Origin of the sequence: Kurthia sp. Dielmo (assembly GCF_000307285.2) — a bacterium.
Classification (GTDB): domain Bacteria; phylum Bacillota; class Bacilli; order Bacillales_A; family Planococcaceae; genus Kurthia; species Kurthia populi.
This window is the reverse complement of record NZ_HE578956.1, coordinates 368,257-456,385: the sequence shown is the minus strand read 5'-3', so window position 1 is coordinate 456,385 and position 88,129 is coordinate 368,257. Positions and strand designations below refer to the sequence as shown.

Genomic DNA, 88,129 nt, shown 5'->3' with positions numbered 1-88,129 from the left:
GTTTTCAAGAACAGACGTGCACCCTCTAATACTATTTCGCCTTTTTCTGGATATTGTTGCACAATTTGCGTACCATTCTCACCGAGTATAATTGGTGTTAATTTTTGAGCTGCTAATTCCTGTGTCGCATCTTCAACGCCTAATGCTACATAGTCGCTCACTTCTACATCCTCTGCACGTTCTACTTCTTCCGGCTCAACATTTAAATATTTTAAACTACGGTCCATGACGGAATTAAATACTTCTGACGTTGGATCTGAGCCAACATATTTTTCGCCGAGCTTCGGTTTCTTAACAGCAATGTACATCACTAGTTCTGGATCATCTGCCGGGGCACTACCTAAGAAGGAATACAGGAATTGATTTTTCCCCCATGAATAGCCGCCACCCGCTTTAGGAATTTGTGCGGTACCCGTTTTACCGGTTACTGTATAATCTTCACTTGCAAATTTTTGAGCCGTTCCGTGTTCGGATGTAACGGTTGTTGCTAATGTCTCACGTACTTCTTTAGCCGTTTCTGCTGAAATTGGCTGGCCTTTAACAGTCGGTTCATGTTGCTCAACCGTTTTACCAGTGTTAGGGTCGACAATTTTTTCAATGACATACGGCTGCATCATTTTGCCATCATTCGCAATGGCTGAATAGGCTTGAATCATTTGAATTGGCGTCACCGTTGACCCTTGACCATAGGCCGTTGTGACAACATTGATTGGGTATTGATTTAACAATTTACCCGACACTTCACCAGGTAAATCAATTCCTGTCTTCGTACCAAAACCAAATGTTTTCAATGAATCCATAAATTTTTCAGGACCAATTCGTTTTAGTAAGTTCGCCATCCCTACATTTGAAGAGCGTTGAATCCCTTCTAAATAAGTAATGCGACCCCAGCCACGCTGATTACTATCACGAATCGTCGCATCATACACTTTGTATTGACCTGATTGGAATGTGGCATTTGGCTCCCAGTTACCATTTTCGATTGCTGTTGCAAGCGTAAAAGTTTTCATTGTCGAGCCCGGTTCAATCGTTTGTTCTGTTAAATAGTTCGCCCAGCTATTTTCTAAGCCTTCACGCGTTTTCAAGTTAAACGTTGGGCGCTGTGACATCGCTAAAATACGACCTGTTTTAGGATCGGCTACAATGGCCATCATCGATTCAGGATTGTATTTCTTCTGCACCTCTGACATGGAATCTTCTAAAAAGCTTTGAATCATTTTATCAAGCGTTAGATAAATATTTTGACCGTCTTTGGCCGGTACGATTGTTTCATCCTTCATCGGTAATAAACGACCCCAGAAGTCACTTTCATATTCAAGTTTTCCGTTCGTACCCGATAATTCATCGTTGTACGTTCGTTCAATGCCCATCTCTCCACTTACTTTACGTGTAAATAACTGTGTCTCTTTATCACGAACTTCCTCTTCCTTGACAATCCCTACTAAATTGGATGCGAAAATGCCATTCGGATAAAAGCGCACAAGTTGCGTCTCGAAATTAATGCCTGGTAACTCTTCTGCTTCAATTTTCTTTTTTACACTATTCGGCAGATTGCGTCCTGCCTTATTAAACTCAACTTGATATCGATCAGCCTTTTGAGCCTTCACAATAATTTCACGAATTTCAGCTGGCGATAAATCAATATATTTTGAAAGCACGCGTGCTGTCTTATCGACATCTACGACGTGATAATCTTCTTTTAAATCTTTTGAAATCTCGGGCGTAATAATGGCATACATTTTATAGCGTTGTTCATCTTCCGCAATAATCGAGCCATTACGGTCCATAATCTTTCCGCGTGTCGCAGATAAATTTTCCTGCTTTGTATGTTTTTTCGCTACCGAGGCGGCCAAATCACGGCCTTCCGCTGAACCTGTCGCTTGGATTAAGGCAATCCTTACAAACATCAATAGAAAAAGGAGCCCAAAAATGCCTAGCATTAAAAAGGCTCCCCATCGATTTCCGAATACACTTTGTCGTTTACGTTTTGTCATTCTCCTGACACTACCTTCACTTTCGAATCAGATGTTAAGCCTAAAGCTTTTGCCTTCTTCATAATGCGCTCCGGTGTCGATAAGCTACTTACCTCATTTGATAATTCGCTATTTTCTAATTTAATCGAGTCAATTTTCTTTTCTGTTTGACTCATCTTTACAGACGTCGATTGGATTGACGATAGAGTGTTTAAATTCATCACAGCAAAAATAGCAATAATACTCATCATCACTACAAAACTCAACTTTTCTGCTTTTGACCATTTGAAAATTGAAATTTTACGACGGGTCTGAGGCTTTTTCTTCGGTTGTGGGGTAGGATTAAAATCTGGTTGTTGTTCAATATACGGTTGTTGTATGTAATCCTGCTTTGGTTTTGCTAATGCCATCTAAACGACTCCTCTCTAAGCTTTAATACGTTCGATAATACGTAATTTCGCTGAACGTGAGCGATTGTTTTCTTCTAATTCTTCATCACTTGGTAAAATCGGTTTGCGCGTTACCAATTTAAAGTCTGGTTTTAAATGCTCCGGAATAACCGGTAAACCTGGTGGTAAATCTGGTAGCGACGATTTTTCTTTAAACAATGTTTTACATAAACGGTCCTCTAATGAGTGGAATGTAATCACACTCACGCGGCCCTCAACATCGATTAAATCAAGTGCTTGTTGTAATGAATCCTCGGCTGCCCCTAGCTCATCATTTACGGCAATACGGATTGCTTGGAATACGCGTTTTGCCGGGTGCCCACCTTTACGGCGAGCTGCTGCTGGAATACCATCTTTAATTAGTTCAACAAGTTGGCTTGTCGTTTCGATTGGCGCTTTTGCACGCGCTTCCTCAATTTTACGAGCAATTTGTTTTGAAAATTTTTCTTCGCCATAACGATAGAAAATACGAACAAGATCTGAATACTCCCAGTTGTTTACGACGTGGAATGCTGTGAGTGCAGCGGTTTGGTCCATACGCATATCTAGTGGCGCATCTTGGTGATAACTAAAGCCGCGCTCCGCCACATCAAGTTGTGGTGAAGATACCCCTAAGTCATATAGAATGCCATCAACCGTTGTGATACCTAGTGCTGATAATTCCTGCTGAATATAGCGGAAGTTTGAGTGCACAAAAGTCACGCGGTCTAAATATGGTGCTAGTCTTTCTTTTGCATTGTCGATTGCAATTTGGTCTTGGTCAAAACAAATTAACCTACCTTCGTCCGACAGCTGACTTACGAGATATTCACTGTGTCCAGCGCCGCCGAGCGTACAATCTACATAAATGCCATCAGGACGAATGTTCAAACCATCGACTGTTTCTTTTAATAATACGGTTGTGTGATTGAACATCTTAAGTCCTCCAAAATCAAAATATCTTATTATACGCGTTTACTAACCTAGTACCGCACGTACTGAAAAAGTAAACGCGTATAATGAATAAGTGAAACATCGTACAGCAGTATATTCCCCAATAGCCCTATTTTCAAAAGCTATTTTGAAAAAATATACCGTTAACCCTATAAACTATCCCACTTTATACAGTAAATGTACCACATTCATCGTTTTTACTCTACAAAATCCTGTATAATTGTGCAAAATTCCAAAAAAATAAGCATTTAATCCCTATTAAAAGATTATAATATGATAAATTTCACATTGATACCTTAAAAAAGTAATTAATATTATGCTTTTATGCATTTTAGGACGTTAAAAATTAAAAAAAGATGCTATCAAAGCATCTTTTTTAGTGTTATAAATAAACAATTTGATGACGACCATCAATTGTATACGGTAATGTCAGTAAATCATCTACTAATGTCATACCATAGTCATTTAAATATGGATACGGTGTATACGTACGTTCCTGGAAGCCTCCAAGTGGTAATAAGTCCCGTTCGACATCTCCAAAGCGACGCATCGCCACATCATGTTTCATCAATACTTCCTGCTCAATTTTACGCATCATAAAATCAAGCTGTGACTTATGGAAGTTTAAGTTTTTATCAACGAGCGTATTGACATGTAAATCATTCGCAATTAAATGCTCATGCAATTCCGCATATTGTTTTTCAATTAAACGTTTTGTTGTTTCAAGCGTTTGCTGTGCTTCTTTGTCATATACTTGCGCTTTAAAGCTTTCGCGTAAGTCGTCTACTTTTCCTTCTAACGCATCTTTCACCGTTAACTGCAAATCCTCAAGTAGCGCCTGTGTATGTGATGTTACCATCGTAATATTTAAACGTGGTGTGAATACCGGTACTTTCATACCTAATGTCTCAAAGCCCTCTTTCAGCGTTGACCAATAAGCAAGCTCACCAGGTCCCCCAACAAATGATAGTACTGGAAGCACCATATCTTGCATCATTGGACGTGTCACTACATTATTACTGAAGTGGCCCGCCGCTGCTTGTTGTTTCATTTCATCTACTGTGAAGTGAACATTCGCCGCATGATTTAAAAACTTACCATCCTTACGCACTAATAAGTAGCGTGCACCGTCCTCTGTGTAAAATAAGTTTGCCGCATCTTCTGTAGCACCGATTGGCATTGGATAGCCAAGTTCGACTAAATGCGTTTCACGCGCTGTAACAACTTTGGCGATTTCTTCTGAATGGTCGATTAATCGTTCAAAATAGGGTGCTTCGTATGCGCGTAGCTTTTCATCCGCCGCATCCAGCATTAATAAGCCATACTCTTTAAATAACCCGTGCATTAAGCGTACAAAGAAGTCTGTAAATGTCGTTGTTTGCTCAACTTCCGCTAACACGCTCGCTAATAAATCTTTCGTGTACGCTGTTTCACCAAAGGATGCAAAAATTTCTTTCACCCATTCCGTTAATGCCACGCGGTCAAGCACGGTATACGATGCCTGTTTTTTATGCTTCGTTTTTTCACCAAAATTCACTTTATGTAATGTGCTTGTGAATGTATGGTTAATTTCATCGATATCATGATCTTCCCCAGCAATCCAAAAGACTGGTACAACAGGTACACCGAGTTTTTCACGCTGCTCATTAGCTAAGACGATGACCGTAATCGCTTTATGTACAGAATAAAGCGGTCCTGTTAATAACCCAGCTTGCTGTCCACCAACAACGGCTACCGCATTCTCTTCTAATTCTTTTAAATGTTGCTCATCTTTTGGTGATAAGCCATATGGCGCCATAAAGTCGCGAATAATGTCGGCTAACTCCTGACGACGCACGGGATGATTTTTTAAATCATTCAGACGTTGTTCAAACGCTTCTTGTGTTTGCTCATAATGGAAAAAGGCTGCTACATCCCCTTGTTGTTGATAACTATTTAATAAAGGGTTTGTTGCCTTTAACTCAACTTGTTCCAATCTCATAGTCGCTCTTACTCCTCTTCGAATGTTTCACTCCTAGTAGCAGTATATCATTTCCTACTTTGTGAAATATATAAATGTGCTTACGGCATAAACAAATGCATGACCCATAACACAATATAGATAAAGCTATATAATAAAAAGACGATGCGCCAAGTGCGCTTTAATACGCCTAAAAATTTCAGTTCTTCTTTCATGCGCCATTCAAGCGTTGTCATAAGCATTAACAACACAACAGCAACAATCCATGTGAGAACACCTAAATCGACATCAAAATAATTTTTTGCGAGCTGCGGTATGGAAAAAAGCAACACAAATGTTGTAATATCTGCTGCTGCACCAAATGCGCGATGGCCTTTTTTGATTAGTTTCATAAACAGAAAAACGATTAAAAAGATGCCCCATGGAAATTGGGCGCATAATTCAAAAATTGTCGACAATATGCCCATTCCATCCACCCCCCTTTTTTTACCTTATGCAAGTATAATAATGTTTGAAGCTAAAATGCAAATCGAATTCAATTTTACAACATAAAAAAACGAAGACCTCTCTTGCTAAAACACGAGAAATCTTCGTTTAAAATCATGCATTATTTTTTGTTTTTTGATAGAAAACGATCGACTGCTGCTAAATGCGGCTCTTGCTCCCAAAGTAGTGAACATGTGGCCACCTCTTGTTGAATACGTGTATAAAGTCCGGCATTTTTCCACTTACGAATCTCCATCTCTTTGTACGCCTTATGGACACCTGGCTCCACTTTGCGCATATCCTCAATAAATTCTTCAAGAGCATTTCGAGGCTCCCCCTCAAAGACGCGCATTGCCCAGCCAATATCATATAGTTGCTGTGCAGGATATGTTTTCGCATCTACTAGCATTTTGAGTGCGCGGTCATGACGCAGCCCGCGCTCAAATAAGTACGTTCCGCCACCCCAACCGGTCGTAATGGCGAGTGTCCCTTGAATAAAGCCACATTTCGCTTCGGCAGCCACGAGACGGAAATCACAAGCTGTAGCAATTTCACAGCCGCCTCCTACTGCCGTGCCATTAATTAATGCGATTGTCGGTACAGGAAGTGTCGCCCATTCATATAATAGTTCTGCCATCTTCGACAACATGCTTGACGCTTGTTCTGCCGTCGTCAGCGTATGAAACTCAGATAAATCCCCACCTGAGCAAAATGCGCGGTCTCCCGTGCCTGTAATGACTAAAAAACGTACTGTATCATGTGTATGTACATAATCAATTACTTCACGGAAGCCATCCATCACGTCATCATTAATTGCATTACGACGTTCTGGACGGTCAATTGTAAACGTTAAAACGCCATCTACTTCCTCAAAAAAATACCCCTTTGTCATCTCTATCACCCTTTGTTTATTTTTTCGGAAACATACCTGTATGATAGCAATTTAATAAGAAAGTTGGCAATAGTGGAAAATTTTTACGTCCTATGATAAAAAAAGAACGTAGTACCGATTAACAGATACTACGCTCTTTTATGTGTGTGTGAAACTAGATTTTTTCCATGAATTACCGGTTCAGACCCGATATTAAAAAGGCCGCCAAAGAGCCATGGTCTCTCTAGCGGTCTCTCTCAGTTGAAAACTGAAATTATTTGCTGATAACTTCTTTACCTTTGTATGAACCACAAGCTTTACATACGTGGTGAGCAAGTTTTAGTTCGCCACAGTTAGGGCAAGCTACCATACCCGGTACAGCTAATTTGATGTGCGTACGACGTTGACGTTTCGCAGTTTTAGAAGTTCTTCTAAATGGTACAGCCATGAATGGCACCTCCTTACAGATTCTTATTCATCTGTTTGATCAAAAAATTTAGCTAAATTAGCTAATCTTGGATCTACTTTTTTTTCGTCATTTTGTTTCTGACGAGTCAAATCTTCTTCCGACATAATCGACCAATGATCGTTTTTCGGATTCATAATTTGTGCATCTTCCTTATACACTTGCATTGGAATCTCTAATAAAATTAGTTCTTCCAATACAGGGTCGACATGGATAACATCGCCCTCTACAGGGTGAATATTATCTTGTTCATCATGACCAGCCATATCTCCCCAGCGGAAAATTTCCACCATGTCGATGTCGATTGGGTAAATGACGTCTTCCCAAGTTCGCGTACAAGGAAGCGTTAGCGTCGTCGTCACGCGAAAATGACAATTCATTTGCTCTGAACCGAAAATCGCTAAACCTTCGACATGTACAGGAGCAATTGCGCGAATGTCGCTATTGCGTTCCATTACGCTATCCAGTTGAACATCAGCGTTCACTGGCATCCCGCTTTGGCGATATTTCGATAATTGTGGGATTGCCCATTTCATATATATTATCACCTCAAGACAACAAAATTGATTATATAATGTGAATAAATAGATGTCAAGATATTTTCTTGTCACTACTCTCAAAGTCGGCTTATAATCATTAATAGTTAGTATAAACGGAGTGATTCTATGAATGCAACAGGTATAATTGTTGAATATAACCCTTTTCATAACGGGCACCTACATCATATCAAACAATCGCGTAATTTAACAGATGCAGATATCGTAATTGCCGTGATGAGTGGCCACTTTTTACAACGTGGCGAACCAAGCTTTGCAGACAAGTGGCTACGAACAGAAATGGCGCTTCAAAATGGCGCAGATATCGTCGTTGAATTGCCCTATGCGTTTGCGACAGCACCAGCAGTCGATTTTGCAAAAGGTGGCGTGGCACTTTTAGCGGCCTTAAAATGTCGTGCCCTGGCATTTGGTAGCGAACAAGGGCAAATCGAGCCTTTTTTAGCCACTTACGACGCGATAGAGGGCGACAATGCCACTTTCCAGAAAAATGTACAGCACGCCGTCAAAAGCGGTCTAAGCTATCCTAAAGCCTTAAATTCAGCCTACAGCCAAATGACCACAAAAAATAACGGTTCATTTGCCGATTTGACACAGCCAAATAATATTTTAGGCTATCACTATGTCGAACAAATTTTTAAACAAAAAAGTGCCATGCAAGCCGTGACCATTCCACGTATTGCATCGGGCTATCACGATCATATTTTAGCCGGCACGACGATTCAAAGCGCTACAGGCATTCGAGAAGCTGTTTTTGACGGCAGCTTACAAGATGTCGAAGCATTTATGCCGGCCGGTAATTTTTCATTATTACAGCAGGCAACGCTTATGAACTGGGATGTTCTTTATCCTACGCTGCGTTATATGCTACTGCGTTTAAGTCCTTCTGAAATCGCGGCCCATGCCGAGGTCACAGAGGGCATTGAATATTTATTGCAAAAAGCTGCGCGCACAAGCGACACCTTTACGCAGTTTATGACACGTATTAAATCAAAGCGCTACACATGGACGCGCCTACAACGGATGCTCACACATATTTACACCGGCTTTACGAAAGCACAGCTAGTCGAGGCAAGTATGCCACACTACATTCGCCTACTCGGCATGACGGAAAATGGTCAGCGTTATATTTCAGCACATAAAAAAGAATTTACGTTACCACTTGTCAGCCGCGTTGCCGCGTTTGATGATCCGATGCTTTCGCAAGATTGTAAGGCAACAGATTTATATTGCCTTGCACAACAGCGCGCACCGGGTGAAGATTTTAGACGTCCACCCATTCGAATTTAACGATGTTAAAGAGGCTTTGATATACGTGTAAAAAAACCGCTCCTATGAGCATAAGAAAAACCGGAACCGCGTTTTAGTGCGGTTCCGGTTTTTCGCTGCGAACGCGGCAAAAAGAAAATGATATGTTTTGTCCGAGTCTCTTTTTAATTAGCTTCTTTTAAATTTTTTAAATAGTTAAGTGCATCCGCAGCCGTTTTCACCGGAACAATTTTCATGTCCGTATTAATTTTTTCGGCTTCTGCTTTTGCTTCATCGTAATTTGATTCGATTTTAAGCTTTGGTGCGACTTTTTTATACACCGAAATATCATCATCTGGTGCAAAGAAAATATCAGCGCCCGCTTTATCTGCCGCAATGACTTTTTTATCGATGCCACCGATGCGACCAACCGTGCCATCCTCATTCATCGAGCCCGTCCCTGCGATATCATGCCCTTTCGCTAAGTCACCAGGTGTTAATTGATCGATAATTTCAAGTGTAAACATCAGGCCAGCCGATGGACCCCCAATGCTCTCAGAATCGATTTTTACTTTTGGATTTGTCGTAATGGATTTACTATCTGTAAACGAAATGCCGACCCCAATGCGACCATCCGCATCCGGAATTTCTTTTAATGTAACATTCTTTTTCATTATTTTACCATCACGCTTAAAAGTTAACTTCACCTGGTCACCTTTGTCTTTTTTCGCAATGTAATCCGATAACTCGCCACTTTTCACTAATTTTTTATGGTCGATTTTCATCACTTCATCGCCAACTTCTAAAATACCATCTGCGGCACCTTTTTTAACGACCGATGCCACGTAAATGCCATCATAATTCACTTCATAATCTTTTCCTGTTTCTTTAAAAGCAACATACTTCGCATTAAACTGGGAATCGCTCATTAAATGGAGCTGACGTTCATTGTATTCCTTATTGGATTCATTATCGCCAAGCACTTCTTTTTCTGTCATGATTTCCTGCGTATCATTCAGTTTGGCATACACATATGTAAACGGTGTTGCAACTGCCATCGATACGGTCATCATATTTAACTTACCAGGGCCCGGCTCATCGCCGTTCTCTACTTTTACATAATCTGATAACTCATAGGCATTTCCCGGCTTCATGATGTAATAATGTAGTGGGTACATAAAGCCAAATGCCAAAATCGCAATGACTACAAGCCACGCGAAAAAACGTTTTTTATTCATTTGATGGCCCCCTCTCTGTCGTGTAAGACGTCTAATCTGTCATTATGTTACCGCTTTTTCATACTTTTCTACAACAAAAAAGACTACCACGTTCACAGCAGTAGCCTCATCGCTTTATTTCGTTATGTTGAATTTTTCAAGAAGTGCATCTTCAATAATTTGTGGCACAAGCCCATGGATATTCCCACCGTACTGCGCCACCTCTTTGACAATGCTTGAGCTTAAGAATGAGTACTCATTCTTTGTCATAATGAAAAATGTCTCGATATGTTTATCTAAGAATCGGTTCATTGATGTAATTTGCATTTCATACTCAAAATCAGATACTGCGCGTAAACCCCTCACAATCGCACTTGCATTTTTGCTTTGTGCATAATCTACAAGTAACCCCGCCGATTGTTCAATGCGTACATTCGGAATCTCCTTTGTCACTTCACCAATTAACGCCATACGCTCATCCACTGTGAAAAGCGGTTTTTTTGATGAATTGTTTAATACCGCAACATAGACAATATCAAATACTTCTGCTGCTCGTTTAATAATATCTAAGTGGCCGTTTGTGACCGGATCAAAACTTCCAGGTACAACTGCAATTTTCTCCAACCTATTCCCCTTCTTCCTCTAAGCGATAAAACGAAATAATCGTACTACCGTATTTTTCTTCACGATATTTCGTAAACGTCGCCATTTGGTCTGGCAAAACGAGTTGATTATCGTGTTCACACACTATAATACCATCTTTTGTCACGACATTGTTTGCAATAATGTCCTCGACCATTTTGTAATAGCTATGCTTTGCGTAAGGTGGGTCTAAAAAGATTAAATCGGCTTGGATTTCACGTTTAATTAGGAGTTTTAAAGCGCGTGTTGCATCATTACGATACGCTTCTGTGACATCCTCATAGCGGCATTTCTCAATATTTTCTTTTAAGTTTTGGTAGGCTTTGCTATCTTTTTCGATAAAGATGGCTTTATCCATACCACGGCTTAATGCCTCGATGCCTAAACCACCGCTACCAGCAAATAGGTCTAGCACCGTACCGCCATCAAAAAATGGACCTAAAATGTTAAATAGTGATTCTTTTACTTTATCTGTTGTTGGACGCGTTGTATTGCCGTTGACAGCTTTTAACGGCATACCTTTGCGTTCTCCTGCGATTACTCTCATAAATTTGATCCCTCATTATTTCAGCGCGTCATCGGAAATCGTAATATCAATTCGCTTGTCTGCCTTTTGAATATCTGCTCCAAATAGACGTAGTAGCCAAGTTTCTTCGATATAATAATGACCGTTAATTACCTCAAATGGTTGTGAGGCAATGTCGTAGCGCTTGTTGTTATATACATAAAATGCAGACGACATCGGGAAGCGATAATGTTGTGATTTATTGCTCACATAATAACCGTTCTTACCCTTCTTCGCTGTATACCCTAGTGTATCAAATAATGCCTCTGCAGCATATAACACGCGACCATCTTTTAAAATAACTTGCATATTTTTTTGTTCGACTTTGTTGACATAAATCGTTCGACTATCCTCAAACAACAGTGGCGCAACCTTTTTTGACTGGGCATTCATCGTGAAATAACTCGTCGCAGAGTCTAATGTTTGGCCAAGTAGCTTATCAAGCTTCGATGTCGAAATCTTTTCGCCTTCTAAACTTTCTAAACCATTTTTCCACGTATTTTTCTGCGCATCTGTCATGAAGTCATCTAATGTTGTCACCATTTCCTTCGTCTTTTGGTCCCCGTACTTATCACCCGTTAAAAACGATGCAACAACTGCCGGTAACCACGATGTGCCGGTAAACGTATAGTTCTGCTTCACTTGATTGACCGCAATTTGCTCAGCTAAGCGCATGTCTGTAATGTTTTTCACAAATAAAATTCGGTAACCATCTTGTAAATTATTTGTTTGAATAATATCTAAATGATTCGAATTATTCATGGCTGTATTGCTAAGTGCTTTTTGCATCTTCTCGGTCACGATACCACGACCATAAATCGTCACTTCATCGCTTGTAAAGGCTTTTTTCATCGATTTTTTTTGCCAGTACAGCTCATAAACGGCACCCTTTCCGCTAAAATACGAATAATCAATTAATGTCATCTTTTTCGTTGCAATATTGGGTAAACCTGTAAACCATTGACCCCCGATACGCTTCTCATCCGTAATATGGACTTGCGTTTGCATCACAATACCACGCTTTAACGTCGCGAAAATATTCGTTAATAACTTTTCAGATGTCATGCCTTTTTTTAGTGGAATCGTATATTGAATTTGCTGTGTCGCTGATTCTCCTTTTTTAAATTGTGTCATCGTCTTATCAAGACGCTCACAATTCACAGCATCTCCTGCTGCATCTTTCACACATTTTTTGCCGGTGCTAGCATGTTTAGGCCAGGAAATCGATACAGGCGACTTTGGTAAATTTGTAAAGGTTTGCTTGATGACTAATTTATTTCCTTGGTATGTCACATCAATCACCTGGTTATAACGAAAGGACTGTGCGACATCATCGAGCTTATCCGAATAGACGTGATATTGAAACGTCAGCATAATGCCATTTACAAATACCAATAATGCAAATAAAATAATGGCTACTTTTTTCATGTGCTAATCCCCCTGCATCATGATAATATTTATAGGAAAGGATGTGTATTTATAATGATCGAACGCTTTATTGAATTAGGACAAGGTTATGGCGATCTGTATGAAATGTTAGAAATTATGAAAACAAATCAAGAGCGCATTCACAATACCTTCGTCTTCGTTTCCGAAAAAGACGGCAAAAAAGTAGCATCATTTGCAGTTGCAATGAAACCAGTTGGTGACAGCAAATTTATGCCAATCTATATTTGTCGCGAAGGAATCCCTTACAATGCTGAAAAAACATCACAGCGCTATGACCTTTTCAAAGAAGGCATTGAAGCTGCTAATAAAATATTGATCACATTAGAAGTTAAACACTCTTCTGCCTATGTAGAAACAACACTTTATTATCAATATTTAATCGGGTTGCTACGTCTGTACCATTACATTCCAAACCTAGGTTAATTTTTTGCTACATGCATTCGTATAGAAAATAAAACCGCGCTTTTGGCGCGGTTTTTATTTTATCCCGGTCTAAATCCTTCAATTAAGGATAAAAGGATTATACGCGCAGTTGCATTTTATAGACTAAAAAGCCTATTTGCATTATTATCGACAGCTATCCGTCTTTTTTTATCATTTTTATAATAATTTATAAACCAGCTTTATAATCATATTCTTTTGCTTTATCTGGTTTTGCATTTTCATACTCTGTTTTTACAAATGGACGGAAAGATGGCACTATTTTTTTAACGAATGGTAAGCGTGTTAATTTATTCGTAACAGCCTCAATATTGTCCATATCACAATAAAGCACAACATATTTTTGACGACGTGATATGTAATGTACGTGTCCGTAACGTCGTAAAGACTTCGCTTGTTTTAAATGATGTACATAAACGATTAGCCCTTGTCTCTCTCTCACGAAAATCCCCTCATTTCTAATTCAAAGCATACCATAGCGTGAATTTTCTCCGCAACCTGCGAAGGCTGACAGGAGTCCTATCTTTCGAGTATAATGAACAAAAGTAGTCTGCAAACTTGGAGGAGGATTTATTTATGGGTAAAAAAACAAAAATCGCCGTAGCAATCGCAGCAGCAGGTGCCGCCGCTTGGGCAAGTACAAAAGCTATCGCCACACCACAACGTCGTGACAGTAAAACAGCACTTGAATATGATCGTCCAATTGTATTAGCACATCGTGGGGGCTCTCATTTAGCACCTGAGCAAACGATGGCTGCCTTTAAAAATGCCGCAGCACTTGGCGTAGATGGTTTTGAAATCGATATTCGCTTAACGAAAGATGAAGAAATCGTCGTTTTTCACGATGAATATGTAGACCGTACAAGTGAAGGTAGTGGCCGTATTGCAGACATGACCCTTGCACAACTGCAAGAGCTTAACTTCGGCCATCAATTCGTTGATTTAGAAGGACAATTCGCTTATCGTGACACGCCAGAGCGTATCGTCACATTAAAAGAATTATTTACTGCATTCCCATCACTATTTATCAATATCGATATGAAAGATGCACCTGATACATATGAAGGTGGTCTGATGCCGTCAAAACTATGGCGCTTATTAGAAGAATGTGATGCAAAGGAACGCGTTGTTATTACAAGCTTCCATGATGAACAAATTGACCGCTTCAATTTATATGCACAAAACAGCGTAGCACTTGGCGCTGGTAAAAACGAAGTGACAAAAGCTTATACAGCATTCACAAGTCAATTCAAGCATCTATACAATCCTAAAGTCGATGTCTTCCAAATCCCACGCCATTTTGGTAACGTCATCGCGCTTGATACAAAGAGTTTCATTCATTTCTTAGACCAATTAAATATTCCAGCACATTACTGGACAATCAATGATCCACTTGAAATGAAAGAATTAATTAATCGCGGCGCACGTGGTATCGTAACAGACCGTCCTGATATTGCGATGCAAATTATTAACGAAGCCTAAAACGAATAATTTTCTATTAATAAAAAGCCTCTTCAAAGACAAAATTCTTTGAAGAGGCTTTCCTTTTACACAATAGTCATGTGTGTTGCATCTGTTAAATGACTTTTTGCTTGCTCAATTAAGTTCGTTAGCACGAGCCCATCGCGCTTTTTAAAGCAAATTGCGCTAGCGACAATACGGACAGACATTTGCACTAAAATTTGCTGCACCTGCGTTACTAATTGTTGATTCATTGCGGCATCACCTGATACTACACCACAAAATAAATCTTTTTCATAACGTGCGAATAACCCACCGTGTGCTACAAAGACATCACTCACACGTTTCGCTAATGTTTTTAGTACATCATCACCCGCTAAATGACCATGTGCCTCTTTATATCGTTCAAATGCTACAATATTTATATAACAAAATAAATGTTGCTCGCCTTTTAAATAGCCATAATAGGAGCGCTCAAAATATTTTCGATTATGTATTTTCGTCAACGGATCTATCGACGTACGATAATCTATATGAAGACTATTTAAGCGTTCATTTTGAATTAAGTGAGATTTCCATGCATGCTTCTGTGATTTTTCGAGTACGTCAATATACATTGCTTGCGTCATAATAATTTGTTCAAAATCATCATTTGCCTTATAAATTTTAATTAATTCCTTTAAAATTTCAATACTATTGACCGTAAACGTATGTTGCAAAGAAATATCTCGCGCTTCTAGTAAGATTGCTAATTGGTCTTCTAGACGCTGTTGTTTTTTACGAACCTTACTTAATGTAAACATTAAATTTAATTTTGAAATCAGACGTGTTGCGGGTAAAATCTCAAAGCCTTGTTGAATAACTTTTTCGCATTCTTCTAAACGATTTTGATGTTCTAAAATCATTGCGTAATTAATTGTCGGTGATATATATTCTGTTACTGCTGTTGTCACGCCAGTTGAAAATTCTTCTTTCAATAATTGTTGCGTTTCAAGTGCGTACTCTTCTGCTTTTTCAAAATGACCTTGCATAATATTAAAGGCCGTCAAGTTGTTCAATATTTTACGTAATAACGGCTTGTCATTTTCTTGTCGCACTAAAGGTAATGCTTCGTAAAGAAATGTTCCAGCATACTCTTTATCCGTTGTCTCATCCCAATAAATGAACGATAAATTTAGAAAATTAATATAATCTGCTTTTGAGCCATATTCATCTACTAATTTTTTTAATGGGGCAAGCTTTTCGATGGCAATATCGACATGGCCAAGTTGATAATAGCATTCCGAGATGTGACGCATAATGAGCATGATTTCTTCAAACAGTTGAAGTTCCAAACCGATATCAATAACCGGCTCACATAGTTCTAAATATTCAATATATTTAGCCTCAGCCATTAGTGCATCCAATGTTCGGACGAGTTCTTTGAATTCCTCTTTGTCCATAATTCTCCACCTAATTTATCCTTATTTCCTATTTATTCTATCAAACTAACCCGGTAGTGGCAATAAATGCCTTCTTATAAAAAGAAAAAGATTATCGACATTTTTCTCATTAAAAAAAGAGAAGTTACTCAAATGTTTAACTTCTCCTTCTTTTTATTAAGCACTACATGAACAGCTACCACCGCTGCCACAGCCACCTGTTGAGCAACCTGATTCTTTTGCGAAAAACGGATTGCTGACTGGTACTTTCACCGATTCCGAAACCGTTTTGGCAATAATCAACGTCACTTCATCCACTAAATCTTGATAACTATTTTCGGCAATGCGAAGTGTTCCTATGCGGTCATCCATATCTAATTCACGCTTCATCCGGCGAATATCTTTCATAACTGTTTGATAGTCTGGATGATATTTGCCAAAGCGTTGCACTTCCTCATACTGCTCTTTCATGTGATTGAATGCGTCAATCTGTGCTACAAGCGCTGCGTCACTATAGACGGCTTTATGTGCACGCTGTACTTCCTCGTAGGCTTCTGACTGGCGCAACATCGAGCTTAAATCATCGACTTCATCAAGGATCATCGCCCATTCAGATGTCATCATCATACGCATTCCCTCCTAGCTTGTTTATCATAGCAAATCTTACTCAGAATCGCTCGCAGATTTGCTCGATTCAATAAAAATTTGTACATAATTTTTTGCATATGTTCCTGTACCAAGTACCGTAAAGGCTTCATCTAGCATTGTCGTACGGTGCTTATCTGAATTCATAAAACTATGAATTGCTTCCGGTGCATCGACATAATCCTCTGCTGCATTTTCAGCAGCACCGTCAAATTCGATACCTGCATTTTTTAAATTTTGTTTAAGCCCTACATCCTCTTCGCCATCACCACGTGCAAAAAGACTACTTTGGCTAGCCGCAAGCGTATTCACCTGCTCATCAAATGTGAGCGTCGGTAACCCATGATGTGTTCTAAAAATATTCGTAAGCTCTGCTAGTTGCAGCGCATTTTCTTCATTGATTTTTTGTTGTACAAATGATGATGGCGTTTTTGGCTCTAACATATCGCCAACATAGGTCATATCATACGGTTGCATTTTCACAAGCGTTTTGCCATCTAAATAGCGGACCGCCTCAAGCTCTCCTTCAATACCATCAAAGAAGAGCTGTGCATAGACACCATCATACATCACGAGTAGACGCGTATATAAATCGGCTTCACTCAGCATAAATGTGTACGTGCTATCGTCAATTTTCACATGCACCTCAGTATCTGTAATTGTATTACGATATAAATCTTCAATCGTTTGACCAACTTCAAATGGGGCCGCATCCACTTGTTCACCCGTTAAAAATACTTGCACAACTTTCCCTTTTTCCACACCAACTAATAAATACTGCTGGTCTTTTTGATTGTACACCCACCATTTAAAGCCATATGCAGAGGGTGCCTTACGGTCGGGCTTACCGTATTTCTCTTCAAACTCACTGACCTTTTTTCCGACATATGTTGAAAACCCTGTTTTCGGACGAGGCATCACATCATTATTCGTCTGCGGTGCCGTCTGCTCAGGATAGGTTTTATTCGGTGACTTCAATACTTCATTTTCTTTTACTGGCGTATTCGTATAAAAAAATACGACGAGTAAAATCGCAAATACAAATAAAATTTTATACAATGCTTTCAAATCATTTCTCTCCATCATCTATAGTACTTTTCATTATAGCTCAAGACGAAAAAAATCCAAAACGCTTGATACGCTTTGGATTTTTTATTATGGATTTAGAATCGCTTTAAATACAGACGTTGTTACGCCGCCTTCGTAAAATACATAGAGTAATAAGTAAACAATAACCCCTGTAATCGCTGTGAAGAACCAAATGATGCTTGTTACAGGACCGATTTTACGGTGTTTCTTGTAGTTTTCCTTAAAGCCAAGCCACAATGTGACAAGGCCAAATACCCCACCAGATGTTGCTAAAATGATATGGAATACAAGGAATGTTGTATAGTATTTTTTCAATTCATCTGGGCCACCAAACGCTGTATTGCCAATGAAAATTGTACGTGATGCATAAATAATAAAGAATGTTAGTGCTGCGATAGCACCTGCGATCATTACTTTTTTATGTGCTTCAATTTTACGTTGTTTAATTAAAATCCAACCAATTGCAATCAATACTGCACTTAGCACGATAAAGAAAGTACTAATCGTCGGTAAAATAGGTAAATTCATGCGTTCGAACTCCTTATCTATTAATAGAACTGTCGATTAATTCTTCCCCATTATAACAATACTCCCCAGAAAATGGCATGGATAAATCGTGAACAAAAAAACGAGGACAGCCATTTAGACCTGCCCTCGCTTTAGAAACGGCTAATCTTCCATTTCAATTAGTAAATCACCTGTTGAAATCGCATCGCCTGCTGCTACGTAAATTTCTTTAATCGTACCATCTTTTGGCGCCTGAACCGTCGTTTCCATTTTCATCGCTTCTGTAATTAGTAAATGCTCCCCGCGTTTTACTGGGCTGCCTTTTGACACAACTACTTTTAGAACAGTCCCTGGCATCGTCGCCCCGATTTGATTGGCATCTGTCGGATCTGTTTTACGCTTCGCATCACCTGATACTTCCACCGTTAAATCTTGTACTGTAATTTCACGTGGCTGACCGTTCAGCTCAAAGTACACGACACGCGTACCATTATGCTGTGGCTCCCCAATCGCCACTAATTTAATAATTAATGTTTTCCCTTTTTCAATCACAACTTCGATTTCTTCGCCTAGACGTAAACCATGTAAAAACGTCGGCGTGTCAAGTACAGAGACATTTTCAAATAAATCAAATGTCTTCATATATTCTTCAAATACTTTCGGATATAACACATGAGCAAGTGCATCCTGCGTCGTCATCATGCGGTCGTATTTTTTGCTTAATTCATTACGACGTGCCTCGATATCAATATCTTCTAGTAATTCACCTGGGCGTACTGTAATCGCTTCACGATCTTTTAAGACAACTTTTTGAAGTTCTTTCGGGAAACCACCATATGGCTGACCTAAATAGCCTTGGAAGAACTCAATCACAGAATCCGGGAAGCTTAATGTTTCCCCGCGCGTAATCACTGTTTGCTCATCCAAATCATTTTGTACCATGAATAGCGCCATATCTCCAACAACTTTTGATGAAGGCGTTACTTTAATGATGTCACCAAATAGCATGTTGACGCGTGAATACATCGTTTTCACTTCTTCCCAGCGGTCGCCAAGACCTACACCTTTTGCCTGCTGTTGAAGATTTGAATACTGGCCACCTGGCATCTCATGCACATAAATTTCTGAATGTGGACTATTCATGCCACTTTCGAAATCTTTATAGTATTTACGAATATCTTCCCAGTAGTATGAAATTTTTTCGACACCATCAATATCCATACGAAGATTACGCTCACTGCCTTTTAATGCGTAGTATAAGCTGTTCGCACTCGGTTGAGAAGTTAAGCCTGACATCGAGCCGACAGCCGTATCGATAATATCGACACCCGCTTCAATGGCCTTCGCATATAAGTAAATCCCATTGCCACTCGTATCATGCGTATGCAGGTGAATTGGAAGGTCTGTCGCCTCTTTTAATTCACTTACAAGCGCATAAGCTGCATTCGGTTTTAAAAGACCCGCCATATCTTTAATCGCGATAATATTGGCACCAGCATTTTCTAATTCTTTCGCCATTTTCTTGTAGTATGCTAGCGTATATTTTGAACGGCTATCATCTAAAATATCACCTGCATAGCATAGTGTTGCCTCTGCGACTTTTCCTGCATCACGCGCCGCATCAATCGCTACTTGCATCCCTGGTAACCAGTTTAGGCTATCGAAAATACGGAACACATCAATGCCCTCTTTTGCTGCCTCACGAACGAACTCTTTAATGACGCTATCTGGGTAGTTCGTGTAACCGACTGCATTGGCACCGCGTAGAAGCATTTGGAATAATGTATTAGGAATCAACTGACGTAGGAAGCGTAGACGCTGCCACGGGTCCTCTTTTAAGAAGCGATACGCCACGTCAAATGTTGCGCCACCCCACATTTCAAGTGAGAAGAAATCGCCCCCCATAATTTTCGCTGTGGCGTCTGCAATCTCGTACATATCATGTGAACGAACACGCGTCGCAAGTAGTGATTGATGGGCATCACGCATTGTCGTATCCGTTAATAGCACATCGTCTTGCTCAGTAATCCATTTTGCTAAACCTTCTGGGCCACGTTCATCTAAAATTTGCTTCGTACCCGCTGGAATTGACTGATACACTTTTAAATCCGGCTTATGTGGCTTCGGATAAATCGGCTTCGTTTGTGATTCGATACCTGGGAAGCCGTTTACCGTTACATTACCAATATAGCTCAGTAATTTCGTACCACGGTCACGCGGCACACGGAATTTTAATAGCTCTGGATTGGCATCGATAAAGCTCGTATTAAAGTCACCACTAATGAAGTCCTTATGACGCACGACATTTTCAAGGAATGGAATATTCGTTTTCACACCACGAATACGGAATTCCTGTAAGTTACGATCCATTTTTTGAGCCGATTCCTCAAATGTATTGCCCCACGTACATAACTTCACAAGCAATGAATCATAGTGCGGCGAAATGACTGCACCCTGGAAGCCATTACCGGCATCCAAACGTACCCCAAAGCCACCACTTGAACGATAGACACTTAACCGGCCGGTATCAGGCATGAAATCATTTGCCGGGTCTTCCGTCGTAATACGTGATTGAATCGCAAAGCCATCTAATGGAATATTTTCCTGTAATGGAATATTTGTTATCTCATCATGTAAGGTATGACCTGCTGCGATATTAATTTGTGCGTGCACAATATCAATACCTGTCACCATCTCGGTAATTGTATGCTCTACTTGCACACGTGGATTTACTTCAATAAAGTAAAATGCATCGTCTGCTACTAAAAACTCGACCGTACCAGCATTAACGTATGCAACATTTTTCATTAATTTTACGGCAGCATCACAAATGCGACCACGTAGCTCTGCTGATAATGCATTTGATGGTGCAATTTCAACGACCTTTTGGTGACGACGTTGAATCGAGCAATCACGCTCATAAAGATGCACAAGATTCCCGTGTGTATCCCCTAAAATTTGCACCTCAATATGCTTTGGTTTATCAACGAATTTTTCAACGTACACTTCATCAGAACCGAACGCTGCTTTTGCTTCTGACTTCGCACGTTCATATGCTGACTGCACTTCCTCTGCATTATGTACTACTCGCATCCCACGACCGCCGCCACCAAGTGCTGCTTTGATCATCAATGGATAGCCGTGCGTTTCCCCAAACGCCTTCACTTCATCAAGTGAATCGACTGGCCCGTCCGTTCCTGGAATGACTGGAATATTCGCTAAAATAGCCTGTTCGCGTGCTTTTACCTTGTCACCGAACATATCTAAATGCTGTGGCTTAGGACCAATAAAAATAATGCCCTCTTCCTCACAACGCTTCGCAAATTCCAAATTTTCTGATAAAAAACCGTAGCCAGGGTGAATAGCATCTGCCCCTGACTCTTTTGCAATACGCAAAATATCTTCTATATCTAAATAAGCATCAATCGGCTTCTTCCCATCCCCAACGAGATAAGCTTCATCTGCTTTATAGCGGTGATAAGAACCGCTATCTTCACGTGAATAAATCGCAACAGTGTGTATCTTCATTTCTGTACATGCACGGAACACGCGGATTGCAATCTCTCCGCGGTTCGCTACTAAAATTTTGTTTATTGACATAAACAAATTCCCCCTAAGCTTGTCGTTTTAAATGCTTGGATTTTACATTTTTTGAAATATTGGCGACAACACCTAACGCAATGGATAACAGTAGAATCGATGTCCCACCATAACTAATGAATGGAATCGGCACCCCTGTTAACGGAATCAGCCCTGCAAGTCCGCCAATATTGACGAATGTTTGAAGGCCAATCCATGTTGCCACACCTGTGCAAATCATACGAGCCATACTGTCTGAAGAACGAATACCAATGATTAAAATACGTGCGATTAAAAAGAATAACCCACCTAGGACAATCATGACGCCAATAATCCCAAGCTCTTCTGCAATAATCGGTACGATGAAATCCGTTTGGGGCTCTGGCAAATACCCGAGCTTTTGAACGGAATTCCCAAGACCTACACCTTTTAGACCACCTGCACCAATGGCATAATAACCGTTAACGATTTGATAGCCGTAGTTTTGCTCATCCTCAAACGGATTTAAAAATGCAGAAATACGACCAATACGCTTCCCACTGACAAATAGTTCTGGGAATTTTAATACCATTACGACAAAAATCGCCCCTAGTGCAAATAACGGTGCCGCAATGCGGAAAAAAGTCTTTGGTCGAATACCACTCGTTACGACAACAGACAATGCGATACAAAGTACCATCATCCCATTACCAAAATCAGGCTCGCCTAAAATAAGAATAACTGCGGCCCCTAACGCAAGAAACGGTGGTAAATAGCCTGCGGTGAAGCTATTTAATAATTTCTGTTCTTCTTTACGCTTTAAAATTCCAGCAAAGTAAATGATAAAGGCAAGCTTTGCAACTTCCGATGGTTGAACATTCATAAAGCCTAAACTAATCCAACTTTTTGCTCCCGAGTTCCCTGGCGCAACCCCAATAACTTTTACAAGAAGTAAAAGCGCAAATGTAACGAATAAAATAATCGTGTACCACTTCTTCTTCTTATAATGCTGATAAGGAATCGCCGTCACAACAAAAAATGCTGCGAAGGCAATCAATAGATTAATTAGTTGACGCACAAAATAATAATTTGGTGCTGCATGAAGCTTTTCAACTGCCCAAACCATGCTCGCACTATAAATCATAACAAGTCCAAACAAACATAGCAAAGTATATGTAACAAATAATGGATAATCGAAATTTTTAAAGATATTTTTTACCATTTTTTTCATTTTACCAACCCTCACTGACCAATTAAGCAAAAAAACTCAAACAAAGTGTTTGAGTTTTTCGTCTTATTTCTTCGTGAACGCATCATGTAACGCCGATAATTCCTTCTCTAATGAATCAAGAATTTCACGGCCTTTTTCGCGCTCTAAAAGACCCAATTTAACAGCAAAATCGATTTCTCGAGATAAGCCGAACATTTGAGTATCTAAAACTTCCTCGTACAATGGACACTGTGGCATTGTTAAGTTTTCCATTTGTACTCGAATAAGTTGTGCAATTTTATCCGCATCGGCAATTAGGAGTTCTAATGCCTTCTCCTGATACGAACTTTGAGATTTTGTATCCATGAGGACGCCCCCATTACCTGATATTTCTTATCGTTCTATCATATAGATTTTAGCTTTTACAATGGAAAAATGCAAGCATCTACTAGCAAATTTACGATTCAATCAAAATCTTTCCTCAACAATTAGAAAAAAGGTTATACTGTTAGGTGGAACGTTATGTCAAGGAGGCAACAACAATGGACACTATTATCCAAATTACAGGAAACGTCAATTTTGCGATTACACTCGATGCCAGCACATGGATTTTCGACGACCGTAAACTTGATTTAAACACATACTTTACAGCAGAACATATCGAGGTTGATCCCGATGAAAAATATGTGAAAGAAGCGAGCAAATTCTGGTCTCGCGAAATCATGGAAGGCGCCGTATTCCCTCCAACACTACAAACAGAAAAAAAATATTCGCACAAAGAAATGCGTACAGGTACTTTTGCAATGCCCGTAAGCTTATTCTTAAAAAATGCAGAGCCAAAAGCAGCAGCTTCTCAAGTCGCTTTTATCGATGTACAAGGTACTGAATACGTTTATTCATTAGATGAAGCGAATACATTGCTATTCAAATTTAGCCAAGATGGTAGCATGCTTGAAAATGGTCCTGTATACATCTTAGACGCCGATGGTAAAAACGAGCCAATTCAAGGAATCGTTCGCATCGACGTACGTTAGGAGGAAGTTACATGCGCGTACAATGCGTTATTTGTGATGAAATCCATGAAATTCCGGACTTTTCACCGGAAGCAAAAAAGTTACGCAATCGCCCAATTCATACCTATATGTGTGATGAGTGCTACGAGCGCGTAACGGAAAAAACATTAAAACGCCTTGAAACAGGTAATTTTGAATTCCGCCGTGGGAATCATAGCGTCGAAGAGGAGTTTTAATGCATAAAGAGGCTGTGACACACGTGTAACAACACCCTCTTATATGAGCATAAGAAAAAACGGAATCGCGCGGTGGCGCGGTTCCGTTTTTTCGTTGCGAACGCTAAAAAAAGGACAATAAAGTATTTTGTTCCATCCTCGTTTTTATGCAACAAAAAAGGTCTAGCAATTGCTAGACCCCTTTTTAACAAGACAAATTATTTATCTGACGCGCGGTGTTTTTTAGAAACTTTTTCACGTTCGTTTTTGTTTAAGATTTGTTTACGTAAACGAATAGATTCAGGAGTTACTTCTAAGTACTCATCTTCATCTAAGAATTCTAACGCTTCTTCAAGAGTTAGGATTTTTGGCGCTTTGATAACGTTTGTTTGGTCTTTGTTAGAAGAACGAACATTCGTTTTAGCTTTCATTTTCGTAATGTTTACAGTGATATCATTGTCACGAGTATTTTGACCAACAATCATACCTTCGTAAATTTCAGCACCTGGTTCTAAGAATAGAGTACCACGGTCTTCAATTTGCATCATACCGTAAGTAGTAGCTTTACCTGTTTCCATAGAAACTAAAGCACCGTTACGACGGCCACCTACACGGCCAGCTACTGCTGGTTTGTAAGAGTCGAATGTGTGGTTGATGATACCGAAACCTTTAGTTAGAGACATGAATTCAGTTGTGTAACCGATTAAGCCACGAGCAGGTACCATAAAGATTAAACGAACTTGACCAGTACCATCGTTGATCATATCAACCATTTCACCTTTACGTTCGTTTAATGATTCAATGATTGAACCTAGTGAATCTTCAGGAACGTCAATTTGAACGCGTTCTACTGGTTCACATTTCACGCCGTCGATTTCACGGATGATAACTTTTGGTTTAGAAACTTGTAGTTCGTAACCTTCACGACGCATATTTTCAACTAAGATTGAAAGGTGAAGTTCACCACGACCAGATACAGTCCATGCATCTGGAGAATCAGTTGGATCTACACGTAAAGATACGTCCGTTTGTAATTGTGCAGCTAAGCGTTCTTCAATTTTACGAGAAGTAACCCATTTACCTTCGCGACCTGCGAATGGAGAGTTATTTACTAAGAAGGTCATTTGAAGAGTTGGTTCGTCAATACGCATTGGTGGTAGTGGATCTACGTGGTCTTGTGGACACACAGTTTCACCAACGTTGATTTCTTCCATACCTGAAACGGCGATTAAATCACCAGATACAGCTTCTTGGATTTCTTCACGTTTTAAACCGAAGAAACCGAAGATTTTTGTTACACGGAAGTTTTTCGTTGTGCCATCTAATTTAGAAAGCGTTACCGATTGACCAACAGAGATTTTACCGCGGAATACACGGCCAATACCGATACGGCCTAAGAAGTCATTATAATCAAGTAATGCTACTTGGAATTGTAATGGTTCGTCGCGAGTATCTTCTGGTGCTGGAATGTGTTCGATAATTTTTTCGAATAAGCATTTCATGTTTTCTTCTTGGTTCGCTGGGTTTGGATCAAGAGATGCAGTACCGTTTACGCCTGAAGCGTATACTACTGGGAAGTCTAATTGATCTTCGTCTGCGCCAAGTTCGATTAATAAGTCTAATACTTCATCAACTACTTCTTCTGGACGAGCTGAATCTTTATCGACTTTGTTTACTACTACGATTGGTGTTAAGCCTTGTTCTAAAGCTTTTTTCAGTACGAAACGAGTTTGAGGCATACAACCTTCATATGCATCGACAACTAGTAATACGCCATCAACCATTTTTAAGATACGTTCTACTTCACCACCGAAATCGGCGTGTCCAGGTGTATCAAGGATGTTGATTTTTGTATCGCCATAGTGTACAGCAGTATTTTTAGCTAAGATTGTAATACCACGTTCACGTTCGATATCATTAGAGTCCATTGCGCGTTCTTCAACATGTTCGTTTGAACGGAATGTACCTGATTGTTTTAATAATTGGTCGACTAAAGTTGTTTTACCATGGTCGACGTGGGCAATAATTGCAATGTTTCTTAAATCTTCACGTAAGTTAGTCATTGTTCCACTCCACTTTTTTTTATTTCGAGTCCATAACTGTGTTATTATAGCACAACTCGTTCTATTTGGCGATTTTTTATGGCTCGTATCAATTTTTTTGTAGATTATAATTCGAAAACCTTGCGAAAAAACGTATTTCGTTCCACAATAAAGGAAGAATCCACAATTGGAGGTTTCACTAATAATGAATAAAGCAAAATTAGTTATGATGGTCCTAGCACTTGCAGGTGTTCTTTCTATGTGCTCAATTGGCGTCGCAGTTGCCGAGAAAAGCGTTTTCGGCACTATCCTAGGCATCGTGCTTGTAGTCGCAGTGTTCGGTTATGCATTTAGCTTAAAACGCAAATTCCGTGAACGCGGTCTACTATAATCTTTTAAAAAGATGCACATTCAAGCGAATGTGCATTTTTTTAATACATTATAGGTCGCCAACATTTTTCACAAGTTTTATAGTAGCACTGACAAGCCTTTTTATACAATAGAGTTGCTCAATTTTTTACAAAAAAATATAAAAGACAGCGCTGGTAATACTTACCAAACACGCTGTCTTTCCTTTATTTTAGCGTAATGTAATCGCCTACAAGTTCTTTATGAATGCTTGGATTTGCAACAATAAATGTATCCTGATTTAAAAGGTTTACGGCATTCAAATCGAGTGTTGATGAAACGGCACCGACCTCCTGCGCAATAATAATGCCCGCTGCAATGTCCCAAGGTGATAAACGGAAAGATAGATAGGCATCCATTCTCCCTGTTGCCACCGCAACGATTTCAAGCGTTGCTGAGCCAAGGGAACGCGTGCCACGTAATGTATGAATTAGCTTAATAATTCCTTCATGCTCAACACGTGGATTTGGTGTCGCCCATACAGCATTAATACCAACAATGGCTTCATTTAATGGCAAGGCTTCAAGGGGGCTTAGACGCTGCCCGTTCATGTATGCACCTTGTCCTTTTAGTGCAAAATAAAGCTCATCCGCTACAACATCATATATGTATCCTGCCTGTCCAACACCATCGACATAAATCGCAATCGAAATCGCAAAGTTACGACGTTGACGTACAAAATTCATCGTGCCATCAATCGGGTCAACCATCCAGACAACTCCTTCAAGCGATGAAATCTCTTCCTCTGCCATCCCTTCTTCACCTAAAATACGGAAAGATTCATCATACGCATGAATTTTTTTAACGATAAATGCTTCTGTTTCTTTATCAATATTCGTTACTAAATCATTGGCATCTGATTTCGTTTCGATGTACATCGTTTCAAAAAACGACTTACGAATTCGTTCCCCTGCCTCTTTAATGATTGTTAACGTATAGTCGTGCAAGGCCTGTCTATCCATCAACGCCACCCCTTCTCACTTTTTTCTTAGTATAACAAAAAAACACCCGCTACTCACTTCGATAGCTAGGTGTCTTATAGGTCAATTTTCAGACGAGTTTTAAGCCAGCGCATGCAGGGCCTCCAATTCTGAGTGGATTTCACTCAAGCGTGCCTTACTAGCCGCTATTTTTTGCTCGTCGTGGTCATTCATCGCATCAAATAACGTCGCTAATTCATAGTCTAACTCGAGCTTTAAGCCATTCACATATTTACGTTCATAATCCGTTTTACGTACAATATTCATAACTTGTTTCATCTTGATCATCTCCTTATTAATAGGCGGTCATCAAGAACTTTTTTAAGTTTTGCATGTTCTAAACGTTGCTAAGCTCTTGTACAAGAAATTTTCCCACATTTACTCTAAAATAAACATATAATTATTTTTGAAGGAGTTTTTTTATGACAACTGTTCAATGGACAACAAAAGATTTTGACGTTTTTACAATCGATGGTTTAGAACCTCGAATGGAAGCATTAATCGAGCAAATTCGCCCAAAATTTAATGAGCTTGGTGAGGAATTCTCACATTATTTCACCGTCGAGCTTGGCGAAGAATTTTTTGCGCATGTCGCAAAGCACGCACGTCGTACAGTCAACCCACCGCATGATAGCTGGGTGGCATTTGCGCCAAATAAACGCGGCTATAAAGCGATGCCTCATTTCCAAATTGGTTTATTTGAAAGCCATCTATTCATCAACTTAGCTGTGATTTACGAGACACCACAAAAAGATGCTATGGCTGCACGTCTTTTAGCGAAGCCAGAACTTTTTGATGCATTACCAGAGAATTTCTACGTTGCCGGTGATCATATGTCTCCTGTGACGCAAAATATTAGTGAAGCCATCGCAAATGGCGATGTAGAAAAATTATTAACACGTCTACAAAATGTGAAAAAAGGTGAATTCATCGTTGGGCGCACATTATCACGTGAGGAAACCGTCGCATTATTACCTAAAGCATTTCATCAAGTCGTAGAAGATACATTCAATGCTCTACTACCAATTTATAAAACCATGTTAAATCGTTAATAAATTATAAGCCGTAACACATTCTATTTTTCAATGTGTCACGGCTTTTTCATTTTTAAAAATACGTCATTCGCCCAAGAAGCGTCTTTTAGATACGACATATTTTTGAATATGTGTCATCTGTAAGACAGAAGCCTTAGTCAGTTATTAATTATGTATGCCCAAGTTCATTTTTCAAAAATGATTACTAAAACATGAACTGATTTTTATAAAATTTTAGTAAGCCTTATGTTCAAAAACGAACAAAAAATGCCCTTTAGAGATTCATTTTGAACGATTTGACGCTACACTGCTTTTTTTATCTTTCTCGCTGCCAGCTTCTTATTTCAAGCCGGAAAAATGATGAATCGGGTGAAAAATCGACCTCTAACGGTTATTTTTCACCCGCTTTTTTAGAATTGCTATGCAAAAGTATCGTATTTTTTTAAGATTTCTTTGCTAACTATTTGTCACGACGTTCTATTGAGCGCAAAAAAATGAAATTCAGTCAGCCTATTCACTTAGTGTTGTCGCTTAATGAAAAATATGTCGTATCCAAAACACGCTTTCTGGCATGATTAGCGATTTCTGATAACATAAAAAAATTCGACGTCGCATCAAAAAATGATGTGCGTCGAATTTTTTGTCGTTATTTACGTTTATTGCCTTTTGGTTCACCTTTAATAATCGCTTTTGCTGGTGCCTCTTTTGCTTTTTTCACAATTGTATAAGCGGTATAGCCACTATCTTTTTCAAATTCGCGACAATATGTTTTTTCTTCAGACATTGCCGGTACAATTTCTTTGAAGCGACGATACGTTGCAAGAACGACCTCGCGCTTTACGCCCGTTTCGTATGCTTTTTCAATTGCTTGGAAAAAAGCGATGACGTCGACGATTTCTTGTGATGACCATTCGAGTGAAAATGGATATGAATATTCCATAAAGTTCCCTACCTTTTTTAACGTTGTACCGCTATTGTACACGTTAAAATAGCAACCAAGCAACAAACGGACAAAGAACCGCACCTAAAATGGCACTCAGCGTCATCGATACCGAGCCAATCGAGAGCGTTTGCTCACCGTATTCTGTCAGCTTACTCACACCAATGCCATGCGAGGCACTCCCCATCGATACACCGCGACTAACAGGTGTATCAATGTTAAACAGTCGGTAACAAAGTGGGCCACAAATCGCGCCTACAATGCCGGCCACAATAACGAAAAATACCGTAAACTGTGGAATGCCACCAATCATCGCACTAATTTGTAGTGCCACTGGTGATGTAATGGATTTTGGTAAATAGCTAAGCATTACCGCATCCTCTAATTTCATAATCCACGCCATGAGTAGCACTGTCAGCATCCCAGCTAGCATTGCAACGCCTACACAACTTAAAATGATTTTTCGATTTTTCATAATCGTGTCCCACTGTGTATATAGTGGATAAGCCATCGCGACAACAGCTGGCCCGAGCAGCCAATTAATAAACTTGCCGCCTTCCATATACGTATCATACGGAATATGTGCCAGTGCGAGCACAACAATTAATACAATCGTCGATGTTAAAATCGGAAATAAAAATGAAATACCTGAACGCTTGTAGAGCCACGTCATCAACATAAAAATCCCAACTGTCAGTGCAATAAAACTAATCGCGACCATGTGCATTCCCCTCCATTTTCCGTGCAAGCTTACCGGTTAATACGAGCGTAATAAGCGTACTAATGGTCACAATCACAACGAGAATGACACCGTAGCCAGATAACAGCTCTGGATAATTCATAATACCAACTGTTGCCGGGATAAAGAGTAATGTCAAAATCGGCAGTAAAAAGCCCGCGCCCTCTTTGACAAATTTGGCGGGCATAATGCCACTTAGTAAGCACCCTAACAATAAAAGTAAGCCAATGATGCTCCCAGGTAACGGGATATGTAGCCACTCGACGAGTACCGTACCAATCCAACAAAATGCATACAGTACAAAAATTTGAATGATGATTTTTAAATATTTCATTTTCCCACCACCTTTTCCAACAATTGTATAATCAAACGATTGCACTCGTCAAAGGAAAATGAATAACATCTCATTTCAATGTAAAAAAAGAGGCTAGGATTTCCCTAACCTCTTTTTTAGAAATTAAATATCTTTGTTTTCGTGTGCACGATCTTTTTTCAGTAATTTAGATAGCAGTTCGTAAACAAGTGGTACGACGATTAATGTTAAGACCGTCGAACTAATTAAACCACCGATTACCGTAATCCCCATCCCTTTTGAAATAAGACCAGCGCCCTCGCCACCAATTGCTAGTGGCACTAATGCAGCAATCGTTGCAATGGCTGTCATCAGAATCGGACGTAGACGTGTCGCACCCGCTTCAAGAATCGCTTCTCGTAGTGATAAACCGTCATGTTCCATATGGATAATACGGTCGACCAGCACGATGGCGTTCGTGACAACGATACCGACGAGCATCAGTACCCCGATTAATGAAGATACACTGATTGTTTCACCAGCAATCCATAATGCGACAAGCGCACCGATTACAGTGAATGGTAATGAGAATAAAATCGAGAATGGTGCAAGACCTTCACCAAATGTTACAACAAGTACAAAGTAAACAATCGCAATCGCTGCCGCAATCGCAAGACCAAGTTGAGAGAATGTGCTTGCGATGTCTTCTGTGACACCACCAGCATCAATTGTCACACCGTTTGGTACATCGATTTTATCGATTTCTTTTTGTACAACTGAACCAACGCCAGAAATATCTTTATCCGTTACAGTAGCTGTTACTGTCGCATAATATTTACCGCCGCTACGTGTGATTTCTGTTTGCGTTTTGTCTTTTTTAACATCGACTACTTCGCTTAGTTTCACTTTTTCACCAGTTGGTGTTGTAATTTTTTCAGCTAATACTTTTTCAAATGTATCAGGACTTGTTGCCGCTGTTTTCAATTGAACATCGATTGTTTTACCGTCTTCTTTAATCGTTGTTAGTGTCGTTGCCTGCACATTTGGATTGATTGCCATTGCGATTTGGCTGGTAGTTAAACCAAGCTCATTGGCACGTTTTTGATTTACGACTAATGTTTTTTCATCATACTCTTCAGATAATGACGATTTCACATCTTTTAAATCGTTATTTTTTTTCATCACTGCTTCCATGTCTTTAATGACTGGGCGCATGTCCTCGATTGTATTACCGTGGACAGAGTATGATAATTCGCTATTTGATGAGCCCGTGAAGTTTTGTTCTTTCCATTCACCCGGTACATCAATTGCTTGGATTTTCTTCACTAATGCCGTTTTCTTATCCGCAAAATTTTCTGTGTCTGGGTCGTAAATGATGTATACTAAACCACCATTACCGCCGCCACCCATCATTGGGTTTGAGCCACCAATTGATGTTTGAATGGTCTCTACATCTGGTGCGTCTTTAATGATTTTTTCAGCTTTATCAATGTCTTTAATGACTTGATCGCGCGTTTGACCAGGTTCTGGTGTATACGTCACATAAGCCATTTTTTGTTCATCATCTGGTAGGAAGCTAAAGCCTACAAGTGGTGCTAGGAATAAGCTACCGACTAATAATGCAATGGCACCAATTGATGTTACCCATTTATGGTCTAAAATCCATTTTAAAGCACGTTTGTAGCCACGTGCCATTTTGCCATGCTCTTCTTTTTTATGCGCACGTTCAGCAGGCTCTTTATATAGTTCCTTTTTGAATAGTGAATGCGCAAGTACAGGAACGACGGTAATCGCTACAAGTAATGATGCGAATAACGCAAAGCCCATTGTAAGTGCGAATGGTAAGAATAATTCGCCGACCATACCGCCTACTAAACCGATTGGTAAGAATACCGCTACCGTTACGATTGTTGACGCTAGAATTGGGCGGAACATTTCAAGTGTTGCCGAACGGATTAATGCACGACCACTTAATTTTTCATCTTTTGAATACAGACGACGATAAATATTTTCGACGACGACAATTGAGTCATCAATAACCCGACCGATGGCAACGGTCATTGCACCAAGCGTCATCATATTTAGCGTAATATCCATCTCTTTTAAGAAGATAACCGCGATTAATAATGACAATGGAATCGAGATAATCGAAATAATTGTTGAACGGATGTTACGCAGGAATAGCATAATAATAACTACGGCTGCTAATGCCCCAAACAACGCTTTTTCAAGCATTGTGTTCACTGATTTTTCGATTGGGTCCCCTTGGTCTAAGGTAACGTCGATTTTGACATCTGGATTTTCTTTTTCAAATGCTTTTGCTGCGTCTTTCACTTCTTGCACAACATCAACTGTGTTAGCATCTTGTGCTTTTACGACTTGAACAGCAATCGCATCTTTCCCGTTTGTACGTGAAACCGACTCTACTTCACCAACTAATTCCATTTTCGCAATGTCTTTTAGTTTTACAGTAGATGGTTTTGCTGCCTCAGCTTGAGCTGCTGCCGCTTGTGCTTGGTCCGCACCAGCCGCTTGTTGCGCTTGACCTTGAGAAGCCGCTTGTGCTGCGCTAGCTTGTGTAGAAGCTGCGCTTTGCTGTACAGGAATTTCTAAGTTTTTCAATTTCTTTAATGTTGTCATTTTACCGTCGACAACAACTGATTGCTCGGAATCTTTAAATTCAAACATACCTAGTGGCGCTGTCGTATCCATCGCTTGGATAAATTGCTTCACAGAATCCTCTGTTAAGCCATTCGCCGCTAATTTTTTGTCATCAAACTCAAGCTCTACTTTCTTCACTTGTTGACCTGATAATGACACCGAAGAAACGCCATCTAATTGTTCCATTTTTGGCTGTAAATAATCTTCTGCTGTTTTTGTTAATTCGGTAATATCTTGATCTGTTGAAGACACACTAAGTGCCACAACGGGGAATGCATTTAATGATAAACGGTCAATCGTTGGACTTTCCGCTGTCTCAGGCAGTTCGACCTTTTCTAATGCTTCCTTGATGTTTTGGCGCGCCTCTTTCATATCCGTACTGTAGTCGAATTCTACTTGGATATTCGACATATTTGAATAAGAAGTAGACTGAACTGTTTTCACGCCTTCTAAGTTTGCTACAGCTTTTTCATAGGGGGTCGATATATCTTCCTCCACTTGTTCTGGAGTAGCACCCGGATAAACTGTCGCTACCGAAATAATTGGTACCGAAATATCCGGAATCGATTCACTCTTCATATTTAGACCTGAATAAACGCCTGCACATGCTAGAATAATCGTCATGAGCCATACTGCTAGCTTATTTTTCAGGACAAATTTGACAAAGCCATTCAAAGTAAAACACCGCCTCTTTCACATAATTGACTAAGCGGTCATCATTCATTATAATAATGACCAGATAGTCATTACTTTAATAGTAATGACCGTATAGTCAAAAGTCAATTTTAAAGGGAGGTTGCTACGACCATGTCGAAAAAAGAGCTGATTATCCAAAAATCAAAAGAATTATTCTCGACAAAAGGGATCGAACAAACTTCCATCGAAGATATTACAAAAGCTTGTAAAATATCAAAAGGTGCCTTTTATTTGTCATTCAAATCAAAGGATGCATTGATGCTTGCGATTGTCGATAGTATTATTCGTGAGGTCATTGTTCATATCCAACAATTAAATGATGAAGAGATTTCTTCGCATGAACGGCTTGAGCGATACTGTGCTTATAATTTTTCAATATTAGAACAGCATGCCCCACTTGTTATTATGTATTTACAAAATCAACCTATTTCAAACGATGATTTATTGGCCCATATTTCGCAGTTTGGGCTACAGATTGAAAAATATGTTTTAATTTTTTTAGAGGATGCCTATCCGTTCGTACCGAAAGAAAAAGTATATGATTTAGCAATTTATTTAAACGGACTCATTAAAGGCTTCGGTGAATTTTTCTTTAATAAGCAAATTCCGTATCAATTTGCTGACGTGGCGTCGCATATTATGCACTGTCTAGATGCTCTAGCACAGGCAGAACTAGCCGTTTTTGTGAACGCGGAATTATATGAAAGTAATCGTAAATCCCCCTTCCACTTTAAGCCTGAGGAAATGACGATCATCGAATTAGAAGAAATTGAGCGCTGCCTTGTCTTATATGATGACCACCCATTTTATAAGGAGACCTTACTTGTATTAAAAGAGGAATTACAGCGCGACGAGCCGCGTAAAGCTCTGTTAGCAGGCATGACGAATAATTTAATGCAGGAAAAAGAATTACAATGGCTCGCTACCCTACTTAAACAAACACTTTAAAAAAAGAGAAATCGCGCAATTGCACGATTTCTCTTTTTTAGTTAACTGCGTACTTTTTTAAACACTGTGTACCCAAAACCAACAGCAACAATTAGTAACCAGACTAATAGAATACCTGTGTTTTGGAATTTAGCTGTTAAAAACGTTACGACAAATGTTACCACCGCAATGATGATAAACATAAGCCATAGTTTGCCTGTATTCACAAAATCTCCCCCTATAATGAAGGTGCCTTCCCACCATCAATATTGACGGCAGTACCTGACACGTATGAGGCCGCATCTGAAACGAGGAAGGTAATGACATTTGCTGCCTCTTCCGTTTTTCCAATACGTCCTAAAGGAATGTCTTCGCCCATTTTAGCAGAAAATTCGTCCCACGTTAACGATGGATGCGATTGTTTCCAAATTTGTTCGATTTGTGCGCTACGAATGAGCCCAATGCACACCGTATTGACACGAATATTATATTTTCCTAAGTCCTTGCTCGCTGCATTGACAAGCGCCTGTCCTGCAGCACGACTCATCGACGTTGGAAGAGAGTTTGCACCTGGGGTTTTGCCGGCGATAGCGGTGACATTCACAATCGCTCCGCCACGTGTTTTCATATGCGGCAAGGCCATACGCATCGTATAAATGGCAGCGAATACTTTTAGTGCGACATCTTGCTCCCAAAGCTCCTCTGACACATCATCAAAAGCCTTTGCAGCCGCGGTACCTGCATTATTGATCAAAATATCGAGCTGTCCAAAATGCGTTACCGTTTCTGCGACAAAGCGCGCACAATCTGCCTTATTTGTCATATCTGCAACAACGGTAAACACCTCTTGACCTGTTTCATTGAAAAGATAACGTTTCGCTTTTTCAAGACCTGCTGCATCGCGCGCACAAATGGCCACGCGTACACCTTCTTGTGATAACTGTAGTGCGGTTTGAAGTCCAATGCCTTTACTGCCACCTGTAATCATGGCGACCTTACCAGCTAAACCTAGTTGCATAACAGTCTCCTCCTTCGTTTCCTATTATTATAGCAAATGAACATGGAGAAGTTGTGAAGGAACCTTGTAGGAACTACGACGAAATCATGCGGACGGCTGAACAAATGCCCATAATTTTTCAGCAACTTCCTGTGCATAGTCCTCTGCACGAACCGTACTGCCTATATCCCAGTCTGCATACGCACCATACATACCCCAGCTCAGCACAATGGCATCGAGCTTTTGCCCATGCAGTAAATTGGCAAAAATACGCTCTAGTTGGCCCTTCACTTTTTCCTCAATCATTTGTGTAAACGTATTATACCCTCGTCTACAGTGTGTATTCATCGATTCATGAATCTCTACAATTGATAAAAACATGCGCTTCATTAAATCCGTACTCAGCTGCTCCTGGCATGTGAAATACGTTTTCATGACGGCACCTGTTTGTTCCGTTAATACACTATCTAATAGCTCATACTTATCAACAAAATGTGCATAAAACGTCGCGCGATTAATCGTCGCAAGCTCTGTGATGTCCTTCACCGAGATTTGGTCAAAATTTTTCATTTTAATTAATTGATTAAAAGCATCAATAATGAGCTGGCGTGTACGAATCGCACGTGGGTCGGTTGTTTGCGTTGTCATAATCGTCATCCTTTCAGCAACAATTTTTCAAAAGTGTTGTGTAAGCGACAAAATTTGGTAATTGTTTATTGTAGCATTTGCCACTTCGCTTTATAGTATAACTATACAACAGCTGTTGCTTATAAAACAACTGTTTGAAACATTCAAGGGAGGCAATCACTATGTTACCAATTCATACAATTCAATCAATCACATTACAACGTGGAGACGGCCGTAATTTACGCTATGTTTTGCAATTACGCGACCCAATGGACAATGATCCATTCATCATCTTAGCAGATGACAAATTTGCGCATAACACGTTTGCCGATCACCCACATAAAGGGATGCAAACAGTGACATACGTTTTAGAAGGCAGCTTAACACATTATGATAGTAAAACAGGCGGCGGTGGTAGATTAGCAGAAGGCGACTTCCAAATTATGACCGCAGGACGTGGCATTATTCATAATGAAAATCCAGACCCAGGCAAAGAAGTTCGCGTGCTACAACTTTGGGTGAATCTTTCATCTGACAATAAAAAACAACCAAGTAACTATCAAGACTTACCACATGACAACGCACCCGTAAAAGCAATTGATGGCGGTCAAGTAACGGTCTTTGCTGGTGACGTGGATGGCACTACTTCTCCACTTGCGTTATTAACACCATTTGTCTTTGCAGAAGTAAAACTTGAAAAAGGTGCTCGCTACGAGTTCCCTGTTAATGCCGGCTTTAATACGTATTTATACGGACTTGATGGTGAATTCAGTATTAACGGCGAAGCATTAAAAGCATTTGATACGGTTCACTTTGATATCACTAAAAATGAGGATGTCATTGTCATCGAAGCAACAGAAGATGCAACGATTGTCGTCTTTAGCGGCGAGCCAATTAAAGAGCCAGTCATCGCCCAAGGTCCATTCGTTATGAACACACAGGAAGAAATAAATGAAGCATTTGCAAGCTATCGCAACGGGACGTTTTTAGAAGGCGTACCTTACTAGGAGGAAATGAAAATGAAAATTGAATTTTATGCAGATTTTACTTGTCCATTTAGCTATATGGGAAAACGTCGTTTAGATGAGGTCATCGAAGCAAGTGACGAGCCGATTGAGTTTGAATTGAAAGCATTCCAGCTAACACCGGAGGCACCAACTGAAAATACGATGCGTACCGTTGATTTATTAGCGAAAAAATTCGGCAAAACACCAGCGGAAACAATGGCAACAACTGCACGCCTTCGTGACCAAGCCGCCCAGGAATACGGTCTTGAATACAATTACGACACGATGCTTGCACCAAATACGAAAAATGCACATCGCCTTGCAAAATGGAGTGCACAGTTCGGCAAAGCACAAGATATGACAGAGCGCTTCTTCGCTGCGATTTTCACACGCGGCTTAGATTTAAATAAAGAAAGTGATTTACTACAAATTGTCGAAGAAGCAGGTCTTGATGTCGCTGCTGCAAAAGAAGTACTTCATTCAGATGCCTATGCACAAGAAGTTGATGCAGACCGCCAAGAAGCTGCACAAAATGGTATTCGCAGTGTGCCGAGCTATGTATTCGACAATAAACTTGTAACAGGTGCTCAACCACTTTCTGTATTCTTACAAGCCATTAAAGCATAATAAAAAAACACTTCCGATATGGAGGTGTTTTTTTATTGGGTTACATGTGATGAGGAACTGATTCATGCTAAAGCCTCCTTGCTCGTAAGCTCACTACTCGTTGTAGCATCTTCTTCCGGTATGCCACTCGCATGAACTTTACCAAAATCCACGTATTAGATAGTAGTTGAACGGATTGCACTTTAAGTTAAATTTCATGTCCGTTCAAACGCTCTTTTCATTAACACAAAAAGCCCCCGACCAGAGTCGAGGGCTTTTACTTAGTTAAAATTATTTTTTACCTAAGATATGGATTGGGTTACCAAGTGCTACTTCTGCAGCTTCCATAGTGATTTCACCTAAAGTTGGGTGAGCGTGGATTGTCATCGCGATATCTTCTAGCGTCATGCCGCCTTCAATAGCAGTTGCCATTTCAGCGATCATATCAGAAGCACCAACACCAACAATTTGAGCACCGATTAATAAGCCATCTTCTTTACGACCTACTAATTTTACGAAGCCTTCCGTTTCGTTAAGTGCTAACGCACGACCGTTTGCGCCGAATGGGAATTTACCTGTTACAACTTCGAAGCCTTCAGCTTTCGCTTCTTCTTCGTTTAAGCCAACAGTTGCCATTTCAGGATCTGTGAAGCAAACAGCAGGAATTGCTAAGTAATCTACGATTGATGTTTCGCCAGCGATTGCTTCAGCAGCAACTTTACCTTCGTAAGATGCTTTGTGAGCTAATTGTAAGCCAGGTACGATATCACCGATAGCATAAATGTTTGGTACTGATGTACGACCTTGGTTATCAACTTTTAATAAACCGCGTTCGCCGAATTCGATACCCGCTTCTTCAAGACCCATTTCGTCAGTGTTTGGACGACGACCTACAGTTACTAATACATAATCAGCTTCAACAGATTTTGCTTCGCCGTTTACTTCGTAGTTTACTGTAACGCCAGTTTCTGTTTCTTCAACGCCTTGTGCAAGAGCGCCAACTTCAACAGTAACACCTTTCTTTTTAAGGCCTTTTTTCACGATTTGAGTCATCGCTTTTTCGAAACCAGCTAAGATGTCTTTGCCGCCTTCAAGGATTGTTACTTCAGAACCTAGGTTAGCGTATGCTGAACCAAGCTCAGTACCGATGTAACCACCACCGATTACTACTAGTTTACCTGGTAGTTCAGTAAGGTTAAGAGCACCTGTAGAGTTAAGAACACGTTTAGAGAATTTGAACGTTGGGATTTCAACTGGACGTGAACCTGTAGCAAGGATTAAGTTTTTGAAGTTATAGTGTTGTGAACCAGTTTCAGTTGCAACTGTTAATGAGTTAGCAGAGTTTAAATAAGCTTCACCCATAACTACTTCGATACCGTTACCTTTTAATAAACCAGACACACCGCCTGTTAATTTCTTAACAACGCTTTCTTTGAATGCTTGTGCTTTAGCGAAGTCAAGTTGTACTTCTGGCACGACAACACCCATGTCTGCTGATTCTTTAGCATGTACATAGCGGTGACCTACAGAGATCATTGCTTTAGATGGGATACAACCTACGTTTAAGCAAACGCCACCTACATATTCTTTTTCAATAACTGTTACTTTTTGTCCTAGTTGTGCTGCGCGAATCGCTGCAACATACCCACCAGGGCCTGCACCAATTACAATTGTGTCTGTTTCGATTGGGAAATCTCCTACTACCATTTGTTTTACGCCTCCATTAATAATAATTCAGGATCGCTCAATAAGCGTTTGATTAGATTCATAGCATTTTGAGCTGTAACCCCGTCAATCATGCGATGATCGAAGCTCAATGATAATGCTAACACAGGTGCTGCTACAATTTCACCATCTTTGATAACTGGTTTTTCCGCAATGCGGCCAACACCAAGAATAGCAACTTCGGGATGGTTGATTACCGGAGTAAACCATTGACCACCTGCAGAACCGATATTAGAAATTGAGCATGATGCACCTTTCATCTCATTCGATGCTAGTTTACCATTTCTCGCTTTGTCTGCCAATTCGTTAATTTCATTTGAAATAGCGAAAACAGATTTGCGATCCGCATTTTTTACGACCGGAACGAGTAAGCCACGCTCTGTGTCTGCTGCGATACCTATATTATAATAATGTTTCGTAATAATTTCCTCTGTTTCGTCATCAAACGAGCAATTTAATGCCGGGAATTCGCGTAAAGCGCTCACAAGGGCTTTAACCACATAAGGAAGGTATGTTAACTTAATTCCTTTTTCTGCCGCTACTGCTTTAAATTTCTTGCGGTGTGCAACAAGTTCTGTCACATCGACTTCATCCATTAATGTTACATGCGGTGCTGTATGTTTTGAGTTAACCATTGCTTTTGCGATAACGCGACGCATCGCTGAAATTTTCTCGCGTGTTTCTGGGAATTCACCTTCTGAAACAACTGGTGCTTGTTTTGTTTCCGTAGCTGGTGCTTCGGTTGTTACTGCTTCTTCAGCTGGTGCTTCGGCTGCTTGTTGACCACCATTTTTAAATGCTTCGATATCTTCTTTTAACACGCGACCGTTTTTGCCAGAGCCTGTTACTTGTGTGATATCAACGTCGTTTTGACGCGCAAATTTACGAACAGAAGGCATTGCGATAACGCGGTTTGTGCCAGCAGGTTTTACAGTTTCTGCTTCAGATGCTTCTTTAGAAACTTCTTTCTTCGGTGCTTCTTCTTTTGGCGCTTCTTCTGTTTTTGGTGCTGCTTGTTCAGCTGATTGTTGAACTTGCTCTTCCGTTGCTTCCTCGTCATCTTTATGACCGTGAAGCTCTAAATCTTCATATCCTGGTGCGTCAATTTCAAGTAAAACCGTACCTACTGTTGTTAGTGTACCTTCTTCTACAAGAACTTTTTCGATTGTACCTTCTACTGGAGATGGGATTTCTACGACTGCCTTGTCGTTTTGTACTTCGGCTAAGATTGTATCCTCTTCGATTTTGTCTCCTGGTTTAACGAACCATTTAACGATTTCTCCCTCGTGAATACCTTCACCGATGTCTGGTAAGCGGAATTTATATGACATGTGCAATTCACCCTCCTAATATCTATTTTCAAAAAACGTTTATTTTCATGATAAGAGAGAAGCATTTACACAATTTGCGCAAATGCTCTCTTTAATTTTATTAGAATTCTAAAACTTTTTTAGCTGTAGCTAACACATCTTTGTAGTTTGGTAACCAAACTGACTCAGCTTGTGGGAATGGATAGATTGTGTCAGGTGCTGCGACACGTAGTACAGGTGCTTCTAATGAAAGAATGGCACGTTCGTTAATTTCAGCAATTACTTGTGCTGCGACACCTGCTTGTTTTTGTGCTTCTTGTACAACGATTGCGCGGTTTGTTTTTTCAACAGATGCCACGATTGTTTCAATATCAAGTGGTTGAATCGTACGTAAATCGATTACTTCTACTGAGTGACCTTCTTTTTCTAACTCTTCTGCCGCTTTTAATGATTCGTGAACCATTGCGCCGTAAGTGATGATTGAAAGGTCTGTACCTTCGCGTTTCACATCTGCTTTACCAAGCTCGATTGTGTATGATTCTTCCGGCACTTCTTCACGGAATGAACGGTATAATTTTAAATGCTCTAAAAATACAACAGGGTCATTGTCGCGAATTGAAGCGATTAATAAACCTTTTGCATCGTATGGTGTTGAGGGTACAACTACTTTAATACCTGGTTGTTGTGCAATTAAACCTTCTAAACTATCTGAGTGCATTTCTGGTGTATGCACGCCGCCACCGAATGGCGAACGGATTGTTACAGGTGCGCTTAAGTTACCACCTGAACGGTAACGTAAACGCGCTAATTGACCAGAGATTGAATCCATTACTTCATATACGAAGCCAAAGAATTGAATTTCAGGAACAGGACGGAAGCCTTCAAGTGCTAAACCGATTGCTAAACCACCAATACCTGATTCTGCAAGTGGTGTATCGAATACGCGACCCTCGCCGAATTCTTTTTGTAAACCTTCAGTAGCTCGGAATACACCGCCGTTTACGCCGACGTCTTCACCGAATACTAATACGTTTTCGTCGTCTTTTAACTCACAACGTAGAGCATCTGTAATTGCTTGAATCATTGTCATTTGTGCCATCGGTTATTTCGACTCCTTCTCTGCGTAAATTTCATATTGTTCTTTTAAGTTAGCAGGCATGCTGTTTTCATCATGCATGATTGAAATTAAGTCTGTTACTTTTTGTTTTGGAACACTATCTGCTTCTTTAATTGCTGCTTTGATTTGCTCTTTCGCATCTTCAATAACAGCCTCTTCTTTTGATTGATCCCATAAGCCTTTTGCTTCTAGGTATTTGCGGAAACGGATGATTGGGTCTTTTTTGCCCCATTCTTCATCTGTTTCAGAAGTACGGTAACGAGTTGGATCATCACCAGCCATTGTATGTGGGCCGTAACGGTAACATACTGTTTCGATTAATGATGGGCCTTCGCCTCTTACTGCGCGTTCGCGCGCTTCTTTCGTTGCCATGTACACCGCTAATGGGTCCATACCGTCAACTTGGATGCTTGGAATACCAGCTGCAATCCCTTTTTGCGCTAATGTTTTCGCACCTGTTTGTAAGTGACGAGGTGTTGAAATCGCAAATTGGTTGTTTTGGATAATGAATACAGCAGGTGATTTGAATGCACTTGCAAAGTTAATTCCTTCGTAGAAGTCCCCTTGTGAAGAACCGCCATCGCCTGTGTATGTTACAGCAATTGCTTCTTTACCACGTTTTTGTAAGCCTAATGCCACACCAGCAGTTTGTACATATTGTGCACCAATAATGATTTGTGGTGATAATACGTTTACGCCCTCAGGTGATTGACCGCCTGCAAAGTGACCGCGTGACCATAAGAATGCTTGTGATAATGGAACACCGTGCCAAACGATTTGTGGTACGTCACGGTAGCCTGGTAAAATCCAGTCCGCTTTCTCTAATGCGTAGTGAGAAGCGATTTGTGATGCTTCTTGACCTGCTGTTGGTGCGTAGAATCCTAGGCGACCTTGGCGGTTTAATGAGATTGAGCGTTGGTCTAAAATACGCGTGAAGACCATACGGCGCATTAATTCGACTAATTTTTCATCTGATAGTTGTGGATCTAAATCCGGACTAACGATTTCCCCTTCTTCGTTCAAAATTTGAACCATTTCAAACTTTTCTTCGATTTCTTGTAAGTTTTTTACGGCATCGAAAATTGATTTGTTTGCTGACATTCTCTCACATCTCCTTTGAAACTGTATTATATTTAATGTTGTTTTTTATTAGTACAACTAATTCATGAACTTAGTATACATAATAGAATTTCGTTCGTCAATCATATAGTTAGCTTGATTTTTAAACTTTTTTCTTACTACACCATTAAAAAATCGTCTGTGCTGTATTACATTAATTTATAATACTGTATTATATCAGGGTCATTTTTTGTCCCAAAAATGGTAATACAGCATTAGTACACATTTCACGAAGCTTCCGTTATTGCACGATACGCTTAGTCATGTATACTAAAAACATAGCGAAACGAAAGGAAGAACTGAACGATGATTTTAATGAAAGACATTATTCGCGAAGGTCACCCGACTTTACGTGAAAAAGCTACAGAATTAGCATTCCCTCTTACAAACGACGAAAAACAATTAGGCGAAGACTTATTACAATTCCTTATTAATAGTCAGGACCCTGAATTAATGGAAAAATACGATTTACGCTCGGGTATCGGCATTGCCGCCCCACAAGTAAATGTTAGTAAACGTATTTTTGCACTTCATCTACCAGATGATAAAGGTAACTTAATTAGCATGGTTGTTGTAAATCCAAAAATCGTTAGTCATTCAGTGGAAAAAGCGTATTTGCCAACTGGTGAGGGCTGTCTATCTGTTGACCGCGAAGTACCAGGCTATGTACCTCGCCCACAACGTATTACAGCGAAATTTTTTGATTTAGATGGTAATGAACATAAAATGCGTCTTAAAAATTTACCAGCGATCGCATTCCAGCACGAATTAGATCACTTAAATGGTGTGATGTTCTATGACCATATCAACAAAGAAAATCCATTCTTTGAAGCACAAGATTCACATCCACTTGATTAAGTTTTATCTATATAAAAGGAGGACACCTACAATAGGCGTCCTCCTTTTTTTAAATTAATCCAATTTTTTTCATCGCTTTTGATAAGCCATCATGGTCGACATGGTCCGTCACAAATGTTGCGGCGCGCTTTGCTTCGTCTACACCGTTGCCCATCGCCACACTAATGCCACGCTCTGAAAAGGCCTCAAGCATTTCTTTATCATTTAAGCCGTCACCAAAAACGACGACATCTTTTGCTTCAAAATCTGTATGTTTTAAAAACTGCTCAATGCCATACGCCTTTGAAACGCCTTTATTAATAACATCTAATGAATATTCGTGCCAGCGGATAAAATGCAGCTCAGGAAACGCCTTACGATAATCTGCTTCAACCGCCGCATCACCGTAAAGTAAAATTTGATAAATTGGTTTTAGGCTATACGCTTTTGGTGCTACAGTCGGCATCGGATAAAATAATGAATCCATGCTAACTTGTACTTCATGCGTATTAATAGTAGAAGACATTTTTTCGTCGTCTAAAAAGACAAGCGGACTATCTTCTTTATACGCCATGTCCACCATGCGCTCCATCGTTTCAAGCGGCAGTGGACTTCCTGAAATTAATTTTCCTTTGTATACAACATACTGTCCATTAAAACTCACATACGAATCTACAGCGAGCTCTTTCGCTACTTCTTCTAAAAAGTAAGGTGAGCGACCCGTTGCAATCGCCACCTCATGACCATTCGCACGTGCTGCATCAATTGCCTCACGCGTTGCTTGTGGTAGCTCCTTGTTTGAATTGTATAGTGTTCCGTCGATATCAAAAAATAAAATTTTCTTTTCCATCTGGCACGCTCCTTCTATGTCGATATGCTCTTTACATCAAAAAAATTTTTCTGTAAAATATTTTACTGAATTATTAGCACAAAATGGCTAATAAAATTGAGCAAACGTTTCATGCGCCCTGGCCATTTTTATGGAGGGCTTTTCTTTATTTTAAAGGACTAACATGATAATATAAAGGAAATGCAATTATTTTGAACGTATTAAAGGAGACAATAACACAATGATTTACAAAGTTTATTACCAAGAAAACAAGCTTGAGGTACCAGTTCGCGAAAATACTAAAAGCCTATATCTTGAAGCGGTTGACGTGCGTGAAGTACGTGAAAAACTTCAAGATCGTAACTACAACATCGAATTAATTCAATTGCTTGAAGGTAACTACCTAGAATATGAACAAGCAAGTGAAAACTACCGTTTGGAGAAATTTGACTAGATGAAATTTGTCAAAAACGACCAAACTGCTGTTTTCGCACTCGGCGGACTGGGCGAAATCGGCAAAAATACGTATGCAATTCAATTCCAAGATGAAATTATCTTAATTGATGCAGGAATTAAATTCCCAGAAGATGATCTTCTAGGAATCGATTATGTAATCCCTGATTACACGTATCTAAAACGCAATGTAGACAAAATCAAAGGTTTATTCGTAACACATGGCCACGAAGATCACATCGGTGGTATTCCTTATTTATTACGCCAAATTAACATTCCTGTTTATGGTGGTAAATTAGCACTTGGTCTTTTACGTAACAAACTTGATGAGCATGGTCTACTACGCACAACAAAATTAATTGAAGTGGCAGAGGAAGATGTGATTAAATTCCGTAAAACATCGGTTAGCTTCTTCCGCACAACGCACAGTATTCCAGACGCATTAGGTGTTGTTGTTAAAACACCGCCTGGTAATATCGTGCATACAGGTGACTTCAAGTTTGACTTTACGCCAGTTGGCGAACCTGCTAACTTAACAAAAATGGCTGAAATCGGGAAAGAAGGCGTTCTTTGCCTACTATCTGATAGTACGAATGCTGAACGTCCTGAATTCACCATGTCTGAACGTAAAGTTGGCGAGTCAATTGACGAAATCTTACGTAAAGTAGAAGGTCGTATTATCTTTGCGACATTCGCATCAAATATTCACCGCTTAAAACAAGTAACAGATGCTGCTGCAGCTCACGGTCGTAAAGTTGCAGTATTTGGTCGTAGTATGGACAACGCGATTACAATCGGTCGCGAACTTGGCTATATTACAGCACCAAAAGAAACATTTGTTGATGCGCAAACAATTAACCGTTTGCCAGCGAACGAAGTCATGATTTTATGTACGGGTTCGCAAGGTGAGCCAATGGCAGCACTTTCTCGTATTGCTAATGGTACGCACCGCCAAATCCAAATCCAACCAGATGATACAGTCGTATTCTCTTCTTCACCAATTCCAGGGAATACAACAAGCGTGAACAAAATCATCAACCTGCTATTCCGTGCAGGCGCTGACGTTATTCACGGTGCGATTAATAATATCCACACATCTGGTCACGGCTCTCAACAAGAGCAAAAATTAATGCTTCGCCTAATCAAACCTAAATTCTTCATGCCAATCCATGGTGAATACCGCATGCAAAGCATGCACAAACAATTAGGAATTGATTGTGATGTTCCTGAAGATAATATCTTCGTTATGGAAAACGGTGAAGTATTAGCATTAAGCTCAGACTCTGCACATGTTGCAGGTCGTATTCCATCAGGTGATGTATACATCGATGGTAACGGTATCGGTGATATCGGTAACATCGTTTTACGTGACCGTCGCATTCTTTCAGAAGAAGGCTTAGTTATCGTTGTTGTAAGCATCGATATGGAAACAAAACGCCTTGTGTCTGGTCCTGACATTATTTCACGTGGTTTCGTTTACATGCGTGAATCAGGTTCAATGATTAATGAGGCGCAGCAAATGCTGAACCGCAACTTGCAACAATCACTGCAAGATAAATCACCACAATGGTCTGAACTTAAAAACGAAATTACGGATATCTTAACACCGTACTTATTCGAAAAAACAAAACGTCGTCCAATGGTCTTACCGATCATCATGGAAGTCTGATTATAATAAAAAGGCTTGGAATATAGATTCCAAGCCTTTTTTGTTGCGAAAAAACTTATAATTATTCCTTATTTTTCAAATTAATCCTGTATATCTTCCTTATTTGATTCACAGTTATTTCACCTAATATTTTCCATGATATTATAGTACAGTAGGAAATATCAAATTAGAAAGGACTTATCCTATGCTTTCCGCTAGTTTTTATTATTTTAAAAATTTAACACGCTCGGCACTATTATATGTGATGCTTCTCTGCATTGCTGGTTTGCTCTATTCCATGTGGTCAACAGCATCATTAGACGACACCTTTATAACTTATTTTTATTATGGCTTTATTGTCGTCAATCTTTATTTCTTACTAGCCGCTACCTTATTAATGAGCAAGCCAAGCGCTATACAACAATTTTTAGAACGTAGCATCGTACAAAAACAATGTGCCATTTTAGGGGCCTTATTCATTATCAACCTATTGATGGGCATTGGCATTTCCATTATCCTACTGACTCTAGGACAGCAAGTTACGCCAAGTCATCTACTTCATTTCGCCATTATTTTTACATTATCTAATTTATTAGCGGCAACCATTGGCTCCTTCTTCAGTGCTTTATTACCACGTATTGCAGCACTACTTATCGCACTGCTCGTCTATGCCTTCTTTATTTGGCATTCCCTGCAAAATGAATATATGATCAGCGCATTTGAACGCATGTTGACAATTTATGATGATTCTATGATGCGTTGGGAGAATCTTTTAATAGGCGAGGTATTTGATACCTCTTATATTATCGATAAACTAGGCATTGTCTTACTTATCGTAATGGTCATCAGCTTGCTTGGCTGTCTAAAAGCTATATTTAAAAAATGGCAGCTGCTAGGTGGCTTGCTCGTTATTTTAAGTCTAGCTTGCCTCTGTGGATTACTGTCGATGTCAGATAAGCAGGCACAATTTTCCGATGACTATACGCCAACGAAAAAATTCGCGACGTACTATACGATTACGGATTATACAATGAACGTCAATCTACAAAAAGGGATTCAAAATGATGTAACCTTACAAATTACAGCCAAAAAAGATGCAGCAAAAATCCCGCTACAATTATCCCGTTACTTAACAGTGGATACCGTGACAGTTGATGGACAAGCGGTTCCCTATCATACATCACATGACCATCTTATTATTGAACACACACTGAAACAACAGCAACACGCAATCGTAGCGATTACATATCACGGCCACTTACATGCCAAGGATGATTTCGGTGTCCCTATTGTCTATACAAATGACGCCATTAATTTATTAGGTGCGCATTTTGCATGGTATCCACAAAACAATCAAAAAACAGCATTTCATTACAAGGTGACAGCTTCAAATACTACAGCACCACTTTACACAAACTTACATCAGGTGAACACGCACCACTACGAGGGCAAGAGTAATGTTTTTTCATTCGTCTCCTCACCACAATATAAACGACAAAGCTATCAAGGCATCGACTATATTGTACCGAAAAAATATGATGTCAAACTTTATGCCAAATCGATAAAAGCGCTGGTGAAAGAAAGTCCTGGCACTAACGCACATTATCAACAAGTCATCTCGACTTATTGGACAGAATATGATGAAGAATACATGGTTATGGAAAACAACATATTATTTGTAGATGATATCGGAAATTAAGGTGATTTTATGGAAAATGAATTAAGCATACAAAATTTATCATTCAGCTATGGTAAAAAAAGAATTTTAGAAGATATACAGTTTCAATGTCATAATGGTGTTACCGCGTTGCTTGGTAATAACGGAGAAGGTAAATCAACACTATTTTCCATTTTAAGTGGTTTAAACCTTGCTCAGCACGGTCAAGTATTATTAAATGGCGAAGATTTATTGCAAGCAAAAAAATTTCCTTTACATCAAATTGGCTTTTTGCCACAGCATTTCGAAATCTTCGATAATGTCACTGGCTATGATTTTCTGTCGTATATTTTTTCAACGAAAGGCTTAGACCCAGCTAAGAAAAAACAGTATTTAGACGAGACAATTGAAACGTTTCAATTAAATGACGTCATTCATAAAAAATTTAAAAGCTATTCAGGCGGCTACAAGCGTCGCTTAGGAATTGCGCAGGCGATGCTTGGTAATCCAGCGCTTGTCCTTGTTGATGAACCAACAACTGGACTTGACCCAGAGCAACGTGCAGCATTTCGTAATATTTTATTCAATACAAGTCGTCAAACGATGACGTTAATTTCGACGCATATTATTGAAGATGTCGAATTATTCAGTGACAAAGTATTAATCTTAAAAGATAAAAAAATTCGTTATGATGGTTCGGTTGATACATTAATTGATACCGCTAAAGAGAACTTATATGAGCTTGAATTATCGCTCGAACAATTTTTGGCGATTCAACATCGCATAACTGTCATCGAACAAAAACGCGTTAGCGGCGATATCATTAAAGTGAAATTTATCGCAAATGATTCGTCAGAACTTATGCAGCAACGTGCGACGGAGGTTTCGTTAGAAAATGCGTATCTTTACTTCCAAAAAAAATAATGATTTCTTTAATATCTATGACCCCAAAGCTCGCCTATTTATTAGTTGCTTGGTGATTATGCTGCTGATTATTTGTTATACAGCAATTCAGCATTCTACCTTTGCTAGTTTTAACGATTCACAACAAGATGGTGGCTCACAGATTTTAGAAACGCAGTTATTTGACTATATTATTCCTTCGATTGCGGCGTTCGTCATGTTTTTGCATTTTTATGGCGATTACCAAAACAATGTCCATACGATGCTCGCCTATTTAAGTCCGACAGCATGGCATGTGATGCGCTTAAAACGGTATTGCTTATACAGTAGTATTTTTATAGTGGGCTCTTTTGTAAGTGCCCTGCTCTACTACAGAGAACCGACTTTTTTAAGTATAGACAATGTCTTGCTAAGTCTTAGCTATTTACCCAATGCATTCTTTTTAACGACGGTATATCTTATGCTAACTGTTTTAACGAAAAATGCGTATCCTGGATTTTTTGTTATTTTAAGCTATGTCATCGGAGATTATATTACAGACGGTCGTTTATTTTCGATTTTTACGCTCGGTGCTACCACAGCGAATATATTGGACACCTCACTAATTAAGTATCTGATAAATCGACTATTACTAGTCAGTCTTGGCATCGTTTGTCTTATCATCGCCATTCGAAAGAAATAACAGTAACTTTCAATAGCTTCACAACACAAAGAAGGAACCGCTTTTGACGCGATTCCTTCTTTTTTTCAGCTTCTTTTTACACGCGCGTGGTAATTTGTACATGTTGTGCAATATAAGTAGCCTGATGTGCGATACGTTCACGTGCCGCTGCATCCACCTCGTAATGACCATCCGCTAGCTTTGTCACTTGCTTGTCTACTACAAAGACGGTATGCGCAATATGTGTTGCACCAAGCACTGTCACAACGGGCTTCAGTGCATAATCAATCGCTAGTAAATGCCCAATAGAGCCGCCAATCGCAATCGGCCACACTAGCTTTCCTTCTAAGCCCTTTTGCGGAATCAAATCCAGGAAGGTTTTTAAAATTCCTGTGTAAGCTGCTTTATAAATCGGTGTTAAAATGACGACAATATCTGCCGCTTCGACCTTTGCAGTCGCCGTTTTAATCGCCTCACTACCAAAATTCGCTAAAATTAAATCCTCTGCCTGTAGCTGATGGACATATAAGATTTCTGTGGCAATGCCCTGTGCCTGCAAAGCCTGTTCCGCCTGCTGCTGCACCCCTCTTAAACGTGAATAAACTGTATTGCTGCCATTAATTAAAATTGCTTTTGTCATGTATAGCCCTCCTATTGTGTAACTGCACCTAAAACATCAGCTGCAGTGGGTGTTTTCAAGCCTAAGTTTCCACGTAATGTTGTGCTCTCATACTCTGTACGGAATAGTCCGCGGCGCTGTAACTCTGGAATAACAAGGTCAATAATATCGGTAAAACCTTCTGGGAAATGAGGTGGCATAATATTAAAGCCATCCGCAGCGCCATTTACAAACCATTCCTCTAGCTGATCGACAATTTGCGTTGGTGTCCCGACAATTTCTCGGTGGCCACGAGCACCAGCTACGCGCTCATATACCTCACGAATCGTCACAAGATTTTCTCGAACCGCTAAATCTCGAATGACATGATAGCGCGTCTGTGGATTAGATGGGTCCGCATTCGGTGCATCAAGTGGAAAAGCATCATCAATGTCATACTGTGAAAAATCAGAATCGGTCACACCAGACAAATACTTTAAGCCGACCTCTGGCAAAATATACGAGCTGAGCTGCTGTTGCTTAGCCCGCGCCTCTTCTTCCGTTTTCGCTACTGTAATAAATACACCCGGCATCACTTTTAAATCGTCCGCATGACGGCCATATTTTGCGAGGCGTCCTTTCACATCTGCATAAAATTGCTGCCCCGCTTCAAGTATTTGCCAAGCTGTAAAGATGACTTCTGCGGTTTTTGCCGCAAACTCTTTTCCTGCTTCTGATGAACCCGCCTGCACAAGCACCGGATGCCCTTGCGGTGTTTCCGTCTGATCCAAATAGCCCTCCACATCAAACCATTCGCCATGATGCTCGACGCGATGCGTTTTTGCTTTATTTAAAAACTGGCCACTTTCTTTATCTAAAACGAGCGCTTCTTTTTCAACAGAATGCCAAAGCTTTTTGGTCACTTCTACAAACTCTTCTGCACGTTCATAGCGACGCGCATGTTCTAAATGATGGTCTTTACCAAATAAGGAAGCTTCTTTGCCATTCGATGATGTGACGATATTCCATGCGGCGCGACCACCAGACAAATGATCGATAGAGCCAAATTTGCGCGCAAGATGGAAGGGCTCATTATAAGTTGTCGTTGCCGTTGAGACGAAGCCAATATTTTTTGTCACAGCTTGCAGCGCTGAAATTAATACAATCGGGTCAAACTTCAAGCCTGAGCGATCATTTTCAACAATTTCTTCACCAAAAACATCGGCGAAAAACACCATATCAAATTTCGCCTTTTCGGCTAATTGCGCCTGCTCTTTAATAAAATCAAACGTAAACGCTTCGTTTGTTTTAGCTGATGGATAGCGCCATGACGCCAAATGATGTCCTGGTAAAAAAAAGAATGCCCCTAGCTTCATTTGTTTGGTATTCCTCATATGCAACATCTCCAATTCATTTACTTGGTATTTAAGCATACTTAATACGGATTAAATTCATTCGTATACATCGATTTCGTATCAATGTCTCCTGCTGGTAAATCATCTACACGCTGTAATGGCTCGATCCAGCGACTGAAGTCCTCATCTGTAAATGTACCACCCTTTGTCGCAATACCTGTGCCACTCCAATATTGTAAATTTTCAATTGGCTCATCACGATCACGTTTTTCCATAATCGATTCTAAGCGCTCGACCACTTTATCGCGCTCAGTCGTATTCATCCATTCGATGGCCTTCGCCACACCTTGTGTAAAATCTTTTACCTCATCTGGATTCTCTTTAATAAACTCGGTCGTAAAGAAGTAGCTACCGGCATTATAAGCCTTTGAAAAAACATCCATATCACGGAAAATGAGTTGCGTTTTTTTACGTTCTACAGCCTTATCACGAAATACACCATTCAGTGCGGCGACATCGACCTGCCCGTTAATAACGGCCTGCTCCGCATTCACTTGTGGCATCGTCACGAACTCAATTTTTTCAATATCCGCATCACTAACGCCCGATGTATGTAAGTATTCTCGAATGGCCATCTCATAATGCGCTCCCCGAATATTAACGGCCACTTTTTTACCAATCAAATCTTCGGGCTCTTTAATCGTTGTGCCCTTTTTGCCGAAGAAGCCAAGAAAGACTTTTTCATTACTACCATACGATGTCACGACCGATTTCACTTTGACACCCTTGGCGATGGATTTTAAAATCGCGCCGTTAAAGGACATCCCGTAATCTAACTGCTTCGTCGCCACAAATTGAATGCTTTCCGGTCCACCCGTATAAGCTCCCTGATAATCGAGCGACACTTTTTTAAAGTAGCCTAAATCCTGCGCCACCTCTGCTGGATTTACAATCCCCGTCTCTCCTTGATAACGCAGTGGATATTTACCGTCCGTCGCCTTTGATGTAGCGTCCTCTGTCTTGTCACTACAAGCGCTAAGTGACACCGCTATTACTGCTGCGCTCAGCAATGCTGCAAATTTTTTCATTATTGATTCCCCCTATTTCACTGGTTGTTTCCATTTTGAAAAATGCTTTTCGATTGCCAGTAATGTTTGGTTAATGACAATTCCTAAAAGTGAGATTGTTAAAATTCCCGCATACATCTCAGGAATTTGGAAATTGTATTGTGTGAAGGTGATATAATAGCCAAGCCCCGCCTTTGCGCCAATCATTTCTGCGGCGATTAGTACGAGGATGGCCCCTGTCCCTGCCATGCGAATGCCCGTAAAAATCGTTGGCACAGAGGCTGGTAAAATGACTTTTTTAAATAACTGAAAATCCGATAAATTCATCGATTTTGCAGATTTAATATACAGCGGGTCGACATCACGTACCGCCGCAATCGTATTTAATAAAATCGGCCAAATACAGGCGAAAATAATAATGCCCACTTTTGATACTTCACCGATGCCAAGTAATAAAATAAAGACCGGTAATAGCGCGAGTGCCGCGGTATTACGGAAAAGCTCAAGCACTGGATTAAAGAGCTCACGTGCTAGTGGATACCAGCCAATGAGTAGCCCAAGTGGCACCGCAACTGCAATTGCTATAAAGAAGCCAAGTGCTGAGCGCACAATACTCGCGCTAAAATGCTTCCATAATTCGCCGCTGACAAGTAACTGCCACCACGTTTTTGCGATTTCTGAAAATGGCGGGAAAAACACGCGGTCCACTAAACCAATACGCGGTGCAATCTCCCATAAAGCAAGTAGTACAACTAATACAATGGATTGCTTAAATAGCTTTGTGCCTATCGTAAATCCACTCGTTTCCTGCGCTGGTTTTGCGATAGCTTTTTTAATCGTAACCATCCAATTCCTCCTTTAAATATAAGCCCCCTGGTATTCCTTCTCATGCAGCTCACTCCATACCTGATGACGAATGCTTGAAAATTCACTGCTTGAACGAAAATCAGCATCTTGTAGTCGGTGCTTCGTATCATTATCGATAATCGTTTTGACCTTTCCTGGATTCGCTGACAGCACCGCAATACGCTGACCTAAATACACTGCCTCATCAATGCCATGTGTAATAAAGACAATCGTTTTTCCAGTCTTTTGCCAAATACGCACAAGCTCCTCCTGGAGATTTTCACGCGTTTGTGCATCAAGTGCCGCAAACGGTTCATCCATTAATAGCACCTCCGGATCATAGGCGAGGCTTCTCGCAATCGCGACGCGCTGCTTCATACCGCCTGATAATTCATTTGGATAATGATCATAAAATTGCTGAAGACCGACTAAATCCATATAATATTTTGCCTGCTGTAGCCGTTCTTTTTTCGAAATGCCCTTTGCCTCTAAGCCAAACGCCACATTTTGTAGTGCCGTACGCCATGGATACAAAGCATATTGCTGAAAAACGATAGCACGGTCTAAACCCGGTCCTGTAATTTCTTGCTCGTTAATTAAAATGCGTCCTTTCGTTGGCTTCGTTAAACCACCTAACATATCTAACAATGTCGACTTCCCACAACCCGAAGGCCCTACTACTGTTAAAAATTCACCTTCGCGAACCTTTAAATTTACATCTGACACTGCTGTGAATGGTGGTTTGCCGTTTCGTGCTGGAAATGTTTTTTCGACAAACTCAAACGAGATTTTATTTTTCATCGACATCGCCTTCCTTATAATTCTTAGTGGTTTAATAGGTATTGGGGTGTAAAAAAAGGCTTCCGTGCCCGAAGAAATTATTCTTCCGGTACGAAAGCCTCTGGTTGTCCAGTGAGCATTTTTTTAAACGCTAAAGCCTATTAACTTGATAGGAATACTTTAACAGCTATTTCTTTTTTGCGCAAGTAGTTTTCTGAATATTTTAAATTCGTATTAAAAAAGTGACTGGGCCAGAATACGTTATTTTTCTTTTTTAGCGTTCGCAACGAAAAACCGGAACCGCACCACGGCTCGATTCCGGTTTTTCTTATGCTCATATGGGAGGTTGTTTTTATCCATATGTCCCAGCCTCTTTTAATGCATCATTTTTTTCTCAAAACGATTAATATCTACATCTGCACCAATAACGATTAAAATATCACCTTCATGAATTTCCTCTTCCGCCTGTGGTGACACGATAACATCATTACCTCGCTTGATAGCCATTATGTTAATACCATAGCGTGCGCGGATATCCATACCAATAATTGTATGACCCTCTAAATGATGGGTCGCTTGAATTTCGACGATTGAGTGCTCATCCGATACTTCTAAATAATCTAATACATTATTTGATAGCATATTATTTGCGACACGAATCCCCATATCACGCTCTGGGTGGACAACATGGTCAGCACCAATTTTACGTAGCACTTTTTCGTGATAATCATTTTGTGCCTTCACCGTAATTTTTGGTACACCGATTTCTTTTAAAATAATCGTCGTTAAAATACTCGCCTGAATATCATCACCAATCGCGACAATCACATGCTCAAAATTACGAATACCTAATTGTTTTAGTACCGTTTCATCCGTTGTATCCGCTGTTACGGCTTCGGTTGCAATTTGCGCAAATTCATTGACGCGCTCCGATGACTTATCAATCGCCATTACATCGGCGCCTTGACTAACAAGCTCATTTACAATACTTCCGCCAAAGCGGCCTAGGCCAATGACAACAAATTCCTTTTCCATGAAAATCCCTCGATTCTATTTTTTCACTGTCGACACGTTATTCAGCACTTCGATGTCGTTCATTGCCACACTCATCTAAAGGCTTTTCTGGACGACACTCGCATGCTTCACATGTCGGGTCATCGCATGTTACCTCTACCCATTCATTACAAGTAGCACAGTACAATGCGTCATAGTCATCCGAAAAGCGCAGTAGCTGTATACACATTGGACAATAATCGCGTAAATCCTCTACGTCAATGAGACGACGATCCATCGCTAAAAAAGTCCCTTCAATCGCTGCACGATCCAACGCTAACTCCCCCTTATTCGTCAGTATAGTATAGCATACAAAAAAGCAAGAAGTTGTCTAAAAGCCTGAAATAATCAGGTACTAGACAACTCCTTGCTGACGTTAGGAAAGGGTTAATTTTTTATATGAAAGCACTACGATTGGTGTTCATCATCTCGACCAATACAGCGCTCACACTGCGTATGAATTGACTCTACTTTTTCTCGGATTTCACTACCACATTCACAACAAATTTTTGGTTCTCTTTGACGATTTTCCATCAAAATCCCTCCATTTTTTGTTAAGCTAGTTGTTTGTATCCCGAAAGCGTAAGGAACTCTTCAAATTCATCTTGCTGCACTAAATCTTTAAAGATTTGTACGGCTTCATTAAATTTCGATGCATTGTACGCCGCTTCACCAAATTGGTCTTTTAGCTTTTGCATCTCCTCTTCAATAATTTGCTCGACTAACTCAAGCGTAATGTCGCGTCCATCATCGAGCTTACCAGCCTCCATGCGAATCCACTGCCACACTTGTGTACGCGAAATCTCTGCAGTTGCTGCATCTTCCATTAGATTATGAATCGGTGCTGCCCCTTGACCACGAAGCCACGACGCGATGTACTGAATGCCCACACTACAGTTAATACGTAAGCCTTCTTCTGTAATTGTGCCTTCTGGTACTTCTAATAAATCTTCTGCTGACACTTGTACATCCTCGCGTTTTTTATCGATTTGATTGGCATTTGGCATGTATTGATCGAATTGTTCCATTGCAACCGGTACTAAGCCTGGATGCGCTACCCATGTGCCGTCATGCCCGTCCATCGCTTCACGTTTTTTATCCTCACGTACTTTAGCGAACGCAATGTCATTTGCCGCCGGGTCATCTTTAATTGGAATTTGAGCCGCCATCCCACCAATTGCCGGAGCATTACGTTTATGACAGGTTTGAATACATAGCGATGTGTACGCACGCATAAACGGCGATGTCATTGTCACTTGACCACGGTCTGGTAAAATAACCCCTTCTTGATTACGAAGGCGTTTGATGTAGCTAAAAATATAATCCCATCGACCACAGTTAAGACCTGCCGAATGCTCGCGTAATTCATAAAGAATTTCATCCATTTGGAACGCGCCTGTAATCGTTTCAATTAATACCGTCGCTTTAATTGTCCCACGAGGAATATCAAGTGCATCCTGTGCAAAATTGAAGACATCATTCCACCAACGCGCTTCTAAATGATGCTCTAGTTTCGGCAAATAGAAGTATGGGCCTGTGCCATGCTCGAGTGCAGCTTTTGCATTATGGAAGAAATACAGACCGAAGTCGAATAAGCTCCCTGACATTGGCTCGCCGTCGATTTCAATATGCTTTTCGATATAATGTAGCCCACGAGGACGTACAAGTAAGGTTGCATGCTCACTGTTTAAGCGATATTCTTTTCCCGCATCATTCGTAAATGAAATCGTTTCACGAATCGCATCGGCCATATTAATTTGACCATCAATCATATTTTCCCACGTTGGGCTTGTCGCATCCTCGAAGCAAGCCATAAACATCTTCGCACCAGAATTTAATGCATTGATGACCATTTTACGATCAACAGGTCCTGTAATTTCTACACGACGGTCCTGTAAGTCCGCTGGTAGTGGTGCAATCGTCCAATCTCCTTCACGAATGCTCTTCGTTTCTTCCAAAAAATGTAGCTGCTCCCCAGCATCTAGACGCGCTTGTTGCTCTTCACGCGCCTTTACTAATGCCATACGGCGCTCATTAAAGTTTTTTTGAAGTGACGCTAAAAACTGTAATGCCTCCGGTGTCAGTACGCGTGCTGTATGGTCATTTTGTTCCCCTGTAATACGGATATGTGCAGTCGTTTGTTGTTGCATGTGAATTCCCCTTCCCCAGTGTAAGATATAAAAATAATCTATACTGCGGCTGTAAGCGATTTCCTTCATTGCATGAACCTATCGGATACGGAGGCGCCCATATCGTCTATGCTCACGGTCAAAAAATTTAATCCCGCAGTATAGATTGCTTATGAAAAATTAGAATTGTGCTGTTTCTGTTGAGCCAGCCATTGCTGTTGTAGAAGATGTACCACCTGAAATAATTTGTGATACTTCATCAAAGTAACCTGTACCTACTTCACGTTGGTGCTTCGTTGCTGTATAGCCTTTTGACTCTGAAGCGAACTCAGCTTGTTGCAGTTTTGAGTATGCTGCCATGCCATTATCTTTGTAGTCATTCGCAAGTTCAAACATTGAGTGATTTAATGCATGGAAGCCAGCTAATGTTACGAATTGGAACTTGTAGCCAAGCTTACCTAATTCGCGTTGGTATTCAGCAATTTCATCTTGTGATAAATTCGCTTCCCAGTTGAATGAAGGCGAGCAGTTATATGCTAGCATTTTTCCTGGGTATTGTTCATGAATGGCATTAGCGAATTGACGCGCTTCTTCTAATGAAGGTTTTGATGTTTCACACCATACTAGGTCTGCATAAGGTGCGTACGCTAGGCCGCGAGAAATCGCTTGCTCAATACCTGGATTTGTACGGTAGAAACCTTCTGGTGTACGTTCACCTGTTAAGAACGGTGCATCGTATGGATCAATGTCAGATGTAACCATATCTGCTGCGTCTGCATCTGTACGTGCGATGATAATCGTATCAACGCCCATTACGTCTGCTGCTAAACGAGCTGCTACTAAGTTACGTACCGCTGTTTGTGTTGGTTGTAATACTTTACCACCTAAGTGACCGCATTTTTTCTCAGAAGCTAATTGGTCTTCTAAGTGGATACCTGCTGCGCCCGCTTCGATCATGCCTTTTACTAACTCGAATACATTTAGTGGGCCACCGAATCCTGCTTCAGCATCTGCTACGATTGGTGCGAACCAGTCGAATTCACCGCCGCGACCTTCTGCTGTATCGATTTGATCAGCACGTTGTAGCGTTTGGTTAATGCGTTTTACAACTTGTGGTACAGAGTTTGCTGGGTATAATGATTGATCTGGATACATTTGGCCCGCAATGTTTGCATCCGCTGCTACTTGCCAGCCTGATAAGTAAATCGCTTGTAAACCTGCTTTTACTTGTTGCATTGCTTGGTTACCAGTTAAAGCACCTAAGGCATTGATGAAAGGCTCTGTGTGTAATGAGTTCCATAAGCGAGCTGCGCCACGTGTTGCGAGTGTTTGTTCAACTAATACAGAACCACGTAATTTTAAAACGTCTTCCCCAGTATACGGACGCTCTACACCTTCGAAACGAGCCTCTTTCCAGTGTTGCTCTAATTGCTGTGCTGTTTGATTTGTCATTATAAATCCTCTCCCTCTATCTGATAAAGTTAACAACGATGTTCTGTTCTCGTGTTGCATAACAGTTATCATTTGTTGTAAACTACTATATAACAAAGATTAAAAGTTTGTATCATTTTTTGGATAAAATACCCATTATTCACGATAAAACGGTATAATGCTAGATGAAACCGTTTTAATTCTACTTTAGGAGGTAAGGAAATGACTGTAACAGATATGCAACTACAGGATGTATTAGTACAATATCAGGTTCTGTGGGAAGATTGGATGCCAAAGGATGCGACCATTGCGCTCGCATATGAAGAACAATATATTTATTACGCACCCAAGCATTACGACATTCGTATACAAATTGGGACACAACCAGCTGAGACAAGTATTGCCTATCAAACCATTACGAAAAAACAAAAAGTCGCACAGCTTATCGAAGATCAAGAGACAAAAACTTCTTACTACGGTGTGGGCTATCCGATTACCATTCAAGAGCGCGATGCTGCTTTAGTCGTCGTCTTACCTCCATCTTATGCAAAACATCAAAGCCCGACGCTAAAATTTGTGACAGGTCGCCTCGAAGACGAATGGATGCCTGTAGCTGTCTCAACCATTGCCTATTTTGAAAGCTACAATAAGAAAAACTGGTTTTATATAGAAGGACAGCAATACCAGGTGTCCTTAACAATGAAGGAATTGTCCGAGCGCTTACCTGAAGAATTTATTCGGATACACCGTTCATTCATCGTAAATATTCATAATATTTCAAAAATTTCACGTGATATTACATCCAATCTCGTTATTGTGACACGTGATGGTACGCATTTACCGGTAAGTCAAAGTTATGTTGCCGACTTACGAAAAGCACTCGAATTTTAACTAAAGCGAAAAACCTTGCTACGGCGCGGTTTTTCGCTTTAGTTTTTTTCATGTTTACATATTTTTATTTGTGTAATACAACTGTTAGATTCTTTTTTTCATAAAGGAGTTGAAAATTTACGTCAATTTTGTATAATAAATAACGTTTGAGTAAACTTTAAGTTTTGTTAAAGTAAACTTTCTTTACTAAAAGTATGGTTAAAGTAAACTTTATTTACTAGAAGTTTACCTATAGTAAATGACGAGGAGCAACGACATGCAAATCGGTAAAAAAATAAAACGTCTGCGCCTAAAAAAAGGCCTCACGCAAGAGGAACTTGGTGAACGCACAGATTTAAGTAAAGGATATATTTCGCAGCTTGAACGCGATTTAAACTCCCCATCAATTGAAACACTCTTTTCATTATTAGAAGTACTTGGTTCAACACCAAAGGAATTTTTTGATGATGATGTGACAGAGCAAAAAGTTGTTTATATGGAAGAAGATCAAACACTTTATACCGATGAAGAAAAACATTTTCATCTTCAGTGGCTGATTCCAACATCAAATGAAAAAGAAATGGAGCCAGTGCTTTTAACATTGGAAGCACATGGTGAGTTCAAGCACTTTGAGCCATCCCAATCGGAAACATTTATTTATGTCGTCGAAGGTCGTCTACGCCTCGAACTTGGTAAAGAGCATTATATCGCTACAAAAGGGAATGCCCTTTACTTTGAGGCTTCTGATCATCACCAATTATTTAATGACCATGACGGACAAACAAAAATTTTACTCGTCGCAACAGACTCATATTTGTAATTAGGAGGCTCTCTTATGGACACGATTATTCGTTTTGACAACGTATCAAAAACATATGACGACGGTACAGTCGTTTTAAAGGACATCAGCTTCGAAATGGAGCGTGGAAAGTTCTACACATTACTAGGTCCCTCTGGCTGTGGTAAAACAACCATTCTACGCTTAATTGCAGGCTTTATGGAACCCTCACAAGGCACAATTTATTTTAACGGCAATAAAATCAACAATGTGCCCGCCAATGAACGTCAAGTAAATACGGTTTTCCAGGACTATGCACTTTTCCCTCATTTAAATGTTTTTGAAAATGTCGCATTCGGCTTGCGCATTCAAAAGTTAAAAGAGAAAGTGATTAAGGAACGCGTAGAAGAAGCACTTCGCTTCGTTAACTTAGCTGGCTATGGCTCACGCGAAATCCAAGAAATGTCAGGTGGTCAGCGCCAACGTGTTGCAATTGCACGCGCCATCGTCAATGACCCTGAAATTATTTTATTAGATGAGCCATTATCAGCACTTGATTTAAAACTACGTACAGAAATGCAATATGAGTTACGTGAATTACAACAACGCCTTGGTAAAACATTTGTTTTCGTTACCCACGACCAAGAGGAAGCACTTGCGATGAGTGATGAAATCTTCGTGTTAAACCAAGGAACAATTCAGCAAAGCGGCTCTCCTGTTGATATTTACGATGAACCAATCAACCGCTTCGTTGCGGATTTCATTGGCGAATCAAATATTGTCGAAGGCATTATGGAGCGAGACTTTGAAGTATCGTTTATCGGCAAAACATTTGAATGTGTCGACCAAGGGCTAAATCCACATGAAAAAGTAGACGTTGTTATTCGCCCAGAGGATTTAGAAATTACAACGGTCGAAAATGGGAAAATCCCGGTAACTGTTGATACACAATTATTCCGCGGTGTTCACTACGAGTTATCTACTTATGACGACAATGGCAATGAATGGCTTATCCACTCGCTGAAAAAAGCTGATGTTGGTGCAAAAATCGGCTTAGACTTCGAACCGGATGCCATTCATATTATGCGTCCAAATGAAACTGAAGAAGAGTTTGACGCACGCCTAGAATCATACGGGGACGAAGAACATGCAAAATAAGCGTAGCGGTAGCTTAACGCTCGTACCTTATTATGTATGGATTGCCTTATTTGTTATCGCACCAATCATTTTAGTAGGCTACTATTCCCTACTCGATTTAGAAGGCAACTTCACATTCGAAAACTATAAAAACTTTTTAACACCTGTTTATTTAAAAATGACATTGAGTTCCTTCTGGTATGCCTTCTTAATTACCTTGTTCTGTCTAGTTGTGTCGTACCCAGCTGCATTCATTATTTCACGTCTTAAAAATAAACAACTCTGGCTCATGCTAATTATTATTCCATCATGGATTAACTTATTATTAAAAACATATGCATTTATTGGTATCCTCGGTCAAAGCGGTCCAATTAATGCATTCTTATCAGCAATCGGACTTGAAAAACAACAAATGCTATTTACGAGTGCAAGCTTTGTATTCGTATCCGTTTATATTTTCATTCCATTTATGATTTTACCGATTTTTAACTCGATTGATAAACTGAGCCCTGCCCTATTAGACGCTTCTCGTGATTTAGGTGCTTCTCGCCTTTATACACTACGCCGCGTCATGATTCCACTAACAATGGATGGTATTAAAGCAGGCATTCAGGCAGTCTTTATCCCTGCATTATCCCTGTTTATGATTACGCGTCTAATCGCTGGTAATCATGTGATTACACTGGGTACAGCCATTGAGCAGCAATTCCTTGTGACGCAAAACTGGGGTATGGGTTCAACAATCGCCGTATTCTTAATTATCTTTATGTTTATCATCATGGCCTTCACTGGCGAAAAGAGAAAGAAAGGAGCGTCTCGTCGTGACAAAAATTAATACAGGCTCTAAAGTCTATCTAGCACTTGTTTTTATCGTGCTATACGCGCCGATTTTCTTCTTAATTTTCTATTCGTTTAATAGTGGTGACTCGATGACAAACTTTAAATCATTTACACTCGATCATTATAAAGATGTCTTTGCGGATTCGCGCCTTGTCGTTATTTTATTAAATACCGTTGTTGTAGCGCTCTTGTCTGCATTAATCGCTACAATTATTGGTACAATGGGTGCTATTGGCATTCAAACGATGCGTAACCGCAAGCTACGCAATACCGTATTATCACTAAACAATATTTTAATCGTTAGCCCAGATGTTATTATCGGGGCATCTTTCTTAATTTTATTCACAATGGTTGGCATCAAGCTTGGGTTTATCTCTGTACTACTTAGCCATATCGCCTTTAGTATTCCAATCGTTGTGATTATGGTATTACCAAAAATGCAAGAAATGTCGAATACCTTAATCGATGCAGCACTTGATTTAGGTGCTTCGAAAAAAGAAGTACTAACGCGCGTCATCTTACCATATATTCAACCAGGTATTTTCGCTGGATTCTTTATGGCATTGACGTATTCACTCGATGATTTCGCTGTAACATTCTTCGTTACAGGGAATGGCTTCTCGACGCTGTCTGTTGAAATTTATTCAATGGCACGTGCCGGTGTTTCATTAACGGTCAATGCATTAAGTGGTATCGTCTTCGCTGTAACGATGCTCCTTGTACTTGGTTATTACTTCGTCACAACACGTAAAGTGAAAGGAGTGCGCAAATAATGAAAAATCTTGTGAAAGCAATCATTGCGATTGCCGTTGTATGCGCCGCACTCATGTATCTCGTCAATTCACTTGATAAAACATCCTCACAAGGCGGAGCAGATATTTTAACGGTTTATAACTGGGGTGAATATATTGACCCTGCATTACTGAAGAAGTTTGAAAAAGAAACAGGCATTCAAGTTATTTACGAAACATTTGATTCAAATGAGGCGATGATTACGAAAGTAGATCAAGGCGGTACAAATTACGATATCGCCATTCCGTCTGAATATACGATTGAACAAATGAAGCAAAAAGATTTACTGCTACCAGTAGACCACAGTAAAATACCGAATTTAAAAAATATTGATGAGGATTTTTTAGATTTAGATTTCGATAAAAAAAATGAATACTCTATCCCCTACTTCTGGGGAACAGTCGGTATTGTATACAATCCAAAAATGCTGAAAAAAGACTTAGATTTCACATCGTGGGATCAATTATGGGACCCTTCTTTAAAAGGCGAAGTATTGCTTGTTGATAGTGCACGTGAAGTTATGGGGATGAGCTTAAACAGCATGAATTTATCACTTAACTCAACGGATTCTACAGAATTAAATAAGGCGACAGATAAATTAATCAAATTATCACCAAATGTAAAAGCAGTTATTGGCGATGAAGTGACACAGCTAATGGTCAACGGCGATGCGCCTGCTGCTCTTACATGGTCAGGACAAGCCGCAGATATGATGTATGATAATGAAGACTTAACATACAGCGTTCCAAATGAAGGCTCTAACTTATGGTTTGATAATATGGTTATTCCAAAAACGTCTAAAAACGTTGAAGGCGCGCATAAATTTATTAACTTTATGCTAGATCCTGAAAATGCAGCACAAAATGCCGATTATGTCGGCTATTCAACACCAAATAAAGCAGCACTGAAATTATTAGACCCTGAAGTCATTCATGATGAGCGCTACTACCCATCAGCGGAAGTACGCAAAAATCTACACGTTTATAAAGACTTAGGAAAAGAAAAAATTGGTGAATACAATGAATTGTTCTTAAAATTTAAAATGTCGCTTCAATAATCAACGAAAAAGCACCGCAATTGTGGTGCTTTTTTTGTTGCATACAGAAGCAAAAATCCATATCAATAAAAGAAAATAAAAGTTCAAAATACGATATTTTAAATTAAAATAGATTTTTTTGCATTTTTCGTTTTACTTTTATACCAAATTCTTATAGAATCAAAATTGATAGTGACACTATCAATTTTGAATTTTAAGAGGTGTTTTTAATGACGACGCATCCAACAAATTGGGATCAAACAGTAGATGTTATTGTTCTTGGTACAGGAGGTGCCGCTTTATCTGCCGCTTTATCTGCAGCCGAAGAAGGCGCTAGTGTTTTAGCACTTGAAAAAACGAATCAAATTGGTGGTTCTACCGCTTTCTCTGGTGGTGTGCCATGGATTCCAAATAATCCTTACATGAAAGAGGCTGGCTATGAAGATTCAGCAGAAGCAGCCGCTACTTTTATTAAACGTTTAGCACTAGGTCGCGCAGATGACCATATGATTGATGTTTTTGTAGACAATGCACCAAAAGTGATTGAATTTTTACGTGAGCATACGCCGGTTAAATTTAAAACACCTGCTGGCTATCCAGAATATTATGCGCATATGCCTGAAGGACTTAAAAATGGGACGCGCTCATTAGACCCCCTACCATTTGACTTAAATGAAATTGGCGAATGGGGCGACGTCTTACGTCAAAATCCTATTTTCCCACCACTGACATTAGAAGAAGGTGGCGCTGTTGGTGGCATTGACTTTGAAGTCGTAGCTGACCGCATGGAGAACAATATCGTAACGATGGGGCGCGCATTAATCGCTTCACTACTAAAAGGTTGTTTAGACCGCGGCGTCACTGTACAAACAGAGATTGCTGGTAAAGAGCTCATTGCTGATGAGGATGGCACAATTATTGGTCTTGTAGCCGAAACAGCGAATGGCGATAAAAAATACATTCGTGCAAACAAAGGAATTGTTTTAGCTTCAGGTGGTTTCGAGTGGAATAAACAGCTTGTTAAGTCATTCTTGAAAGCAGAAATTTCAACCCCAGTTACACCTCCTGGCAACGAAGGCGATGCGCTTTTAATGTCAATGAAGGCTGGTGCAGCACTGGATAATATGAGTGAGGCTTGGTGGTATCCTGCAATGGTCGACCCAACGTTCGAGTACGAGGACAATGTGATGGCACAGTTAGGTGGCGGTCGTGAAGGTCCAAACTCAATTATCGTTAACAAATACGGCAAACGTTTCGTGCACGAGGCAACGACATACAATGATATGCCACGTGCGATGTTCGAGTATGATCCAGTAGCAGTAGAATTCCCGAACAAAGGTCCTGTTTGGATGGTTTTTGACCAACAACTAAAAGATTCAAAATTGATTATTACGATGTCACCTGGCGATCCAATTCCAGACTGGCTTGACCAAGCACCTACGATTCGTGAGTTAGCAGAAAAAATCGGTGTCGACCCGGATGGCTTAGAAGCGGAAGTAGAAAAATGGAATGGCTTCTGTGAACAAAAAGAAGACACAGACTTCCACCGCGGTACAATCCAATTCGAAGGCCTCACAACTGGTGGCGGTAGCCCTGAAAATAACTTAGGAAAAATCGAGCAAGCACCATTTTACGCCGTGCCTGTTTACTTAAGTGCCCTTGGAACGAATGGTGGCCCGCGCATTAATGAGCATGGTCAAGTCATGACATATGCGAACGAGCCGATTAAAGGCTTATACGCGGCCGGTAATGCTTCTGCCAATCCATTAGGCCCTATTTATCCAAGTGCTGGCGGTACAATCGGTCCTGCTTTAACATTCGGTTTCTTAGCCGGCAAACATGCCGCAACACACTAACACGCGAAAGAAGGAATCAGCATGCCACAAGGAACATATACAGTAAACGTACCATTAAATATCGAACAAATTTGGGATTTCGTACAAGATATGAATAACTGGGCACCACTTGTACCCGGCTATATCGCACACGAAATTAAAAGTGAGCGCGAATCAACGTGGGAATTTAAAGGCGACCTTGGCTTTATGAAGAAAAAAGTAAAACTAGGCGTCGACATTAAAGAATGGAATGAACCTTCAGAAGTTATTTTTGACTTAACAGGGTTATCGGATAATTTTAATGGTGGCGGTTACTTCAAAGCAGAGCGCATCGATGATTACAACACAACGATGACAGGTCATTTAGACATTACTGCTGGCGGTAAAATGGGCGCGATGATTAACCAAATTCTTAAAAAATTCGTGCCAACAACAACGGAAGAGCTAACAAATGCTATCGTTGAAAAAATGCTAGAAATCAATAAAGTTCACTTATAGATGCAAAAAGAGACTGGGACAAACCACGTCATTTTCTTTTTTTAGCGTTCGAAACGAAAAACCGGAACTGCGCCACAGCGCAATTCCGGTTTTTCTTATGCTCATAGGAGAGGTTGTTTTTACACTTATGTCTCAGCCTCTTTTTCATTATTTTTAATAACATGCTCAATTAAAAAATCTTTTACCGTATAGAGCTCTTCAACAGCTGGCATATAGCTCGCTAAGCTTTTTGTTGAGGCATGTAGTGAATACTTTTTAATCGCGGTCCCAAATAAATTAATAATCGTCGTGACAATTTTAGGGCTTTCTAGATTACTTCGAATGCTACCATCCTGCTGCCCTTGCTCTAATATTCTCGTAATGAGTGCCGGTATTAAGCGAAAGACGCGCTGAATTTGTGCAAGCACTTCATCCTCTACATCATAAAATGCCACATATAACTCAAATGTTTCAAGAATTTTCGTCATTTCAAAATTTTCCTCTGATAGATAATCTATGTATGCCTCTAAAATCAAATTCACTTTTTCAAGCGGTGAAATGCCTAAGTTTTCAATATGTTCAAAACGTGGTATTTGATCTTTATAAAGCTGTGAGACGATTTCAAAAAGAATGAGCTCTTTGCGCGGAAAATGACGAAAAACAGTCGCGACACCAATTGCCACTTCATCTGCTATATTTTGCATCGTCGTTTGTTCAAAGCCCTGCGTCGCAAATAGTATCCTGCCCGCATCCACAATCTTTTGTCGTCGTTCAATTTTTTTCATAATGTCTCTCCTCCTTATTCTAAGGTATCCTTCCTTACTATACCCGTCATCTACGACTTTATACTGAATTAATTCGCACTCCTTGCGGCAATGGTTCCAGCAAGGATATAATCGAATTAGATGAAAAGCTTGAATTCAAGAAATAGTAAGGAGACGCGTATGAACAAACATAATCGCTTTGCACTCTTCCTACTCATGTTTATTATGTTTATTACTATGAGTAGTATCGGATTAATTATTCCGATCATGCCTGCTTATTTAAAAACATTTGGCGCGGCCGGTCAAGTACTCGGCTTTCTAATCGCTATCATTGCCTTTGCGCAATTTATTTTTTCTCCACTAGCCGGCAATCTTTCTGATCGTATTGGTCGTAAAAAACTAATTGTCTTTGGCTTAGTGATGACGGGGATCGCACAAATTGGCTTTGCACTATCAGGCCATTTAGTTGAATTATTTTTATGGCGCTTCTTAACAGGTGTTGGGTCAGCCTTTATTATGCCATCCGTTATGGCCTATGCAGCCGACATTACAACGCTTGAAGAACGGGGAAAAGCGATGGGACTGATTGGCGCTGCTATCTCATTTGGCTTTATGATTGGACCTGGTATCGGTGGTGCCTTATCGAATGTTAATATCCATTTTCCGTTTTATTTCGCGGGTGGCGCAGCCATTGTAACAGCCATTTTGTCTGTGATTTTCTTACCGAAAACCGCACTGACTGTTGCAGCAGCATCAGAAGCCTCTAATAATATCGTAAAAGAAATTATGCGCTCCGTTAAAAAGCCTTATTTTATTATGCTTGTCATTGTCTTTATTTTCTCATTTGGGATTTCAAACTTCCAAGCAACCCTATCAATTTATTTAACATACAAATTTGATTACTCACCGAATGATATTGCCATTTTAATGACTATTGGTGGTTTTGCTGGGGTTATTATTCAAGGTGTACTACTTAGCCGACTGTTCAAACGATTTGGTGAACTACGCATTGTGCTCTGGAGCCTTGTAGTTGCAGCCATTTCCTTTATTTTAATGATTTTTGTCAGCGGCTACTTTATTATTATGCTTGTCGCAACCATCTTCCAAATCGCGACGACACTTATTCGCCCAGCAATCAATACACTCGTATCAAAATCTGCTGGCAATGAGCAAGGCTATGCAGCCGGCATGAATACCGCCTATATGTCTCTTGGAAACGTCATTGGGCCAGCACTTGCTGGTACACTCGTTGACTGGAAGCTAGACTCACCATTTGTATTAGGCGCTATTATTTTATTTATAGGCTACCTTGTTTTATATAGCTGGTCACGAAAACAACCAGCACTTTAACAAATTAAAAAAGAGACTGGGACAAAACATGTCATTTTCCTTTTTTAGCGTTCGCAACGAAAAACCGGAATCGCGCCACCGCGCGATTCCGGTTTTTCTTATGCTCTTATGAGAGGTGATTTCTACACGTATGTCAAAACCTCTTTCTATCGATTCTTTTATGCTTTCCCGTTAAATTGACGTAAAAAGCCGGCAACATACGCGACATTCGTATCAAGTAATGCTTCATCTGGACTCATCTGAGCATCATGTAAGCCATATGGCGTGTTGGCACCTGCCCAGAACATTGCGCCTGGTAATTCTTTTAAGAAGAAGCCAAAATCTTCCCCCGTCATGGCCGCATCACATTCATAGGCCTCTACACCGTCACACTGTGCTGCGTAATCAAGTAATGCACGTGCACAATCCTCATCATTGGACACCTGGTAATAGCCAGAGCCCCAGTCAATTGTCACCTCACAATCATAAGCAATCTCGGTTGCCTTACATAGCTTTACTATACGTTCTTTAATTAACGTCATCGATTCCGCTGACATTGTACGAATAGTGCCTTCAAGGCGCGCATTTTCAGCAATAATATTTTGCACAACACCACTCGTCATTTTACCAATCGTTACAACACCACTATCAAGTGGATCGACATTACGGCTAACAATCGTCTGCAATTGTAAAATTAAATTGGCTGCAACAACCGTCATATCCTTCGTTAAATGTGGACGTGCCGCATGACCGCCCTGACCTTTTAAGTCGATAAACAGCTCGGATGTATTCGCAAACAGCATCCCTGGACGCGTCGCAACAGTTCCCACTGGATACTCTGGTGCAACATGGCATGCAAATAAATAATCGGGTAATAAATCGGGGCGCTCTGCCTTCATAAATTCAAGCATTGGTTTCGCACCACCCGGACTCTCCTCTGCAGGCTGGAAGTAAATAATAATCGTATTATCCGGCTGCTGCTTCGCAAAATCTTGTACAAGACCGAGCGCAATCGTCATATGACAATCATGTCCACAAGCATGCATAAACCCTGGATGTGTCGATGCAAATTCAAGTCCTGTCTCTTCTGTAATAGCGAGTGCGTCAATATCCGTGCGCCAGCCAATTTTTAGCTGTGGGTTTTTCCCATCAATCGTCAAAATAATCCCTGTACGCCATGTATCCACATGAAAATAGGGTTGCATATATTCATTAATTACTTCTAATAAATATGCCTGTGTTTTAAATTCCTGAAAGCCAATCTCAGGAATTTGATGTAATGCGCGTCGAATTTCTCGTAGTTCCTTCATGTTCTCATCCCCATTATTAAAAAAAGCCATCTCAAAAAACCATTGAGACAGCTTTTATTTATTAGATTTTACGTAAATCTTGCATAATTTCTGTTTTTGATTTTGTTTTTTCATCGATTTCTTTAATGACTTTTGCTGGAACACCTGCAACAACTGTATAAGCTGGTACATCTTGTGTCACAATCGCGCCAGCCGCAACAACGGCACCTTCGCCTACTTGTACACCTTCTAAAAGAACGGCATTTGCGCCAACCATTACATTGTTGCCAAGCACAACCGGATCTGCACTTGGTGGTTCAATAACGCCTGCTAACACAGCGCCTGCTCCAACGTGACAATCTTCCCCAACTGTTGCACGACCACCTAATACAGCATTCATATCGATCATTGTGCGTGCACCGATTTCTGCACCAATATTAATTACTGCACCCATCATAATAACTGCATTGTCACCGATAGCTACTTCGTCACGAATAATTGCACCTGGTTCGATGCGCGCATTGATTCCTTTTAAATCAAGTGTTGGTACTGCTGAGTTACGACGATCATTTTCAATAACATAATCTTCGATAATGTTTTTGTTCGCCTCTAACACCGCTTCGATTTCTTTCCAGTTACCGAATACAACAGCTGTATTCCCTTCACCGAAAACTTGGCTATCTGTACCAAAATCAAGTGCCGCTACACCTTCACCTTTTACATAAACTTTTACGGGTGTTGCTTTTTCTGCATTTGCTAAGTATGCAATAATTTCTTGTGCATTTAATTTTTCCATCGTGACAAATTCCTCCTATGTAATGAAATATATTTCATTGTACATGATTTCAGGAGAAATTTCATTCTAAATTGTTCGAAAAATCATATTATTTGCTATTTATTATTCGAATAATCATATAAACACTGTGCTTGTTGCTTCACAATGTTGGTAAATGCTTGCACTTGGCGTAATTGAAGTGATGATTCATAGCCAATTAACCACGTATCACGTGTAAGCTCAAAATCCTTTGAATCCGCATTTAAGTTAATACGGTTAATATTTTCCGTACCGCTTAGTGTAATCGATGGTAAAATCGCATAGCCAATGCCGTTAAGGGCCATTTGCTTACATGTCTCAATTTGGTCGACTAAAATTTGATGTTTTGGATTTGACGTAAAATGCCGTTGCCACCATTGTTGAATCTCCTGAAAGTAATTCGAGTCACTTTTAAATTGAATAAATGGGCGCTCTGTTTCAAATACTTCCTCAAGCGTTTCAATCTCCGTATCAACTAAATAGAGCGTATCGCGGAATAAATGCTCTTTCGGACCCTTCCAATCCGTATTACCACGAATAATGCCAATATGTGCTTCTCCTTCATAAATCGCACGCAAAATTTCAGAGCTCCACCCTGTAATGAGCGATACTTTCGCATCTGGATACTGCGTCACAAATTCCTTTAATACTTTCGGTAGCCACGTATGGCCCACAATCGAGGCACAGGCGATTTTTAGCGTACCATGTACTTTTGAATTCAGTGCCTGAAGGGTTTCAAATACTTCCTCGCGACGCATAATCATTTCATTTGCATATTGAATCACAAGCTCTCCTGCAGGCGTTGCAGTTAGCCCCTTTTGTGAACGTAAAAATAATTTAGCGCCCCAATCCTTTTCAATTGTTTGTAGACGCTGTGACAGTGCTGGTTGCGATAAGAAAAGTCGCTCTGCAGCGCGGCGCATATTGCCTTCTTCAGCGAGGATTTTCATAATTTCTGCTTCAGATGTAGTCATGCTTAAATTCCTCCTTGCTTCATGACTTCATTTTAACAGAGTACAAAAAAAGAGGCATCAATTGATGCCTCTGATCGTTACGATTGATATACATATTTTTTTAATTGTTTTAAAATGACACGTCTCGTCATAATGCCAACAAATCGCCCTGCATCATCTACAACGCATAAAAATGCATGGTTGATAACAAGCTCCAATGCTTTACTGAATGTCTCATGTACATTTAACGTCGCAATATTTTCATCCATGACTTCATCAACTACTTTGTCAGCTAATTTATCGTATTCGATGCGCTCTAAACCTAAGATGGAATCCATAATCATGCGCGCACTGATTAGGCCACAAAAACGGTATGTTGGATCGAGTACGGGAATTGCTGAGTAACCACTCTTTGTTAAAACAAGTAGTGCATGCTCGACATTATTACCGAGCTGCACATGCGCTACTTTCTCAGCAGGAATGATAAACTCTTCTACGGGCATTTCTAAAAATTCTTTCTTACTTAAAGAAATCATATCCCTCTACCCCTTCTATCTATTCTAGGAAGTTTTACAACCTATCTTCCAATTTATCATATCATACAATAAGACATTTATACTAACTAAAACGTTTTCAAACAGCCTTTTTATACAGTTATTAGATTTTTTATGCATATCTATACACTATAGGAATTTCCAAATAATCATGTAAAAAAGAAGCTAAGGCATATGCTTCTATGCCCTAACTTCCCTTTTATTTACATGCTATTCCTCATCATTTAATACACGGTATGCCTGCTTTAAAAATGTTTCTTGACTATTAATTAATTTGTCATTTGCGGAAGCTCTCTTATAATGATAAACACCATTCGCATCTTGAATACGTGCCTTCATATTGTCCGAAAGCTCTAAATCAATCGTATCTAAAATACGTTGCTTAATTCCCTTGTCATAAATCGGGAATAAAATCTCCACACGCTTAATCATATTACGCGTCATCATATCAGCAGAAGATAAATACAGCTTATTTTCACCATTATGATGGAATAAATAAATGCGCGAGTGCTCTAAGAAGCGTCCGACAATACTCGTTACCGTAATGTTGTCGCTTATTCCTGGAATTCCTGGACGTAGGCAGCAAATGCCTCGAATAATTAAATCAACTTTCACCCCAGCCACCGAGGCCTCATACAATTTCATAATTAAATCCTTATCTGTTAACGAGTTCATTTTCGCACGAATTTGGCCGTTGCCATATTGTTGCTGGAAGGCAATCTCCTCATCAATTAATGCTAAAAATTCATCACGAATATCGAATGGCGATACGACTAGATGTTCAAAATTCGGTTTTTCTGTATAGCCACTTAAATAATTAAAGAAATTTGTCGCATCCGCACCGATTTTTTTATTTGTTGTAATAATGCCCATATCCGTATAAATTTTTGCCGTCGCATCATTGTAGTTTCCTGTGCCAAGATGGACGAAACGTTCGATATGTCCTTGGCGCTTACGAACAACTAATGTAATTTTAGAATGCGTTTTTAAATTATGCATACCATAAATTACGAGACAGCCTGCCTGCTCAAGCTCCTTGGCCCAGTGAACATTATTTTCCTCGTCAAAACGAGCCTTTAATTCTACTAATACCGTCACTTGCTTGCCATTCTCTGCGGCCTGCTTTAATGCACGAATAACCGGCGAATTTCCACTAACACGATACAAGGTTTGCTTAATCGCTAGCACATCCGGGTCCTCTGCCGCTTCCGTAACAAAATCAACAATCGGCTGGAATGATTCATATGGATGGTGGAAAAATAAATCTTCTTTTAATGCTTTTTCAAATAAATCTTCATCTGATTCAAGTGATAGCGGCACCTGTGGAATAAAACTTTCGTATTCAAGCTGCTCGCGACCCTCTGCGATTTTTTTACAGAAACTAAATAAAAACGTTAGATCAAGCGGTCCATCTAAACGGAAAACCTGCGCATCCCAGTCCTCTAGCTCTTCTAGAAGATATTTCAGCATATCGTCATCCATCTCGCCTGAGCGCACTTCAATACGTGTTGTTGCGCCCCATTTACGTTTTTTTAATTCCTTTTCAATTTCAACAAGTAAATCACGTGCGCCCTCTTCATGAATTGTTAAATCGGCATTACGTGTTAGGCGGAATCCTTGCACAGACTTCACCTTATAACCTCGAAACATTTCATCGATATTTTGAACGATTACGTCTTCTAACAGCACGCCATGAATTTCATGCTGTGCACTCGGTAATTGAATGAAACGATCAAGAACAGATGGCACTTGCACAATCGCCATTTTTTTACGCAATTCCTCGTCCTCTTCCTCTTCGCGCTCTAATAGTACAATTAAATTCTGTGTTTTATTTAATAGCGTTGGAAATGGACGATACGCATCAACCGCAATCGGTGTTAGTACCGGAAAAATGGTTTCATCAAAATAGTTTTGGATAAATTCATGTTGTTCTACCGTTAACGAATCCATCTTTCGAATAAATACTTGCTCACGTGGTAGCTGCTGAAAAACTAGCTCTTTATACACATCAATTTGACGTGTAATTAATTGTCGTGTGCGCGCTTCAATACGCGCGAGCTGTTCTTTCGGTGTTAAGCCTGCTTTATTTTCAGGCTTATGAAATCCGGCCTTTACCTGGTCCTGTAACCCTGCAACACGTACCATGAAAAATTCATCTAAATTCGAGCTAAAAATAGCTAGAAAACGTAGACGCTCAAGTAATGGATTTCGTTCATCCTCCGCTTCCTCTAAAACACGTTCATTAAATGCTAACCAACTTAGTTCACGATTATTATAATATTTTGGTTGCGCAATCTCTTGTAATGTAGCTAACTTTTGGTCCATATTATCCTTCCTCTTCTATAAAGTGTAGTTCAATCGTTTTTTTGATCAATCGCTCTAAATGCTTGGTCTGGCGATTTGCACGGTATTGCTCAGCTAACGAATTGCTGTTTGTGTAAATATGCATCTCAACGACTTCCCCTTTATCGAACAGACGCACCTTACGTACAACATTACGTTTTGTCGCATCGAGCGCATACGTAAATTTTAAAATCGAGCCTAGCTCAAATAATACCTTCAATTCATCTTCCGAGAACCATTGCTCAAAAGGCGCCGCATAGCGCTTGAAATTATCTTTATTTTTATACGAGGCCATCAGCGCTAGACGCACGCGCTCCTTATGATTTAAGCCATCGATAGCGCGATTCGATAAAATGTAAAAGGTATGCTGACTTGCCGCGTCTTTATCAATGTATTCGCCTAAGAAATATACTTTTGCAGCATTTGATAATAAACGTAAATTTTGGCGTTCAAAATCAACAGCGCCAATATCACCTAGTTGCTTGTACAACATTTCCGCTAAGTATTCATGATGCTTGATTTGCCCTTGATCCTTTCCAAACTCAGCACATAAAAATTTGGCCGTCGTCGAGAAAACATCATAGCGATCAAAGGCATGTGGATTTTGCTTTAGGATGCGGTGAATGACAAGACCTTCACGCAGTCCTTTGCGACTGAACTGAAATTTTTGTGCCCCCACTATATCCATTAACGCATGGAACACCTCAATAACCGGGCCGATAATATCCGCACGGTCACTAGATAAGCCATCTAATTTTTGAAGTTGCTCTAGTGGCATTGATGTAAGTGTTTCAGCAATTTCTAAAAAGTCTTTTCGTGTAATACGATACTGATGAACACCCGACAGCGGATAGTTATTACGATGTTGATCAAAAGTGGCCATATTACGCGCACTACCGCCGATTCCAATGACTGGTAAATTTAAATCCTTCAGCCATGGAATCTTACTGAACTGCGCGATAGCAAAATCATACACACTTTGGCGTTCATCCGCCGTCAGTACCTCCCCTGCAACGAACTGTTGCTTCAGTGATACCGAACCAAATGGTAAGCTAATTGACTGCATTAATTCTTTCTCATCAAAATACGTTAGCTCCGTACTACCGCCGCCCATATCAATCGTCACACCAGATGGAGTAGAAGTTGTATACACAACCGCAAAGTAGCCATAAAAAGCTTCTTGGCGTTCCGATAAAAGTTCAATATCCACGCCAACAACTTCTTTCATGCGTGCTAATATCGCCGCCCCATTTTGTGCTTGACGAATAGATGCTGTCGCAATTGCGCGAACATGCTCCACATTATAATCCTCTAATATTTCATTAAATGAATGTAAAATACCCTCTAACCGTTCAATGCCCTCTTCTACTAAAATACCTGTATCATCAATAAAACTTCGTAATCGCGCAACCGCTTTTACGTTTTCAATTTCCTTTAATCCTCTAAGCTGTTCATAGTGATAGATAACTAGACGAACAGTGTTCGAACCGATGTCGATAATGGCTGTTTTATACTCTGTCATGTTGGCACGTCCTTTACTGTAATAGCTGCTATTCTCTCTATACTATATACTGTATACTTTTTCTATAAACATTGATATGATGGATATTGACTATTAAATTGAATGCTCTGAATTTTCTCAGTTATTTCCCGATGAGAAAGGTGGGCTTTTCATGACGAATTTATTTAGCAATAATGACTTAGCTTTAGCTGTTTTCACCGTCAATAAACATGCTAAAACAGCAATTGATAACCGAGGACTTTACGCTTTAAAACGTAACGCCATTTGTGAATTACTTCGCACAAAACGCGCAAAGAAAATAGGGTTACATTTTGTAGAAAACCCCAAATTCAGCAAACAACAATCTACCGTATTAATTCAATGTGCAGATTATTATTTTCATACACCGCCGAAAAAAGAGGATTTTCGGCAGTTGCCCCATCTTGGACAATTAGATCGACAATACCGAAATCCTAAGCGTCAAATGAGCCTGAATGAGGCAAAGCGTATTCTTCATTTATTTACAAAAACCTCACCAGAAATGATACCAAAACAACCGCAAAAAACGAGAATGACTAATTCTTCTAGTTATTTTTACGGTTATTAACGTCCTATACGCATACAAAAACCCGCACTTCGGTGCGGGTTTTTGTATGCGCCGAACCTGATAAAGAAACATTACACAGCTGTTCTTATTTCGTTCTACCGTAACTCATTTTTATAGAATGTATTGATCGATTTTTAAAATAAGTTCAGCAATTTCAGGTTTACTAATTTGCTCTTCTGCACCAACTTCAAGACCCTTATGTCGCAAGTCATCTGTGATTAAACTTGAGAAAATAATAACCGGTAACTTTTGTAATTGTGCACTTGATTTAATTTTTTTCGTTAAATGATGGCCATCCATTTGTGGCATCTCAATATCCGTTACAATTAATTGGACATAATCCGCAATATCACCACGCGTCGCACTAAACTCTAAAAATTCATAAGCATCTTTACCATTTTCAAAGAACTCAATATTCGTATACCCCGCTTCTACAAGCGTATCATTTAGAAGTTTACGTAATAGCGGTGAATCTTCCGCGACAATAATTTTCTTATCGCTACGCTCACGCTCGCCTAATTTTTTCACAGACTCAATTTGAATACCTGATTCAGGATTAATATCTACCATAATGCGCTCAAAATCTAGTAATAATAACATACCATCTTCACGCTTAATAACACCAATTACCTGTGAGCCACCACCTTGATACATATCAGACGGTTTTTCAATTTGATCCCATGAAATACGATGGATTTTTGTGACATTATCGACATGGAAAACGACTTTTTGTTTATTAAATTCCGCGACAATATACTTTTGTTGCTCACTATAATTTTGTGTTGGAACGCCGAGTACTTTTTGCATATCAACAACCGGTAACACTTCTCCGCGTAGCTGCACAATACCTTCTACATGTGGGTGTGCGTGCGGAATAAATGTTACTTCAATCGGTTGAATAATTTCTTTTACTTTAATAACATTAATCCCGAATTTGTTAGAAGCCACTTCAAATTCGACAATTTCAAGCTCATTTGTACCACTCTCTAACAAAATACCTTTGTTACTTTCCATTGAAAAATCGCCCCCTCAGGCATAATTTATTACACCCATTGTATCATATGGCATATAGACAACATAGCCAAATATCACGATTAATCTCTAAATAAACACATCGTATTTACCATATATTTTTATCTATTACCCGATTTCGGATAATAGATATGCGTCTTCTGTAAATTTCAAATATTTCCTAAGGGACTTTTTAATAATAGCGTAAAACCACAAAAAGAATGGTCCTTCCAAATGACTTTTAAAAAACATTTACATTTCATAGTAATCAATTAATGCCTGTGTACCATTTTGGTCATACCCTTTTGCTGAAAGCTCATCATACATCGCTTTAGCCATTGCTAAGCCGGGAAGCTTAAGCTCCATTCGCGAAGCTTCATCCAGCGCAATGCCCATATCCTTAATCATATGCCTAATATAAAAGCCTGGCTCCTTATCACCTTGCAACATACGCGGTGCTAAGTTACTTAGTGACCATGAGCCCGCTGCACCTGTCGCAATCGATTGTAAAACCCGTTCCATATCAAGACCGGCCTTTTTACCATAAGCAAGCGCCTCACAAACGCCAATCATATTTGTCGCAATAGCAATTTGATTACACATTTTTGTATGCTGTCCTGCACCCGCCTCGCCTTGTAGCACAATATTTTGACCAATAACTTCAAATAATGGTATTACTTTCTCAAAAGCTTGTTTTGAGCCCCCTACCATAATGGATAAGGTGCCATTTTGCGCGCCAATATCGCCACCTGACACGGGTGCATCTAGTGCCTCCATGCCAAATGCTTGTGCAGCATCGGCAATTTTCTTCGCCAGTGCGGGCTGAGAGGTTGTCATATCAACAACGATTTTCCCTTGCTGTGCCGCTTTAAAAATACCATAATCACCAAAATAAACTTCCTCTACATCTTTCGGATAACCTACTACTGTAAAAATAACATCCCCCTGCTCTGCTGCTGCTTGTGCGGTATCATACCATGTAGCACCTAGCTCCACTAGCGGCAGTGCACGCTCCTTTGTACGCGTATACAAATGAACCGTATGCCCCGCCTTTAAAAAATTCTTAATCATGCCTTGACCCATAACCCCTGTACCAATAAACGCAATATTTGTCATCATCATTTCCCCCTTTTGCATTTATTGTATCAAAAAAGAGCAGCTGCCTAATAGCGCTGCTCTTTCATAAAAAAATTTAGAATGGACCGTAATTAATAAAGTGTGCCACAACTAAAATGATAATGCTGACAATCACTTGGATAATGAAGAATGGGAAATACCAGCGTACCCATTTATTCCACGGAATACCGGCAACTGCAAGTGCGGCGATTAAAGCACCGTTTGTAGGGAATAATAAAGCAGCAATCCCGTCCCCTAATTGGAACGCAAGTACAGCTGTTTGACGCGTCACATCGACTAAATCTGCAAGTGGTGCCATGATTGGCATCGTTAATGCTGCTTGACCACTTTGTGATGGTACAAGGAAGTTGATAATCATTTGAATGAACATCATCGCCACAGCAGTTAACGCAGATGGCACACCTTGTAATAAATCACTCATATAATGAAGCATCGTATCAAGTAAGCCACCATTTTGGAACACCACTAATACTGCTTGTGCTAAACCGATAATTAACGCACCACCGATTAATTCACTCGCACCTTTTACAAAATTATCTGCGATGCCTGATGGACTTAAACCACCAACAATACCCATGATAATACCTGCTAATAAGAATAACCCTGCTAGCTCTGGAATGTACCAATCATACAGTTTCACACCTAAAATTAACACAACAAAGTTTAATAAAAAGACGATTAGTACAAGCTTATGACGACCTGTCATTTTAATATCTTTATCTTTATCTTTTGGACTAAATTTTTCGAACTTGCCATAAATACCAAGCTCCGGATTTTTTTGAACTTTTGACGCATGACGGTAAATGAAAATCGACGCCATAATGACAAAAATCGCAAATACGACTAAACGTAAGCCCATACCTGAGAAGGTTGGTAACTCTGCAATACCCTGTGCTACAGCTGTTGAGAATGGGTTAAGGAAACCAGCTGTAAAGCCCATCCAAGCCCCCATGACAACAATCGCAAAACCAGTCACTGCATCAAAGCCTAATGCAATTGTTAATGGCACGATTAATGCCACATACACCGCTACTTCATCACTCATACCCATTGTTGAACCACAAACCGCAAAGAATAATACGAACACTGGAATCATCAGTTTTTCTTTACGTTTCATTTTTTCAGCAAATGTCACGATAAACGTATCCAGTGCACCAGTTGCATTCATAATACCGAATACACCACCGATGATTAATACGAAGAAAATCGTACCGGCACCGTTCACCATACCCTGGTGAATACTTGTAAAAATATCTAAGAATCCGACCGGGGTATTTTCTATAAATTTAAATGACTCTGCAATAATGACGCTATGGCCATCTTGATCTTTTGTATCATAATGACCTGCTGGGACGATGTACGTTAAAATAGCTGAAATCACAAGTAATGCAAAAATTAATACATATGCATTAACGCCACCAGCAAGGCCTTTCTTTTCTTTTTTATTCATATGTTATTGTTCTCCTCTTAATACACCTTTTCAAAAGACGTAAACTATCTTAAAAACAGAAATAATTATACACAACACTATATTTTTATACAAGCCTTTCAACTCATTTGTCATAAATTAAATTTACATTACAGGAGGACTGCGCATGCTTACATTTACTGACTATGAATCACACTATTTCGAGGAAGTTTTTTCATTATATAAGGAAAATACCCAATATTTCTTATTATCTGGTGGCCAGGAAGCGACGCGTGAGGATGTGCATGCAGACCTCAACACCCGTCCAGAAGGAGTGGCACCTTGGCAGCATCATTACATATTAATACATTTTCAGGAAGAACTTGTTGGTGTGCTCGTATATGTTGACGATTACCCAACAGTAAATACCATCTATATTGGCTTATTGCTACTATCCCCTCGCATTCAGGGACAAGGAATAGGCTCCTTTATTATGCAGCAATTAAAAGAAGAGCTAGCCCCTGGACACAAATTCCGCCTAAGCGTACTCGCAGAAAATACACAGGCTCTGCAATTTTGGCAGCTCCATGGCTTTAAGATGGTTGATGAAAAGCCATTCACACTGCATGCAAAAACTCAGCAAATTTTTATTTTAGAATTCCAAAAATAAATGAAGGTTTCCTTCTTGACTCTCTAGTTACTCTAGGGTTTATAGTTACGCTTAGAACTTTTAAAAAAGGAGGAATCTTCATATGAAGAAAAAGCTGGCATTAAGCCTTGTATTAATGAATTTATTTTTAGCCTTCGTTGGCATCGGATTGGTTATTCCCGTCATGCCAACCATTATGAACGAGCTTGGCATCACCGGCTCTACTGTCGGATTGATGGTTGCAGCATTTGCGATTGCCCAGCTCATCTTCTCGCCAATCGCTGGTAAATGGACGGATACGATTGGTCGTAAAAAAATGATTGTTGTTGGCTTAATCATTTTTGCTATCTCTGAATTTTTCTTTGCTATCGGGACAAACGTTGAAATGCTTTTCATATCACGTATTTTAGGTGGGATTAGCGGTGCCTTTATTATGCCTGCTGTCACAGCCTTTATTGCTGACATTACAACAGTGACAGAACGCCCACGTGCACTTGGATTAATGTCTGCCGCGATTTCAACAGGCTTTATCATCGGCCCTGGCGTTGGTGGTTTCCTTGCAGCATTTGGTACACGCGTGCCATTTTTCGTTGCGACAATGATAGCACTAATCGCTGCCGTATTATCATTTATTACATTAAGAGAGCCAGAGCGCCCACAAAATGCGGCGCCAATCGCACAAAAGCATGATGATAAAAGTATTAAACGTGTATTCTCAAAAGTGTATTTCATTCCATTTGCGGTATTATTTATTTCAACATTTGGACTAGCCGCATTTGATTCATTCTTTAGCTTATTTACAAATCATAAATTTAATTTCACACCAACGGATATTGCGATTTCGATTACAGTTGGTGCCATCTTTGGCGCAATTGCTCAAGGTATTTTATTTGCACCACTGACACGAAAACTTGGCGAAATCCGCCTTGTACGCTGGTGCCTCGGTATTTCAGCCGTTGTCGTTTTGTTAATGACCCTTGCACCAACGCATTTCACTGTCATGCTTGTGACATTTTTTGCGTTTATCGGCTTTGATTTGATTCGCCCGGCCATTACTACTTATTTATCAAAAATTGCGGGGCATGAGCAAGGTTTTATTGGAGGGATGAACTCGATGTTCACGAGTCTCGGTAATATTATTGGCCCATTACTTGGTGGGATGCTATTTGATTTAAATGTTAATTTACCATTCCAATTTGCTGCAGTTGTACTTATCGTTGCTTTATTGATAACATTTAAATGGGTAATGCCAAAATTTGTACAACAAACTGTAGGTGAGGTAATTGAAGAAAGATAATCTTTATACGATTGGTGATGTCGCAAAGTTAATGAATATTTCGATTTACACATTGCGTTATTACGATCAAATCGACTTATTTAAGCCTGCTTTCACAGACCCCAAAACGAATTATCGCTACTATGAAGATACACAGCTTTTTCAGCTTGATTGGATTAAGTCACTACGCTCAATAGGAACGCCACTTGAAAAAATCCATGAAACATATCAAATTTCAACCGCAGAACAGCTTCATTTCTTAGATGAGCAAGAGCAAGTCGTCAATGAGCAGCTAAGTGAGCTTACTGCCGTACAAAAAAATATCGCACAGGTACGTCAATATTTAACACAGCAGCTTGATGACCATCAGATGAATGAGGTCTATGTGCTAGAGGCGCCTGTTACACGTATTTTAGTAAAGCCACTGACGAAAAAAGGCATTAATCCTCGCGCCATTGAAAATAGCTCCTATAGCGATATGAAACATTTTCTAGAAGAGCAGCATCTTGGCATTCATGGTGGATATGGTGGCATCTTTCCTTACCGTGCAGATTACGCGTCCGTTGAGGAGATGGATTACCATACATTATTCACGCCGCTTTTTAGTGACAAATGGGTAACAGAGATTGCAGAAGGTATGGACATCGGCAAAATTCCAGGTGGGCGCTACGTTGCAATTCGTTTTGAATTCAGTCCATCCGCCTATGTAATAAACTATCAAAAACTATGTGCTTATATAGAAGAAAGGCATTTAAAGCCTAAAAGTATTTACGAATTTTTCACGATGACACAGTATGCACCCGAAGCAAAATCCGTTTTCATTATCGAGCTACGTATTCGTTTAGATAAAGCATAACTGCATTAAAAAAGGTCGAAACCCCTTTAGAACGGGATTTCGGCCTTTTTAGCATAAAAAATAGGCAGCGTATGCTACGGTGCCTATCGTTTATCATCATTAATCTAATTTATCGTAATCGTTTACATCATTTGTTGTATGGAATTGATAAAGATTTAGAAGTTGATCAAGTTTTTCGCTTAAGCGGATGGTTTCATCATTCAAAAATCCTTTTTCCAGGCCTGACTGAATCATTTTTTCACGAGTGATTTCTAATTTTCTTAAAAGCGTATCAGACATCATTTGTCCATCCTCCTTCTATATACTTCGTTAAAATAGTTTACGTAACGTTCATTATTATACTATTATTTCCACATTTTCGGAGATGAAATTTACGACAAAATTCGACAAATCAGCTTCTACCTTCAACAGAATACACATAAGAAACATTGCCACCCTGCTTTGCAATCCCTCTAAAATGTTTAAAATCTTCTCTTTTAATGACAATTTCTCTAATTTCATAGAATTCATTTTTATCTACATCAATCGAAGCGATTTTGCCATTTTTCAAGTCATCTAGCATAGAATTATAATCCTTCATTGTAAATTACTTCCTTTTTTGTTTTTTTAATAGTTTTTATTTTACTTTTTCTAGAAATTCATGCACAATATTTACAATATTATTGCAAAAGGGGCTGTTGAATATGACAGAAAGAGTAGAACTGGGAAATATCATTGAGTTTGGTGATGGCTTACAAGGTATTGTAGAAAAAGTAAATGAGAACTCTGTAATTGTTAATTTAACATATATGAGCAATTTTAGTAGCCTTGATTTAGAAGAGCGTACTGTAATCAATCATAAGCGCTATAAAGTCATTGCAGAGCACGCAGCTAAATAATTTCTTGCTATCGGTATCATTTAATCCTACAATAGCTGTAATGAAGTACCGTCCTTATGAGACGGTACTATTTTTTTAGGAGGACTTTATATGTTGCGGCGCTATCATCTTGTTTTTATATTGTCATTGATTGCTGTTTTTGCACTAATGACAGTTAGCTTTCAAAATCCCGCACTCTTTTGGTTTACATATACGTTTTCAATGCTGTTATGTGTCGCATTTAGTAAAACGTTTTCGGAAGTTTTTGATGAGCTATCAACTGCTAACTATTTAGTATTAGGCATTCCAAGTGGTATTATCGGTTACTTTATTATTTTAGGGTTTTATCAACTTCTACCCCATACTGCGGCGACAAACGTACAGACATTTCTTGTAACGTTTTCCCCACATTCTCTTTTTGAATATATTTTGCTTATTCTGATTATTGCTGTAGCTGAAGAGCTCTACTGGCGTGGCTTTGTTCAACAATACTTAAAACAGTTTATGCGTGATGTATTCGCTATTATCGTGGCTTCATTCGCATTTGCTATTCCACTCGCAATCAATGGCTTTTATATGCCTAGTGTTGCCGCCTTCTTTAGTGGTATTGTAATCGGCTTTCTTTACGAACGCACTAAAAGTATGCCGGTCATTATCATCATTCACATTGTGATGCTAACACTTCTTTTCTTATTATTACCACTATATTAAGATGCTAACCCACATCTTTTTTACTATTTTATGGAATTTATTCAACAGAATTTTATTTTCTACTTAAAAAGGAGAAATCGCATTTTATCGCGATTTCTCCTTTTTGCTATCCATAAAACTTAGTACGATAAATCTTTAATCGATAAGCCTAATTTTTTTAGCAATTGAATCGCTTGGTTTTTTTCCTCTTCATCAAGAGAGCTCACTAAATGATTTAGTTGAGCTTCATGACGCGGGAAAAGTTCGGCCATAAAATCACTGCCCTTTTCTGAGATTTCTGCATATGTCACGCGGCGATCATTTGGGCATGCAAGACGGTATAAAAAACCTCGCTTTTCAAGTTTATCAATCACGTACGTAATCGAACCACTTGCTAATAAAATTTTATTGCCGATTTGCTGTAATGGTTGGCGACCTTTATGATAAAGCAACTCTAGTACCGCAAATTCTGTTGGGTTTAAACCATTCTCTTGGAAAAACTGGTTTGTCACTTCATTGATTGCTTTATTTGCTCGTGACAGCACAATATATAATTTAAGAGATTGTTTGATTTCTTCTGAAGAAGTCATTCGTATCATCCTTTATTTTTCACATTAAATTTATTATAGCGATTATTAAATTGCTTTGTCAAAACGAGTTTGTAACAATCCCCTATTGTTGATACACTAAACATATCTCTCACACTAATTTAAAGGAGTTTCTACAATTGAAAACTGTACTCGCAACATTGAATGCCAAATATATTCATACGAATATTGCCATTCGTTATTTAAAAGCTTACGCTAGACCAGAATTTGACCCAGAGCTAGCTGAATATACGATTAAGGACCCTTCGTTTAATATCGTTTCAGATTTGTATCAAAAGAAACCTGATATCGTCGGCTTCAGCTGTTATATTTGGAACATTGAAGAGACGATTCATGTAATCCGTATGCTACGCAAAGTAAGTCCACATACGAAAATTATCTTAGGCGGTCCTGAGGTGTCTTATGACGTTCATGATTGGTTACGCCGTTTAGATGGTCTAGTTGACTACATTTTAATGGGTGAAGGCGAAATTTCATTCAAAAAATTACTACAACACTTACATGGCGAAATCTTACTTGAGGAAGTTCCAGGGGTTTGTTATTTAGAAGATGGTAAAGTAAAAATTCATGCTGCCGCGCCAAAAGCAGATTTACGTACAATGCCTAGTATTTATCGTTTTGACGAAGACAAACGCCATATTCCAGGTCGCGTTGCGTATATTGAGACGAGTCGCGGATGTCCATTTAATTGCCAGTTTTGCCTTTCTTCTATTGAAGTAGGGGTTCGTTACTTTAACCGTGAAAATGTGAAGGCAGATATTCGATATTTAATGGAAAATGGTGCACGTACGATTAAATTTGTCGACCGTACATTTAATATTAGCCGTAGTTATGCGATGGAAATGTTCCAATTTCTAATTGATGAGCATAAGCCAGGGGTTGTTTTCCAATTTGAAATTACAGCAGACATTATGCGCCCTGAAGTCATTGAATTCTTAAACGCCAATGCGCCAGCTGGCCTATTCCGTTTTGAAATTGGTGTGCAATCAACAAATGATGAAACAAATGATCTCGTAAAACGTCGTCAAAACTTCGAGAAATTAAAGCGTACCGTGACGATGGTTAAAGATGGTGGCAAAATCGATCAACATCTTGATTTAATTGCTGGTCTCCCTGAAGAAGACTATATGAGCTTCCGTAAAACCTTCAATGATGTCTTTGCCATGCGTCCAGAGGAATTACAGCTGGGCTTCTTGAAATTACTGCGTGGTACAGGTCTACGAATCGATGTCGAGAAATATGGTTACGACTATATCGACCTAGCACCCTACGAAATTTTCTCAAACAATGTTCTCACATTTGATGAAATTTTACGCATTAAACAAACCGAAGATATTTTAGAGAAATATTGGAATGACCATCGTATGAATCGTACAATCGAATATTTAGTAAAAGAAGTATTTGATTCACCATTCGATTTCTTCCAAGAATTCGGCACGTACTGGGATGAGCAGGGCTGGTCAAAAATAGGTCACCAACTAGAAGACCTATTTACCCGCCTATTAGGATTCCTCGAAAAACGTGGTGGTGTGGATACACGTATCGTCGAAAACTTTATGCAGCTAGATTACTTCGATGCACAGCGCTTCTTCCCACGCAAGATTTGGTGGCAAAATGCACTCGCAAAAGAGGATGCTCGTCCACTTTACGACCAATTGCTACAAGCAGAAGATAAAGTACAGCGCTTTAACCTGTCTGAAAAAGATTTATTTAAACACACATTAATCGTGCCTTGTCACATTGATGTGGAGGCTGCACATAATGGCGACTTTATTGCGAAGGAAAGTTACTTATTAACGTACTTCGAGCCATCAGGTAAAACGCACTTCCGCATGATTGAAAAATAATTAGGTTAAATAAAAACAGGAACC

General features: G+C 39.8%; 90 protein-coding genes. 32 read left to right on the top strand and 58 right to left on the bottom strand.

From position 1 onward, the window contains the following. From KTHG_RS02595 to KTHG_RS02560, 8 genes are all read right to left on the bottom strand, one after another. Positions 1-1,994, bottom strand: a 1,994-nt coding sequence (locus tag KTHG_RS02595; protein WP_020189367.1) for a penicillin-binding transpeptidase domain-containing protein, incomplete at its 3' end; no start/stop codon positions are given. Further along, the gene (ftsL2, locus tag KTHG_RS02590) at positions 1,991-2,383 is read right to left on the bottom strand and encodes a cell division protein FtsL (protein ID WP_020189366.1); all 393 of its coding nucleotides are present in this window, start codon (positions 2,381-2,383) and stop codon (positions 1,991-1,993) included. The genes ftsL2 and KTHG_RS02595, both read right to left, overlap by 4 nt. Positions 2,384-2,398: 15 nt before the next feature. Continuing rightward, positions 2,399-3,337: a 16S rRNA (cytosine(1402)-N(4))-methyltransferase RsmH gene (rsmH, locus tag KTHG_RS02585; protein WP_020189365.1), complete on the bottom strand. Its 939-nt coding sequence runs from the start codon at positions 3,335-3,337 to the stop codon at positions 2,399-2,401. A gap of 400 nt (positions 3,338-3,737) precedes the next feature. Next, positions 3,738-5,336: a bacillithiol biosynthesis cysteine-adding enzyme BshC gene (gene bshC / locus KTHG_RS02580; protein WP_020189364.1), complete on the bottom strand. Its 1,599-nt coding sequence runs from the start codon at positions 5,334-5,336 to the stop codon at positions 3,738-3,740. 80 nt (positions 5,337-5,416) lie between these two features. After that, a complete protein-coding gene (locus KTHG_RS02575) occupies positions 5,417-5,782 on the bottom strand; it encodes a DUF3397 family protein (RefSeq protein WP_020189363.1) in 366 nt (121 codons plus the stop codon). A gap of 140 nt (positions 5,783-5,922) precedes the next feature. Further along, positions 5,923-6,693: an enoyl-CoA hydratase/isomerase family protein gene (locus tag KTHG_RS02570; protein ID WP_020189362.1), complete on the bottom strand. Its 771-nt coding sequence runs from the start codon at positions 6,691-6,693 to the stop codon at positions 5,923-5,925. 253 nt (positions 6,694-6,946) lie between these two features. Next, complete coding sequence (rpmF, locus tag KTHG_RS02565; protein WP_020189361.1) at positions 6,947-7,120, bottom strand: 50S ribosomal protein L32; 174 nt, start codon at positions 7,118-7,120, stop codon at positions 6,947-6,949. A 23-nt stretch (positions 7,121-7,143) separates the two neighbouring features. After that, positions 7,144-7,674: a YceD family protein gene (locus KTHG_RS02560; RefSeq protein WP_020189360.1), complete on the bottom strand. Its 531-nt coding sequence runs from the start codon at positions 7,672-7,674 to the stop codon at positions 7,144-7,146. 129 nt (positions 7,675-7,803) lie between these two features. On the opposite strand from KTHG_RS02560, the gene KTHG_RS02555 reads away from it, so the two are divergent. Next, a complete protein-coding gene (locus KTHG_RS02555) occupies positions 7,804-8,982 on the top strand; it encodes a nucleotidyltransferase (protein ID WP_020189359.1) in 1,179 nt (392 codons plus the stop codon). Between the two features lie 143 nt (positions 8,983-9,125). On the opposite strand, the gene KTHG_RS02550 is transcribed toward KTHG_RS02555, so the two are convergent. The 4 genes from KTHG_RS02550 to KTHG_RS02535 all read right to left on the bottom strand — a co-directional run bounded on the left by KTHG_RS02550 (position 9,126) and on the right by KTHG_RS02535 (position 12,792). Further along, positions 9,126-10,178 (bottom strand): SepM family pheromone-processing serine protease, encoded by a 1,053-nt coding sequence (locus KTHG_RS02550; protein ID WP_020189358.1) that lies wholly within the window; start codon positions 10,176-10,178, stop codon positions 9,126-9,128. Positions 10,179-10,292: 114 nt separating this feature from the next. After that, positions 10,293-10,781, bottom strand: a complete 489-nt coding sequence (gene coaD / locus KTHG_RS02545) for a pantetheine-phosphate adenylyltransferase (protein WP_020189357.1) — start codon at positions 10,779-10,781, stop codon at positions 10,293-10,295. Position 10,782: 1 nt separating this feature from the next. Continuing rightward, on the bottom strand, positions 10,783-11,346 hold the full coding sequence (gene rsmD, locus KTHG_RS02540) for a 16S rRNA (guanine(966)-N(2))-methyltransferase RsmD (protein WP_020189356.1): 564 nt from the start codon (positions 11,344-11,346) through the stop codon (positions 10,783-10,785). 15 nt (positions 11,347-11,361) lie between these two features. Next, complete coding sequence (locus KTHG_RS02535; RefSeq protein ID WP_020189355.1) at positions 11,362-12,792, bottom strand: hypothetical protein; 1,431 nt, start codon at positions 12,790-12,792, stop codon at positions 11,362-11,364. 54 nt (positions 12,793-12,846) lie between these two features. On the opposite strand from KTHG_RS02535, the gene KTHG_RS02530 reads away from it, so the two are divergent. Beyond that, entirely contained in the window at positions 12,847-13,236 is a 390-nt protein-coding gene (locus KTHG_RS02530; RefSeq protein WP_020189354.1) for a DUF7147 family protein, read from the top strand. A gap of 187 nt (positions 13,237-13,423) precedes the next feature. Here the strand turns inward: KTHG_RS02530 and KTHG_RS02525 are convergent, their stop codons facing one another. Further along, positions 13,424-13,696, bottom strand: coding sequence for a YlbG family protein (locus KTHG_RS02525; protein WP_020189353.1), 273 nt, complete (start codon positions 13,694-13,696; stop codon positions 13,424-13,426). Between the two features lie 134 nt (positions 13,697-13,830). Here KTHG_RS02525 and KTHG_RS02520 point away from each other — a divergent pair, with 134 nt between their 5' ends. Then, positions 13,831-14,736 carry a glycerophosphodiester phosphodiesterase family protein gene (locus KTHG_RS02520; RefSeq protein WP_020189352.1) on the top strand — a complete coding sequence of 302 codons (906 nt, stop codon included), beginning with the start codon at positions 13,831-13,833 and terminating at the stop codon, positions 14,734-14,736. Between the two features lie 65 nt (positions 14,737-14,801). Here the strand turns inward: KTHG_RS02520 and KTHG_RS02515 are convergent, their stop codons facing one another. The 7 genes from KTHG_RS02515 to KTHG_RS02485 all read right to left on the bottom strand — a co-directional run bounded on the left by KTHG_RS02515 (position 14,802) and on the right by KTHG_RS02485 (position 23,511). Further along, on the bottom strand, positions 14,802-16,157 hold the full coding sequence (locus KTHG_RS02515; RefSeq protein WP_020189351.1) for a diguanylate cyclase domain-containing protein: 1,356 nt from the start codon (positions 16,155-16,157) through the stop codon (positions 14,802-14,804). A gap of 156 nt (positions 16,158-16,313) precedes the next feature. Then, positions 16,314-16,763 carry a YlbF/YmcA family competence regulator gene (locus KTHG_RS02510; RefSeq protein WP_020189350.1) on the bottom strand — a complete coding sequence of 150 codons (450 nt, stop codon included), beginning with the start codon at positions 16,761-16,763 and terminating at the stop codon, positions 16,314-16,316. Positions 16,764-16,799: 36 nt separating this feature from the next. Beyond that, the gene (locus tag KTHG_RS02505; protein WP_255512326.1) at positions 16,800-17,867 is read right to left on the bottom strand and encodes a CAP domain-containing protein; all 1,068 of its coding nucleotides are present in this window, start codon (positions 17,865-17,867) and stop codon (positions 16,800-16,802) included. Between the two features lie 69 nt (positions 17,868-17,936). Beyond that, a complete protein-coding gene (locus KTHG_RS02500) occupies positions 17,937-18,398 on the bottom strand; it encodes a DUF420 domain-containing protein (protein WP_020189348.1) in 462 nt (153 codons plus the stop codon). Positions 18,399-18,539: 141 nt separating this feature from the next. Further along, positions 18,540-21,977: a pyruvate carboxylase gene (pyc, locus tag KTHG_RS02495; protein ID WP_020189347.1), complete on the bottom strand. Its 3,438-nt coding sequence runs from the start codon at positions 21,975-21,977 to the stop codon at positions 18,540-18,542. 13 nt (positions 21,978-21,990) lie between these two features. Further along, positions 21,991-23,166: a putative lipid II flippase FtsW gene (gene ftsW / locus KTHG_RS02490; RefSeq protein WP_020189346.1), complete on the bottom strand. Its 1,176-nt coding sequence runs from the start codon at positions 23,164-23,166 to the stop codon at positions 21,991-21,993. A gap of 63 nt (positions 23,167-23,229) precedes the next feature. Then, on the bottom strand, positions 23,230-23,511 hold the full coding sequence (locus tag KTHG_RS02485; RefSeq protein ID WP_010286615.1) for an Fpa/YlaN family protein: 282 nt from the start codon (positions 23,509-23,511) through the stop codon (positions 23,230-23,232). A 176-nt stretch (positions 23,512-23,687) separates the two neighbouring features. Between KTHG_RS02485 and KTHG_RS02480 the strand changes: the two genes are divergently transcribed. Both KTHG_RS02480 and KTHG_RS02475 read left to right on the top strand, forming a co-directional pair. After that, positions 23,688-24,179 (top strand): hypothetical protein, encoded by a 492-nt coding sequence (locus KTHG_RS02480; protein WP_020189345.1) that lies wholly within the window; start codon positions 23,688-23,690, stop codon positions 24,177-24,179. An 11-nt stretch (positions 24,180-24,190) separates the two neighbouring features. Next, complete coding sequence (locus KTHG_RS02475; RefSeq protein WP_020189344.1) at positions 24,191-24,394, top strand: YlaI family protein; 204 nt, start codon at positions 24,191-24,193, stop codon at positions 24,392-24,394. Between the two features lie 197 nt (positions 24,395-24,591). Here the strand turns inward: KTHG_RS02475 and typA are convergent, their stop codons facing one another. Continuing rightward, entirely contained in the window at positions 24,592-26,436 is a 1,845-nt protein-coding gene (gene typA, locus KTHG_RS02470; RefSeq protein WP_020189343.1) for a translational GTPase TypA, read from the bottom strand. A 184-nt stretch (positions 26,437-26,620) separates the two neighbouring features. Between typA and KTHG_RS02465 the strand changes: the two genes are divergently transcribed. Then, the gene (locus KTHG_RS02465; protein WP_020189342.1) at positions 26,621-26,806 is read left to right on the top strand and encodes a YlaF family protein; all 186 of its coding nucleotides are present in this window, start codon (positions 26,621-26,623) and stop codon (positions 26,804-26,806) included. A 184-nt stretch (positions 26,807-26,990) separates the two neighbouring features. Here KTHG_RS02465 and KTHG_RS02460 read toward each other — a convergent pair whose 3' ends face one another. Both KTHG_RS02460 and KTHG_RS02455 read right to left on the bottom strand, forming a co-directional pair. Further along, the gene (locus KTHG_RS02460; RefSeq protein ID WP_020189341.1) at positions 26,991-27,785 is read right to left on the bottom strand and encodes an inositol monophosphatase family protein; all 795 of its coding nucleotides are present in this window, start codon (positions 27,783-27,785) and stop codon (positions 26,991-26,993) included. Positions 27,786-27,884: 99 nt separating this feature from the next. After that, the gene (locus KTHG_RS02455) at positions 27,885-28,082 is read right to left on the bottom strand and encodes a hypothetical protein (RefSeq protein ID WP_020189340.1); all 198 of its coding nucleotides are present in this window, start codon (positions 28,080-28,082) and stop codon (positions 27,885-27,887) included. A 143-nt stretch (positions 28,083-28,225) separates the two neighbouring features. Here KTHG_RS02455 and KTHG_RS02450 point away from each other — a divergent pair, with 143 nt between their 5' ends. Then, positions 28,226-28,855, top strand: coding sequence for a YktB family protein (locus KTHG_RS02450; protein ID WP_020189339.1), 630 nt, complete (start codon positions 28,226-28,228; stop codon positions 28,853-28,855). Positions 28,856-29,483: 628 nt separating this feature from the next. On the opposite strand, the gene KTHG_RS02445 is transcribed toward KTHG_RS02450, so the two are convergent. From KTHG_RS02445 to KTHG_RS02430, 4 genes are all read right to left on the bottom strand, one after another. After that, positions 29,484-29,777, bottom strand: a complete 294-nt coding sequence (locus tag KTHG_RS02445) for a UPF0223 family protein (RefSeq protein WP_020189338.1) — start codon at positions 29,775-29,777, stop codon at positions 29,484-29,486. A gap of 43 nt (positions 29,778-29,820) precedes the next feature. Next, the gene (locus tag KTHG_RS02440) at positions 29,821-30,498 is read right to left on the bottom strand and encodes an LrgB family protein (RefSeq protein ID WP_020189337.1); all 678 of its coding nucleotides are present in this window, start codon (positions 30,496-30,498) and stop codon (positions 29,821-29,823) included. Next, a complete protein-coding gene (locus KTHG_RS02435; RefSeq protein ID WP_020189336.1) occupies positions 30,485-30,850 on the bottom strand; it encodes a CidA/LrgA family protein in 366 nt (121 codons plus the stop codon). The genes KTHG_RS02440 and KTHG_RS02435 overlap by 14 nt, the downstream gene beginning before the upstream one ends. Before the next feature lie 123 nt (positions 30,851-30,973). After that, entirely contained in the window at positions 30,974-34,144 is a 3,171-nt protein-coding gene (locus KTHG_RS02430) for an efflux RND transporter permease subunit (protein WP_020189335.1), read from the bottom strand. A gap of 132 nt (positions 34,145-34,276) precedes the next feature. Between KTHG_RS02430 and KTHG_RS02425 the strand changes: the two genes are divergently transcribed. Then, on the top strand, positions 34,277-35,113 hold the full coding sequence (locus KTHG_RS02425) for a TetR/AcrR family transcriptional regulator (RefSeq protein WP_020189334.1): 837 nt from the start codon (positions 34,277-34,279) through the stop codon (positions 35,111-35,113). A 41-nt stretch (positions 35,114-35,154) separates the two neighbouring features. Here KTHG_RS02425 and KTHG_RS21035 read toward each other — a convergent pair whose 3' ends face one another. The 3 genes from KTHG_RS21035 to KTHG_RS02415 form a co-directional block, all read right to left on the bottom strand. Next, positions 35,155-35,319, bottom strand: coding sequence for a hypothetical protein (locus tag KTHG_RS21035; RefSeq protein ID WP_020189333.1), 165 nt, complete (start codon positions 35,317-35,319; stop codon positions 35,155-35,157). Positions 35,320-35,330: 11 nt separating this feature from the next. Beyond that, on the bottom strand, positions 35,331-36,110 hold the full coding sequence (locus KTHG_RS02420) for an SDR family NAD(P)-dependent oxidoreductase (protein WP_020189332.1): 780 nt from the start codon (positions 36,108-36,110) through the stop codon (positions 35,331-35,333). Between the two features lie 84 nt (positions 36,111-36,194). Then, positions 36,195-36,737, bottom strand: coding sequence for a TetR/AcrR family transcriptional regulator (locus KTHG_RS02415; protein ID WP_020189331.1), 543 nt, complete (start codon positions 36,735-36,737; stop codon positions 36,195-36,197). 161 nt (positions 36,738-36,898) lie between these two features. Between KTHG_RS02415 and KTHG_RS02410 the strand changes: the two genes are divergently transcribed. Both KTHG_RS02410 and KTHG_RS02405 read left to right on the top strand, forming a co-directional pair. Further along, complete coding sequence (locus KTHG_RS02410; RefSeq protein ID WP_020189330.1) at positions 36,899-37,723, top strand: pirin family protein; 825 nt, start codon at positions 36,899-36,901, stop codon at positions 37,721-37,723. 12 nt (positions 37,724-37,735) lie between these two features. Then, positions 37,736-38,350: a DsbA family oxidoreductase gene (locus KTHG_RS02405; RefSeq protein WP_020189329.1), complete on the top strand. Its 615-nt coding sequence runs from the start codon at positions 37,736-37,738 to the stop codon at positions 38,348-38,350. Between the two features lie 270 nt (positions 38,351-38,620). Here KTHG_RS02405 and lpdA read toward each other — a convergent pair whose 3' ends face one another. From lpdA to pdhA, 4 genes are all read right to left on the bottom strand, one after another. Next, the gene (gene lpdA / locus KTHG_RS02400) at positions 38,621-40,036 is read right to left on the bottom strand and encodes a dihydrolipoyl dehydrogenase (RefSeq protein ID WP_020189328.1); all 1,416 of its coding nucleotides are present in this window, start codon (positions 40,034-40,036) and stop codon (positions 38,621-38,623) included. Between the two features lie 5 nt (positions 40,037-40,041). Continuing rightward, positions 40,042-41,385, bottom strand: a complete 1,344-nt coding sequence (locus tag KTHG_RS02395; protein ID WP_020189327.1) for a dihydrolipoamide acetyltransferase family protein — start codon at positions 41,383-41,385, stop codon at positions 40,042-40,044. A gap of 100 nt (positions 41,386-41,485) precedes the next feature. After that, positions 41,486-42,463 (bottom strand): alpha-ketoacid dehydrogenase subunit beta, encoded by a 978-nt coding sequence (locus KTHG_RS02390; protein ID WP_020189326.1) that lies wholly within the window; start codon positions 42,461-42,463, stop codon positions 41,486-41,488. Positions 42,464-42,466: 3 nt separating this feature from the next. Further along, positions 42,467-43,582, bottom strand: coding sequence for a pyruvate dehydrogenase (acetyl-transferring) E1 component subunit alpha (gene pdhA, locus KTHG_RS02385; protein ID WP_020189325.1), 1,116 nt, complete (start codon positions 43,580-43,582; stop codon positions 42,467-42,469). Positions 43,583-43,906: 324 nt separating this feature from the next. On the opposite strand from pdhA, the gene def reads away from it, so the two are divergent. Next, positions 43,907-44,458 (top strand): peptide deformylase, encoded by a 552-nt coding sequence (gene def / locus KTHG_RS02380; RefSeq protein WP_020189324.1) that lies wholly within the window; start codon positions 43,907-43,909, stop codon positions 44,456-44,458. A 49-nt stretch (positions 44,459-44,507) separates the two neighbouring features. On the opposite strand, the gene KTHG_RS02375 is transcribed toward def, so the two are convergent. After that, a complete protein-coding gene (locus tag KTHG_RS02375) occupies positions 44,508-45,287 on the bottom strand; it encodes a Cof-type HAD-IIB family hydrolase (RefSeq protein ID WP_020189323.1) in 780 nt (259 codons plus the stop codon). Between the two features lie 220 nt (positions 45,288-45,507). Here KTHG_RS02375 and KTHG_RS02370 point away from each other — a divergent pair, with 220 nt between their 5' ends. From KTHG_RS02370 to KTHG_RS02350, 5 genes are all read left to right on the top strand, one after another. Continuing rightward, on the top strand, positions 45,508-45,720 hold the full coding sequence (locus KTHG_RS02370) for a DNA-dependent RNA polymerase subunit epsilon (RefSeq protein ID WP_020189322.1): 213 nt from the start codon (positions 45,508-45,510) through the stop codon (positions 45,718-45,720). Beyond that, on the top strand, positions 45,721-47,388 hold the full coding sequence (rnjA, locus tag KTHG_RS02365; protein WP_020189321.1) for a ribonuclease J1: 1,668 nt from the start codon (positions 45,721-45,723) through the stop codon (positions 47,386-47,388). 277 nt (positions 47,389-47,665) lie between these two features. Continuing rightward, positions 47,666-49,066, top strand: a complete 1,401-nt coding sequence (locus KTHG_RS02360; RefSeq protein WP_139991832.1) for a M1 aminopeptidase family protein — start codon at positions 47,666-47,668, stop codon at positions 49,064-49,066. 9 nt (positions 49,067-49,075) lie between these two features. Beyond that, positions 49,076-49,948, top strand: coding sequence for an ATP-binding cassette domain-containing protein (locus KTHG_RS02355; RefSeq protein WP_020189319.1), 873 nt, complete (start codon positions 49,076-49,078; stop codon positions 49,946-49,948). Beyond that, entirely contained in the window at positions 49,920-50,609 is a 690-nt protein-coding gene (locus tag KTHG_RS02350; RefSeq protein ID WP_020189318.1) for a hypothetical protein, read from the top strand. The genes KTHG_RS02355 and KTHG_RS02350 overlap by 29 nt, the downstream gene beginning before the upstream one ends. Before the next feature lie 76 nt (positions 50,610-50,685). Here the strand turns inward: KTHG_RS02350 and ssuE are convergent, their stop codons facing one another. The 10 genes from ssuE to aceA form a co-directional block, all read right to left on the bottom strand. Continuing rightward, a complete protein-coding gene (gene ssuE, locus KTHG_RS02345; protein WP_020189317.1) occupies positions 50,686-51,228 on the bottom strand; it encodes an NADPH-dependent FMN reductase in 543 nt (180 codons plus the stop codon). An 11-nt stretch (positions 51,229-51,239) separates the two neighbouring features. Then, positions 51,240-52,580: an LLM class flavin-dependent oxidoreductase gene (locus tag KTHG_RS02340; protein WP_044527199.1), complete on the bottom strand. Its 1,341-nt coding sequence runs from the start codon at positions 52,578-52,580 to the stop codon at positions 51,240-51,242. A gap of 41 nt (positions 52,581-52,621) precedes the next feature. Continuing rightward, entirely contained in the window at positions 52,622-53,629 is a 1,008-nt protein-coding gene (locus tag KTHG_RS02335; RefSeq protein WP_020189315.1) for an ABC transporter substrate-binding protein, read from the bottom strand. Between the two features lie 12 nt (positions 53,630-53,641). Further along, a complete protein-coding gene (locus KTHG_RS02330) occupies positions 53,642-54,454 on the bottom strand; it encodes an ABC transporter permease (RefSeq protein ID WP_020189314.1) in 813 nt (270 codons plus the stop codon). Positions 54,455-54,466: 12 nt separating this feature from the next. Then, a complete protein-coding gene (locus KTHG_RS02325) occupies positions 54,467-55,255 on the bottom strand; it encodes an ABC transporter ATP-binding protein (RefSeq protein ID WP_020189313.1) in 789 nt (262 codons plus the stop codon). Between the two features lie 354 nt (positions 55,256-55,609). Next, complete coding sequence (locus KTHG_RS02320; protein ID WP_020189312.1) at positions 55,610-56,269, bottom strand: potassium channel family protein; 660 nt, start codon at positions 56,267-56,269, stop codon at positions 55,610-55,612. Between the two features lie 37 nt (positions 56,270-56,306). Next, complete coding sequence (locus KTHG_RS02315) at positions 56,307-56,561, bottom strand: hypothetical protein (RefSeq protein ID WP_020189311.1); 255 nt, start codon at positions 56,559-56,561, stop codon at positions 56,307-56,309. Between the two features lie 134 nt (positions 56,562-56,695). Beyond that, on the bottom strand, positions 56,696-56,821 hold the full coding sequence (locus KTHG_RS02310; RefSeq protein ID WP_020189310.1) for a protein YhfH: 126 nt from the start codon (positions 56,819-56,821) through the stop codon (positions 56,696-56,698). Between the two features lie 20 nt (positions 56,822-56,841). After that, positions 56,842-58,437, bottom strand: coding sequence for a malate synthase A (gene aceB, locus KTHG_RS02305; RefSeq protein ID WP_020189309.1), 1,596 nt, complete (start codon positions 58,435-58,437; stop codon positions 56,842-56,844). A gap of 159 nt (positions 58,438-58,596) precedes the next feature. Then, positions 58,597-59,868, bottom strand: a complete 1,272-nt coding sequence (aceA, locus tag KTHG_RS02300; protein ID WP_020189308.1) for an isocitrate lyase — start codon at positions 59,866-59,868, stop codon at positions 58,597-58,599. A 201-nt stretch (positions 59,869-60,069) separates the two neighbouring features. Between aceA and KTHG_RS02295 the strand changes: the two genes are divergently transcribed. The 8 genes from KTHG_RS02295 to KTHG_RS02260 all read left to right on the top strand — a co-directional run bounded on the left by KTHG_RS02295 (position 60,070) and on the right by KTHG_RS02260 (position 67,633). Then, positions 60,070-60,738: a LytTR family DNA-binding domain-containing protein gene (locus KTHG_RS02295; RefSeq protein ID WP_020189307.1), complete on the top strand. Its 669-nt coding sequence runs from the start codon at positions 60,070-60,072 to the stop codon at positions 60,736-60,738. A 256-nt stretch (positions 60,739-60,994) separates the two neighbouring features. After that, positions 60,995-61,537, top strand: coding sequence for a helix-turn-helix domain-containing protein (locus KTHG_RS02290; protein ID WP_020189306.1), 543 nt, complete (start codon positions 60,995-60,997; stop codon positions 61,535-61,537). A 15-nt stretch (positions 61,538-61,552) separates the two neighbouring features. Next, entirely contained in the window at positions 61,553-62,653 is a 1,101-nt protein-coding gene (locus KTHG_RS02285) for an ABC transporter ATP-binding protein (protein WP_020189305.1), read from the top strand. Continuing rightward, positions 62,643-63,467, top strand: a complete 825-nt coding sequence (locus KTHG_RS02280) for an ABC transporter permease (protein ID WP_020189304.1) — start codon at positions 62,643-62,645, stop codon at positions 63,465-63,467. The genes KTHG_RS02285 and KTHG_RS02280 overlap by 11 nt, the downstream gene beginning before the upstream one ends. Continuing rightward, positions 63,454-64,245 (top strand): ABC transporter permease, encoded by a 792-nt coding sequence (locus tag KTHG_RS02275; protein WP_020189303.1) that lies wholly within the window; start codon positions 63,454-63,456, stop codon positions 64,243-64,245. Before KTHG_RS02280 ends, KTHG_RS02275 begins: the two co-directional genes overlap by 14 nt. Beyond that, positions 64,245-65,321 (top strand): ABC transporter substrate-binding protein, encoded by a 1,077-nt coding sequence (locus tag KTHG_RS02270; protein ID WP_020189302.1) that lies wholly within the window; start codon positions 64,245-64,247, stop codon positions 65,319-65,321. Before KTHG_RS02275 ends, KTHG_RS02270 begins: the two co-directional genes overlap by 1 nt. Positions 65,322-65,530: 209 nt before the next feature. Beyond that, positions 65,531-67,156: an FAD-binding protein gene (locus KTHG_RS02265; protein ID WP_020189301.1), complete on the top strand. Its 1,626-nt coding sequence runs from the start codon at positions 65,531-65,533 to the stop codon at positions 67,154-67,156. A gap of 21 nt (positions 67,157-67,177) precedes the next feature. Continuing rightward, positions 67,178-67,633, top strand: coding sequence for an SRPBCC family protein (locus KTHG_RS02260; RefSeq protein WP_020189300.1), 456 nt, complete (start codon positions 67,178-67,180; stop codon positions 67,631-67,633). Positions 67,634-67,758: 125 nt separating this feature from the next. Here KTHG_RS02260 and KTHG_RS02255 read toward each other — a convergent pair whose 3' ends face one another. Beyond that, positions 67,759-68,397: a TetR/AcrR family transcriptional regulator gene (locus KTHG_RS02255; RefSeq protein ID WP_020189299.1), complete on the bottom strand. Its 639-nt coding sequence runs from the start codon at positions 68,395-68,397 to the stop codon at positions 67,759-67,761. A 159-nt stretch (positions 68,398-68,556) separates the two neighbouring features. On the opposite strand from KTHG_RS02255, the gene KTHG_RS02250 reads away from it, so the two are divergent. Then, positions 68,557-69,726, top strand: coding sequence for an MFS transporter (locus tag KTHG_RS02250; protein ID WP_020189298.1), 1,170 nt, complete (start codon positions 68,557-68,559; stop codon positions 69,724-69,726). A 158-nt stretch (positions 69,727-69,884) separates the two neighbouring features. Here the strand turns inward: KTHG_RS02250 and KTHG_RS02245 are convergent, their stop codons facing one another. The 6 genes from KTHG_RS02245 to KTHG_RS02220 form a co-directional block, all read right to left on the bottom strand. Further along, complete coding sequence (locus tag KTHG_RS02245) at positions 69,885-71,015, bottom strand: N-acetyldiaminopimelate deacetylase (protein ID WP_020189297.1); 1,131 nt, start codon at positions 71,013-71,015, stop codon at positions 69,885-69,887. Positions 71,016-71,076: 61 nt separating this feature from the next. Then, positions 71,077-71,790 (bottom strand): 2,3,4,5-tetrahydropyridine-2,6-dicarboxylate N-acetyltransferase, encoded by a 714-nt coding sequence (dapD, locus tag KTHG_RS02240; RefSeq protein WP_020189296.1) that lies wholly within the window; start codon positions 71,788-71,790, stop codon positions 71,077-71,079. 95 nt (positions 71,791-71,885) lie between these two features. Continuing rightward, positions 71,886-72,782 (bottom strand): transcriptional regulator CcpC, encoded by an 897-nt coding sequence (locus tag KTHG_RS02235; protein WP_020189295.1) that lies wholly within the window; start codon positions 72,780-72,782, stop codon positions 71,886-71,888. A 77-nt stretch (positions 72,783-72,859) separates the two neighbouring features. Further along, positions 72,860-73,297, bottom strand: a complete 438-nt coding sequence (gene cbpB / locus KTHG_RS02230) for a cyclic-di-AMP-binding protein CbpB (protein WP_020189294.1) — start codon at positions 73,295-73,297, stop codon at positions 72,860-72,862. 228 nt (positions 73,298-73,525) lie between these two features. After that, positions 73,526-75,640 (bottom strand): RNA degradosome polyphosphate kinase, encoded by a 2,115-nt coding sequence (locus KTHG_RS02225; RefSeq protein WP_020189293.1) that lies wholly within the window; start codon positions 75,638-75,640, stop codon positions 73,526-73,528. A 1-nt stretch (position 75,641) separates the two neighbouring features. Then, the gene (locus KTHG_RS02220; RefSeq protein ID WP_020189292.1) at positions 75,642-77,180 is read right to left on the bottom strand and encodes a Ppx/GppA family phosphatase; all 1,539 of its coding nucleotides are present in this window, start codon (positions 77,178-77,180) and stop codon (positions 75,642-75,644) included. Between the two features lie 151 nt (positions 77,181-77,331). On the opposite strand from KTHG_RS02220, the gene KTHG_RS02215 reads away from it, so the two are divergent. After that, a complete protein-coding gene (locus KTHG_RS02215) occupies positions 77,332-77,766 on the top strand; it encodes a YkyB family protein (RefSeq protein WP_020189291.1) in 435 nt (144 codons plus the stop codon). Positions 77,767-77,877: 111 nt separating this feature from the next. On the opposite strand, the gene KTHG_RS02210 is transcribed toward KTHG_RS02215, so the two are convergent. The 3 genes from KTHG_RS02210 to KTHG_RS02200 all read right to left on the bottom strand — a co-directional run bounded on the left by KTHG_RS02210 (position 77,878) and on the right by KTHG_RS02200 (position 81,364). Then, a complete protein-coding gene (locus KTHG_RS02210; RefSeq protein ID WP_020189290.1) occupies positions 77,878-78,780 on the bottom strand; it encodes a chemotaxis protein in 903 nt (300 codons plus the stop codon). A gap of 249 nt (positions 78,781-79,029) precedes the next feature. Beyond that, positions 79,030-79,899 carry an NAD(P)-dependent oxidoreductase gene (locus KTHG_RS02205; protein ID WP_044527197.1) on the bottom strand — a complete coding sequence of 290 codons (870 nt, stop codon included), beginning with the start codon at positions 79,897-79,899 and terminating at the stop codon, positions 79,030-79,032. A 70-nt stretch (positions 79,900-79,969) separates the two neighbouring features. Then, positions 79,970-81,364 (bottom strand): YfcC family protein, encoded by a 1,395-nt coding sequence (locus tag KTHG_RS02200; RefSeq protein WP_020189288.1) that lies wholly within the window; start codon positions 81,362-81,364, stop codon positions 79,970-79,972. Positions 81,365-81,509: 145 nt separating this feature from the next. Between KTHG_RS02200 and KTHG_RS02195 the strand changes: the two genes are divergently transcribed. The 3 genes from KTHG_RS02195 (at position 81,510) to KTHG_RS02185 (ending at position 84,103) form a co-directional block, all read left to right on the top strand. Then, complete coding sequence (locus KTHG_RS02195) at positions 81,510-81,992, top strand: GNAT family N-acetyltransferase (RefSeq protein WP_020189287.1); 483 nt, start codon at positions 81,510-81,512, stop codon at positions 81,990-81,992. A gap of 82 nt (positions 81,993-82,074) precedes the next feature. Beyond that, a complete protein-coding gene (locus tag KTHG_RS02190) occupies positions 82,075-83,268 on the top strand; it encodes an MFS transporter (RefSeq protein WP_020189286.1) in 1,194 nt (397 codons plus the stop codon). Further along, positions 83,255-84,103: a MerR family transcriptional regulator gene (locus KTHG_RS02185; protein WP_020189285.1), complete on the top strand. Its 849-nt coding sequence runs from the start codon at positions 83,255-83,257 to the stop codon at positions 84,101-84,103. The genes KTHG_RS02190 and KTHG_RS02185 overlap by 14 nt, the downstream gene beginning before the upstream one ends. Positions 84,104-84,202: 99 nt before the next feature. On the opposite strand, the gene KTHG_RS02180 is transcribed toward KTHG_RS02185, so the two are convergent. Both KTHG_RS02180 and KTHG_RS02175 read right to left on the bottom strand, forming a co-directional pair. After that, on the bottom strand, positions 84,203-84,385 hold the full coding sequence (locus KTHG_RS02180; protein ID WP_020189284.1) for an aspartyl-phosphate phosphatase Spo0E family protein: 183 nt from the start codon (positions 84,383-84,385) through the stop codon (positions 84,203-84,205). Positions 84,386-84,494: 109 nt separating this feature from the next. Next, positions 84,495-84,683 (bottom strand): hypothetical protein, encoded by a 189-nt coding sequence (locus KTHG_RS02175; protein WP_020189283.1) that lies wholly within the window; start codon positions 84,681-84,683, stop codon positions 84,495-84,497. 103 nt (positions 84,684-84,786) lie between these two features. Between KTHG_RS02175 and KTHG_RS02170 the strand changes: the two genes are divergently transcribed. Further along, positions 84,787-84,981, top strand: coding sequence for a YkvS family protein (locus KTHG_RS02170; RefSeq protein ID WP_020189282.1), 195 nt, complete (start codon positions 84,787-84,789; stop codon positions 84,979-84,981). Positions 84,982-85,071: 90 nt separating this feature from the next. Then, positions 85,072-85,671: a CPBP family intramembrane glutamic endopeptidase gene (locus KTHG_RS02165; RefSeq protein ID WP_020189281.1), complete on the top strand. Its 600-nt coding sequence runs from the start codon at positions 85,072-85,074 to the stop codon at positions 85,669-85,671. Between the two features lie 119 nt (positions 85,672-85,790). On the opposite strand, the gene KTHG_RS02160 is transcribed toward KTHG_RS02165, so the two are convergent. After that, positions 85,791-86,240 (bottom strand): MarR family winged helix-turn-helix transcriptional regulator, encoded by a 450-nt coding sequence (locus tag KTHG_RS02160; protein ID WP_020189280.1) that lies wholly within the window; start codon positions 86,238-86,240, stop codon positions 85,791-85,793. A 137-nt stretch (positions 86,241-86,377) separates the two neighbouring features. Between KTHG_RS02160 and KTHG_RS02155 the strand changes: the two genes are divergently transcribed. Beyond that, complete coding sequence (locus KTHG_RS02155; protein ID WP_020189279.1) at positions 86,378-88,105, top strand: B12-binding domain-containing radical SAM protein; 1,728 nt, start codon at positions 86,378-86,380, stop codon at positions 88,103-88,105. The last annotated feature ends 24 nt before the right edge of the window (positions 88,106-88,129 follow it).

What these genes read in the sequence shown, in the direction of transcription:
- KTHG_RS02260 (WP_020189300.1), top strand. Translation starts at nt 67,178, where the DNA reads ATGCCACAAGGAACATATACAGTAAACGTACCATTAAATATCGAACAA.
- KTHG_RS02280 (WP_020189304.1), top strand. Translation starts at nt 62,643, where the DNA reads ATGCAAAATAAGCGTAGCGGTAGCTTAACGCTCGTACCTTATTATGTA.
- KTHG_RS02535 (WP_020189355.1), bottom strand. Translation starts at nt 12,792, where the DNA reads ATGAAAAAAGTAGCCATTATTTTATTTGCATTATTGGTATTTGTAAAT.
- KTHG_RS02350 (WP_020189318.1), top strand. Translation starts at nt 49,920, where the DNA reads ATGCGTATCTTTACTTCCAAAAAAAATAATGATTTCTTTAATATCTAT.
- pyc (WP_020189347.1), bottom strand. Translation starts at nt 21,977, where the DNA reads ATGTCAATAAACAAAATTTTAGTAGCGAACCGCGGAGAGATTGCAATC.
- aceB (WP_020189309.1), bottom strand. Translation starts at nt 58,437, where the DNA reads ATGCAACAACAAACGACTGCACATATCCGTATTACAGGGGAACAAAAT.
- KTHG_RS02475 (WP_020189344.1), top strand. Translation starts at nt 24,191, where the DNA reads ATGCGCGTACAATGCGTTATTTGTGATGAAATCCATGAAATTCCGGAC.
- KTHG_RS02395 (WP_020189327.1), bottom strand. Translation starts at nt 41,385, where the DNA reads ATGTCATATAAATTCCGCTTACCAGACATCGGTGAAGGTATTCACGAG.
- KTHG_RS02555 (WP_020189359.1), top strand. Translation starts at nt 7,804, where the DNA reads ATGAATGCAACAGGTATAATTGTTGAATATAACCCTTTTCATAACGGG.
- KTHG_RS02420 (WP_020189332.1), bottom strand. Translation starts at nt 36,110, where the DNA reads ATGCAACTAGGTTTAGCTGGTAAGGTCGCCATGATTACAGGTGGCAGT.
- KTHG_RS02295 (WP_020189307.1), top strand. Translation starts at nt 60,070, where the DNA reads ATGACTGTAACAGATATGCAACTACAGGATGTATTAGTACAATATCAG.
- typA (WP_020189343.1), bottom strand. Translation starts at nt 26,436, where the DNA reads ATGACTAACTTACGTGAAGATTTAAGAAACATTGCAATTATTGCCCAC.
- KTHG_RS02335 (WP_020189315.1), bottom strand. Translation starts at nt 53,629, where the DNA reads ATGAAAAAATTTGCAGCATTGCTGAGCGCAGCAGTAATAGCGGTGTCA.
- KTHG_RS02440 (WP_020189337.1), bottom strand. Translation starts at nt 30,498, where the DNA reads ATGGTCGCGATTAGTTTTATTGCACTGACAGTTGGGATTTTTATGTTG.
- KTHG_RS02220 (WP_020189292.1), bottom strand. Translation starts at nt 77,180, where the DNA reads ATGACAGAGTATAAAACAGCCATTATCGACATCGGTTCGAACACTGTT.
- KTHG_RS02205 (WP_044527197.1), bottom strand. Translation starts at nt 79,899, where the DNA reads ATGATGATGACAAATATTGCGTTTATTGGTACAGGGGTTATGGGTCAA.
- KTHG_RS02320 (WP_020189312.1), bottom strand. Translation starts at nt 56,269, where the DNA reads ATGGAAAAGGAATTTGTTGTCATTGGCCTAGGCCGCTTTGGCGGAAGT.
- KTHG_RS02435 (WP_020189336.1), bottom strand. Translation starts at nt 30,850, where the DNA reads ATGAAATATTTAAAAATCATCATTCAAATTTTTGTACTGTATGCATTT.
- ftsL2 (WP_020189366.1), bottom strand. Translation starts at nt 2,383, where the DNA reads ATGGCATTAGCAAAACCAAAGCAGGATTACATACAACAACCGTATATT.
- ssuE (WP_020189317.1), bottom strand. Translation starts at nt 51,228, where the DNA reads ATGACAAAAGCAATTTTAATTAATGGCAGCAATACAGTTTATTCACGT.
- KTHG_RS02455 (WP_020189340.1), bottom strand. Translation starts at nt 28,082, where the DNA reads ATGAAACAAGTTATGAATATTGTACGTAAAACGGATTATGAACGTAAA.
- KTHG_RS02180 (WP_020189284.1), bottom strand. Translation starts at nt 84,385, where the DNA reads ATGATGTCTGATACGCTTTTAAGAAAATTAGAAATCACTCGTGAAAAA.
- KTHG_RS02225 (WP_020189293.1), bottom strand. Translation starts at nt 75,640, where the DNA reads ATGGACCAAAAGTTAGCTACATTACAAGAGATTGCGCAACCAAAATAT.
- KTHG_RS02285 (WP_020189305.1), top strand. Translation starts at nt 61,553, where the DNA reads ATGGACACGATTATTCGTTTTGACAACGTATCAAAAACATATGACGAC.
- KTHG_RS02340 (WP_044527199.1), bottom strand. Translation starts at nt 52,580, where the DNA reads ATGAGGAATACCAAACAAATGAAGCTAGGGGCATTCTTTTTTTTACCA.
- rnjA (WP_020189321.1), top strand. Translation starts at nt 45,721, where the DNA reads ATGAAATTTGTCAAAAACGACCAAACTGCTGTTTTCGCACTCGGCGGA.
- KTHG_RS02500 (WP_020189348.1), bottom strand. Translation starts at nt 18,398, where the DNA reads ATGAATTTACCTATTTTACCGACGATTAGTACTTTCTTTATCGTGCTA.
- KTHG_RS02425 (WP_020189334.1), top strand. Translation starts at nt 34,277, where the DNA reads ATGTCGAAAAAAGAGCTGATTATCCAAAAATCAAAAGAATTATTCTCG.
- ftsW (WP_020189346.1), bottom strand. Translation starts at nt 23,166, where the DNA reads ATGAAAAAAATGGTAAAAAATATCTTTAAAAATTTCGATTATCCATTA.
- KTHG_RS02170 (WP_020189282.1), top strand. Translation starts at nt 84,787, where the DNA reads ATGACAGAAAGAGTAGAACTGGGAAATATCATTGAGTTTGGTGATGGC.
- KTHG_RS02325 (WP_020189313.1), bottom strand. Translation starts at nt 55,255, where the DNA reads ATGAAAAATAAAATCTCGTTTGAGTTTGTCGAAAAAACATTTCCAGCA.
- KTHG_RS02520 (WP_020189352.1), top strand. Translation starts at nt 13,831, where the DNA reads ATGGGTAAAAAAACAAAAATCGCCGTAGCAATCGCAGCAGCAGGTGCC.
- rsmD (WP_020189356.1), bottom strand. Translation starts at nt 11,346, where the DNA reads ATGAGAGTAATCGCAGGAGAACGCAAAGGTATGCCGTTAAAAGCTGTC.
- bshC (WP_020189364.1), bottom strand. Translation starts at nt 5,336, where the DNA reads ATGAGATTGGAACAAGTTGAGTTAAAGGCAACAAACCCTTTATTAAAT.
- KTHG_RS02515 (WP_020189351.1), bottom strand. Translation starts at nt 16,157, where the DNA reads ATGGACAAAGAGGAATTCAAAGAACTCGTCCGAACATTGGATGCACTA.
- KTHG_RS02195 (WP_020189287.1), top strand. Translation starts at nt 81,510, where the DNA reads ATGCTTACATTTACTGACTATGAATCACACTATTTCGAGGAAGTTTTT.
- KTHG_RS02505 (WP_255512326.1), bottom strand. Translation starts at nt 17,867, where the DNA reads ATGATGGAGAGAAATGATTTGAAAGCATTGTATAAAATTTTATTTGTA.
- KTHG_RS02330 (WP_020189314.1), bottom strand. Translation starts at nt 54,454, where the DNA reads ATGGTTACGATTAAAAAAGCTATCGCAAAACCAGCGCAGGAAACGAGT.
- KTHG_RS02370 (WP_020189322.1), top strand. Translation starts at nt 45,508, where the DNA reads ATGATTTACAAAGTTTATTACCAAGAAAACAAGCTTGAGGTACCAGTT.
- pdhA (WP_020189325.1), bottom strand. Translation starts at nt 43,582, where the DNA reads ATGTCAGCAAACAAATCAATTTTCGATGCCGTAAAAAACTTACAAGAA.
- KTHG_RS02270 (WP_020189302.1), top strand. Translation starts at nt 64,245, where the DNA reads ATGAAAAATCTTGTGAAAGCAATCATTGCGATTGCCGTTGTATGCGCC.
- KTHG_RS02375 (WP_020189323.1), bottom strand. Translation starts at nt 45,287, where the DNA reads ATGGAAAAGAAAATTTTATTTTTTGATATCGACGGAACACTATACAAT.
- KTHG_RS02550 (WP_020189358.1), bottom strand. Translation starts at nt 10,178, where the DNA reads ATGAATAAAAAACGTTTTTTCGCGTGGCTTGTAGTCATTGCGATTTTG.
- KTHG_RS02360 (WP_139991832.1), top strand. Translation starts at nt 47,666, where the DNA reads ATGTGGTCAACAGCATCATTAGACGACACCTTTATAACTTATTTTTAT.
- rpmF (WP_020189361.1), bottom strand. Translation starts at nt 7,120, where the DNA reads ATGGCTGTACCATTTAGAAGAACTTCTAAAACTGCGAAACGTCAACGT.
- KTHG_RS02530 (WP_020189354.1), top strand. Translation starts at nt 12,847, where the DNA reads ATGATCGAACGCTTTATTGAATTAGGACAAGGTTATGGCGATCTGTAT.
- KTHG_RS02355 (WP_020189319.1), top strand. Translation starts at nt 49,076, where the DNA reads ATGGAAAATGAATTAAGCATACAAAATTTATCATTCAGCTATGGTAAA.
- KTHG_RS02175 (WP_020189283.1), bottom strand. Translation starts at nt 84,683, where the DNA reads ATGAAGGATTATAATTCTATGCTAGATGACTTGAAAAATGGCAAAATC.
- KTHG_RS02165 (WP_020189281.1), top strand. Translation starts at nt 85,072, where the DNA reads ATGTTGCGGCGCTATCATCTTGTTTTTATATTGTCATTGATTGCTGTT.
- KTHG_RS02250 (WP_020189298.1), top strand. Translation starts at nt 68,557, where the DNA reads ATGAACAAACATAATCGCTTTGCACTCTTCCTACTCATGTTTATTATG.
- KTHG_RS02415 (WP_020189331.1), bottom strand. Translation starts at nt 36,737, where the DNA reads ATGACAACGCAAACAACCGACCCACGTGCGATTCGTACACGCCAGCTC.
- lpdA (WP_020189328.1), bottom strand. Translation starts at nt 40,036, where the DNA reads ATGGTAGTAGGAGATTTCCCAATCGAAACAGACACAATTGTAATTGGT.
- aceA (WP_020189308.1), bottom strand. Translation starts at nt 59,868, where the DNA reads ATGACAAATCAAACAGCACAGCAATTAGAGCAACACTGGAAAGAGGCT.
- KTHG_RS02200 (WP_020189288.1), bottom strand. Translation starts at nt 81,364, where the DNA reads ATGAATAAAAAAGAAAAGAAAGGCCTTGCTGGTGGCGTTAATGCATAT.
- KTHG_RS02405 (WP_020189329.1), top strand. Translation starts at nt 37,736, where the DNA reads ATGAAAATTGAATTTTATGCAGATTTTACTTGTCCATTTAGCTATATG.
- dapD (WP_020189296.1), bottom strand. Translation starts at nt 71,790, where the DNA reads ATGGAAAAATTAAATGCACAAGAAATTATTGCATACTTAGCAAATGCA.
- KTHG_RS02560 (WP_020189360.1), bottom strand. Translation starts at nt 7,674, where the DNA reads ATGAAATGGGCAATCCCACAATTATCGAAATATCGCCAAAGCGGGATG.
- cbpB (WP_020189294.1), bottom strand. Translation starts at nt 73,297, where the DNA reads ATGATTTCTTTAAGTAAGAAAGAATTTTTAGAAATGCCCGTAGAAGAG.
- KTHG_RS02290 (WP_020189306.1), top strand. Translation starts at nt 60,995, where the DNA reads ATGCAAATCGGTAAAAAAATAAAACGTCTGCGCCTAAAAAAAGGCCTC.
- KTHG_RS02255 (WP_020189299.1), bottom strand. Translation starts at nt 68,397, where the DNA reads ATGAAAAAAATTGAACGACGACAAAAGATTGTGGATGCGGGCAGGATA.
- KTHG_RS02575 (WP_020189363.1), bottom strand. Translation starts at nt 5,782, where the DNA reads ATGGGCATATTGTCGACAATTTTTGAATTATGCGCCCAATTTCCATGG.
- KTHG_RS02460 (WP_020189341.1), bottom strand. Translation starts at nt 27,785, where the DNA reads ATGGATAGACAGGCCTTGCACGACTATACGTTAACAATCATTAAAGAG.
- KTHG_RS02210 (WP_020189290.1), bottom strand. Translation starts at nt 78,780, where the DNA reads ATGGAAAGTAACAAAGGTATTTTGTTAGAGAGTGGTACAAATGAGCTT.
- KTHG_RS02245 (WP_020189297.1), bottom strand. Translation starts at nt 71,015, where the DNA reads ATGAAGGAACTACGAGAAATTCGACGCGCATTACATCAAATTCCTGAG.
- KTHG_RS02235 (WP_020189295.1), bottom strand. Translation starts at nt 72,782, where the DNA reads ATGACTACATCTGAAGCAGAAATTATGAAAATCCTCGCTGAAGAAGGC.
- KTHG_RS02510 (WP_020189350.1), bottom strand. Translation starts at nt 16,763, where the DNA reads ATGATGATGACATCTGAATGGGCGATGATCCTTGATGAAGTCGATGAT.
- KTHG_RS02215 (WP_020189291.1), top strand. Translation starts at nt 77,332, where the DNA reads ATGACGAATTTATTTAGCAATAATGACTTAGCTTTAGCTGTTTTCACC.
- KTHG_RS02480 (WP_020189345.1), top strand. Translation starts at nt 23,688, where the DNA reads ATGGACACTATTATCCAAATTACAGGAAACGTCAATTTTGCGATTACA.
- KTHG_RS02390 (WP_020189326.1), bottom strand. Translation starts at nt 42,463, where the DNA reads ATGGCACAAATGACAATGATTCAAGCAATTACAGATGCTCTACGTTGT.
- KTHG_RS02310 (WP_020189310.1), bottom strand. Translation starts at nt 56,821, where the DNA reads ATGGAAAATCGTCAAAGAGAACCAAAAATTTGTTGTGAATGTGGTAGT.
- KTHG_RS02265 (WP_020189301.1), top strand. Translation starts at nt 65,531, where the DNA reads ATGACGACGCATCCAACAAATTGGGATCAAACAGTAGATGTTATTGTT.
- KTHG_RS02450 (WP_020189339.1), top strand. Translation starts at nt 28,226, where the DNA reads ATGACAACTGTTCAATGGACAACAAAAGATTTTGACGTTTTTACAATC.
- KTHG_RS02445 (WP_020189338.1), bottom strand. Translation starts at nt 29,777, where the DNA reads ATGGAATATTCATATCCATTTTCACTCGAATGGTCATCACAAGAAATC.
- KTHG_RS02465 (WP_020189342.1), top strand. Translation starts at nt 26,621, where the DNA reads ATGAATAAAGCAAAATTAGTTATGATGGTCCTAGCACTTGCAGGTGTT.
- KTHG_RS02160 (WP_020189280.1), bottom strand. Translation starts at nt 86,240, where the DNA reads ATGACTTCTTCAGAAGAAATCAAACAATCTCTTAAATTATATATTGTG.
- rsmH (WP_020189365.1), bottom strand. Translation starts at nt 3,337, where the DNA reads ATGTTCAATCACACAACCGTATTATTAAAAGAAACAGTCGATGGTTTG.
- KTHG_RS02190 (WP_020189286.1), top strand. Translation starts at nt 82,075, where the DNA reads ATGAAGAAAAAGCTGGCATTAAGCCTTGTATTAATGAATTTATTTTTA.
- KTHG_RS02410 (WP_020189330.1), top strand. Translation starts at nt 36,899, where the DNA reads ATGTTACCAATTCATACAATTCAATCAATCACATTACAACGTGGAGAC.
- def (WP_020189324.1), top strand. Translation starts at nt 43,907, where the DNA reads ATGATTTTAATGAAAGACATTATTCGCGAAGGTCACCCGACTTTACGT.
- KTHG_RS02570 (WP_020189362.1), bottom strand. Translation starts at nt 6,693, where the DNA reads ATGACAAAGGGGTATTTTTTTGAGGAAGTAGATGGCGTTTTAACGTTT.
- KTHG_RS02485 (WP_010286615.1), bottom strand. Translation starts at nt 23,511, where the DNA reads ATGGATACAAAATCTCAAAGTTCGTATCAGGAGAAGGCATTAGAACTC.